The sequence below is a fragment of the Flavobacteriales bacterium genome, from assembly GCA_026129465.1.
In the GTDB taxonomy this organism is placed as follows: domain Bacteria; phylum Bacteroidota; class Bacteroidia; order Flavobacteriales_F; family PHOS-HE28; genus PHOS-HE28.
Map to the genome: position 1 here is coordinate 2,705,276 of JAHCIA010000001.1, position 115,343 is coordinate 2,820,618.

The following is a 115,343-nucleotide window of genomic DNA, read 5'->3' on the forward strand; positions in this document are numbered from 1 at the left end:
GGTGCTGCTGGAACAATGGCGCATGCTCTTCCCCGATCGCCCCGCCATCGGCTTCGGGCAATGGATGCTGGTGGGCGTACCCTTCGCGGTGGTCTTCCTGCTCCTGGGTTGGCTGGTGATCACGCGCTGGGCCTTCGTAGTGGGCACCGAGCCGCTCGGCGATGCCGATACGGTGCGTGAACGTCTCGCCGCGCTGGGCAGGCCCACCAAGGATGAAATGCGTGCTGGCATCGTCTTCGCCACCGTGGCCCTGCTGTGGATGACCGGCGACAAGCTGGCCTTCGGCGAATCCTTCGTGTTTCCCGGCTGGCGCGAATGGACGGGCCTGAGGGCGGTGACGGATGCGGCGATCGCTGTGGCTGGCGCCGTGAGCTTGTTCCTGATCCGTTCCTCCCAACCTTCATCATCCAGCCCTTCATCTTCCCAATCCTTGATGGACTGGTCCTTCGCCGAGCAGCGCGTCCCCTGGGGTATCCTGCTGCTCATCGGTGGCGGATTCGCGCTGGCGGCAGGGGTGGACAAGGCGGGTCTGAGCATCATCATTGGCGAAGGCATGGCCGGCCTGGGCTCGTTGCCCATGGCCGTGCTGATCGGTGCGGTGGTCCTGGTGGTTTGCCTGATGAGCGAGCTGGGCAGCAACACCGCCACGGCCAGCCTGGTGATCCCCATCCTGGCCGCCATGGCCACGCGCTGGGGCATGGACCCCCAGAGCATCCTGTGGCCCGCCACGCTGGGCGCCAGCCTGGGCTTCATGCTGCCGGTGGCCAGCCCCATGCAGACCATCGTCTTCAGCACGGGCCGCGTGCCCATCCGCCAGATGGTGAAGGGCGGCCTCTACATGGACCTGATCGGCGTGGTGCTGTTGATGCTTTTCTTCGGGTGGTGATGCGAACGGCCCTTCTGACAGCGGCCCTCCTGCTTGGTGCTCCGGCGTGGTGCCAGCATCGGTCATCATTGGATTCGCTGGAGGTGCGGGTGCTTACGCTGCTCGGCCCGGCGCCCGATTCCGCTGAAGCGTCCATCGCCACCCTGCACACAGCCGCCATCGCGGCCGCCGACCCGGACAGCGCCGTGCGCGCCGGCTACCTGCGCGCCGCCTTGTTGGAGCGCCGTGGCCGTTTGCCCGAGGCCTGGCGCGCCATCCTCGCTGTGGATGCCCTGCCGGTGAAGAGCGCGGCGGTGCGCGTGCAGGTGAAGAATATGCTGGGCCGCATCGCCTACAGCAACGACGAGTTCGAGACGGCACTGAAGGCCTACCACGATCTGTTGTCGTATCCGATCACGGATTCCACTCGATTGGCCGTCACACTGAACAACCTGGCGCGCGTGCACGAACGGATGAAGGAGCCGGTGAAGGCCGCCGAGGCCTTGGAGCGCAGCGTGCTCATCTACGAGCGCCTCGGCGATCGTTTCAGATTGACCGGTTCCCTCATCAACCTGAGTGTGGCCCAATACGGCATGGAGCGCTACGACGACTGTGAGCGGAACACGCGCCGCAGCCTGGCGCTGGCACAGGAGCTGGGGCTCCAGGACGAAGAGAGCATCGCGTGGGAGAACCTGGGCAACGTGCAACGAGAGACCGGTGATCACATAGCGGCGCTGGATAGTTACCTGCGCGCACTGGACCTGTGCGAACGCACGCGAAGCCTCGAAGGGATCACGAGTGTGCACCGCAACATCGGCGAGCTGCAAGTGGTGGCGGGAGCCCCGGCACGTGCGGTCCCGCACCTGGAGAAGGCCCTGGCGCTGGCCGACAGCATGGGCAGCCGCAACTACGCCATGGATGCGCACCTGCTGCTGTCACGCGCCATGGGAGACCTGTCACGCAACGGTGAGGCACTGCTGCATCTCCAAGCATACAACGCCATCAAGGACAGTGTCTTTTCCGAGGAGAAGCGCAACGCCCTGGCGGGTTGGAACGCACGACTTGGCCTGCTGGAGAAGGAGCGTGTGATCCTGGAACAGCAGGTGAAGGCGGAGCAGGACAGGCTCGCGGTGGAGGAGAGCCGGCGTGTGACACGCTTCGCGGTCATCGGTGCGTTCGCACTGCTCTTGCTCCTGGGTTTGTTGCTACGTGATCGCTTGCGTGCGAGGCGATTGAACGAGGCACGCGTGAAGACCATGGAGCAGGAGCGCACCATCGCGGTGATGGGTGCTGTGATCGAAGGTGAGGAGCGGGAGCGCCAGCGGGTGGCAGCCGAGCTGCACGATGGCATCGGTGTGATGCTGGGGTCCGCGCGACTGCACCTGGACCGCAGCGATGAGGATGCGCGCACAAAGGCCGGCGAACTGATCGCTGACGCGGGCCGTGAAGTGCGTCGCGTGAGCCACGCGCTCATGCCGGGCACGCTGGCGAAGCTGGGGCTGGTGGAGGCGTTGCAGGAACTGGCCGATGGCATCAACGGTGCGGGGCGCATGCGCGTGGAAGTGCATGCGCATGGGTTGAAGGAACGCCTGCCTCAGAACACTGAAGCAGCGCTCTACCGCATCGCGCAGGAGGCGGTGAACAATACCCTGAAGCATGCGAACGCCACACGTTGCACCATCGACCTGAGTATGGAGGACGATGGACAGCGGCTGCAACTCGTTTTGGAGGATGATGGGCATGGCCTCGCGCAAGGGAATGGGACCGCATCAGGCCATGGCCTCCTGAACATCCGGACACGCGCCATGATGCTCGGCGGCAGCAGCGACCTTCGCTCCGCACCGGGCAAGGGTACCTCCTGGACAATCGATATCCCCCTGAGCCCATCCACATGATCCGCCTGCTCATCGCCGACGACCACCAGATGATGCTCGACGGCATCCACGCGCTGCTGGAGCTTGCCGCGGATGTGAAGGTGGTGGCCATGGCCCGCAACGGTGCCGAGGCCCTCCAGGCCGCACGTGAACACACCCCGGATGTCGTGCTGCTCGACATCAACATGCCGGTGATGGACGGACTCGCCGCGTGCGAGGCGATCGTGAAGGAATTCCCGTTGGTGAAGGTGATCGCCATGACCATGCACGGCGAAGGCCGCTTGGTGCAGGCCATGCTGCGCAAAGGCGCGCGGGGTTATCTGCTGAAGAACTGCGGCGGCGAGGAACTGCTGAACGCCATCCGCACGGTGCACCAGGGTGGCACCTGGATCTCCAAGGAGGCATCGGACAAGCTGGTGGAGGACCTGCGCACACCACAGCGGAAGGGCATCACGTTCGTGGAAGAGCTCACTACGCGCGAATTGGATGTGCTGCGGCTCATCGCCACGGAGCGCACCACCGGCGAGATCGGCCGGGAGCTCGGCATCAGTGAGAACACCGTGGAGAGCCACCGGAAGCAACTGCTCCAGAAGCTTGGTGCGCGCAACAGTGCCGGTCTGGTGCGTATCGCCATGGAGCGCGGGTTGCTGTGATCCACGGTTTTCCGGGAGCAGTGGCGGGCCGGACATCCGTGATGCACGACGCAGTGCGCACAAGGACCTTTGTCCGACAAGTCCTTTCGCCATGCGCAGCATCTTCATCCTCGTGCTTCTCGGCGCCTGCACCAGCGCCCACGCCACCATTCACCGGGTGAACAATACCGGCATCGCGGCCGACTTCACCATGTTGCAGGACGCGCATGATGCAGCAGCGGCAGGTGATACGCTGCATCTGGAACCTTCGGGCAGCAGCTACGGCGCGTGCGCCTTCACCAAGCCGTTGGTGGTGATCGGGCCGGGCTACTTCCTCAACCTGAACGCCGGCCTGCAAGCCACCACCAGCAGTGCCATCACCGGAGGACTGGTCTTCGAGGCGGGCAGTGAGGGTGCCGTGGTGAGCGGCCTGGATGTGCAGGGCCCGTCGCAGGTGAAGGCCAGCTTCGTGCGTATCGAGCGGTGCCGCTTCTCCGGCAATGGCATGGATCTGCACATCGTATACAACACGAGCGGGCTCAATATCACCGGTGTGGTGGTGAACGGCTGCCATGTGCTCAACAACCTTATTGTCGGCAGCGTGGGCAGCACCATCAACGATCTTGCCATCAGCAATACCCGTGTGCGCCAGTTCAACTTCAGCACGGGCGGGGCCACCTCCGGCGAGGTGTTGAACTGCGTGGCGATCAGCTTGGGCACCACGGCCGTGTTCGGTGCGCCGGGCATGGTCTTCAGGAACTGCATCCTCGATGGCGCTGTTACACCAGGCGGATCGGCCTATGAATACAACCTCTTCTCCGGCGCAACGGTACCGGCTACCAACAGCAACCAGATCAACGTGAACATGAGCACAGTGTTCGTGGGCGGCACTGGCGATGCACAATACCAACTCGCCCCGGGTTCCCCGGCGATCGGCGCGGGTATGGGCGGTGTGGACTGCGGCATCTTCGACGGTCTGGAGCCCTACAGGTTGAGCGGCATCCCGCCCGTGCCGAGCATCTTCAGCCTCTCGGCGCCCACCAGCACCGACCAGGGCACGCCGCTGCAGGTCACCCTCGGATCACGTTCCAACAACTGATCGTCATGGTACGCGGACCTCTATGCCTGGCCGCCGTAACGATCGCCGCGGCCCTCCCGGCGCAGGACCTGGTGCGCGGGGAGTACTTCATCGATGCGGACCCCGGCTTCGGCAATGGCACCTCCCTCACGTTCACGCCAGCTCCCGAGGTGGCCTTGCAGTTGTCCATCGACATGGTTGGCCTGTCCCCGGGTCCGCACGTGCTCGGTATCCGCATGAAGGACGGGGCGGGCCACTGGGGACTCACCAACCGCAGGTTCTTCATGCTGCGCAGTATGGCCACTGGTGGGGACATTGTGCGTTTCGAGTACTTCCTGGATACCGATCCGGGCTTCGGCAACGGCACCCAGCTTCCTGCCGGACCAGCACCGGAGGTGGTCAATGTGCTGGCGGAGGTGCTCACCGATGGGCTCCCGGCGGGTCCGCACACGCTGTTCGTACGCTCCCTGTCCTCCACCGGCGCGTGGTCCATCACCAATGCCACCATCTTCAATGTGCTCGTCGGCATGGCCGAACTGGAGCACTGGGGGATGACCGCAGGACCAAATCCGATACGTGATGTGCTCGTGTTGCGGCGATCCATCGCCACATCCGTCATCGAACTGGACCTGTTGGATGCACAGGGAAGGCGGTTGCGCAGCCATCAATGGATCGGCGATCGGATCGAGATCGGGACCGAGGACCTCGCCGCGGGCGGTTATTTCCTCCTGCTGTGGGTGGAAGGTGCCGCCCCCGTGGTGGTAAAGCTGTTGAAGCAATAGGGATCCCCGGGGTTCCTTGTGCGGCATGCCGCGATCGCGCGTTGGTCCTGTTGAAGGGCCGATCGTGCCTCCAGCGTTGGGGCCGCGCAGTCCCTCCATCCGGTTGTTCTCTGGCGATCGGTTGCCGATCCGACGGGAATGATCATCTTGTACGACGGATCTCCAGAACCATGCAGCGGTTGGTCGCCGTCCTTGTCACCACCTGGGCCACCTTGGCGGGATCGATCGGCGCCCTGGAAGGGCAGGCACAGGTTCCAAGCATGCTTCATCGACTCGAAGGCTTCCCCTTCGCTGTTCACTACAGCGCAGGCCAGGAAGAACGTGCCCGAGACATGGCACAGCTCTGCCTGCGTACCATCGAGCATATGGATGAGCTGCTCGGCTTCCGCCCCGAGGTGGAGCTGAAGGTGCTGCTGCCTGACGACTGGAGCGCGCATACGGACTTTCCCGTGTATGGCATGCCGCACTACACCAGTGCCAACGTGCTGGTGATGGCCGCGGTGAACAATGCCATGTGGGACAGTTTCATCCCACCCATGGACAAGGTCCCTGCGGAGTCGGCCAGGGAGATACGCCGCGTGTACGGCACGCCCGATGGCGGCATCAGCATGCAGCCCTTCTTCGACCTGCTCGTGCTCCATGAGCTGGGGCATGCCTACCACCTCCAGAAGCCGGCGCCCACCCTGCGCAAGTGGTTGGACGAGCAGTTCTGCAATATCCTGCTGCACACCTTCATCGCGGAGCGCGAACCCGCCCGCCTGGATGCGCTGACGCTGATGCCGCGCATGGTGGTGGACGCCGGGTCCGAGGGTTTCGTCTTCACCACCCTGCGGCAGCTGGAGGAGAACTACGACATCGTCGGTCAGCAGCATCCGCGCAACTATGGCTGGTACCAATGCCGCTGGCACAAGGCCGCCGCGGACATCCACCATGAAGTGGGCGACCTTGCCCTGCGACGTTTGTGGGCCTTCCAGCTCAGCGCCCCGGGTGACCTCAGCGACGCGGAACTCGCACGCCGGTTGGAGCATGACGTGCATCCCGCCATGGCGCGGGTGATGACCGGGTGGTGAAGCGGAGCATATCCTTGCGGTCGCATCATAGGTCCGTACCTCCCGCCAGGACATGAGCGCCCCCACCATCGACCGCGCCCACCTCCTCGACGCCCTCCGCGGCTTCGCCCTCTTCGGCGTGGTGTGGAGCAACTATGCCGGGCTCTCTTACTGGATGTTCATGGCACCCGATGCTCGGGCCGCATTGCAGGGCGCCTTCCTTGATGCTCCGTTGAAAGCCTTCCACGCCATCCTCATCGATGGCAAGTTCTACTCGATCTTCTCGCTGCTCTTCGGGATCGGCTTCGGCTTCTTCCTCGCCAAAGGCAACGATGGCCTGTGGCGCTTCTACCGGCGCATGCTCATCCTGCTCGTCATCGGCTGGCTGCACCTGCGCTACGTGTGGGCGGGCGATATCCTTTTCCTCTACGCGGTGCTCGGGTTGCTGCTGCCGCTCTTCCGGGGGCTGAGCGATCGTGCGTTGCTGACCTGGGCCGCCGCCCTCATCCTGTCCCCGATCGCCATTGATGCGGCGGTCGTGCTCACCAATGCGCGCTTCGACCCCGTGGCGCCGCTGGTCCGCTGGATGGAGGCGAGTGATGCCCGCTTCGGAAACACCACGCTCGATGCCCTCCACGCGTTGCCCGATGGTGGCTGGAAGGAGTTGATGCATGCCAATGAGCGGGGCTGGATCTTCCGCTTCGTCTATTTGGTGGAGAGCGGTCGACCGCCCAAGGTGCTTGGCTTGTTCCTCATTGGCCTGTGGGTAGCTCGGCGGAAGCTCTTCGCGGATGTGGAAGCGCACGCCTCCTTGCTGAAGCGGGTCTGCATCACGGGCTTCGCACTGGGACTTCCTTTCTCCGTGCTGCTGTGGTGGGCCGAGGGCCATGTGGGCTACCCGCCCGAAGCATCATCGCTCGTGTTTACTACGAGCTATGCCCTGAGCGTGGTGCCCTTGGCCATCGCGTTCGCAAGCGGGTTCGCCTTGCTTTGGCGCAACGATCGGTGGAAGGATCGGCTGCTGTTCCTGGCGCCCATGGGCCGCATGGCGCTCACCAATTACCTGATGCAGACGATCATCGCCATCGCGCTCTTCTATGGCGTCGGCATGGGCTTGGGCACACGGGTGAGCGCGGTGGTGTTCGAGGGACTCGCGCTCGCGGTCTTCATCGTGCAAGTGGCATGGAGCCACTGGTGGCTGGCGCGCTTCCAGTACGGTCCATTCGAGTGGGCGTGGCGCTCGCTCACCTACGGGAAGGTGATGGCGATGCGCAAGTGATCACACCGTCGCGATCACCTTCAGCTCAATGGCGATCGGCGTGGGCAGACAGTTGATCTCCAGGGTGGTCCTGCAGGGCGGGTCATTCTCGAAGTACTCTTTCCACAGGCGGTTGTAGGTGGGGAAGTCGTCCTTCATGTTGGTGAGATACACCGTCACATCCACGATCTTCTCCCAGGAGGAGCCGCTGTCCTCCAGGATCCACCGCACGTTCTGGAACACGCTGCGCACCTGCGTCTCGATGTCGTAGCTGACGATGTTGCCTTGTTCATCGAGTTCCACGCCGGGGATCTTCTTCGTGCCCCGTTCACGTGGCCCCACGCCGCTGAGGAACAACAGATCGCCCACACGGCGGGCATGGGGGTAGTGGCCCACGGGTTCGGGGGCCTTGTTGGAGGAGATACCGCTCATGAGGCAAAGGTGGTGAAGGGACCCCCTACACGAAGAAGCCCCGTCCCCGGGGCCTCTTGCTGTTCGTCCGTTCGCTGGAGCGGTCACCAATGGTTCCGCCGGCTTGGCGGAAACGTCGCCCTCCCGGGCCGGCACGCTGAGGTGGCCGCGGATGACCCCTGCTCGGAGCGCATCCCGCTGTCGCTGGCGGACATGGGGTTCGTCATACGCAACGAAATTGGAGATCCGATGTGAAGTGAACATGCCAGCGACATGAACGTTCGTTGTGTGGCACCGCGAAGTATCCACCGGCCATCAACAGCGCTGCCTGCCGATCTTTGTCGCGGTCCGGTATTCCCAGCTTCCAAACGATCAACCTGTCCGCCACAGGCAGGCCTTCAACTTCCAACCATTGAACCCCATGCGTTACCGCCGCCTTGGCACCTCAGGCCTCCAGGTCTCCGAACTCTCCCTGGGCAGCTGGCTCACCTTCGGCAAGCAGATCACGGACGTCACGGCGGAGAAGTTGATGAAGACAGCCTACGACCATGGGGTCAACTTCTTCGACAATGCCGAGATCTACGCGCGGGGCGAGAGCGAGCGGGTGATGGGACGCATATTGAAGAAGACGAAGTGGCCGCGCGACACCTGGATCGTGAGCAGTAAGGCCTACTTCGGCGCAGGCGGCAAGCTGCCCACACAGACCGGTCTGCACCGCAAGCATCTGGTGGAAGCGTGCAATGCCGCCTTGCAGCGCCTTCAGGTGGAATACCTGGACCTCTACTTCTGCCACCGGCCGGACAAGAACACGCCCATCGAGGAGACCGTGTGGACCATGCACCAACTGATCTTGAGCGGCAAGATCCTTTATTGGGGCACCAGCGAGTGGAGTGCGCAGGAGATCATGGAGGCGCACATGGTGGCCAGGCAGCACCACCTGATCGGCCCGGTGATGGAGCAGCCCCAGTACAACATGTTCCACCGCGCCAAGGTGGAGGTGGAATTCGATCAGGTATACAAGACCGTAGGGTTGGGCACCACCATCTGGAGCCCACTGGCCAGCGGCATCCTCACCGGCAAGCACCGGGATATCAAGGCGGCCAAGGGCACACGCCTCACCATGGAAGGGCTGGCTTGGCTGCGCGAGCGGGAGTTGACGCCGGAACGGCTCAAGACCGTGGAGAAGCTGAACAGGATCGCCGATGGACTTGGGGTCACCATGCCGGTGCTGGCCCTGGCCTGGTGCCTGAAGAACCCGCACGTGAGCACGGTGATCCTGGGCGCCAGCAAGGAGGCACAATTGAAGGAGAACCTCAAGGCCAGTGAGGCGCAGGACCTGCTGACACCCGCTGTGATGGAGAAGGTCGAAAAGGTGCTGGGAAACGCGCCGATACGGCCGCAGTGGTAGCAGGCCACCCTTTCGAAGTTGCACTGCGGTACGAGAACCCGCGAGAACTGGAGCGGGCCTTGTCGAGGATGAGTGTGGCCAGGAGTGGCGGGTCCCTGCCAGCCCCCCACCGGCAGGATGGGGTTGACCACTTGCTGGGAGAACAAGCCGTCCACTCACATGTCATTGACACAGGGGCCCCCGGCCGTCTACATTCCCGCCGTTTTCAAAAACAAGTACCTTTTCCCATGGAGATCCGGCGTGTAGCGGAGGGTGAGATCACCCACAAGGAGTTCTACAACGAGTACTGGAAGAAGGGCATTCCGCTCGTTTTCAAGGATGCCAGCCGGAAATGGAAGGCCTACGGCACCTTCACGCCGGAATACTTCCGGAAGAATTTCGGCGACCGGGTGACCGATGTGAATGGCCAGGAGTACACCATGACGGAGATCCTGGACCTGGTGGAGGGCAAGGATACCAGCCGCCCGGTGCCTTATCCCTGCAAATTCCACATTCGCACCGCCCTGCCGGAACTGGCCGGCCACATGGACCCCCTGGACCTGGGCTATGCACGCCCCAACTGGCTGGAGAGCCGCTGGTTCCGCAAAGGCAATTGGGGCAACGCCACCGAACTGTTCATCGGCGGGCCGGGGGGGAAGTTCCCCTACATCCACATCGACTATTACCACCTCAGCGCCTGGATCAACCAATTGTATGGCGAGAAGGAATTCACCGTTTACCCGCGAGAGCAGGCGCACATGATGTACCCGGACCCCAACGACCCTTGGAGGTCGCTGGTGAACGATCCGGACGACCCGGACTACGACCGGTTCCCGCTGTTCAAGAACGTGACACCCTACAAATTCACCATCAAGGCCGGGGAGTCGCTCTATGTGCCCTTCGGACTGTGGCACACCGCTCGTTCGCTCACGGTCTCCATGTCAGTGGCCTACGACCTGCTCAATGCGGAGAACTTCCAGCTTTTCCTGAAGGATGTATGGTGGTTCCGCAGGAACAGGAAGATGAAGGCCGCCGCCGTGACGGGCTATGCCGCACTGGCGGGCACCCTGTGCAAGATGGAGGACCTGGTGGGCGTGCAGCGCAAGAGCGATCGCGCCTGAGGCCACGCTTTGGCCGACGGTCTGGAGGACCGCCAGCGCCGGATCCACATCTCCTGTCGATATTCGGACCATGCGCTGGCCTGCTTCGGTGTTCGTGGTCCTCGTGACGGCCGGGCTTCAGGCCCAGGTGCCCTTGTTCCAGCGCCTCTCCGAGAAGGATGGCCTGGTCTTCAACGAAGTGCACAGCATGGCCTTCGATCGGCGCGGCATGCTCTGGGTAGGAACCGCCATGGGCTTGGCCCGCTACGACGGACGGGAGTTCAAAACCTACACCACCGCCGACGGCTTGCCCGCGCCGCGGGTATATGCCATCAAAGTAGGGCAAGGGGATGTGTTGTGGTTGGGCACGCCGAAGGGCCTTGCACGTCTGGATCCGGCCACCGACGATATCCAGCACTGGCGCATGGACACCACGGACCGGGAATCGCTGCAGCGCAATGGCGTGCGTGGTCTGCAACCACTGGCCAACGGCAAAGTGCTCTGCGCTTCATGGGAAGGAATCTACCTGCTCGATCCCGGCAATGGCGCTTGCCGTGCGCTGCGCGATGAGGATGGTGCACAACTCAAGGTGATCACCCGTCTGTTGCTGCCTGACAGCGCCGGACAAGGCTGTTGGCTCTCCTCCGAAGACCATGGCCTGCTGTTCTTCGATGCGCGCAGCGAAAAGGTGCTGCGCTCCGGTGGAGCCGTGCGCCACCCGCTGCTTGGCATCAAGGCCACCAATATGGTGCGGGACCACGAAGGCCGCATCTGGACCGATGACGCTTCGGACGGTGGCATGAACCTCTACCGCCCGGGCGATGGGCATGTGCTGCACTGGCCCCACGTACCGGGAAGGCCCGGCCTCCGCTATCCTCATGGGGTACTCTCCATGAGCATGGATCCGCAGGGCAGGATCTGGATCGGTGATTGGGAACCCCCGGCCATCATCCTCGACCCGCGCGATCATACCGTGATCACCCTGCCCTTCGACCATGGGGACCCGTTGGCTCTGCCGGACTACTCGGTGTCCGCCTTCGCCGCGAACACACTTGGCCAGATGTGGGTGGGCACCCTCAGCGGCATCGCCGTGCATGACCCCTCCCGCTTCAGCTATCGTACCCTCTTGCACAAGCACATCGTTCCCGCGGGCTCGCGTGCGCCGCGCGGACTTGCCGAGGATGCGGAGGATCGAGTGTGGCTGCTCACGGACCACGATCTGATGCGCCTGAACGATGACGGTGTGGTGGAGCAGCACATCCCGCTGTTCAGCAGCGAAGCCACGGGCCGCGCCCTTTCCATGGTGTTCGTGGCCGGGCACCTGTACCTGTCCACCAACGAGGGCCTGCTGCGCGCCGATCCCGCCACGGGCCATATAGACCGCGTGAAGGAACATATGGAGGAAACGCGAACGCCTCCAAGCTTCGGCCGCTTGGTGGCTGGCCGCAGCGGCTTGGTATGGAGCTTCACCCGACAGGGCGACATTACTCGCTTCGACCCGGCCGACGGCACCTTCCGCCGGTTCGCACCTGGCACCGCCTTGGGCAGTGGTCAGACACAAGGGGTCATTTTGGACCTGATCGAGACCGCCGATGGCACGGTCTGGTTCGGCGGAGAACTTTCCGGCCTGGTGCGTATGGATCCGGGCACCGGGGACTTCGAGACCAACGACAAGGCCATCCGAGCACGGCGCGTTTCGGGTACACGGGTATTGAGCATCGCGGAAGACGCGGCAGGCCATATCTGGTACAGCCCCGATGGTGAAGGACTTGTCCGTTACTCCCCAGCGCAAGGCAGCTACACCACCTATGATGCCCGGCACGGCATGCCGATACCGGCCGCCGGGTGCATCGTGCCCGATGGCCATGGGCACCTGTGGGTGGGGTTGATGAACGGCCTCACCCGCTTCGACATCGCGAGCGAACGCTTCGTATCCATGGATATCGATGGCGGACAACGCTACCTGGGCGCCGGAAGACCATTGTTGATGCGCAGGAGCGGTGAGATCTGGCTGACGGTCCACGACAGGATCATCCGCTTCATGCCGACGGTGAACGACATGCTTCCGCCCCCTCGTCCGCCGGTGATCTTGCAGCTATCCTCGTTCGGCGAATCCGTGACGATACCACCGGACGGGCGTCTGTCGCTGGACCACACCCGGGACCAGTTGCGCATCCGCTTCAACACCTTTGATACCCCGGGCCGCATCGTGCGCTATGCGGTGCGGGAAGGGAAGGATGGTCCGTGGAGCGATCGGGACCGTGGGGACGTGACCCTCGACAACATCCAGGATGGGCCGCATCACTTCCAATTGCGCGTGATGGCCAACGACGGACAATGGAGCGAGCCGCTCGACCTGTACGTGGACCTTGTGCCCCCCTGGTGGCGCACGCTGTGGTTCAGGATCGTCATGGCCAGCATGCTCGCCATCTCCTTCGTTGGGTTTTTCCGGCTTCGCATGGAGAAAGTGAGGCAGGAGGAGAAGCACCGTGGCGAAGTGGCGCGGACCATGGACGAATTGAAGCTGCGGGCACTGCGGGCACAAATGGACCCGCACTTCATCTTCAACTGCCTCAACAGCATCGATGGCTACATCGTGTCCAACGACCCCGCCAAGGCTTCGCATTACCTGGGCCGCTTCGCCAAGCTGATCCGCCTGATCCTGCAATACAGCGACAGCACCACCATTCCCTTGGAGCGCGAAGTGGAGATGCTGAGGTACTACCTCGAGTTGGAGGCCCAGCGCTTCAGAACTCCCTTCCAATTCAGCGTGCGCATGGAGGAGGGGCTGGAGGATGAAGCGATCCACATTCCCACGATGCTGGTGCAGCCCTTCGTGGAGAACGCCATCTGGCACGGCCTGCAACACAAGGAAGGGCAGGGGCACCTGCGGATCATGTTCCGGAACAGGGGTGATGACCTGGTCTGTACCGTGGAGGATGACGGGATCGGACGTGAGGCTTCGCGCAGGATCAACGAAGGGCGGGAGAAGACCCACCGGAGCATGGGCATGCGCGTGAGCAGCGACCGCTTGGAACTGCTGCGCACGCGCGAACGGGGCACGGCGCATGTGGAAGTCTCCGACCTTCGCGACCCCACGGGCACCCTCGTCACCATTCACATCCCACTGCGCAGGGAGGCATTGGACGAACAGGCATGATCAAGGCGCTCATCATAGACGATGAATCGGCGGCGCGCCTGAAGATCGCCAGTCTCATCGCCATGCACTTCAGCGAACGCATTGCCGTGGCAGCCGAATGCGCCGATGGGGAGGAGGCGCTCAAGGCCATCGCGGAGCACAAGCCGGACCTGCTCTTCCTGGATGTGGAGATGCCGCGGCTCAGTGGTTTCGACGTGTTGCGCCAGGCCGGCACGCCTACTTTCGACGTGATCTTCACCACCGCCTACGACCATTACGCCATCAAGGCGATCAAATTCGCCGCCATCGATTACCTGCTCAAACCCATCGACATCGACCAATTGCGCGAGGCCATCGGCCGGGTGGAGCAACGCCGGGGCATGGACGGGCGCGCCGGCCGCGTGGAGCGTTTGGTGGAGGATGTGCGGAACGGGCATGACCCCACGCGACTGAGCATACCCTCCCAGCAGGGCTATGTGATGGTGAAGACCGCGGACATCATCTGGTGCGAGGCGGTGAACTACTACAGCGTGGTGCACCTGGTGGGGGGCGGTCAGGTGGTGAGCACCCGGTCTTTGAAGGAGGTGGAGGACACCCTGGAAGGCGGGTCCTTCCTGCGGATCCACCGCGGCCATGTCATCAACCTGGACCACCTGGAACGGTACATCCGGGGCAGTGGCGGGCAGGTGGTGATGAGCGACGGCAAGCACCTGGACGTGGCCCGCCTGCGCAAGGACGAATTGCTCGCCAGGATCGGCGGGTAGTCCGTTCACCGCCCGGTCCGTTCCTGCCATTCGCAGCCGGGATCGACCATTCACAGCGCAGCGTTTTCCATGGCCTGGCCAGCAGGGGACTTTCGTGCCGTCACCACGACGACAACCCCCGACGACCATGCGCAACGCCATCACCCGCCACTTCAAGCGGAACATCACCGACATCCTCATCTGCGTCACCCTGGCCTGTGTGTTCGTACTGCTCAGCAGCGGCACCGTCTTCGGCCAGGGCAATGTGGGCATCAACAACGCCACGCCGCACGCCAAGTCGCTGCTTGACCTCACCAGCCAGGACAAAGGCCTGCTGGTGCCGCGCATGACCGCCGCCGAGCGCACCGCCATGTTCCCCGTGGCCGATGCCACCGCCAGGGGCATGCTGGTGTACCAGACCGATGGCGCGCAGGGCTTCCACTACTATGATGGGGCCGTGTGGATCCACATGGACCCCACGGCATCAGCCGCCGGCTGGGAACTCGATGGCAACGCGGGCACCGATCCGGTCAATGATTTTATCGGCACCACGGACAGCCGCCCACTGATCTTTCGCACCAACAATGTGGAGCGCCTGAGGATCGGAGCGGCCGGCAACCTCGGCATCGGCATGTCACCGATCTACAACCTCGACATGTTGCAGCCGCAGTCGGTGATCCGCATGAACACCACCACCAACAACGATGGATCGGTGATCGAACTGCGCAACACCACGGCGGGGAACCACATGATCGGGCAGATCAACTTCAACGATGCCGCGAACAGCTACGGCGGCGCCCTCCACTACCATGCCACCAACGGCATGGCCTTCTACAGCGGGAGCCAGAACCGCATGCGGCTCAGCACAGCCGGCAACCTCGGGCTCGGCATGGCTCCGGCATTCACCATCGACATGTTGCAACCACAGTCGGTGATCCGCATGAACACCACCACCAACAACGATGGATCGGTGATCGAGCTGCGCAACACCACGGCGGGCGACCACATCAACGGCATGATCAACTTCAACGACGCCACCAACAGCTATGGGGGCTCTTTGTGGTACCACCAGACCGGGGGCATGATCTTCCGCAGCGGCAGCCAGGAGCGGATGCGCCTGAGCACGGCGGGGAACCTGGGTTTGGGCATGACGCCCGTCTACAATTTGGACATGCATGCGCCGAACCAGGCCGTGGCGCGCCTCAACTCCGGGAATGCCGTTAATGGAACCGTCATCGAGTTGAAGAACTCCACGGCGGGCGACAACAACCTGGGCGCGATCAACTTCAACAACGCCGCCAACAGTTATGCGGGCCAGCTCTCCTACCATACCGTCAACGGCATGACCTTGCGCAGCGGTGGTGCGGAGCGCATGCGCATCGTTCCTGCCGGCAATGTGGGCATCGGCACAACGGTGGTTTCTCCCAACCACCGGCTGAATGTGGAGGGCAACAGCAACTGGCCACCGCTTCATGTACGCACCACCAGCGCCACAGGCTTCTCCGGGGCGCACTTCGCCAACGACCTCAACACGGCGCTTGCGCACATCGGGGTGGGCAACAGTGCCGCCGGGAGCCTGGCCAACCTGGGCTATGCGGGCACGGCCACCAACCACGCCTTCGTACTCACCACCAATGATGTGGAGCGCATGCGCATCGCCGCCAACGGCAACGTGGGCATCGGCATGGCGCCCTTCTACAACCTGGACCTGCACGCGGACAACCAGGCGGTGGCCCGCTTCAACTCCGGGAACGCCGTGAACGGCACCGTCATCGAGTTGAAGAACTCCACGGCGGGCGACAACAACCTGGGCGCGATCAACTTCAACAATGCCGCCAACAACTACGCCGGCCAGCTGGCCTACCATGTCAGCCACGGCATGACCTTCCGAAGTGGTGGTGCGGAGCGCATGCGTATCGCCCCCGGCGGCAATGTGGGCGTCGGGGTCGCCGCACCCCTGGCCAAGTTTCATGTGGAGGGCGCGTATGCCGGATGGGGCGTGGGCCTGGTGCGCAACACGGACCCCGCCGGTTGGAGCGGGATAGAGTTCCGCAACCACCTCAGCGATGCCGCCTCCTTCATCGGATTCAACAATGGCGCAGGCCATGGATACGCCGGCACCCCCAGTGACCATCCCTTCAGGATCTTCACCAATGGATTGTCCCGGCTTACGGTGGCGGCCAATGGGGATGTGGGGATCGGCACCAACACCCCCACCACGAAGCTCGAAGTGAACGGCTTCACCAAATTGGGCAACGATGCGCCGGCCATCAAGGTGAAGAAGCTCACCGGTACCACTGCGGCCACTGAGGGTGGCGTGGTGGACATCGCCCACGGCCTCGCTTCGGCGAAGATCCTGGGCATTCAGGTCCTCGTTCAGACCACGGGTGGCAATTGGCTCGGCGAGGCCTATACGCACGATGCCGAGTACCAGGTGCATGCCTTGGTGATGGCCGCGAACATCCGGATCCTGAACCACGCGACGAACTCGGGCTTCATCCTCAACCGTCCCGTGAAGATCCTGGTCACCTACGAGGAGTGATCATGTGCGCGATCTCCAACACGAAAGCCATGCGTATCTTCAAGCATATCGCCCCCTGGTTGCTGCCGATCTCGTTGCAGGCCCAGTTGTTCACCAACAACGGCGCCACCATCAGCACGGATGCCGGGATCCAGGTCAACGGGAGCGCGCTCAACACCGCGGCGGGCGAGTTCGCCAACAGTGGCATCCTCACCATCACCGGCGATTGGACCAACAACGCTGGGAACAGCGGCTTCGGCGCGGGTCAGGGCGGCGTGGTGCTTGGTGGTGGTGACCAGGCGATCGGCGGCACGAGCATCACCGTGTTCAATGGTCTTGCCCTCGCGGGCACAGGCACCAAGACCTTGCTTCAGCATGCCGAGGTGGGTGGAGCCTATCCCGCACCAAGCGGCGTCCTCGCGCTCAACGACCGCCGGATGGATCTCAATGGATTCGACCTCACGGTGCGGAACGCGGCACCCACGGCCATCACGCGCACCAGCGGTTTCATCATCAGCGAGCGCGACCCCTTGATGGGCTACTCGCGTGTTCGTTGGAACATTGGCGCGAGCGCATCAGGCAGTTTCCATGAGATCCCCTTCGGCGACCCCACCACCGGCGCGTACCTGCCGTTCTCCGCAGGGATCACCACGGCGGGTACAGGGCCAAGTGGATGGATCGCGGTGGCCACCTATCCTACGGACCCGGTCCTGGCGCCCAACAACCGTCCGCTGCCCACAGGGTTGGCCACACTTACGGATATGGGTGGCAATGAGAACGCGCACCGGGTCCTGGACCGCTGGTGGGTGATGGAGAGCGGCGACTATACGACCGCTCCGGTGGCGGAGGTCAAGTTCACCTATCGAGACAGTGAATGGGCCACCGGCACCAACACCATCATGGAAGGGGCACTGCAACTGGAGCGCTACCTGGGCGGCTGGAACATGTTCCCCACCGTGGTGGAAACCGTCGCCAATACGCTCACCACATCGGGTATTCCACTGCTCACCTCCACCTGGACCGCTTCCGAGTTCGGATCGCCGCTGCCCGTGGAGTTGATGGTGTTCGCTGGTGAGCGCATGGACCGGGACCATGTGGACCTGGACTGGGCCACGGCCACCGAGCAGGACAACGCGGGCTTCGAGGTGTGGAGGATGATCGATGGCGAAGCGGAATTCAAGCAGGTGGGCTGGGTGGATGGAGCGGGCTACAGCCAGCAGGTGCGCCATTATGGCTTCACGGATCGCAATCGCACTTCTCGCGTCAGCTATTACAAGCTGCGGCAGGTGGACCACGCGGGCACAGGCAAGTGGAGCCCATTGGCCCCGGTGGCGGGGATGGACGATGGATCGGACATGGTGCTCTACCCGAATCCGACGCGCGACGCCTTCTTTATCAGTGGACTCGCACCCGATGCGCGCGTGTCCTTGATCGATGGCAGTGGGCGCCTGGTGCGCGACATGGGTCCCGGTCCGCGTTTCGATGTACAGGGCCTGCGTGCCGGCATGTACATCGTGCGCATGGAGGCCGAGGGCGTCGTGCGGCAGGAAAGGCTGATCGTCCAGTGAGGCTTTCAGGTGAACCGTTTCAACGCGGCCTCCACCTGCGTCACATAGCCTCCGCCGAAGAGGTTCACGTGCACCATCAGCGGATACAGGTCACACACGGCCACGCGCTCCTCCCATCCGGCCTCCAAGGGCCATTCGGCCTGGTAGGCGTTGTACATCGCTGTGTCGAAGCCACCGAACAGCTGCGTCATGGCCAGGTCCATTTCGCGGTGGCCGTAGTAAACGGCCGGGTCGATCAGGACCGGAAGACCTTTTGCATCGCACAGGAAGTTGCCGCCCCATAGATCGCCATGGAGCAGGGCGGGAGGCTCGGCGGGGAAGAGCTTGTCCAGTTGGTGGAAGAGCCGCTCGAACCGGAAGGCCATGCCGCTCTCCACACGGCGCCTGTCGCGTGCCATTTTCAGCTGCGGTTCCAAGCGTTGGTGGATGAAGAATCCGGGCCAGTCGGGTGCCGGGGTGTTGCGCTGTGGCAGACCGCCGATGTAATTGTCCCGGTCCAGCCCGAAACAGTTCTGCGTGTGCCGGTGGAGTTGTGCGAGTCCCCGTCCGAAGCGCTCCCAGAAACCCGGATCGCGGATACCGCCCTCCACCCAGGTCAGCAACAGAAAGCTGTCGTCGTGGTCCTCGCCGTGGGCGATCACTTCAGGCACCTGCAACGGCCCGGCCTCGCGCAAGCGGCGGAGGCCGTCCGCTTCCGCCTCGAACATGCCCGGGAACCTGTCTGCACTGTTGGTCTTCAGGAAGAAACGGCCGGCGTCGGTCTCCAGCCGCCAGGCATCGTTGATGGAACCACCACCCACGGGGAAGGCTTCCTCGATGTCGATCGGATGGCCCAAGCGGCGGCTGAGGTGCTCGCTGATCTGCTCGGACAAGGAACCCGAAACGGCCATGGATGTAAAGGTGATGCGCGGATCCGGAGAACCGCTAAATTTGCGCTCCCTCGTCGTGAGGGTTGAAGTGATGGGGAATTAGCTCAGCTGGCTAGAGCGCTTGCATGGCATGCAAGAGGTCACCGGTTCGACTCCGGTATTCTCCACGAAAGGCGGTCCAACAGGGCCGCCTTTTTCGTTCCGACCATGCCCTCTGTCGGTGTGGTCGGGATCGGGCCGGAACCCCCTGCTTGCCCGGTCATGCTGGACCATACATCCCATTCGCCGTGTATAAACCTGTTGATAAGCAGGGACATGCAAGCGACAGGAGGCCTTCCCCGCTGTTGATCTTTGTTAAGCCAACAATGCACAGAAAAGGCCCCCGTTAACTTTGTGTTACGAAGGCCGAAGGATGCTGAGGCCGTTGTTCTTGAACATCTTGAAAGGGAGCGGGGGGGCCGGATTTTGGAACGATCAAGACCTGCTTGGGATCTTCGTCTCTGTTAGGTAGGTAGGGCAAGGTCCTCCCCTCTCTTTCACCATCTTGTTGAACGCCGTGGGCATTACGTCCGCGGCGTTCCTGTTTTCCGGCTGTACCCCGGCCTACCGATCAAGGCCTTGTGCCGGAGGAAGGCGTGGGTGGCCTCCTGTGATCGCAATTGCCGTTCGCCGGCGGTCACAGGCACATAGGGGTTGCTTTGGGCCGCATCGATCACCCGCGCCTTCTGGCGATCCTTCCATTGCAGTTCCAGAATGTCCAGGATCTCCCGCTTCAATTCGTCATCCAGCAGGGGGAAGGCCACTTCGATACGGCGGTCCAGGTTCCGGCCCATCAGGTCGGCCGAGGAGAGGTGTACGGTGGGCGCCCCCTGGTTGTGGAACACATACACCCGGCTGTGCTCCAGAAAGCGGTCCACGATGCTGATGGCCTTGATGCGGTCGCCAGTGCCACTGCTGCCCGGCACCAGACAGCATATGCCGCGAATGATCAGCCGCACCTCCACACCAGCGCGCGCCGCATCGTAGAGTTTGGCGATCATGGCGCGGTCCTCCAGGCTGTTGAGTTTGATCAGGATGCCCGATGGCTTGCCGCGCAGGGAGGCTTCAATTTCGCGGTCGACCATGGCCTCCAATCGTCCGCGCAGTCCCACGGGGGCCATCAGCAGATGGCGCAATGCTGGGCGGCGGCGGCGGTCGCGCAGGTGCTCGAAGACCTCGGCCACTTCCCGCGCGATCGCCGGCCGCGCGGTGAGCAATGCGGAATCCGAATAGATGGTGGCCGTGCGCTCGTTGAAATTGCCCGTACCCAGGTAGGCATAGCGGCGTAGGCGGCCCTGCTCCCGGCGCTCCACCAGGCAGAGCTTGCAGTGCACTTTCAAGTGTTCTGAGCCGTACAGCACTTCCGCGCCGGCACGTTCCAGCGTTTCACCCCAGAAGAGATTGGAGCGTTCATCGAAGCGCGCCTTCACCTCCACGAAAACGGTCACTGACTTGCCGTGCTCCAGCGCGTCCATCAGGGCCGCGCAAACCGCCGATCCTTCGGCCACGCGGTACAGTGTGATGGCGATGCGTGTCACCAGCGGGTCCCGTGCCGCCTGTCGCAACCAGTCCGTCAGTCCCCCGAAGTCGTGGTAGGGGAAATGCATCAGCACATCGCCCTTGCCGATCGCCTTGAACGCCCCGCCGCGTGCGGCCATGGCCGGATGGGTGATGGCTCTCAATGGTTTGTCGCGCAGTTCCGCATGCCCGGTGATGGGCAGCTTCATCAGATCGCTGAAGTTGTGGTAGCGGCCACCGCTGACCAGGTCCTCCTTCGCCAAGCCAAGCAGTGCACGCAACTCGCGCAGGGTGCCCTTGGGCATGGCGTGGTCGTGCAGGAAGCGTGAGGGGACCCCGGTGCGCCGCTTGCGCAGGCTCTTGCGCACTTTGTCCTGCACATTGCCCGCGAATTCCTCATCCAGATAGAGTTCCGCGTCGCGCGAGAGTTTGATGGCATGGCAGGCGATCACCTTGTGCCCGCTGAACATGCGGCCCAGGCAGATCCGCATCGCGTCGTCAAGGAAGATCAGATCGTTGGCGCCTTTGGCGGAGGGTAGCCGCAGGAATCTGCCAAGTTCATCAGATGGGATGTTCACCAGGATATGGCGCGGCTTGGTGCGCCCCTTGGGCCGTAGCGTACAGACGAAGTAGAGCTTGCGGTCCTCGATGAAGGGCGCGTTGCCCGGACGCACCGCCGCGGTGTCGATCAGCGGAGCCACCTGCTTGCGGAAGTAGGTGCGGACGAAATGCTTCTGCTCGGTGGAGAGCCGCTCCGGGGCCAGGATGCGGATCCCTTCCTGCTCCAGGGCCGGCAGGAGTGTGCCGCGGTACAAGGCACCGAACTCCTGCTGCTGCTTCAGCGCCTTGCGGTTGAGCCGCGCAATGAGCTTGGCCGTGGGCACCTCCATCGCGGTGCGCTCCGCCTTGGTGAGCCCTGAGAGGCTGCGCAGCGAGGCCACACGCACGCGGTAGAACTCATCGAGGTTGCTGGAATAGATCGCCAGGAATTTTAGGCGCTCCAACAGGGGCACCCGGGGATCCTTCGCTTCCTGCAACACGCGGTCGTTGAAGCTCAGCCAGCTGAGGTCGCGATCGAAGAAGCGGTCGGGCGTGGGAGGGGTCTTGCGTTTCAGGGCGGCATCCTTCGTGGCGCGCAGGGCCGTGAGGTTGATGCCCTTTTGCCGGCCATAGCGTTTGCGCGCATAGGCCGTGTGGAAGCGGTGCGCGCGCAGATAGGCCAGGTTGGTCTCGCGCCAGGTCTTGCGGCTGATGCTGTCCCCGGTGGCATGCTCGATCTCCCGGCGCAGCTTTTCGCTACGGGCGATGAAGTCCGCCTGCCCGGCCTTGGATGAATCCGCATCGCGGATCGCCTCTTGCGCCGGTCCGCGCGGGCGCCGGCCCATGCGGGTGGCCATGATCAACGCGCGCACCCTGGCCCGGTCACGTGCGGAGGCGCCATGCCGTTCAAGAAAGCGCTCGGCGATGTCCGCACTGTGTGCTTCATGGTCCGCACGGCCGCGCGCGTAGCCGGTATCGTGGAAGAGCGCGGCGACCTCCAACAGCGCGAGATCCCGTCCACCGAGCCCCATCGCCTGCCCGATCTGCACCGCGGTGCGTGTCACGCCGAGGGTATGTTCCAGATCGTGGAATTCCAACTCGGGAGGCATGTGCCGCGCGAACCAGCGCCGAACATGCGTGCGGGTCTTCTCCAACAGTAACTCGTCGATCATGGCGGCGGGCGAATTTAGCCGCAGGCCATGGCGATGGGTCATCGCGGCTATCTTTGGTCACGGCCCGCCGGGATGGACCTTCAACTGGTGCACACCCTGTTCGGCGCCCTGGCGGGCGATCGTACCACGATCCTCTACAGTGGGCGCTTTCACGACGATCTGTCCCCGGCACTGATCGCCATGGGGCGCGAGGTGCGGCACCAGGACGATGAACGAGCGATAGGCGGCCGCCTCTCCTTCGTGCTGGTGGAGGCTTTTCAGAACATCATCCGCCATGGTGTCGGATCGGACGCCGGCCGACCCCTCCTCATGTTGCGCTCGCGCGGCGGTGCGCACGAGGTGGTGGCCATGAACACCATGGCCGAAGGTGGCCTGGCCGACCTTGAACAACGGCTGGCACGATTGCGCGGATTGGATCGCGCACAGTTGAAGGATTTGTTCCTGCGCAGCTTGGCGCGCACGGAGCGCACGGAACGGGGCGGGGCGGGGCTGGGCCTGATCGAGATGGCGCGCCGTTCAGGCCACGGATTGCGGCATCGTCTGTCCCCAATGGATGGTGGCCGTGCCCACTTCACCCTGCAAGTGCAGGTGGGGGGGGAGGCCGTGGGCTTCTCCAATGAGGCGCAATTGGACATCCTGTATCGCATCGTCACGGTGGAAGGACTCCTACTGCTGTGCATGGGCAGGATCGCGCCGGGCATGCAGGACGCCATGCGGCCCTTGCTGGGCCTCGACCTCGACCCGGGCCGAAGGGGTGGTGTGGACCTTGGCAGGGCCTTCCTCGCCGGTATGTCTTTCCTGCAAGTGCAGGATGATGCCCGGCCGATGTTCGCCGTCTTCCGTCGACCGGAAGGCATAGGGGTCGTCCTCGCACTCCACCTCGACAATGCCGCGGCCGATGCGCTGCAGGCCTTGGTGCATGAGTTGGAAGGCTTGTCGCCCACCGAGAAACAGCGTCGCTATCGCGACCTCCTGCTGGGCCGGAGTCCGGATGAGCATGGCGGCCTAACCGGCCTGCTGGAATTGGCGCGCTTGGGCCATGTGCCCATATCCATGGAGCGTTCGCACGAGGATGGCCTGGTGGTGTTGCGTGTGATGGTCTGATCGCGCCGCGCATGGATCGCGATGCGCCTTTCCCCGATCCCGGCCGCGATGCGCATACCGATCGGCACAGCCTTGGGGTTATGTCCCCATCATGGGCACCACCATCCATTACATCATCGGCCGCCTGGGACGTTTCGAGTTTTGGTTCAATGCGCGCTTCGGCTGGTTCTTCACCAACGGGATGAAGAACTCCGGCGACCGAGGCGGTCCTTCCGTCAGGGCTTGAAACCGATGTGGTCTGGTGGCGGGGAAGGGACCGGAAGGTGACCCTGGACCGCACCTGGTGCGCATGCCCGGCCTTTCGCCCCGAACCTCTCAGAGAAGGATCTGTTCTTCCCATGCCTTGCGCGGCCGATCGCGGCGGCTACCTTTGCCAAATCACTTTGTTTAGAACGATTCCAAATTGGAAGACATTCCGCCATCATGCTGAAGATCAACGACCTGCATGCCCGGATCGAGGGCAAGGACATCCTCAAGGGCGTGACCCTGGAAGTGAAGCCCGGCGAGGTCCACGCCGTCATGGGTCCCAACGGGAGCGGCAAGAGCACCCTGGCCAATGTGCTGGCCGGCCGCGAGGAATATGAAGTGACAGAAGGCTCCGTGACCTACCTCGGTGAGGACTTGCTGGAATTGGCACTCGAAGAGCGCGCCTGGAAAGGCATCTTCCTCGCTTTCCAATACCCGGTGGAGATCCCTGGCGTGAGCAACATGAACTTCCTGCGCACGGCACTGAACGAATGCCGCAAGGCCAACGGTCTCGCGGAGCTCGGCGGCAAGGATTTCCTGACGCTCGTCCGCGAACGCGCCAAGCTGGTGGAGATGGACGCCGACCTGATGAGCCGCAATTTGAACGTGGGCTTCAGCGGCGGCGAGAAGAAGCGCAACGAGATCTTCCAGATGGCGATGCTCGAACCCAAGCTCGGCATCCTCGACGAGACCGACAGCGGCCTGGACATCGACGCGCTGCGCATCGTGGCCGGCGGCGTGAACAAGCTGCGATCCAAGGACAACGCCTTCATCGTGGTGACGCACTACCAGCGCCTGCTGGACCACATCGTGCCGGACGTGGTGCACGTGATGGCCGACGGCCGCATCATCAAGAGCGGTCCGAAGGAACTGGCACTGGAACTGGAGGCGAAGGGCTACGATTGGGTGAAGGAGCACGCATGATGAGCACGATGACCGCCACCGACCCCAAGGCCACCGTGCTTCCACTGCTAGAGGGTTCCACCTGGCCCGGCAGCGCCGAAGCCCTGGCCCAGGTGCACGCACTTCCCGTTCCCACCACCAAGACCGAAGCGTGGAAGTACACCCGCGTGGGCAAGCTGTTCAACCAGCCGTATGCCGCACCGAAGGGCGATGTGAACGTGGCGCTGCCTGCCCGCCTTCCCTTCGATACCACCCGCGTGGTCTTCGTGAACGGCCATTTCCGCGCGGACCTGAGCGATGATCTCAAGGATCAAAAAGGCATCGTAATCGACAGCCTGAAGCACCACCTCACCCACGGCCCGGTGAAGGAGCATTACGGCACGCTGGCGCCCACCAGCGAGCTCCTTTTCACCGCCATGAACTCCGCCGCTCCCATCGACGGCCTGATCCTGCTGGTGACCAAGGGCGTGAAGGTGGAGCATTCGATCCACGTGTTGCACATCACCACGTCAGCACGCCAGCTGATACAACCGCGTGACCTCTTCATGCTCCACGAAGGCGCCGAGGCCGAAGTGATCATCGAGCACATCGCCCTTGATACGCCCGAGGCTTTCGTCAACAGTGTGCGCGAGTGCTTGGTGGGCGAAGGTGCGCGCCTCACGGTCCACAAGCTGCAGCACGAGGTCAACGGTCCGGCGAACATCAGCTTCGAGGGCGTACGCGTGGCGGCCAAAGGCCACTTCAGCATCAGCACCACGACACTCGATGGCGCACTGATCCGCAATGAGGTGAAGGTGTCACTGGCCGGCGCGGAGGCGCATGCCGAGCTGAACGGCGTGTACCTGCTGAACGGCACCACGCACTGCGACAACCACACCTACATCGGTCACGACGTGCCGGACTGCACCAGCGACGAGCTCTACAAGGGCATCGTGGCGGGCAAGGGCACCAGCGTGTTCAACGGCAAGGTCTACGTGAAGCAGGACGCTCAGCGCACCCGCGCCTACCAGAGCAACGCCAACATCCTGCTGGGCGATGATGCCAAGGTGTACACCAAGCCTGAACTGGAGATCTACGCCGACGACGTGAAGTGCAGCCACGGGTGCACCATCGGCCGGCTGGACGAGAAGGGCCTGTTCTACCTGCGCAGCCGCGGGGTTAGCGAGGCCGAGGCGCGCAAGCTGATGGCCCATGCCTTCATCACCGAGGTGGTGGAGCGCGTACAGAACGAGGAGTGGAAGGCGGTGTTGACAGCGTTGATCGACAACAAACTCGCGCAATTGTGAGCACCAAAGCGGCACCGGTCACCAACGCGTTCGACGTGGAGGAGATCCGCGCGCAGTTCCCCATCCTGAAGGAGCTGGTGCACGGCAAACCGCTCGTGTACTTCGACAACGCCGCGACCAGCCAGAAGCCGCGTCGCGTGATCAAGGCCGAGAGCGCCTACTACGCCACGATCAACGCCAACGTGCACCGCGGCGTGCACACGCTCAGCACGAAGGCCACTGAGGCGCAGGAGGCCGCGCGCGAGACCATCCGCAGGCACATCAACGCCAAGCACGCCCACGAGGTGATCTTCACCAGTGGCACCACGGCGGGCATCAACCTGGCGGCATTCAGCCTGGGACAGTTGCTGCTTAAGAAGGGCGACGAGGTGCTGATCAGCGGCATGGAGCACCACGCGAACATCGTCCCCTGGCAGATGGCCTGCGAGCGGCACGGGGCGAAGCTGAAGGTGATACCGGTGACCGATAGCGGAGAGCTGGAATTGGGATCATCTGATCATCTGATAGGCCAATTCTCTGATCGCACCCGCATTCTTGCGATCTCCCACGTGAGCAATACACTGGGCACGATCAATCCCGTGAAGGACTTGATCGCCGAGGCGAGGAAGCGCGGCATCATCACCGTGGTGGATGGCGCGCAGGCGATCGCGCACTTGTACGTGGATGTGCAGGAACTTGGCTGTGACCTGTACGCCTTCAGCGGGCACAAGGCATACGGTCCTACTGGAATTGGCGTGCTCTACGGCCGCGAGGAGCTGCTGGAGCGCATGCCCCCCTGGCAGGGTGGTGGCGAGATGATCGACACGGTCACCTTCGAAAAGACCACCTATGCCAAGCTGCCCTTCAAGTTCGAGGCGGGCACGCCGAACATCGCGGGCATCATCGGCTTGGGCGAGGCCATCCGCTGGATGGAGGACTACGACAAGGCCGCCATGGCCGCGCACGAGCACACGTTGTTGGAGCATGCCACCAAGGAGCTGCTCACCATCGATGGCCTGCGGATCATAGGTACGGCGCAGAAGAAAGTGGGCGTGATCAGCTTCGTGATCGACGGCGTCCATCACTACGACCTGGGCACACTGCTAGACCAACAGGGCATAGCCGTGCGCACAGGACACCATTGCACGCAGCCATTGATGGACCGCTTCGGCGTGAGCGGTACGACGCGTGCGAGCTTCGCATGTTTCAACACAGTGGAGGAGGTGGAGATGATGGTGGCGGCGACGAGGAAGGCAGTGAAGATGCTGCGATGAGCACCACGATGACATTGGCTCAAGCTCAGCAGGAACTAGTGGACGATTTCGCCATGTTCAGCGGCTGGCAGGACCGCTATGAGCACCTGATCGAGCTGGGCAAGGACCTGCCGCTGATCGCGCCGGAGCACAAGACCGACGACAACCTCGTGCGCGGTTGCCAGAGCCGGGTTTGGCTTCACGCCGCCCCTCAGAACGGCCTCATCCACTTCACTGCCGACAGCGACGCCATGATCACCAAGGGCATCGTGGCCCTGCTGGTGCGCGTGTTCAACCACCGCACGCCGCAGGAGATCATCGGCGCGTCCACGGAGTTCATCGACAAGATCGGGTTGCGCGCGCACTTGAGCCCGAACCGTGCGAACGGCCTGAGCGCGATGATCGATCAGATGAAGCGTTACGCATTGGCGTTTTCCGGTAAAGGACCCGAGGCATGAGAAGCGAGGTCAACTCTTCGATCAATGGTGGATACTGTCTTATGTACGATGTCTTATGCCGGACGGCGTTGCATAAGACATCGTACATAAGACAGTGCTTGCCTCCTGTATACGCGCGCCCTCTCCCATACGCACAATGACCCCGGAAGAAAAGAAACACCTGGAAGAACGTGTCATCGACATGCTCAAGAGCGTGTACGATCCGGAGATCCCCGTGGACATCTACGAGCTGGGCCTGATCTATGAGGTGAGCATCAGCGACGACGCGCATGTGGGCATCAAGATGACCTTGACCAGTCCCGCATGCCCCGTGGCCGAAAGCCTGCCCAATGAGGTGGAGCAGAAGGTGGCCGGTGTGCCCGGCGTGACAAGCGCCAAGGTGGAGATCACCTTCGAGCCACCCTGGGACCGCACGATGATGAGCGAGGCGGCGCAATTGGAACTGGGGTTCATGTGATGAGCGACAACAGCCCCATCATCAACAAGGTCGCTTCGAGCGGGATCATCACCCTCGACTTGGAGGAGCTGTACCCGGCCGGTGAGCGGGTGGTCTTCGACCTGAAGCCGCTGTTGTGGCAGGAGATCGCACTGAAGGAGGATGATCTGCGCACCTTCTGCAAGGAGCATGATTGGTCGCGATACCAAGGCAAGTTCATGTCGGTGAATTGCAGCGCCGATGCCATCGTGCCGACCTGGGCCTATATGCTGGTGGCCACGCACCTGCAGCCGCACGCGGCCTTCGTCACGCAAGGCGATGCGGAACAGCTGGAGCATGCCATCTTCACGCGCTTCGTGCAACAACTGGATGTGGAGCCCTACCGCGATGCCCGTTTAGTGGTGAAGGGCTGCAGCAAGCTGCCCGTGCCGCTGAATGCCTATGTGGAGCTGAGCATGAAGCTGCTGCCGGTGGTGAAGAGCCTGATGTTCGGCGAGCCGTGCAGCACGGTGCCCTTGTACAAACGGCCAAAGGCCTCGCGCGACTCCGGGTCAAGCCCGGAGTGACAGCTACGGCGAGCATTGATGTGCGATGCCGCTGTACAAGCGGCCCAAGGCATAGGCGCTACCTTCGGGCGGATGCGTTCCGCGATCCTGTTCCCCTTGTTGCTGGCCGCATCGGCCCTGTTCGCGCAACCCTACCGGCCCCACCAGGAAAGCCGCCACGGCTGGCACCTATCGCCGCACGGCACCATACGCGTACTGGTGCTCTTCGCCGAGATCGAGTGGGACCTGACGCCGGACAAGGACCCCCAGCCGCAGGCGACCGAACGCTGGCCGAAAGGGGAGTTGCCCACCTGGCGAGACGACCTTTTCGATCCCCATCCGATGCCGGTTCCCCAGGCCATGGTGTCACGCTACTACCATGACATCTCATTGGGCAATTACGTGGTGATGGGCGACTACATGGACCGACTGGTGAAGCTTCGCCAGAGCGAATACCCTGGCATCACCGCGCAGCATGGCATCAACCGGCTGGTGGTGACAGAGGCCAACAAGTTCGGCGAGCTGCGCACACGCCATGGCCTGGGGGTGGACGACTTCGACCTTTGGAAGCGTGGTGGCAGACCGGGCCAGCCCAAGGAACAGGGGCCGGACGACCCGCACAGCTACGACCATGTGATGGTGATCCTGCGCAACAGCCCATTCACGCACGGCCAGGGCAGCGTGGACGCAGGCAGTCCCGGCAAGCTGTTCGGCCACGAGAGCGATTCACAAAGCCGCTTCGGGGGCATGAACGCCCTGCCCTTCGAGATCCTCAAGCACGAGTACAACCATCTGCTGCTCGGCGGTAACAACTTCCACAGCGGTGGCGGCAACGCGGCGGTGTTCCTCAGCTTCTTTCCCTTCCTGCAAGGAGGCTGGAGCATGATGGGCGCGGCCTTCAGCAGTCTGCTCACCTGCAGCGCGTGGGACCGCGACCGGCTCGACTGGAAATCCGAGGGTGCGACCCACCGCATCCGTGCGCGCGATACGCAGGGCCGCGAGGTGGATGGCGACCTCGATCCCCTTGATGGGGACACCGGCGTCTTCGTGCTGCGCGACTTCGTGCCCTCCGGTGACGCGCTCCGCATCCGCATGCCCTTCCTTGCCGACGAACTGCATCAGCAATGGCTGTGGATCGAGAACCACCAGGGCTTCCACCGCAATGGCAGTCCAACCGACCGCTTCCATTGGGAGGACGCCGGACCCTGCATCGACCCCATCGAACCCGGCTTGTTCATGCAGATGCAGGTGGACCGCGAGAAGAGGGAAGGCACCAGCATCTACGATGGCCACGCCGACTATCTGAGGCCTCTGCCCGCCAACGGCAACTTCGACCTGTACCTGCGCGGCGACACCATCCGCGGCACTTGTCCCTTCGGCGGTGAGGCGCGCCCCTATATCCTGGACGATCGCCTGGCCAATCCGCTAACCGGCAACCACGAGCAGGAGATGCCGCTCTACGACCGTGATGGCGATGGTGCGCTGCAACGGGGCCATCATTGGGTGCCGGGTACGCGCATCCACCAAGGGCGCATGCTCGACAAGGCCGTGCTCTTCGGGCGGCCCGAGCACGCCTTCCGCATGAACGGCAAGCGCAAGCTGGGCATGGGCACCAACCCCTCCAGCGCCAATATGCTCACGCTGGTGGGCGCGCATGGCACGGACATGCACCAGGGAGGGCCGCCCAATGTGCGGGTCATCCACCTCAATGGTATTTCCGTGGAGCTGCTGGCGATGGCGGAGAACGGCGACGCCACCGTGCGTGTGCGCAGCGGCGATACGCTGCTGGAGGAGGACGTGCGCTGGTGCGCGGACAGCATCGTGCTGCCGCCGCTGCGCGGATACGATGGCCATGCGCTGGTGCTGGCACCGGGCCGCACCCTGGTGCTGGACCGTTCAGGCACGCCCACCCGCCTGGACAAGCCCGAGAGAGCCGGCGGTCAACTGTGGTACAGCAAGCCCACCCGCTTCACAGTGGCCAGCGGTTCACGCATGTGGCTGAAGCGCGGAAGCACATTGGAGTTGCGCAACGGATCGGAGGTGCACCTGATGCCCGGCAGCCTGTTGAAGCTGGAGGACAAAGCGGCCATCAAGGTGAGGTCCGGACGTGTGGTGCTGAATGGCGATGCGCGCATCGATGCCCCGAGAAAGGTGTTGAAGAGGCTGCGCGTGGTGCGCCTGCCGGGCTGATCGCCGCGGTCAGTAGGCGCGTACGTTGCGCCCCTCCATGTAGTTGATGAAGGCGCGGTTCACCACGCGATTGCCGCCGGGCGTGGGGTAGTCGCCCGTGAAGTACCAGTCGCCCGTATGGCCGGGGCAGGCGGCGTGGAGGCCCTCGATGCTCTGGAACACGAGCTTCACTTCCGCGTTGATGCCCTGGGGCGTGAGCAGCTCGGCCATCTTGTCCGAGACACGCTCCGGTGTGAAGGGCCTGTAGATGTCCTTCACCACGTTCTCCTGTTCGGCCAGCGGACGGCCCACCATGGCCAAGGCGCGGTCATAGACGTCATCGATGATGTTCTCCTGCTTGGTCTCCTTCAGCAAGGCGATGGCCGCCCGGAAGGCCGCGAGGTCGCCCATCTTCGCCATGTCGATGCCGTAGCAATCCGGATAGCGGATCTGCGGCGCGCTGCTCACCACCACGATGCGCTTCGGACCCAGCCGGTCCAGCATCTTCAGGATGCTCTGTTTCAAGGTGGTGCCGCGCACGATGCTGTCGTCGATCACCACCAGGCTGTCCACGCCGGCGCGCACGGTGCCGTAGGTGATGTCGTACACGTGGGCCACCAGGTCGTCGCGGTCGTCATCGGCGGTGATGAAGGTGCGCAACTTGGCGTCCTTGATGGCCACCTTTTCCAGTCGCGGGCGCAACTCCAGGATGGCGCGCAGTTTCGCCGGGTCGGGCGAAGGGCCGAGTTCCAGGATGCGCCGTTCTTTCAGGGCGTTGAGGCGGTCCTCCATTTCCTTCAGCATGCCGTAGCAGGCCACCTCGGCGGTGTTGGGGATGAAGCTGAAGACGGTGTGCTCCAGATCGTGCTCCACCACCTCGAGGATCGCGGGGCACACGCTGCGGCCCAGTGCGATGCGCTCGCGGTACACGTCCTGGTCGCTGCCCCGGCTGAAGTAGATGCGCTCGAAGCTGCACGATCGTTTGGACAGCGGCTCCCTGATCTGTTCCTCCGCGTAGGAGCCGTCCTTGCGGATGATGAGCGCATGGCCCGGCCGCACTTCCTGCACGGCTTCGGTGGGCAGGTTGAAGGCGGTCTGGATGGCGGGGCGCTCGCTGGCCACCACCACCACTTCCTCATCGGCGTACCAGTAGGCCGGGCGTATGCCGGAAGGATCGCGCAGCACGAAGGCGTCGCCATGGCCGATGAGGCCCGCCAGCGCGTAGCCCCCGTCAAAGTCGGCCGCGCTGTTGGTGAGGATGGTGCGCACATCGAGCTTCTCGCTGATCACCTGTGTGATCTGCCGCTCGTTGTAGCCCAGCTGCCGGTGCATCGCGGCGAGGCGGTCGTTCTCCACATCCAGGAAGTGGCCGATCTTTTCCAGCACCGTCATGGTGTCGCTGCGCTCCTTGGGATGCTGGCCGATGGAGACGAGCAGGTCGAAGAGCTCGTCCACGTTGGTCATGTTGAAGTTGCCGGCCACCACCAGGTTGCGCGTCATCCAGTTGTTGAGGCGGCGGCGTGGGTGGCAGTTCTCCAGGCTGTCGCGCCCGAAGGTGGCGTAGCGCAGATGGCCCAGCAGCACCTCGCCCAGGAAGGGCACCCGGTCGCGTAGCCGGGCGAGGTCGGTGGCCATGGCGGGGTCCTCTTTCAGGGCCTCGGCATAGCCGCGATAGACCGTGCCGAAGATCTTCTGGATGGCCTGCTTGTCCGTGCTGCGCTCGCGATCGATGTAGTTGAGGCCCGGTGCGGGATCGATCTTGATGGAGGCGATGCCAGCCCCGTCCTGCCCGCGATTGTGCTGCTTCTCCATCAGGAGATACAGCTTGTTGAGGCCGTAAAGGGCGGTGCCGTGCCGTTGCTGGTAGTGGTCCAACGGCTTGCGCAGGCGGATGAGCGCTATGCCGCATTCATGCTTGATCGCGTCGCTCATGCTCCGGCGCGGAGGACCCTCGGCCCCGCCGCGCGGCAAAGGTAGGCAGTGCCACCTTGGGGCACCGAGCAACCCCGGGCGCCCCGCGTAGGTCATCAAGGCGTATTTTGGTGTCCCTCCACCTCCCTGCCCGGTGCGCATCCCAGCGTTCATCATCCTTTTGGCCACACCCCTGGCGCTGCTGGGTCATGCCCCGGCGGTGACCTTCACGGAGAACCGTGGGCAGTGGCCCGGCCAGGTGCTGTACCGCGCCATGCTGCCTGGTGGCGCCCTCTTCGTGGAGGCCGGCGCGTTCACCTATGTGCAGTACAGCGGGCTGGACCTGCACCGCCATGCCCGGCCCGATGACGGCGGCCCGCAACCCGTGCCGCGTGGGCATGCCTACCGCGTGCATTTCCTGGGTGGACAGGCAAGCGGCCACGAGGGCAAAGCCACCTTGCCGCATTATGAGAACCACTTCATCGGGAACGATCCCGACCATTGGGGTGGTGGTTGTGCGGTACATGGCGAGGTGTGGCTGCGCGAGGTCTGGCCGGGGATCGACATCCGGCTGGATGGCAGGCACGGCTTGAAGTACGATGTGCTGGTGGCCCCCGGTGCCGACCCCGCCTTGGCGCGCTTCCGCTACGAAGGGCACGACGGACTGGCCGTGAAGGACCGCGAGCTGCACATCGCCCTCAGCACAGGCCTGGTGGTGGAAGAGGCGCCGGTGGTCTTCCATGCCGTGGGTGGCGACCGCAACCCCGTGCGCGCCGAGTACGCCTTGCGCGGCGACCTGCTCTCCTTTCGACTGCCCGATGGCCACGATGTGACACTGCCCTTGACCATCGATCCGGTGCTCACCTTCAGCAGCTTCAGTGGCAGCACGGCGGACAACTTCGGATTCACAGCGACTTACGACGATGATGGCCACCTCTATGGCGGGGGCATCGTCTTCGGCGCCGGCTACCCCAGCACGGTGGGGGCCTTCGACCCCACCTTCAACGGCGGGAGCATCGATGTGGGCATCAGCAAGTGGACCCCCACGGGCAATGCGCTGGTATGGAGCACCTACATCGGGGGCAATGGTAACGAGGCGCCCCACAGCCTGGTGGTGAATGAACAGAACGAACTGTATGTGATGGGCAGCACGGGTTCGGCGAACTTCCCCACCACACCGGGCTGCTTCGACAACACCTTCGGCGGCGGCCCCATGCTGCTGATCCCCGGCGGCGGCTACGGCTTCGATTTCCCGCAGGGTTCGGATGTCTTCCTCACCCACCTCAATGCGGCGGGTACGGCCCTGATAGGTTCAACCTACATCGGCGGCAGCGGAAACGACGGGGTGAACACCTCCCCGCTGTACTACAACTACGGCGACCCCTTTCGTGGCGAGGTGGCCTTGGACCCCGACGGCAACCCCTTGGTGGCCACCTGCACGGCCAGCCAGAACATGCCCACCAGCCCCGGAGCACCACAGGATAGTTACGCGGGCGGCCCGCTGGACGCCTACTTCTGCCGCTTCGACCCCACGCTGAGCACGCTGCTCTGGGGCACCTACTACGGTGGTGTGGGTTCTGATGGGGGCTTCGGCATCCAGGTGAACAGCCAGGGCCATGTGTATGTCACCGGCGGCACCAACAGCAACAACCTGCCCATGATGGGCAACCCGCTGCACCCGGCGCAGCTCGGCGGTATCGACGGCTATGTGGCGCGTTTCAGCCCCGCGGGCAACACCTTGTTGGCCTCGACCTATCTGGGCACCGCGGCCTATGACCAGAGCTACTTCGTGCAGTTGGACCCGGCGGACAACGTGTATGTGGTGGGCCAGACGCGTGGCAACTATCCGGTGACACCCGGCAAGTACGCCAATCCGGGCAGCAGCCAGTTCATCCACAAGATCAGCAGCGACCTGGGCACTTCCATCTGGAGCACGCGCATCGGCAATGGCAGCGGGGTGGAAGACATCGCCCCATCGGCATTCCTCGTGGCCAACTGCGGGCAGATCTACTTCAGTGGCTGGGGCGGCCAGACCAACAACATCGGCACGCCCACCAACAGCAACACCAACAACCTGCCCATCACGCCCGGCGCCTACCAGACCACCACCGACGGCAGTGACTTCTACCTGATGGTGCTGGAGCCCGATGCCGAAGGCCTCAACTACGCCACCTATTTCGGTGGGTCCGCCTCGGAGCATGTGGACGGTGGCACCAGCCGATTCGACAAGAACGGCAAGGTGTACCAAGCGGTCTGCGCGGCCTGTGGCGCGGGCAGCTTCCCAACCACCCCGGGCGCCTGGAGCACCAATGCGGGCCACCCCAACTGCAACCTGGGCGTGTTCAAGTTCGATCTCTTCATCCCGCAGGCGGACATTGACATCGCCGGTGACAACCAGATCTGCTTCCCAGCTACGGTCCAGTTCGTGAACAACAGCACCGGCGGCAACACCTACCTGTGGGATTTCGGCGATGGCAACACCAGCACCGAGTTCGCCCCGGCACACACCTATACGCAGGAAGGCGTGTTCATCGTGACGATGACCATGACCGACCAATACGGCTGCTCACAGCCCGCCACCAGCAGCATCGAGATCACCAGCCTGCCACCGCCGGTGGCCGGCATCGAACCGGTGCTCCCCATCTGCCCGGGTGGAAGCCTGCAACTCTTCGGTGTGGACGCCGAGGCCTGGCAGTGGTCTCCGCCGGAGATCTTCGAGAACGCTTTCGTGCAGAACCCCATCGCCACGCTGGATAGCGCCATGACCATCCAGTTGGTGGTGACCGGCGTGTGCGGCACGGACACGGCCTGGGTGGAGGTGGAGTTCATCCCGGCCACCGGATCCTCGCAACCCGATGTGGACATGTGCCTCGGTGCCGGTGTGACCCTGACCACCATGGGCGCAGGCACCTTCGTATGGTCGCCGGTCATAGGGCTCTCCGATCCCTTCTCGCCCGCACCGGTCGCCAATCCGACGGACACCACCACCTACGTGGTCACCATCACCACACCGGAAGGCTGCGTGGTGATCGATTCGGTGACGGTGAACGTGGTGGTGATGGAACCCATGCCCACACTCCAGGACACGGCGATCTGCCTGGGATCTTCGGTGCAACTCTTCGGTCCGGATGGGAACCAATGGCTGTGGCAGCCCGCGCCGGGCATCAGCACACTGGATGTGCAGAACCCCGTGGTAAGCCCCACGGAACCCACCCTGTATGTGGTCACGGCCTACAACATCTGTGGCTTCATGCTGGACAGTGCTTTCGTGGACGTGATCACAGTGAACGCGATGGCCTGGCCGGACACGATCATCTGCCCGGGATCTCCTGTACCGCTCTTCGCCACCGGTGGCGTGTCCTACAATTGGTCGCCGCCGGAAGGGTTGGACAACGCCAGCATCGCGAACCCCGTGGCCACGGTCTTCCAGCAGACGACCTTCACCGTCACCGCCACCGACGCACTGGGCTGTGAAGGCAGCGCCTCGCTCACCATCGGCATGCTGCCCGACCCGCCGGTGTGGGCCACCGGGGATGCGGTGATCGAACTGGGCGACCAGGTGTGGATCGAAGCCTTTGGCGATGGCACTTTCGAATGGACACCACCGATCTGGCTCGATTGCCCCACCTGCCCGGGCACCATCGCCACACCGCAACAGACCACCACCTACACGGTGACGATCACCGCGGGCAACGGCTGCACCAACACCGCCACGATCACCATCATCCTCAACGGCACCCTCTTCGTGCCGAACACCTTCACGCCGAACGGGGATGGAGACAACGACTTCTTCTTCGCCCTGGGCTCGGAGATCAAGACCTTCCGCCTGCTCATCTTCGACCGCTGGGGTATCGAGTTTTTCCGCACTGAGAGCCTCGATGGCCGGTGGGACGGCACCTACCGTGGCCGCGAAGCACCGATCGACACATACGTCTGGCGCATCGATCTGGAGGAGCTCTCCGGCGAGCGCCGCACCGTGTTCGGGCACGTGAACCTGATCCGCTGATCGGTGCTCAATCGGGCAGAAAGGCCCTTGCCTCCAACCCCATCCATCGCATGGCCGCGCCACTCAGGAGCATCTCCTTTCGGGCATCATCCCAAGGCATGCTGCGGATGAGCTGGCCGGGTTCCAGTTCGCCCAGCGGGAAGGGATAGTCGGTGCCGAGCGCCACCCGCTCGGCGCCCAGGAGGTCCACCACATAGCCCAGCATGGTGGGGTCGTGCACCAGCGCATCGATCCAGAAGCGGCCGAGGTACGCGCGCGGGTCCACAGGATTGTCCACGGCGCAGAGATCAGGGCGCACTTGGAAGCCATGGGCGATGCGGCCTACGGTGGCCGGGAAGGAGCCACCGCCATGGGCGAAGGCCACGCGCAACGCGGGCAGCCGCTCCAGCAGCCCGCTGAAGATCATGGAGGTGATGGCCACGGTGGTCTCCACCGGCATGCCCACCAGCCAGGGCATCCAGTATTTGTCCAGCCGATCGGCGCCCATCATGTCCCAGGGATGCACGAACACCGCCATGTCCAGCGCGGCGCAGGCGGCGAAGAAATCGAAGAGTCGCGGCTCGCCCAGGTTGATGCCGTTGATGTGCGTGCCGATCTGCACGCCCACCAGGCCGATGCGCTTGCAGCGCTCCAGCTCCTGGATGGCGAGCGAGACATCCTGCATGGGCACGGTGCCCAGGCCAGTGAACCGTTTCGGCCAGCGTTGCACGATGCCCGCGATGTGGTCGTTGAGGAACATCGACAGGTCCAGCGTGTCGTGCGGCTTGGCCCAGTAGCTGAACATCACCGGCACGGTGCTGAGCACCTGTACATGCACGCCATGCTGGTCGCATTCGGCGATGCGCGTGGCGGGATCCCAGCAGTTGGCCTGTACCTCGCGGAAGAACTTGTCGTCCATCATCATGCGTGCGCAGCCCGGCCGGTGGTGGTCCAGATGGATGAATCCCCGGTAGCCGTACTTGGCGCCGAAATCCGGGATGTTCTCCGGCAGGATGTGCGTGTGGATGTCGACGGTGAGGGGCCCGGTCATGCGCATCTACACGAAGCGGGGGTCGGTCGCCATCACATGGCCGCACTTCTTGCAGGTGCGCAGTTCCTCGTTGCCGTAGAACTCGCGGAAGCGCGGGATGAAGTCCTTCTCGATGTTGTGCAGCACGAAGCGGTATTCGTGCAACAGGTTGTTGCACTTTTCGCAATACCACTGGAGGCCATCCTCCAACTCGCGGTCGTCTCGCTTCACCTCGATCACCAGGCCCACGGTGTTCGCCGGGCGGCGCGGTTGGTGGGGCACACGTGCGGGAAGCAGGAACATCTCGCCTTCCTTGATCGGGATGGTCACCGCCTTGCCATCCTCCTGGATGCCCACTTCGATGTCGCCTTCCAGCTGGTAGAAGAGCTCCTCGGTCTCGTTCCAGTGGTAGTCCTTGCGCGCGTTGGGGCCGCCCACCACCATCACGATGTAGTCGCCTGCCTCGGCATAGAGATTCTTGTTGCCCACGGGGGGTTTCAACAGATCGCGGTTGGTGTTGACCCAGCCGCGGAGGTCGAAGGGTCTGCGGATGCTCATGGCCCGGAGGTTCGTGCCGCTAAAGGTAGCGGTCCGGGCGCGCCTTACTGCCGGGTGCTTCGGCCGGCCATCAACAGCAGGGCGCCGTTGGTGCGCATCATGTCGCGCGTGTACTTCTCGTCCTGGGTGAAGGCCTTCACACGCTTGTCCCAACTGACGATGGCGAAGGGGAAGTCCAGCGCATCGGTGTCGGTACCGTCGTACTTGGAGGAGGCCAGCATGCTCACCTCCATGTCGAGCGGCTCGAAGACCAGCTCGCCTTTGGGCAATTCGGCACGGGTGTCCACCAGGATGCGTTTGGGGACGAAGCCCTCCCGTTGGAATACGATGCCGTAGGTCTCGCCGACGGGCAGCCCCACCTTGAACTTGCCGGTCTTGTCGGTGGTCTGTTCACCCACCAGATCATTCTCCCGGTAGACCGCGATGTGGCAGCCCTCCAATTTCTTGTCGCCATCGGTGATGCGGCCGGTGATGGGCAACACAGGTTCGGCCGTTGCTCCGGCCTTGCTTTTCGCGGCGTTCTCCTGCGCGTAGGCGAGACCTGGCAGGGTGGTCAAAGCGATGATGGCCAGGGATGTACGGATGGCGTGCATGGCTCGTGGATATGGGGGGCTTGTACCTCCCGTCCGCAGCCAAGGTTTCCTTCAGGTACGGCCCTGCTCCCGCCCGATCACCGCGCCACCACCAGTCTCAGGCCCACCGCACTTGCAGTGGTGGTCAAGCGCACGGTGTACAGTCCGGGTACCAGCCCTTGCACGAAGTCCAGGTCTCTTGCCGCCCCGGCTTCCTGCCACCACCGTTCGGTATGGACCAGACGGCCACCCGCATCGAAGACCTCCATCACCACATCACCACCGGCACCGTCGTGCCGCAGCCAGGCTTCTCCCTGCGCCGGGTTGGGGTGGATGGTCCAGTCGGATGCGATCAGTTCTTCCATGCCGGTGCAGATCTCCACGAACACGGTGACGAAGTCGCCGCTGAAGGACAGGCAGGCACCGGTGCTGGAGATGGATGGGAGTGCGTTCCCCGGTACCGCCCCCACAAGTGCCCCATTGTGCGAAATGCCCCACACGCGGTATTCGCCCAGTGGCAGCCCGTTGAAGTCCAGGGAGATCCCGGCGAGTTGGGTGATGATGATATCAAGCGCATTGGTAAGCACATAGGTGTAGCTCTGGGAGGAGATGGAACTGTTCACGAAGGCGATCACGTCCGACTGGCCGTCCTGGCAAACGAACTCCACGGAGGCCTGGTCGCTGGTGGCCACGGTGCCACCGTCGCAGAAAAGGGATGGGACCTGGCCGGTGATGCACACCGTGAATGCGCCGCCCGTGCCGAATTGCAGGTTGCTGAAGATGCGCACCAAGTATTCCTCGCCCTGTGTGACGGGTACCGTGAGCGGCCCGCTGGGCTGCACTTCGCAGGCCACTTCGGCGCCGCCGCATGCGGTCAACACCACGATGCCCCAATCGGTCATGCCGATCGGATCGAGGGTGATCTCCACCTCCGAGTTCAAGCCGGCGTTGAAGGTGTACCACACATCGGTGTAGCCCACGGTGCTGAAGTCACAGGCCGGGTTGCCGGGGCCGGGCACGCTGTAGGTGTTGTCGCCTGCCGTGGGCGCACAATCCAGTTCGATGGTGAGTTCGGTGGCGTTCGCGCAGAGGTCGTTCTCCGGGATGCAATCGAGTACGATGACCGTGGCGCCCGTGACGTCCAGTGCGCCACAAATGCTTCCACCGCCCTGGATCAACAACGCGTTGATGTCGAAGCCCGTGGTCTCACCCAGGATCAACTGTCCGGGATCCACCGTGGCGGGGTCATAGACCAAAGTGTGGATCGTGTATTGTCCCGGTGTCGCGGCGGAGAAGACCGGCCCCCCGGAGAGCGCTACGATCACCAATGCGGGACCCTGCGTCAGTGCATAGGCCACTTCGTAACCGTCAGGAACGTTGGCATCGCCCTGCGGTGTGGCGGCGACGATCGCGTTGCCATTCACCAGGCACACCGGTGTGGCCACGGCCAGGAGCGAGCCAGCATCAGCCTCGCAGGGCGGCAGACAGGTCTGCACATTGAATTGCGCGCCCGCCACATCGAGGCTCGCGCAGATGTCGCCGCCGTTCTCGATCAACAGTGCCGCGATGTCGGATCCCGTGGTCACGCCGATCACCACTTGGCCCAGGTCCAGCGTGGCCGGATCGTACACCAGCGTGTGGATGGTGTAAAGCCCTTCGGCGCCCACCCCGAAGAAGGGATCGCCCTGCGCGTTGATGATGACAAGTTCCTCGCCCTGCGTGAGCACATACAGCAGGCCGTAGCCATCGGGTACCACGGCGTCACCGCCCGGGGTTCCCAGCAGGATCGCTGTACCATCTTCCAGGCAGGGGTTCGCATCGATCGGCGAAAGCGTGCCCGCGAGGGCCTCGCAGAAAGGTGGCTGGCAGTCTTCCACACTGTATTGCGCGCCCACCACGTCGAGCGAAGCGCAGACCTCGCCACCGCCTTGGATAAGCAACGCGTTCACATCGAAGCCCGTGGTGACGCCCAATTCCACGATGGAGAGGTCGAGCGTGGTGGGATCGTACACCAGGGTGTGTATGGTGTGCAAGCCAAGTTCCTCGGCGATGAACTCCGGTTCGGTGTTCACACCGATGATCGTCAGCCCGGCGCCCTGCGTCAATACATAGATCACCTCGTAGCCCTGCGGCACTGACGCATTGCCTTCCGGAATGGCCGTCAGCGGAGAGGTCCCCGCCACCACGCAGGCCACGCCACCGCCGGTGAGGGTGCCAGCATATGCATCACACGGAGGCGCAGAGCAATCCTGCACATTGAATTGAGCGCCCGCCACATCGAGGCTCGCGCAGATGTCGCCGCCGTTCTCGATCAACAGTGCCGCGATGTCGGATCCCGTGGTCACGCCGATCACCACTTGGCCCAGGTCCAGCGTGGCCGGATCGTACACCAGCGTGTGGATGGTGTAAAGCCCTTCGGCGCCCACCCCGAAGAAGGGATCGCCCTGCGCGTTGATGATGACCAGCTCCTCGCCCTGCGTGAGCACATACAGCAGGCCGTAGCCATCGGGTACCACGGCGTCACCGCTCGGGGTGGCCAGCAGGATCGCTGTGCCATCTTCCAGGCAGGGGTTCGCGTCGATCGGGACCAGCGTGCCCGCGAAGGCCTCGCATTCTTCCACCACGCCAGGACCAATGACGCATATCTCGAAAGTGGTGGTGGCGGGCATGCCGCCGTACCAGTCGTTCACGCGCACGAAGTAGATCTCCCCGATGGTGAGTCCGGTGGCTTCGAGCACCTCCACACCGCCGGCCGATGCGGCATCCGCACAGGCGATGCTCACCGAATTGGCGCAACTGCCGGCGCGCAGGTCCACTGTGGCATCGAATGCAGGACTGCCATCCACGATGATGGTGTGCTCAGTGGCGGTGGCGGTGAAACTGTACCAGACATCATCCTGGGCATTGCCCAGGAAACCGGCGCAGAAGACCGCCGGCAGCGAACCGCCACTCACCAGCGCGCCGAAGACATCACCCGTGACCGGCAGGCATGCAGGTGCCGGGACCAGTTCAATGGCCCCATCGCATTCATCATTATCCGGCGGTGTGGCCGTGCAGGGTGTGCCGCTGAAGGTGAGGGTGTAGGGTCCGGTGGCGCCACTGCCGCCCAGCACCGCATAGAAATAGGTGCCCACCGGCACTTGGGGGAAGAAGATGCTGAAGTTGCCATCGCCACATTCGTCCGTGGTCACGGAACCCTGCCCAAGGTTCACCAGGTTGTTGAAGGGGCAGCCCATGAACAGGAGCGTGTAGGCCCCCTCGAACGCGGGGTCGGTGCCGCAGTAGGATACAGTGAGGTCCACGCAGGCGCTCACGGTGAAGGCTTCCCACACTTCGGGCACGCCGAATCCGATCCCATCGGAAGCGCCCGTGTTGTCACCGTTCACCGTCACACTTCCGCCCACAGGCAATTCCACGATCGTGGCGCCCGAGCAGTCGTCATTCGGCGGTGGGCCGCCCATGGGCAGCGCGGGATCCAATGCGGACGGTCCCCAGGTGCCGATGGTGATGGCTTCGGTGGGCCACTTGTCCGCCGGCCATGGTTGCGCGCCCTGGCCGCACAAGACCAGGGAGGTTATCAAGGACAGGAGGGACAGGAGGGAACGGGGAGGTGTTGAGCAGAGTGCGTAGCGTGCCTTCATCGAGCGGGTGTGGGTTGTACCGGAGGGTGCAAAGTTCATGTCAATGGAGGTCCGTTCGACCGAAAAGAAAGAGGCGGGACACGATGGTCCCGCCTCCGCTCCTATCGTTGCCTGGTCAATGCACCACGATTCGCTGCTCGTGGCGGTGGTTGTCCGTGGTGAAGCGCAGCACATAGGTGCCCGGCACGAGTTTGCCGCCCAGCGCCATCCAAACGGCCTCGCCACGCGTCATGTAGCGCGACTCCTGGTGCACGGCACGGCCCGCCACATCGAACACATCCATGGCCACCAGCGCATCGGCACCGCCGTACACCACGGTGAAGTCACCCGTGTTCGGGTTGGGGAACACGTTCCATCCGGCGCCCGCGATATCCTCGGCGATGCCAACACCAGGCTGTACGATCAGCGAATAGTCCTCCACCTCGCCATAGCTGGCCAGTCCGCAGGGCGTGTCGTTGAAGTTGTTGGTGTACTGGCTGCCATCGTGGGTGTCGTGCAGGCGGATGCGCATGCGCGTGGTGCCCAGCGGGGTGCCGGCCGGGATGGTGACGTTGCCCGTATAGATGTCCACCGAACCGATGATGGAGGTGAAGACCAGTTCACCGGCATCGAAGAAGTCCTCGTCCTGGTTCAGGTCGATCCACACCAGCACCTGGTTGGTGCTGTAGGAGGTGTTGGCTCCGTTGCGCGCCACATCGATGGCGATCGGGTAGGTCTGGCCCGGCGAAACGGTGCCTGTCACGTTGGTGAAGTCCGAGTAAGCCGGCGGCGCGGGTGACGCGTTGGGTGAGTTGTTGTTGATGCCGGCGAAGGTGACGTTGATGATGCGTTCCTCCAGACCCAGGCCCGTGCCATCGGCGCCAGCGTCACAGTAACCACCGCACTCTTCCACGGAGAAGGCCGCACCGGCCACATCCAGGCTGGCGCAGATGGTGCCTCCGCCCTGGATCAGCAGCGCATTCACATCGAAGCCCGTGGTGACACCCAATTCCACGATGGAGAGGTCCAGCGTGGTGGGGTCGTACACCAGGGTGTGGATGGTGTAGGTGCCGAGCGCGGAGACCTCGAAGCTCGGCGCAGCAGCGGCATCGATGATCACCAGGCCGGCGCCTTGGGTGAGGGCGTACACCGTCAGGAATCCCGGGGGCACCACGGCATCACCGTTCGGGGTGGCGCTGAGCGTCACGGGGCTGCCCTCGAAGCAGACCACACCGCCACCGTTGAGCGTGCCAGCGTCCGCATCGCAGCAAAGGATCACCGCGAAGGCGGCACCGGCCACATCCAGGCTGGCGCATATGGTGCCTCCGCCCTGGATCAACAGGGCGTTCACATCGAAGCCCGTGGTCACGCCCGGCTCCACGATGGAGAGGTCCAGCGTGTTGGGGTCGTACACCAGGGTGTGGATCGTGTATGTGCCGAGCGCGTCAACCTCGAAGCTGGGCGTGGGTGATGCGTCGATGATCACCAGGCCGGCGCCTTGGGTGAGCACATAGATCGTTTCGAAGCCGGCAGGTACGTCGGCATCACCGTTGGGGGTGGCGGCCAGCGTCACCGGCGCATCCTCGTAGCAGATGGCACCACCGCCACTGAGCGTGCCCGCATCGGCGTCGCAGCAAAGCACCACCTCGAACACGGCGCCCGCCACATCCAGGCTGGCGCAGATGGTGCCACCGCCTTGGATCAGCAAGGCGTTCACGTCGAAGCCGGTGGTGACACCGATCTCCACGATGTCCAGATCGAGCGTGTTGGGGTCGTACACCAGGGTGTGTATGGTGTAGGTGCCGATCGCGCCCACTTCGAAGCTGGGATCCGGGCCGCCATCGATGATCACCAGGCCCGCGCCTTCGGTGAGTACGTAGATCACTTCGAATCCCGGAGGAACTTCCGCGTCGCCATTCGGGGTGGCGTTGAGCTGCACAGGGCCGTCCTCGAAGCAGGTCTCCGCGCCGCCACTGAGGGTGCCGGCATCGGCATCGCACTCCAGCGCACCACTCACCACAATGGTGTAGTCCTCCACCTGGCCGTAGGTGCTGTTGCCGCAGGGCACGGCATTGATCACGTTCGCATACTCCGAACCATCATGGGTGTCGGTGAGACGGACCCGCATGCGGGTCGCACCGTTCGGCGCGGTGATCGGCACCTGGATGCTGCCGGTGAAAGTGGGACCTGCGCTGATGATCGAGGTCCAGGCCAGTTCATTGGCCTCGAACACCTCGTTCTGGTTCCAATCGATCCACACATAGATCTGGTCCTCGGGGAAACCATTGGAAGTGGACACCGAGATCGGGTTGCTGCTGCCCGCCGTCACGTTGCCCTGGATGCTGGTGAAGTCCTCATAGCCGGCGGTGGACGTGGAGTTGTTGTTGAAACCAGCGAAGGTGACGTTGCTGATCTTCTCGAACTGGGTGCTGGTGGCGCCCGCTGCGCAATAGCCCGGTGGCGGAGCTCCGCAGGCCGTGGCCGATACGCTGATCGAGTAGGGCCCATCCGGTGTGGAAGGTGGATCCACCAGCACGGGGATCCAATAGGTGCCTGCGGGCAGTTCGGCGAAGAAGACGTCGCAGGCGGTGAAGGTGCCCGTGAGCACGCCCGCCAGCACGTCGGGGCATTGGTTCACCACGTTGATCAGGAAGTTGGTGAACTCCGATCCCGGCACGCAGTAGTTGATCGTCACGTTGGCGCAGGTGCTCAGCGTGAAGGCCTCCCACACCACCACGAAGTTGGTACCGGCCAGCACATTGGCGCCGGTGTTGTCACCGCTGTAGGTCACCGTGCCGCCGGGTGCCAGGTTCTGCACCACGGCGCCCGTGCACAGGTCGTTGGGCGGCGGGCCGCCACCGCCAGCCTCCTGGATGTTCACCGTGTAGTCCTCCACCTGGCCGTAGGTGCTGGTGCCGCAGGGGGTCGCGTTGGGTCCCAGGGTGGCATCATGCAACCGCACCCGCATGCGGGTGTTGCCCAGCGTCGCGCTCATGGGAATGGTGATCGGACCGGAGTGCGGCCCAACGCCCATGGGCGAGCTGTACATCAATTCATTGGCCTCGAAGATCTGGTTCTGGTTCAGGTCGATCCACACCAGCACCTGGTCCTCGGGGAAGGCGCCCGCGATGGTCACGGTGATGGAGTTGGTGGCGCCCTGCGTCACGTTCGCCGTGATGCTGGTGAAGTCCTCGTAGCCCGCCGTGGAGGTGGAGCTGTTGTTGATGTTGGCGTAAGTGACGTTGCTGATCTTCTCGAACTGCGTGCTGGTGGCGCCCGCTGTGCAATAACCGCCGGCACAGGCCGCCGCGGAAACGTTCAGTGTGTATGCGCCATTGGCCTGCGCGGCATCGTAGAGCACCGGCACGTACCAGGTGCCTGCGGGCAGCGCCTCATAGAGCAAGGTGCCGTTGTTGTCGCCGCACGCCGTGAAATTGTTCGACGTGTTCAGCACATAGCCCGCGCCCGCAGGACAGGTGGGGCTCAGGAAGATCCAGACCAGGCCGAAGGCGGGATTGGTGCCGCAATAGCTGATGGTGACATTGGCGCAGGTGGTGGTGGTGAACGCGTGCCACACGGTGGGGTCCAGTCCGTCCAGAGGAGAGCCCGGCACGAAATCATTGGTATTGGTGGCGCCTGTGGTGGTGCCATTGAAGACCAGCTGCCCACCGACCGCCAATGGCAACGGGGTCACGTTGGAACAGAGGTCGTTGGCCGGGCCACCACCGCCCATTTCGGCCACTTGCACAGGAGCATCCTGCATGGTGGTGAAGCCTTGCAGCTTCAGCTTGGCGGGGTCGGCCTTGAGGGGCTGCGAGCCGGATTGTGCCACCAGCTGGCCAGCGAAGGCCAAGGCACAGAAGAGGGGGAAGAAGGCGTATTGTCGGGTCATGGGATGGGGTTCTGTGAAGGACGAGCGAAGTTGGGGACAAGGATCCGGGCTTTCGATCGTCCTTCGGGGTGGGTCAAGGGACTACTTTTCAACAGATCCCCGTACGCGCTGTTCGGTGCCGGGGATACATCGATCCGACGGAAACCCTTCCGGCACCCACCAGCGCGGCGCTTCTACCTTTGGGATCCTCCATGGAACGCCTGCAGAACCTGATCGATGGCACGCTGCGCCCGGCCGAAAGCGGCGCCTGGTTGGACGTGCATGCGCCCGCCACCGGCGGTGTGCTGGCCCGCTTGCCCGATAGCGATGAACGCGATGTGGAACTGGCCTGGCAGGCCGCCCGCAAGGCTTTCCCCGCCTGGAACGCGCTGGGGCGGGAGGGCCGCAGCAAGGTGTTGTTGAAACTGGCCGACCTGATCGAACGCGACCTGGAGCATTTCGCCAGGGACGAATCGCGCGACAACGGCAAGCCGCTCACCCTGGCGCGCAAGGTGGACATCCCCCGCGCGGTGGCCAACTTCCGCTTCTTCGCCACGGCCATCCTGCACTTCCCCAGCGAGGCGCACCTGATGGACGATGTGGCGGTGAACTGGACGGACCGCCAGCCCATCGGTGTCGTCGGGTGCATCAGTCCGTGGAACCTGCCGCTCTACCTCTTCACCTGGAAGATCGCGCCCGCGCTGGCCACCGGCAATTGCGTGGTGGCCAAACCCAGCGAGGTGACACCGCTCACCGCTTATCGCATGAGCCAGCTGTGCACCGAAGCGGGCATGCCGCCGGGTGTGCTGAACATCGTGCACGGGTCGGGGCCCAAGGTGGGCGCGGCCATCACGGCGCATCCGGGCATCACGGCCATAAGCTTCACCGGCGGCACGCGCACCGGCGCGGAGATCGCACGTGTGGCGGCGCCCATGTTCAAGAAGCTGAGCCTGGAACTCGGCGGCAAGAACCCCGTGCTGGTCTTCGCCGACTGCGACTTCGATGACATGCTGGCCACCACCCTGCGCAGCAGCTTCACCAACCAGGGCCAGATCTGCCTGTGCGGCTCACGCATCCTCATACACCGCAGCATCTACGACCGCTTCAAGGAGGCCTTCGTGGCACGCGTGAAGGCCCTGCGCGTGGGCGATCCCGACGATTCCGCCAGCGACCTGGGTGCGGTGGTCTCCAAGGAGCACATGGAGAAGGTGCTCGCCTACATCGCGCTGGCCAGGGAGGAAGGCGGCAGCGTGCTCTGTGGCGGCGAACGCGTGATGCTCGATGGTCCGCTGCGGGACGGCTGGTACATCGCCCCCACGGTGATCGAGGGCCTCGGCCCTGACTGCCGCACCAACCAGGAGGAGATCTTCGGACCGGTGGTGACGCTGCAAGCCTTCGATGACGAGGAGCAGGCCGTGGCCCTGGCCAACGCCACGCCCTACGGCCTGGCCGCCGTGCTGTGGACGCGCGACCTGAAGCGCAGCCACCGCGTGGCGCGCGCGCTGCAGGCCGGCATCGTGTGGGTGAATTGCTGGATGGTCCGCGACCTGCGCACCCCCTTCGGCGGCGTGAAGCAGAGCGGCGTGGGACGCGAGGGCGGCGTGGACGCGTTGCGCTTCTTCACCGAAGCGAAGAACGTGTGCATCAGGCTTTGACGGCGGAACAGGACCGCGAAGAGACACGGATCCGCGGCAGCATGGCGTAGGAGCGCATGGATATCCTCATGCCTTAGGAAATACTTCGCGGGCTTTGGGCAGGGCCATGCGTCACAGGCTCTCGGCGGGTGTGGTCGAGGTAGGTGTGGGACAGTGAACGCCCGGCCCGATCGTTAACTCTTCTTATTTCCGTTGAGCCCGTTGTCGCTCACCATAACCTTGGTGTGGCCCGCACCATGCGCATCGGCACCTTGTTCGCCCTGGTCGTAACACTCATCTCCTGTGGCCGTGAACAGGACGCCTGGGTGGAAACGGACCCATGGGCCCTTCGACCGCAGGACATTCATGGGCGTGCTACGAAGCTGGACCTGGATGCCATCGTGTTCGATACCGCCCAACGCACTTGCGCGCTCTTCGTAGCCGTCCGGTCAGGGGCACTGGAGGATCCTGCCGTCTTCGGCGGCGAGATCGATGACTCGATGGTCCATTGGAACCTGTGCCCCGGGGGCACCATGGTGGCCTGTGCCCCGGCTTCCGCAGCGGACGGGAATACGATCCCGGTGGGCATTCCCTGGCCGTATTCGGCTCAGGATCTATAGATGGTCCGGCAGTTCACAAGCGCAGGGTCCCTTCGGAGAGCCTGCGGAGGTTTGGAGACTGCGTACACGTATGCGTGTCATGCACAAAATGAACGATCACCTGCGCGCTGTTCAACTGTCATAGGCCCTACTAGAAATACCACTTTCATTATACCATATCTGTGACGATCAGCTCAATGTCCTAGTGCCCGACACCTTTCAGACCGTCCAGGATCATCGGAACTGACGAATGTTATCGTTCATGATCCGCCAAGACCTCATCTTGCCCCTACCAAACCTACCCATCATGGAACGATCATTTTTCATACTCATACTTACAGGAGTCCTCCACGTGCCTGGCTTCGGCCAGGACCAACCGCCGAACCTCATCGCCAACGGCGACTTCCAGCAGATAAGCCGCAAGGTCACCACGTGGGACCAACTGGACCGGGCCGATGGCTGGAGCAATGCCAATGCGGGGTCCGTGGATCTGTTCGGTGCTGGCGCTTGCGCGAACAGCACCGGCTCGCCGAACAACGCACTGGGCTCCAGCGCAGCATTCAGCGGCGACCATTATGCCGGATTCGTGGCGTTCAAGGATGACCAGCGCTGGAACCCCAAACGATCCGTGAATGGTCGTTCCGAAGAGGCCACCCGACCCGCGTGGAACCAATACAGCGAATACTTGCAGACCGCACTCAATGCTCCACTTGCTGCGGGACAGGACTATGAGGTCTCCTTCCGCGTGAAGCTGGCGCAGGAAAGCGATCGGGCCGTGGCTGGCATCGGCGCTCATCTGTCCCCTGCAGCCCTGGCCCAACGCACCAACGCGCACCTCACCATGATGCCTGAAGTGTTCACCCGAACGGTGATCAGCGAGCGTGGCAACTGGACCGAAGTAAAGGGCGTATTCAAGGCGGAAGGGGATGAACGCTTCTTGGTGATCGGTGCCTTTCCGGCAGCAGGCCTCGAGCCTCAAAAGGTGATCGAAGGGGGTGACAGCCAGCGTGCCTATTACTACATCGACGGCATAAGCGTGCGCCTGAAGCCAGAAGATGATCGCGACAAGGATGGCATTCCCGACAAGGATGACCTGTGCCCGGATCAAGCGGGACCGGCTGCCACCCAAGGTTGCCCGGACAGCGATGGTGATGGCGTTGCTGACAAGGACGACAAATGCCCCACTGCGGCCGGTATGGCCAAGTGGGATGGCTGCCCCGATAGCGATGGGGACGGCATACCGGACCATTTGGACAAATGCCCGAACGTGGCTGGCGTAGCGGCCATGAAAGGCTGCCCTGAGGTGAAGGAAGAGACGCGCCGCCTCTTCGAGAAGGCCCTCACCGGTGTGAAGTTCGAGACCGGCAGCGCCAGGATCACCAAGGCCAGCCTGGGCATCCTGGACGATGTTGTGAAGGTGATGGAAGATCACCCCTCCTACAACCTGGACATCCACGGCCACACGGACAACACCGGAAATGCGGACAAGAACCTGCAACTGAGCAAGGACCGCGCTGCATCAGTGAAGGCCTACCTGGTAAGCAAGGGGGTGGAAGCCGCACGCTTGCGCAGTGAAGGCTTCGGGCAGACAAGCCCCATAGGGGACAACGGTACCGCGGAAGGCCGCGCCAGGAACCGCCGCGTCGAATTCAAGGTGACCTTCTTCGACTAAGCCATCCCCAGCGATCCAGCAACGGGTGCATGGTGTTCCAAGAGGGAGCATCATGCACCCGTATCGCGTTATGTGCGGCTGCGCCAATCGAAGCGCGTAGCCGCAGGCTACGCGCAATGCTGGAGGCTCTCGTTAGCATCTGGCCACACACGTTCAGTTGCGTACGGGATAGGTAGCCACCGGCTACCATGCTTCTTTTCTTGTCGAGCGTAGCCGCAAGCTACGCTCAGAGGCACGGCCACGCTTAGCGCATTGGGGCATCAGGACCACGAGTCACAGATTCGCGGCAGCGGGGTCAAACGGATCACATCCAGGCCCCCGCAGGGTCTCCCCTTCGGGACCCTGCGGAGAACTCGACCCTGCAATACAGGTGCGCAGGGTCCCCTTCGTACCTCGGGAGACCCTGCGGAGGCTTTGAAGGCACGACCTAACCGTGGCAGGGGTCGCTCCCAGAGGACCCTGCAATACAGGTGCGCAGGCCCCCCTTCGTACCTCGGGAGACCCTGCGGAGGTATAGTCTCCGCTTCGGGACCCTGCGGGGAACTCGGCAACACGTCTACCAACTACACATTATTGCCTTATTCGGCTCCGGATCTTTAGTTGATCCAGCAGTTCACAAGCGCAGGGTCCCTTCGGAGACCCTACGGAGGTTTGGGACGACACTTCAAGGTGTGGACGCACGACAACACCCCTTGCAACTCCAGTCCTTCACCGTACGGCAGAAGGCGGACTACATCCACGACAACCCGGTGCGTGCCGGTCAGGTGGACCAGCCACGCGACTACCTCTACAGCTCGGCACGCGACTACCAGGACGAGCCCGGCCTGCTGAAGGTGGAGCGGGTGTGGTGAGCTATCCGCGTATGGCTGTGCGCGGCTTTCTGCGCGTAGCCTGCGGCTACGCGCAACACCGTAGGCTCTCCGTAGCCTGTGGCTACGCGCGCTTCGTGTTACGCTGGGTGGGTAGCCACAGGCTACCGTGCTCCGGTGCTTGTCGAGCGTAGCCGCAGGCAACGCTCAGATCCCGGCCACGCTACGCGCAGAGGGGGGGAATCATCAACCCTCAACAATCGTTTGCCCATAAAGCACTTGGCGGCATTGATTGATGAAGACCACCTTTAACACATTGACCTCCTCGGTCACCGGCTTTGTGGCACTGAGAAAGTCATTGCTCATGCTATCGAGCTCATCATAAAGTCTAGAGGCCATCTCAAAAATAGTTGAGGTGTCCTGAGCCATGAACAACGGGCGTTTGACAACCGAAGAAGGGAGGGTCTTGATCCTTTCACCGTGCATGTCCTCTTTCGATGTCCAAAACGATGGACTGCACGGACGCCCAGTGGGAAGCGGTCAAGGACCTGCTCTCACCTATTCAAGAGAGGACCGAGACGCGTGGCAGGAAGCCACTGGATGCTCGGGAGGTGTTCAATGGGGTATTATGGATCTGCCGGACAGGAGCCAGATGGCAGGATCTTCCACCGCGCTACCCTCCTTACCAGTCGTGCCATCGGTACTTCCAGCGCTGGTGTCAGCAGGGCGTATGGGACAAGGTGCTGTGGGCCTTGGCGCAGGACCTCAAACGAAGAGGGAAGATCGACATCACAGAATGCTTCATCGATGGCACCTTCTCCAGTGCCAAAAAAGGGGGCTCCATATCGGCCCGACTAAGCGAGGTAAAGGCACCAAGATCATGGTCGTCACAGACGCTGCTGGTCTTCCTATCGCCGTACGGACCTTCGGAGCCAGCACCCACGAAGTGAAGCTCGTGACCCAAACGCTGGCCGCGCGTTTCATGGAAGAATTGCCCCAAGTGCTCATCGGCGACAAGGCCTACGATAGCGATCAGCTCGATCGCAAGCTCAAGCGCAGGAAGGTCCGCATGATCGCACCGAACCGCGCAGGGCGTTCAAAATCCCAAGATGGAAGGGAGCTTCGCAGATACAAGCGGAGATGGAAGGTGGAGCGATGCTTCGCCTGGCTCAACAACTTCAGGCGTACTGTGGTCCGCTACGAGTATCACAGCATCAACTTCCTGGGCTTCGTCCAGCTCGCTTGTGCCATGATCCTCATGCGCAAACTATTTTGAGATGGCTTCTATTATGTTCTTGCACTTTCTCCTCAGTCAATGGCGCGATGTATTGCTGTGCTATCCGGAGAGCTATCGGCTTCATAGCATAAAGGTGACTATCGCCAAGTCTTTGAAGCTCGATGGTCTTCTTCACCATATCCCATGCTTGACTCACCATCGCGGCATCCACTGAGAAGAAGGTATACATGGCATAGGCTTCATCCATTTCTCGAAATGCGGCCATTCTACGTAGCAAGGACTGTTCGATGGAGTCTAAATCGTCATTTTCACTGCCGCATGTCGGATCCTCACATAAGCTCGACCAGTAGTGATACTTCTTGTAGAACTTTAAGACAGCCTTGCGCTGCTCCTCATCCAATGACAATCTGTTCTGAACTGCCCAACTCAATTGTCCCTTGATGCTTTCCGTGGTGCGGGTGATTTCAGCTATATCCTGTTTTGTAGCAAGGTTCTCTGCTTTCTTGTTCAAGTAGGTCCTGCCGAAAATCAAGACGAGCATAATGCCGCCTGAAATGCCAGCTTGAGCCCACTGAAGCCATTCGGGTATCACTACGTTGTACATCATTTAGTGCTCATAGGCCATTTATACTATGGCGAGTGGGCCATTTAAATGACAGTTTCGACAACTCCATCATAGCCCTCTCGAAGAGCGAGTCTGGTACTTTCGAGTCCCTGATGTATGGATACCTTTTCATATCGCGCTCTGTTGCCTTCCGGTAAGGCTGAATAATTTCAATGAACCGTACAGCGCTAATTGCACTACTCTTCATGTCGAATCCATTTAGAAACAATCGTTGTAATGCACTGCCAAACAAAGGAACATACATTTCCCCTTCACCGTTCTTCTTATATTTCTTTCGTATAAATGAACTTACGTACCTTCCACTACCATAAGAAGCAAACCAGTATTCATCAGTTAATCTCGCCTCATCTCTATTTCTTACAACAATTTTATTCACAACAATGCCCGCATGCTCCCTTAACAAAAAAACGGTGTAACTAACTCCATTCCCCCTGCGGATTTCATATTGGCTCGATTCTTCGATAAAATCTATATCAGACTCGTCGTCAATTGATCTCTCAATACGTACTACCGTTTGAATTTCTTTATTTACATAAAGAAATATATCTCGGCAGTCTATCATTGGCACCAATCCATCCTCCCATTGGACTTCAGCCCAAGTGTATTCCATTCGTTCAATGACACGCCTAAATTTGACGTCTAAAACAAAAATTTGCTTTATCTGACTGCGTGATTCCTGCGCATGTATAATAAGATTATCGGGTGTTACCGCAGTACTTTCCATGGGTATGGTCAATTACTTTTATTGTAAGTGTACCTATGCCCCCCAACCCCCCGCAGGATCTCCGCGCATTTGGCGGGACCCTGCGGTATCTCCCTCCTACCCACTACACATCTCACACCCCTCCGGATCATCCAGCGAGCAGGCGATTTGCGCTTGCGCCTCGGCCTGCTTGCTCAGGGCGTTCATGCGTTCGGCGTTCTGCTTCTCCACGGCGCTCATGGGCAGGTCGTCCGCTTCCTGCTCCGCTGCGCTGGCGGGTTGCGGCGCGCGCGCTTCCGCCGTGGCCATGCGCGCGAGGGTGGGCGCGCTGTGCGCGGTCTCCAGCACCGCGGCGCCGCCTGTGGGCGCACCATTGCCAGCCACCACGGCCTCTCGCACTCTTTCACCCGCCATAGCCTTGGCGGAGGCGGGCTCTTTCACCTTCACCCCGGGCTCCGCCAGCTTCGCTCCCGCTTCACGGGATTTCGCTTCGCTCAATTTGCTCTTATCAACCGTGAACTTGATGGCGTCCGTGGCGGCCTTGGTGCGCAGGTAGTACATGCCGGTCTTCAGGCCCGCCTTCCAGCTGTAGAAGTGCATGCTGGTAAGCTTGCCGAAGTTGGCGTTCTCCATGAAGATGTTCAGGCTCTGGCTTTGGCAGATGTACGCGCCGCGGTCGGCGGCCATGTCGATGATCACCTTCTGGCTGATCTCCCACGCTGTCTTGTACAGCTCCTTCAGGTTCTGCGGGATCTCCGGGATGTGCTGCACGCTGCCGTTGGCGGCGATGATCTTGTTCTTGAGGTCCTCGCCCCAGAGGCCCAGCTTCACCAGGTCGCGCAGCAGGTACTTGTTCACCACCACGAACTCGCCGCTGAGCACGCGCCGCGTGTAGATGTTGCTGGTGTAGGGCTCGAAGCATTCGTTGTTGCCCAGGATCTGGGCGGTGCTGGCCGTGGGCATGGGCGCCAGCAGCAGGCTGTTGCGCACGCCGTGGGTCTTCACCTCCTCGCGCAGCACGTCCCACTCCCAGCGGTCGCTGGGCTTCACGCCCCACATGTCGAACTGGAAGACGCCCTCGCTCACCGGGCTGCCCTTGTAGGTCTCGTAGGGGCCCTCCTCCTTCGCCAGGTCCTTGCTGGCGGTCATGGCGGCGTAGTAGATGGTCTCGAAGATCTCGCGGTTCAGCACCTTGGCCTCCACGCTGTCGAAGGGGTGGCGCATGAGTATGAAGGCGTCCGCCAGGCCCTGCACGCCGATGCCGATGGGGCGGTGGCGCATGTTGCTGCGGCGCGCCTCGGGAATGGGGTAGTAGTTCTGGTCGATGACCCGGTTGAGGTTCTTCGTGAGCTGGTAGGTGATGGCGAAGAGCTTGTCGTGGTCGAACTTGCCCTTGTGGACGAACTTGGGCAGGGCGATGGAGCCCAGGTTGCACACGGCCACCTCGTCGGGGCTGGTGTACTCGATGATCTCCGTGCAGAGGTTGCTGCTCTTGATGGTGCCCAGGTTCTGCTGGTTGCTCTTGCCGTTGGCGGCGTCCTTGAAGAGGATGTAGGGCGTGCCGGTCTCAATCTGGCTCTCCAGGACCTTGAACCAGAGGTCCTGCGCCTTCACGGTGCCGCGGCCCTTGCCCTCCTGCTCGTACCGCTCGTACAGCGCCTCGAACTCCGCGCCCCAGGTGTCGGCCAGGCCGGGGCATTCGTTGGGGCACATCAGGGTCCAGTCGGCGCCCTGCTCCACGCGCTTCATGAAGAGGTCGGGGATCCACAGGGCGAAGAAGAGGTCGCGGGCGCGCATCTCCTCCTTGCCGTGGTTCTTCTTCAGTTCCAAAAAGTCGAACACGTCGGCGTGCCAGGGCTCCAGGTAGATGGCGAAGCTGCCCTTGCGCTTGCCGCCGCCCTGGTCCACGTAGCGGGCCGTGTCGTTGAACACGCGCAGCATGGGCACGATGCCGTTGCTGGTGCCGTTGGTGCCCTTGATGTAGCTGCCCTTCGCGCGCAGGTTGTGTACGCTGAGGCCGATGCCGCCGGCGCTCTGGCTGATCTGGGCGCACTGCTTCAGGGTGTCGTAGATGCCGCTGATGCTGTCGTCCTTCAGTTGCAGCAGGAAGCAGCTGCTCATCTGCGGCTTGGGCGTGCCGGCGTTGAAGAGCGTGGGCGTGGCGTGGGTGTACCAGCCCTCGCTCAACGCGTTGTAGGTCTCGATGGCGCTGTCCAGGTCCGTCTTGTGGATGCCGAGGGCCACGCGCATGAGCATGTGCTGGGGGCGCTCCACCACCTGGCCGTGCAGGCGCAGGAGGTAGCTGCGCTCCAGGGTCTTGAAGCCGAAGTAGTCGTAGTTGAAGTCGCGGTCGTAGATGATGGCGCTGTCCAGCGTGTCGGCGTGCGCGCGGATGATGGCCATCACGTCATCGGCGATCAGGCTGGCCTTCTCGCCGGTCTTCGGGTCGATGTACTCGTGGAGGTCCTTCATCACGTCGCTGAAGGACTTCTTGGTGTTCTTGTGCAGGTTGCTGACGGCGATGCGGCTGGCGAGCTGGGCGTAGTCCGGGTGCTTCACCGTCATGGTGGCGCTCACCTCGGCGGTGAGGTTGTCCAGCTGGGTGGTGGTGACGCCGTCGAAGATGCCGTCGATCACCTTGAGGGTCACCGCGGTGGCGTCCACGGAGGGGTCCAGGCCGTAGCACAGTTTCTTCACCCGGGCGGTGATCTTGTCGAACTTCACCGCCTCCCGGCGGCCGTCGCGCTTGATGACGTACATGCTTCTTGTCTTGTTTTTCAGGGGGCCTTGGCGCCCCCCGGGATGGTTGTTGACCGCTCGGCTCCCGCTCCGCGGTGTGTCGCTTTTCCTGTCAGTGCAGGGCTTACAAGGTGGCTCCTCTTCGGTCCTTTTTCCCGGCGGGCGATCGGTGGATCTTGAACCGGTCGTTGTGAATTGTGGAAGACCGCTGTCCGCCGGTGGCTCTGGCCCTATGCCACCAGAGATCGTGCATGGGGCCTGGAACGACCGTCGGTCGTCAACTAGAAATCAGCGTCCAGGGTGAACTTGGCCTCGTCCTTCCCGCCCTTGTTGAGCACGCCGGCCTTCTGGTACTCGCCCACGCGCTTCTCGAAGAAGTTGGTCTTGCCCTGCAGGGAGATCATCTCCATGAAGTCGAAGGGGTTCATGGCGTTGTAGACCTTCTCGTTGCCCAGTTCCACCAGCAGGCGATCGGCCACGAACTCGATGTATTGCTGCATGAGCTTGGCGTTCATGCCGATCAGGTTCACGGGCAGTGCGTCGGTGACGAACTCCTTCTCGATCTCCACCGCGTCACGGATGATGGTCTCCACGGTCTTCTTGGGGAGCTTGTTCAGCAGGTGCTTGGTGTAGAGCAGGCAGGCGAAGTCGCAATGCAGGCCCTCATCACGGCTGATGAGTTCGTTGCTGAAGGAGAGGCCGGGCATCAGACCGCGCTTCTTCAGCCAGAAGATGGAGCAGAAGCTGCCGCTGAAGAAGATGCCCTCCACGGCGGCGAAGGCGATGAGGCGCTCGGCGAAGCTGCCCTTGCTGATCCAGCGCAGGGCCCATTCGGCCTTGCGGCTCACGCAGGGCACGGTGTCGATGGCGTGCAGCAGGCGGTCCTTCTCGATGGGGTCCTTGATCAGGGTGTCGATCAGCAGGCTGTAGGTCTCGCTGTGGATGTTCTCCATCATGATCTGGAACCCGTAGAAGAAACGTGCCTCGGGGTACTGCACCTCATGGAGGAAGTTCTCGGCGAGGTTCTCGTTGACGATGCCGTCGCTGGCGGCGAAAAAGGCCAGCACGTGTTTGATGAAGAAGCGCTCGTCGTCGTTGAGCTTGTCGTTCCAGTCAACCAGGTCGGCATGCAGGTCGATCTCCTCGGCGGTCCAGAAGGCGGCCTCATGCTTCTTGTAGAACTGCCAGATGTCGTTGTGTTGGATGGGGAAGATGACGAAACGGTCCTTGTTCTCCTTGAGCAGCGGTTCGTTGGCGGCGGCGGGATCGGCGGGGAGGATATCCTCCAGGCTGGTCTGGGTCTCGGGCTTTTGTTGGTTCATGGTCTATGCGCTCTTGGGGACAAAGGATCTCCTACGGGGTTGGCCCCGTGTTTTTCACGATAGGACTTGTTGGGTTCCCGCCGGCGTCGATCCCGGACTTGCCCTGAGCGTGTCGAAGGGTGGTCCGGGAGAGCGTCGTCGTCGGGTTACAAATGTGGAAAGCGATCCATGTGCGGGCAAGCGCTTGCGCCGATCATCTGTCCGGAGTTTTCAACACGGCCCGGTTCGGCGCGATCGGCGCGGGCGGGATCCATGCGTGATCCGTGCAAGTGCTTTCTATTCACGATCGATCAACACTGCGGAAACCGCGCGGCAACAGGGCTTCGGTGCAGGCGGGCAAGATCGGAACGCGCATCGATAGGCGCGTTGTGAAGGAGGTATGCCACGCGGTGCGGACCAGCCGCAGGCTCGAGCGCGATGGTGTGGCGCAGGGGCCCTGTGCATGCGGTCTTGGGTGGATCATCACACGCGGAGGCGCGGAGGACGCGAAGAAGAAGGGAGCCTGGAGTTCGACTCCGCATGCTTCGCGACTCCGCGTGGGTTCCCCTCCGGTCACACCTCACCGCGTGTCTGCTTCCACGCCGCGAACACCTCCTCCAATTCCGCATACCACACCTGCCCGTACTTGCGCACCAGTGCCTCCTTCAAAAAGCGGAACACCGGCACGCCCAGCTTGGCGCCGCACGCGCAGGCCGGCTCGCACAGGTGCCAGCGGTGGTAGTTGAGCCCGTCGTGGAACTTCAGCTTCGCGATGCGGATGGGGTAGAGGTGGCAGCTGATGGGTTTGCGGAAGGGGATGGCGCCGTCCTTCCATGCCTTTTCGATGCCGCACAGCGCGACGCCCTTTTCGAATACGGTGAAGGCGCATTCCTTGTGGCCGTCTACCAGCGGTGTCACGCGGTCGCCATCGCTGTCGATCACGCTGGTGCCGAATTCGGCCACGGCGCGCCGGCCGCTTTCGGGGATGTACGGCTTGATCTTCGGCCAGAGTTCGGCGATCAGCGCGGCCTCCTCCTCCTCCAGCGGTGCGCCGCTCTCGCCCTCCACGCAGCAGGCGCCCTTGCACGCGTTGAGGTCGCACACGAAGCGCTCCTCGAAGAGGTCCTCGCTGATGAGGGTGCCGCGGTGTTCGATCATGGACCGTTCGGCCTACTTGCCACCTTTCAGCACCTTCTTCACGAAACGCCCGGCGCTGTCCAGGGTCTTCACGCCTTCCTCCAGCATGTCGGTCATGGCGGGGTTCAGGTCCTTCTTGTCCAGGTAGTCATCGCCAAGCTGTTCGGGCATGATCACCAGGAAGCCGTTCTCCGTGAAATACCTGCCGAGTTGGCGAGGCAGCTTGTCCATCTTGGGGTCGTAGCTGATCGAGCCTTTCCGGGCGGCCACCACCACCAGCAGGTCGTCGCGGCCCAGACCACGGCCGATGATCAGCAGGTCCTCCCAATCATCGAGCACCTCATACCCGGCCACCAATGGATCGGCACCGCGCTCACAGAGAATGCGCAACCGCTCCAGCGTGGAGGGCGTGCCATGGAAGCGGATGGTGGCGCCCGTTTGCTTCACCAGGGCCTTCACCCGGTCGAACCAGCGCACGAAGCCGGCCTCGAACTCGGCCTTGGGCGGCACGGCCACGATGATGCGCTTGACGGTGCCCAGGGGCTGCAGGGGGCGGTAGATGAAAACGGCCTTCGGCGATCTGGCCAGCACCGCATCAGTGAGCGCGCCGAAGCTCGGGTCGCTGTCGAGACCCTCGCGCGTGAGGCCGAGCACCACATCGGTGGCCTGGTATTCCTTGATGGTGAAGGTGAGTCCGCTGGCCGTGTTGATGTCGTGCCGCACGAGCGCCTCCAGGGTGTTGTCCGTGGCGGCCGCCTGCTTCACGGCCTGCTCCAGCAGCTTTCGGCCGTCGGCGCGCTTGCCGTTGCCATCGCTCTGTTCGTCCACCACGTGCAGGGCATAAAGCCGTTCGCGGGCCTTGGGCTGTTTCATCAGCACGGCCAGTTCCACCAGCGGCTCGGCGGTCTCGATGCCGGCCAGGCTCACCAGGATGCGGCCCGTGGCCTCGTCATCGGGGCCCAGTTGCTCGTCCTCCTCCAGCACCGCCAACCGGCTGGCCGCCCGCGCCACGGTGAAGGAGCTGATGGTGCAGGTGACCAGGATCATCACGATGGTGCCATTGAGGACGGCTTCGCTGAGCAGGCGCACCTCGTTGCCGTTGGCGTCCACCCCCAGGATGATCTTGTAGCCCACGGTCACCGCGGCCAGGGTGGCGGCCGCCTGCGCGTTGCTCAGGCCGAACATCATCATGAACTCGTCCCGGGAGAACCGGAAGCTGAGCTTGGCCAGCCATGCGGCGATGAACTTGCAGGCCGTGGCCACCACGGTCATGGTGGCGGCCACCTTCAGCGTTTCCCAGCCCTTGAAGAAGATGCGATAGTCCACGAGCATGCCTACGCCGATGAGGAAGAAGGGAATGAATAGCGCATTGCCGACGAACTCGATGCGGTTCATCAGCGGCGAGGTGTGCGGTATCAGCCGGTTGAGCGCCAGCCCCGCCGCGAAGGCCCCGATGATGGCCTCCACGCCGGCCAGCTCGGCAAGGAACGCTGCCAGGAACACGGTGGCCAGCACGAAGATGTACTGCGAGATGCTGTCGCCCTCCTTCTTGAAGAACCAGCGGGCCAGCCAGGGGAAGACCCACATGACGATGAAGGTGAAAATGGCAAGTGACACGCCCAAGCGCGTCCAGAAGGCCTGGCCCACATCGCCCTGCACCATGCCCACCACCACGGCCAGCACCAACAGGGCCAGCGTGTCGGTGATGATGGTGCCGCCCACGGTGATGTTCACCGCGCGGTTCTTGATCACCCCGAAACGGCTGGCGATGGGGTAGGCGATCAGCGTATGCGAGGCGAACATGCTGGCCAGCAGGATGGAGGAGTTCATCGGGTAACCAAGGACATAGAAACTTACCGCCGCGCCGATGCCCATGGGAATGAGGAAGGTGAACAGGCCGAAGACGATGCTGCGGTACTTGTTCTTCTTGAACTCCTGCATGTCGATCTCCAGCCCGGCCAGGAACATGATGTAGAGCAGGCCCACCGTGCCGAAGAGCACGATGCTGGCGTCGCGCAGCATGAGGTTGAGGCCGTTGGGCCCGATGACCGCCCCGGCGATGATCAGCCCGATGATCGGCGGGATGCGCAGGCGGTTGAGCACCAGCGGCCCGAAAAGGATGATGAAGAGCACCAGCGAGAAGATCAGCACCGGGTTCTCCAGCGGGAACTTCAACTCGATGGTGGGCAGGGCGAGGAGCATGGGGTGGGTCAAAGGTCGGGCTTGGCGGGGAGAGGCCACGCCATGCCAGTCCTATCGTGTGCGGATAGGCCCATCCGTTCGTTGGGTTCTCCGGGTTGTGCGCCATCCCCGCATCTTTGTGCCCGCGCCTGCCTACCGGCAGGCAGGCCGCCGAAGGTTTCCAGGGCGACCGCGAAATGACACCATGAGCCAACAGGAAGACCGCCTCAAGACCCTCATCGGCCATGCCAAGGAGTATGGCTTCGTGTTCCCCAGCAGCGAGATCTACGATGGCCTCAGTGCCACGTACGACTACGGCCCCTACGGCGCCGAGCTGAAGAACAATATCCGCCGCTACTGGTGGGAGGCCATGGTGAAGCTCAACGAGAACATCGTGGGCATCGACGCGGCCATCTTCATGCACCCCACCGTGTGGAAGGCCAGCGGCCACGTGGACGCCTTCAACGACCCGCTGATCGACAACAAGGACAGCAAGAAGCGCTACCGGGCGGACGTGCTGCTGGAGGAGCACATCGGCAAGTACGAGCAGAAGATCGCCAAGGAGATCGAGAAGGCGGCGAAGAAGTTCGGCGAGGCCTTCGACGAGGTGCAGTTCCGCGCCACCAACCCCAACGTGAAGCGCAGCCAGGAGCGCATCGATGCGGTGGAAGGGCGCATGAAGGAGGCCCTCAACAACAACGACCTGGAGGCCGTGCGCCAGCTGATCATCGAAGAGGAGATCAAATGCCCGGTGAGCGGCACCGCCAACTGGACCGAGGTGCGGCAGTTCAACCTGATGTTCGCCACCGAGCTGGGCAGCGTGAGCGGCGAGAGCAGCACCATCTACCTGCGGCCCGAAACGGCACAGGGCATCTTCGTGAACTTCCTCAATGTGCAGAAGAGCGCGCGGATGAAGATCCCCTTCGGCATAGCGCAGACCGGCAAGGCCTTCCGCAACGAGATCGTGGCGCGGCAGTTCGTGTTCCGCATGCGCGAGTTCGAGCAGATGGAGATGCAGTTCTTCGTGAAGCCCGGCACCGAGATGGAGTGGTACGCCCACTGGAAGGAGTACCGCATGAAGTGGCACCGCGCCCTGGGCCTGCCGGTGGAGAACTACCGGTTCCACGACCACATCAAGCTGGCGCACTACGCCAATGCCGCCTGCGACATCGAGTTCCAATTCCCCATGGGCTTCAAGGAGCTGGAGGGCATCCACAGCCGCACCGACTTCGACCTGGGCAGCCACGAGAAGTTCAGCGGCAAGAAGCTGCAGTACTTCGATCCCGAGGCCAACGAGAGTTACGTGCCCTATGTGGTGGAGACCAGCATCGGCCTCGATCGCATGTTCCTGGCCATCCTGAGCGCGGCCTACGATGTGGAGCAACTACCCACCGGTGAATCGCGCGAAGTGCTGCGCATCCCCGCCGCGCTGGCACCGGTGAAGGTGGCCGTATTGCCGTTGATCAAGAAGGACGGTCTACCAGAGAAGGCCCGCGAGATCATGGACCGCCTGAAGCTGGACCACAACTGCCAATACGACGAGAAGGACAGCATCGGCAAGCGCTACCGCCGCCAGGACGCCATTGGCACGCCGTACTGCATCACGGTGGACCACGAGACCTTGGTGGACAACGCCGTTACCATTCGCGAACGCGACAGCATGCAGCAGGAACGTGTACCCATCAGCGAGGTGGAGCGGATCGTGGGCGAGAAGGTGGATATGAGGGGGTTGTTGAGGATGCTGTGAGAGGGTACGAGGGTGCAAGCCTGCGCGGGTGGCACGTACGCGCACGCTCGCACCCTTCAACCCTTCCGTGCCCGCACCCTGCCCCCTTCGGTACTTTCGCGCTCCATCATGTCGGCACCACACAAGCTGCTCGTCATCCGCTTCTCGTCCATCGGCGACATCGTGCTCACGAGTCCGGTGCTGCGCTGCCTGAAGCAGCAACTCCCCGGGGTGGAGATCCACTTCGCCGTCAAAAGCGCCTTCGCCGATCTGGTGCGCTTCAACCCGCATGTGGATCGCGTGCATGGACTGGACAGCGATCTCGGCGACCTCATCAAGCGGCTCAAGGCCGAGCGCTTCTCGGGCGTGATCGATCTGCACCACAATCTGCGTACGGCCCGGGTGAAGCGCGCGTTGGGCATTCCGGCGCACAGTATCGCCAAGCTGAACATCGAAAAGTGGCTGCTGGTGAACCTGCGCGTTGATCGGTTGCCGCGCATCCACATCGTGGACCGTTACATGAAGACCGTGGAGCACCTGGGGGTGCGCAACGATGGCCGTGGCCTTGAGCTGCACATCCCCGCGGATCGCGCGGCACCGCTGGAAGAACTTCCGGCGACGCATCGCCACGGATACACGGTGCTCGCCATCGGGGCCGCGCATGCCACCAAGCGCCTGCCGCAGCACCGGCTCATCCAACTGGCGCAACAGGTCGAAGGCCCGATCATGCTCGTCGGCGGGAACGAGGACAGATCCGTGGCCCGCGCGATCGCCGATGCCGTGGGCGGACGCGTGTTCGACGCCACGGGCCGCTATGATATCCTGGGCAGTGCCTCGCTCATCCGCGGTGCGCGCGCGGTGATCGCCCACGACAGCGGTGCCATGCACATGGCCTGCGCGTTGGGCCGCCCCGTGGTGGCGGTGTTCGGCAGCACGGTGCCCGCCTTCGGCATGGGGCCCTATCAGCCGCTCCACCCCGAACGAGCGCACAAGTCCGAAGTATCCGGGCTTGGTTGCCGGCCGTGCAGCAAGATCGGTTTCGACCGCTGCCCTCAGGGCCATTTCCGTTGCATGGAAATGCAGGATCTGAGGGCGATCGCCGACAAGGCGCGGCAGCTGGCCGGACCCTGACACCGCTGTTGAGCTTCCTATACTTGTCCACGACACATGGAGATGAAGAAGATCCTGCTCGTGGAGGATGAATCGCACGTGGTGTCCTTCATCCGAAAGGGCCTCGGCGAGGAGGGCTATGAGGTGAGTGTGGCCATGGATGGCGATACCGGGCTGCGCATGGTCCGCAATGGCCGCTTCGACCTGGTGATCCTGGACATCATGCTCCCGGACATGAACGGCCTGGAGGTGTGCAAGCTCATCCGGCAGCACGATGGAGTTACCCCCATACTCTTCCTCACCGCGTTGGGCACCGCCGAGAATGTGGCTGTGGGCCTGGACAGTGGGGCCGATGATTATCTGGTGAAGCCTTTCAAGTTCATTGAGCTGGTGGCACGCATCCGCACGCTGCTGCGTCGCGCGGAACGCTCGGCGGAGCCGGCCGCACAGACGGGGGATCAGCATGTGCTTCGCGCCGGGGACCTGGAACTGGACGACGACGCCAAGATCGTGCGGCGTGGAGGGGACGAGATCTCCCTCACGGCCACCGAGTTCCGCCTGCTGCATTTCCTTTTGCGGAACAAGAACAAGGTGATGTCACGCATGGATATCCTGGAGGACGTCTGGGGCATTGACTTCAACATGGGCACCAACGTCGTGGACGTCTACGTGAACTACCTGCGCAAGAAGATGGACAACGGTCACGGGGAGAAGCTCATCCATACCGTCATCGGCATGGGCTACGCGCTCCGCGATCCGGAACGGACCGTATGAGCCGAATGAACATCCACACCCGCACGCTGCTCATCCTTCTCGGCTCGTTCATGACCGTGATCCTCCTCTTCGCGGGCTTCGTCTATCTCTCGGTGTCCAGCTACACGGACAGGGACTTCGACCGGCTGTTGGAGTTGCGCGTGCGGTCGCTGGTGGTGCATGGCCTGGAGGAACAGGAAGGCGATGCGCCCGGGCCGCTCGTGGGTGAGCTCATCGATCGCTTGTCCGATGAGCAGGACCACATCCTGCCCATGGACATGGAGGGGGGCGCGCGGACGATGGCCGCGACAACAGGCGCCCCGCCGGAGTTCTTCACGCGGCTTATGCGGTACGGCCAGGCCGACCATGTGCAGGGGGGAAGGCATTTCAAAGGTCTGCTGCACAAGGGGCCGAAAGGCGCGCATCTGGTGGTGGCCTCGGCGGAGAACTACTACGAGGAGCACCACGTGCGGCACTTGCGCAAGAATCTGCTGGGCGCCGCCGGGGTCGCATTCGTTTTGGCGCTCCTCCTGGCGTTCCATTTCTCCAGCACCATGTTCAAACCCCTGCATCGCATCGCCGAGCAGGTGCGACAGATCGGTACCGAGAATCTGCATCAACGCATCGGGGAGGAACAGGGAAGCCGTGAATTGCGGGAGCTGGCATCCACCTTCAACTACATGCTCGACCGCATCGAAACGGCCTTCGAGACCCAGAACAACTTCATCAGCAACGCCTCGCATGAACTGCGCACACCGCTTACGGCCATCATCGGCGAGGCCGACGTGGCGCTCTCCAAGCCCCGCAGTGCGGAAGAGTACGTGGAGACCATGCAAGTGATCCTCGAAGAGGCCGGCCACCTGGACAAGAAGACCAAGGCCCTGCTGTTCCTGGCGCAGACGGGCTTCAAGAGCGGACGCTCGCAGTTCGGCAAGGTGCGCATCGACCAATTGCTGTACGATGTGAAGAGCACCGTGGAACGCATGGACCAGCGGCACTTGGTGCATCTGGACATGAGCCTGCTGCCGGAGAATCCCACGCGGCTGAAAGTGCTGGGGAACGAGCAGTTGCTCCACCTGGCCTTCTCCAACGTCATCCTCAATGGATGCAAGTATTCCAACGGGCAGCCGGTGACGGTGTCCCTGGGCACCTCCGATGAGCGTGTCATCGTGGTGGTGCGCGACCGCGGCATCGGCATCGCCGAGAACGACCTGGCCCACATCTACGACCCCTTCTTCCGCGGGGCCAATACCAAGGGATACGAGGGCTATGGCATCGGACTGCCCCTCACACGCAACATCGTACGCATGCATGGCGGGGAGATCATCGTATCATCCAAAGTGAAGGTGGGCACCACGGTGCAGATCACCCTGCCGGTGGGACCCTTCGACCTGGTGGCCGGGCGTGCGGCGCCAAGGCACTCCCCTGTGGAATGACCGCCGGCGGATGACGCCGCATCGCGGATCCTAATCCCGCTCTCATCCACGGGCTTGGATCCTAATTTGGATCCAAGCCAGGTCTTAGCCGATCGCCATTTCGCCGTCCGTGGTTTGCACCGTCGAACCAAAACACGGGACAGGCCATGCACAAGACCATTCTCTTTCCCACCGATTTCACCGTCGGATCGCTCAACATCGTACGCTCGGTGCTCCAGGACATGCGCGGCGAACAGACCTGCCGCATCCTGCTGGTGCACGGGTACCGCCCGGCGGACTCGATCACCGATCTGCTTTTCTCCTCACGCGCCAGCTGGGTACGCGAACTGAGCAACACCGGCTTCGATGACGCGTGCGCCGTGATCCGCAACAAATTCGAATCCCGAATCACGGGCATTCACAAGGATGTCTTCACCGGGTCCACGCAGAGCGCCTTCAACAACTATCTGGAGGGCAACGGTGTGCGCGAGATCCATCTGCCGCAGGACCACGTGCTGTCATTGACCTCAAAGCGCAGTTTCGACCTGGTGCCATTCATTCGCCGCAGCGGCCTGGTGGTGAACGAGGTGAAATGGCAGGAAACGGCCAGGGTGACCGATCGCGGCATGGTGGCCGAGGTCTTCCAGGAGCAGATGGCGCTGCAGTAGGTCGTCCGTCCACCATTGCCATACCATCCTCCCGCATCCATGAAGGATCTGCTCAAATATCTCGGCGTTTTCTGCCTGCTGGTGGCCACTTGTGTGGCGCTCATCGGCGCCACCACGGCTCCGGACCGCACCATTTTAGGCAAATGGGAGCAGATCGAGTGGGCCTATGAGCTGGTGGACCAGCCCCGCGGTGAGGAGCCCGACACCTTCCTGGAAGGCGTGAAACGGGCCGTGGGGCGGCACCTGGTGGTGCACAAGGCGGAGACTTGGGAGTTCCTGCCCGGCCATCGCCTGCGGCTGCGGGTGGGCGACCACGTGGAGGAGGCCCACTGGCGCCTCATGGGCCGCGGCCACCTGTTGCGCATCGTGCATGCCGATGGGTCCCAGGAGCATTATGTGCTGGACCGCCTGGACGGAGAGACCATGCGGCTGCAATTCGAGACCGATATCCAGGCACGCGGCATCGCGAGCCTGGTCTTCAAGCGTTGACCAATACACAACCCGATCGTATGCTCAGGAAGTACGGCAGCAGCAGGACCCTCACGGAGAACATCAGGCTCGGCACCCTCACGGCCTTCGTGGCGGGCATGGTCAATGTGGCGTCCCTGCTCCTCTTCTTCGCTTTCACCTCCAACGTCACCGGACACTACGCCATCATCGCGGCGGAGATGGCCAAGGGCAACTACTACCAGCTGGCCGTGGTCACCGCCTGGATCTTCGCCTTCTTTCTGGGCAGCTTCACCTCCAACGCGTTGGTGATCAACCTCAACCGCTGGAGCCGCTACGTGGCGCACGCCTCCCCGCTGGCCCTGGAGATCCTGTGCCTGATGGCGGTGGGCCTCTACGGCCAGTTCCACTACCGCGAAACGCTCACCGAGACCGAGGTCCTCCTCACCCTCATGCTCTTCGCCATGGGGCTGCAGAATGGTCTTACCGCGAGCATCTCCAATTTCACCGTGAAGACCACCCACCTCACCGGTGCCACCACCGACCTGGGCATCCTGGTGTCCATGATGTTGCGCCGGGAGCACAGGCGCAACAAGGACATGGTGGGCAGGCTGAAGTTGATGGCCTCGATCGCCGGCTCCTACCTGCTGGGCGCGATGGTGGCGGGATTTGCCTGCGTACACATCGGCTTCAAGACCTTCTACGTGGTGAGCGGCATGCTGCTCGTTGTGGTCTGCTACGACCTCTACGAACTAGGCATCAACCGTTTCATCCAGGCGAAGGCCCCCGCGCCATCGCCCAACGGGCGAGCGCTGGACCATCAGCTTCCGGAGATCGGCATGCTTCGCGGTACACGGCAGGAACAGAAAGTGCCTGCAGTATGACCTGCGGCCCGCATCAAGCGACCATCGCTGGCGATCCGAGATAGCGCTGCATGGCCTTCCTTCCCCGGAAGATGTACACCTTCACCTGGTCCATGCTCAAGCCGGTGATCTCCGCGATCTCCTCATAACTGTGGCCCTCCTGGTCACGCAGGACCAGCACGCTGCGTTGGGCCTGGGGCAGGCGTGCCAGGCCACGTTCCAGCAGGGACTTCAGGTCGGGTTCGCCCTGCCGGCAACTGCGCACCTGCTCATGCCAGGGCTCCATGCGCAGCACGCGCCCGGAGCGCCGCGCCTGGCTGACCATCAGGTTGTGCGCCATGGTGAAGAGGTAGCTTCTGCCCTTGCCGCTTTCCACCTTGTCCAGTTTCATCCACAACCGGAGGAAGCATTCCTGCACCACATCATGCGCCTGGTCGCGGCAGCGGGTGTGGCGCAAGGCGTAGCGGAACAGCGCGTCGCTGTGCTCTTCCACGCAGGCGTTGTATTCCGCGGGGGTCATGGGGCGCCGGGTCGATGGTCCTTGTTCCATGGCGGCCGCAAAGGTCCCCGGCGCCACGGGGTGGGCCCCTTGATGCGGATCAAGTTCGATCGTCATGGCGGGAGGTCCTGCTTTCACGATGCAAAACTCACCCGGCCGCAGGGCCCGGTCATTGCGCGAAAGCGACGATCGGCTGACCTATCGCGACAGCCCCCGCAATGGGCCGCTCACTGGAAAAGCGCCCGCAGCTCGGTGGCTTCCTCGGGCTTCATCTTGCCGCTGAGGATCAAACGCAGCTGGCGGCGGCGCAGGGCGCCATCGTAGCGCTTCCGCTCCTCCTCGTTGGTGGGCAGTGCCTGGGGCACCTTCATCGGGCGGCCCGCGTGGTCCACCGCCACGAAGGTGTAGATGGCGCTGTTGCACATGATCTTCTCGCCCGTCACCTGGTCCTCCACGAACACGTCGCTCCACACTTCCATGCTGCTGCCGAAGGCCCGGCTCACGTGGCTGTGGATGGTGACGAAGTCGCCCAGTTTGATCGGCCGGTCGAAGCCCACATGGTTCACCGCCACGGTCACCACTACGCGCTTGCAGTGCCTGTGGGCGCTGATGGCGCAGCTGATGTCCAGCCATTGCAACAGCCGACCCCCGAACAGGTTGCCCAGCGTATTGGTGTCGTTGGGCAGCACCACGTGCGTGGTCTGCGCGTAGCTGTCGCTCACGGGGCGTGTTTCCATGGGTCGCATGATGGATGGCGCGCAAAAGTAGCCGAGTCCGTCGGGTTACATTTGAACGATAGTCGCATGGACACCACCATCGCTCTGCCGCTTTTGAAAGCGCTCCACCTGTTCTTCATGGTGAGCTACTTCGCGGCGCTCTTCCATCTGGTGCGCCTGTACATCGCGCACCGCGAGGCCCTGCGTGCCTGGGAACCCGAACGCACCACGCTCGCCGGTCGCTTCTCGGCGATGGAGCGATACAGCCTGTACTACCTGGCCTGGCCGGCGCTGGTGCTGCTCACGCTCTTCGGGCTGTGGATGCTGTGGGAACGCCCTGCCCTGCTGAAGGAGCCCTTCATGCACACCAAACTCGGCCTGGTGGCCCTGTTGATCGGGTACCACCTGTGGGCGCATCGCCTGCATGGCAGATTGGTGCGCGGCGAGCTGCGTTGGTCGGCGATCCAGCTGCGCATCTGGGCGCAAGGGCCCACGCTCTTTCTTTTCGCACTGCTCATCCTTGTGCTTTTGCGCGATCGGGTGGGTTGGTGGTGGGGCGTACTGGGCCTGATCACCATCGGTGGCGTGATCGCCTTCGCCATCTCTTCGCGCAGCAGGGAGATCGAACCGGACAAGGATGCTGGAGGTCGGGACGCGAGCACCTGATCTGCGCCTGCCCGATCAGCATGGCCGCTTGGTGGACCTCTCCGGTTTCCACGGTGCGAAGAACGTGGTACTGTTCTTCTATCCGATGGCGGATACACGGGTATGCACCCTGGAAGCCTGCGCGTTCAGGGATGCATTGCCCGATCTGGACGCACGTGACTTTGTGGTGGTCGGCATCAGCAGGGATGGGATGGAGGCGCAGCAGGCCTTCGCCGAACGATGGTCACTGCCCTTCAGCCTGCTCAGCGATGCGCATGGTAAGGCACGCAGGGCCTACCGCGTGGACCGCTTCTTCGGTCTGCTGCCCGGCCGTGTCACGTACGTGATCGATCGGGAAGGGATCATCCGCGCGGCCTACCGCAACTTGTTCGAGGCCGAAGGACACGTCAGCCAAGCATTGAAGGCCCTCGGTGATCAAGGCAGCCGGTAGAAGAGCACGCGCCCATCGTCGGTGCCCACCAGCAGGTGGCCGTCCCACGCCAGCAAGGGTGCGCGGTGGTGCTGGTCCTTGTTCTCCGGGTACTCCAACTTCTGCGTCACCCCGCCCTCCGCATCGATGAATTCCACGATGCCATGCTTGCCGGCGCGCGCCACGTGGCCACCGAGGTCCAGTTCCATCTGCTGGTAGAAGCGGTCGAAGGTGGAGTTCTTCATGTCCAGCCCCATGGCCTTCACCGCCCGCGGATCGGGGATCCAGCGGTGCGGGGTGATCACCTTTTCCTGTGCTCCTTTGCCCGCGTCCCACACGGTGCGTTTTCCGCTGTGGCCGATCAGCACCACATACTCACCATTGTCATTGAAGCCCACATGGTAGACCACGGTGCTTCCATCCTCCGAGTAAGGGAAGGCATGCACGCGTTTGCCGCTCTCCAGGTCGTAGAGTTCGGCGCCTTTGTTCAGGCCCACCAGCAGGCGGTCGCCCTTGGGTGATATGGCCAGCGCGGTCACTTCGGCCTTGCTCACCCGCAGGATGCGTGCGGGTGGTGTTTCCACCACTTGGGCGAAGAGTGATGGCGCGGACAGGAGCAGGACCAGAGAGCAGGCCAGGGAGCGGTGTGTCATGGGTGTTCAGGCGGGATCGACAAGGTGGTGCTGGCGGCGCAGCCAATCCAGCGCCGTGGCCTTGTCGGGGAACATCTGTATGGGACGGCCGGGCTTGTGGTGGCGCACGAAGACGTTGGCGGCCAGTTGATGTCCGAAATCGCGTACCACGATGGCGTCGGCGGCGATGTAGCTGTTCGAATCGGGGGCCGAGGCGAAGGCGCGCGCCTCATTGCTCATGGTGGTGCCCTCGGCCACCGTCACCATCAGCAGGGCCTTGCGTCCTTCACGCACCCGGCCGAGGGTCTCGAACATGGCCTGCACATCGGCGGGCTGCACGATGCGCCCCGGCTTGAAGTGGGTGTGTACCACGTCATCCTCCAGAAAGGCTACTGTGCAAGCCTCCAGTTCCACCGTCCTGTTCGCCACCATCAATGCAAGGGGTACGAAGGTAACAAGCGTGCAGGGCGCGTGGTTCCCGCTTCAGCGTACCATGAGCCAGGCGCTGGCCGAAGCTTCTCCCCGGACGCGGGCCAGCAGGTCCAGGGCCTCATCGCGACGCGCGAAACTGCCGTAGGCCACCGGATGCAATTCGCCGGAACGAGTCAGCCGGCGTGCGGGCCAGCCTTGGGCCTGAAGTTCGGCGAGGAAGCGCTCGGCGTTCTCTTCCACGGCGAAACAACCGCCCACCACATGGAAGCGCTCGCGCGCGGCTGGTGTCGCAACGGTGATATTCGGTGTGCGCACGGCCGTACTGTCAGGCTCTAGCACAGGTGCTGCGGGGCGGCCCAGGTCCACGGTCACCATTACACTGTCGTTCACGGTCAGGGGCAGGGTGCGCACCCCCAACGGTCCATCGGGCACCGAGAAGATCCCGGCCGTGACCACGGGCTTGGAATTGGTGGCGGCGGGTGGTTGATACTGCCGCTCGGGTCCGGGGCCGAACAGGTCCAGACCGCTCCATTGCGTGCCTTCCTGCATTTGTGCGCGCCACAGGAAGATGGACGCGGTGCCCAACAACAAGGCCAACCCCGCTGCGGCCAACCATGGCCGCGACCGCGCCTGTACAGGCGTGGTCGCGGTTGCCGGCTCGGTGAGGGTGCGCAGCACGGGCGCAGGGGCCACGCGTTTCACCGGAATGGCCGCCACGGTCCGCAAACCGTAGGCGTCCTTCAAGTGGTTCGCCCGCTTGTCCGGCTCGAATTGCAGGTTGCGTTCGGCATCGTGGTAGAACAGGCCGATGTGTGGCAGTTCCAATCTTCCATCCTGGCCCAGGCGTGATTGCCAATCGCCCACTTCCGTGGCGATGCGGTCCAGTGCGGCATCATGGCCGATCCCTTCGCGCCGTGCCACACGGTCGGCCAGAAGGCCATCATTTCGCGTGAGGTGGCGGTTGAAGCCCAGTTCCTTGCCAGGGGGGTGCACCAGCCGCCGTGTTTCGTCCAGCCTGGCCGGGCGGTAGTGGGTGATGAACCCACCCCAGCGCGGCACGATCACACAGTCGTGGTCGTGCAACAGGTCGTTCAGTTCGCGGACGATGGACATGGTGGAAGGGTGCGGCCAAATTACGATGCGCTGGCCCGCCGCCGTGCCTCCTCCAGGTCGGCGGGCGTGTCCACACAGAAGGAGTCGTGCGTGGTGATGCCCACGCGCACACGAAGCCCGTGCTCCAGCCAGCGCAATTGCTCCAGCCCCTCGGCCAGTTCAAGCGGGGAGGGTGGCAGCGATACGATGCGGCCGAGTGTTTCGGTCCGGAAGGCATAGAGGCCCACATGTTTCAGAAAGCGGAAGCGCGCATGCCGCGGACCAGGCGCCGGATCGCGCAGGAAGGGGATCGCGGCACGGCTGAAGTAGAGCGCATCCATGTCCACATCCGTGGTGATCAGCACTTCGCCGGGGTCGTCCAGGTCGCGGTCGTCGGCCACCACCTGGGCCAGCGTGGCGATGCCGCCCGACGCGTCGCGCAGTGTGGCGCACACCAGGTCGATCTGCCCGGGTGCTATGAAAGGCTCATCACCCTGGATGTTCACCACGGCGTCATAGCGGTCCGTGCCCGCAAGGCGCAGGGCTTCATGGCAGCGGTCGGTGCCACTGGCGTGGTGGGCACCGGTCATCAACGCTTCGCCGCCGAGATCCCGCACATGGTCGGCCACGCGTTCATCATCGGTGGCCACCACCACATGCGCGAGCGATCTTGCCTGGCGCGCCTGCTCCACCACGCGCCAGAGCATGCTTTTGCCACCGATGTCGGCCAATGGCTTTCCCGGCAGCCTGGTGCTGGCCCAGCGTGCGGGGATCACGCCCAGGATACGCTTCGCCGTCATGGGCCGGTGATCATAGGCTCACGGTGAGTTGCACCTGCATGTGCCGCGGTGCTTCGATCGCCAGTGGACGCAGGGAGTACACCTCGTTGGTGAGGTTGTTCACGATCAGCGCCAGCCGGCTATGGTCGGAAAGGGAGATGCCCACGCGCGCGTCCACGATCGTGTCGCCGGTGCGGTGGTCGCGCATCCATTGGCCCACGCCGGTGCGCAGGCTGAAGGCGTCCACGGGGGTCTCGTCCAACTCCACGAAGATCTTGTCGATGTTTCGCACATGGCTGTTGTAACGCACACTCACCCCGGCCATCAGACGCTTGTAGTCGGCCTGCACATCGGCGCGGAACAGGTTCCGCACGCGGAACTTCAGGATGTTGTCGGTGGGGTCGAAGCTGGTGCTGAGGAAGGTGTAGGGGTCTCCACTGAATGCGGGCGACCCATAGACCTGCTCGGGCGTGGTGCTCACTGGCAGGGTCCAGGTGTAGCCCATCAGCGTGGTGATGTCCACCTTGCCCACCTGCCCTTTGCCGGCCATCTCCAGTTCGAAACCGGAAACGCGGGCACCTCCGGTGTTCACGCTCTTGAAACCGAGACCGGGGTCGATCACCAATTGCCCATTGATGATCTGGGCGCTGGGCACCGACCACTGACCGAAGGTGAATTCCACGTAGTCCTGGAACTCCTGCTGGAACACCACGGCGTCCAGGTAGCCCATGAAGCCGCCCAGCTTGAAGCCCTGTTTGATGCCGCCCTCGATGTTCCAGCTCTGTTCGGCGCGCAGGTCGGCATTGGGAAAGATGTTCAATAGGCCCACATTGGTACGGATGAAGCGCTCGCCGATGGTGGGGAAGCGGAATCCCTGGCCGTAGCTGGCGCGCAGGAAGGTGGCCTCCAGCACCTGCCAGGTGGCGCCTGCCCGGAACACCGGCTGGGAAGCTTCGTCGTCGTTCACGCGGAACTGCTCGTAGCGCAGGCCCGCGGACAGGGAGATGCGCTCGATGATCTTCTTGTCAACCTGCAGGTAGGCCGCCACGTTGCTGGAAGTGTTGCGACCCTCGCCGGCCTCGTTGCCGCGGTATAGCTCCGCCGTGGAGAGCGTGCTGCGGCCCATCAGTCCCGCGGTGATCATCGTCTCGCCGAAGAGTTCCATCTTCTGCTGCACCTGGTACTCGCCATGCGTGGTGTTGTTGCTGTTGCTCTGCTCGTTGTCGTTGTCGAAGGTCTGGTGGTGGAAACGGCCGCGCACGCTGTGGCGGGTGCCCGCGGCGGTGTAGTAGTTCACGAAGGGGTCCACGTAGAACTGCGACCCCAGGGTACGGGTGACGGTGCCCGGTTCGGGGCGGAACAGGCCGCGGTCGGTATCGCTCCAGATGAAGATGCTGGTGGAGCGGCTGCGCATGGCGTTGGCGTTGATGCCGTAGTTCAGACCCTGCACACGGCGATTGCGCCAGCGCAGTCCGGTGTTGAACCGCACGCGCTGGTCGTAGCCGCCAGGCCCCAGCCGGTAGGGGTCCGCCGCGAGCGTGTCGGGTACCAGTGGCTCGGGACCGATGTGGCCATTGTCGCCGAACACATTGCCACCGAGCACCAGATCCAACGCACCGAACTGCCGCGAATGGAAGAAGTTGGCGCCGTTCATCATGGGTGCGTTCGCCCCCCACCACTTCGCGGGGGCGTGGCCAGGCGCATCGTACACGCCGGAGAATACCGTGGCGCGTGTGGCGGGCTTGCTGCGCGGATAGGCCGTGCGCACATTGATCACCCCGCTCAGCGCCGCGCTGCCATACAGCACCGATGATGCGCCCTTGATCACCTCCACCTGCTCCAGGTTCTCCAACGGAAGAAAGGTCCAGTTGGGGCGCCCGATGTCGCCGCTCAGGATCGGGATGTCGTCCACCAGCACCTGCACGCGGCTGCCCGCACCATAGCTGAAACCGCTCCCCGCGCGGATCTGTGGATCGTCATCCACGATCACCACGCCGGGCACCTGCTCCAGCGCGTGTTCCAGGCTCACGGCGTTCTTGTTCTGGATCAGTTCGGGCCGCAGCACGCTCAGCGATTGCGTCACCTCGCCCACGCGCTGCTCGAAACGGCCCGCGCTCACCACCACCATGTCCAGTTGCGCGGCGGCCATGGTGAGCCGCACATCCAGTACGCGCGTTTCCCCGGCCGCGAGGGTCACCGTTTCGCGGTATGTGGTGTGGCCCACAGAGCTGAAGGTGAGCTGGTGTTGGCCGGCTGGCAGCATCAGGGTGTAAGATCCGTCCAGGTCGGTGGCCGTGCCCTTACCGGGGGCATACACCACGTTCACCCCGATCAGGGCTTCCTTGGTGGTGGCGTCGGTCACGCGGCCTTTGAGGGTGGCGTCCGGCAGTTGCGCAGCGGATGTGAGCGCTGCGAGGGCGGGGCAGGCGAGGGCGGGAAGCCTCTTCATGCGGCGGTTACATTTGTGGGGAGAGGCCTTGCGTAGGCGCCGTGGCCGTAAGCGATGCGGGTAAATGTAGCGAAAGGGGAACACGCGCTTCACGTGGACGAACAGGCCTGGATACACCGCATCGCACTGGCCATGCTCAAGGGCATCGGGCCGGTGAACGCCCGCAACCTGGTGGCCTATTGCGGAGGTGTGGACGCCATATTCACGGACCGCAGGCTGAAGCGGACCTTGGAGAAAGTGCCGGGCATCGGCCCCAAGCTCATCGCCAGCATCACGGACAAGCATGTTCTGCCAGCAGCGGAAAAGGAACTCGCCTATGTCCGCAAGCACAAGCTGCGCATGCATTTCTACCTCGATGCGGACTTCCCCGCTCGCTTGAAACAGGCCGAGGACGCGCCGGTGCTGCTCTTTGTGAAGGGGAACGCCGATCTGAACGCGCAACGCATGGTGAGCATCGTGGGCACACGCACCCCCACCGAGCAGGGCAGGCGCCTGTGCGTGGAATTGGTGGAGGGCCTGAAGGCGAGTGGCGCCTCCATCGTGAGCGGGCTGGCCTACGGCATCGACATCGCCGCGCATCGTACAGCTGTGCGCGAAGGGCTGCCCACCATCGCCTGTGTGGCGCACGGACTGGACAAATTGTACCCCGGAGAACATGCAGCCACCGCGAAAGAGATGCTGGACCAGGGCGCCTTGGTGAGTGAACTGCCCAGTGGCGGGCCCTTCGCACCGGGCAACTTCCCCGCACGCAACCGCGTGATCGCCGGCCTCAGCGACTGCACCATCGTGGTGGAAAGCGGGCCCAAGGGTGGCAGCCTCATCACGGCCGATATCGCCAACAGCTACGATCGCGAGGTCTTCGCCTTCCCCGGCAGGCCCAACGACGCGCGCAGCGAAGGCTGCAACCGCCTCATCCAGCGCAATCAGGCCATGCTCGTCACAGGTCCGCAGGACGTGTTGCGGCTGATGGAATGGGTGCCGAAGCCAGGGAAAGGGAAGCCCGTTCAAGCCGCGCTCTTCACCGACCTGCTGCCCGAGGAGCAGGCCCTGGTGGACATCATTCGCGCCAAGGGCAAGGTGGACATCGACGAACTCTGCGTGCAGAGCCGTATGCCGCAGGGCAAGGCCGCGGGCATACTGCTCAACCTGGAGTTCAATGGCGTGGTCAGGGCCTTGCCGGGAAAGGTTTACGCCTTGAACTAGGTCGCTCCGGCGCGTCCGGCCCGCGATCGTTGGGGTTGAGGTGGCTGGGTGTTGGTCAGCGCATCATCCTCCCATCTCCCCCGACATGCACCGGGGCCCCCAACCTCCAAGCTCCCCAACTACCTTCGCGCCCACATTTTCAAACCCCCATACATGGCAGCCGCCAAAACAGCCGCGTCGAACGTGCAAAAGCAGGTGGACGCGTTCATGAGTTACGTGAAAGCCCGCAACCCCCACGAGCCGGAATTCCTCCAGGCCGTGCACGAGGTGGCCGAGGCGATCATTCCCTTCATCCAGGAGAACACCAAGTACCAGGGCAAAATGCTGCTGGAGCGCATGGTGGAACCCGAACGGGTGATCCTCTTCCGCGTGCCCTGGGTGGACGACAAGGGCAACATCCAGGTGAACCGCGGCTACCGCGTGCAGTTCAACAGCGCCATCGGCCCCTACAAGGGCGGTTGCCGTTTCCACCCCACGGTGAACCTCAGCGTGCTGAAGTTCCTGGGCTTCGAGCAGACCTTCAAGAACAGCCTCACCACCCTGCCCATGGGCGGCGGCAAGGGCGGCAGCGACTTCGACCCGAAAGGCAAGAGCGACAACGAAGTGATGCGCTTCTGCCAGAGCTTCGCCACCGAACTGCAGCGCCACATCGGCGCCGACACGGACGTGCCCGCCGGTGACATCGGCGTGGGCGCCCGCGAGGTGGGCTACATGTATGGCCAGGACAAGCGCCTGCGCAATGAATTCACCGGCGTGTTCACCGGCAAGGGCCGCAGCTGGGGCGGCTCGCTCATCCGCCCGGAGGCCACCGGCTACGGCTGCGTGTACTTCGCCGAGGAGATGATGAAGCGCAACAAGACCTCCATCAAGGGCAAGGTGGTGGCGGTGAGCGGCAGCGGCAACGTGGCCCAGTACGCCATCCAAAAGGCCACCCAGCTCGGCGCCAAAGTGGTGTCCGCCAGCGACAGCGACGGCGCCATCCACGACCCGGCCGGCATCAATGCGGAGAAGCTCGCCTTCCTCATGGAGTTGAAGAATGTGAAGCGCGGCCGCATCGAGGAGTACGCCAAGAAGTTCAAGGGCGTCACCTACAAGAAGGGCGCGCGCGTGTGGGACGTGGTGGCCAAGTGCGATGTGGCCCTGCCCTGCGCCACGCAGAATGAATTGGATGGCAAGAACGCCAGGGACCTGGTGAAGAAGGGTGTGAAGTACGTGGCCGAGGGCGCCAACATGCCCAGCACCCCCGAGGCGATCGAAGTGTTCCTCAAGGCGGGCATTCCCTTCGCCCCGGGCAAGGCCAGCAATGCCGGTGGCGTGGCCACCAGCGGTCTGGAGATGAGCCAGAACAGCCTGCGCCTGAGCTGGGATCGCGACGAGGTGGACGCCCGCCTGCACACCATCATGAAGAACATCCACGCCGCCTGTGTGAAGTACGGCACGGAGGGCAACAAGGTCAACTACGTGAAGGGCGCCAACATCGCCGGCTTCGTGAAGGTGGCCGATGCCATGCTGGAGCAGGGGGTGGTGTGAGCCGGATGCCTGCGGAATGTGAGAGCCCCCATCGTGTTGCACGGTGGGGGCTTTTGTTCGCCACGCCGATCTTCGCGCCCATGAGATCGGAACCTCTGCTGTTCGTTCTCCTGGCCCCTGCACTCTTGACCTCCTGCGGCGACAGCGGTCCCAGGGATGATGTGGCCGAAGTACGCGCCTCCTACGCGGCATACATCGAGGCCCTTCACAGGCAGGATGGCACCCGGGCGTCGTCGCTGGTGGACAGCCGCACCGTCAGCTACTACGACGGGATGCTCACCTTGGCCCGCGAAGCCGACAGCGCGCAGGTGGCCGGGCTGGACATGATGGACAAGCTCACCGTGCTGGGCATGCGCATGCAGTCCACGCCGGAGCAATTGCGCGACATGGATGGATGGAAGGCCGTGGCGGCAGCCGTGGAAAGTGGCGCCATGGGCGGCGAGGGCCTCGAAGGGCTGGAGCTGGGCAGCGTGACCGTGGAGGGCGAACGTGCGAGAGCGCCTTTGACGATGATGGGTTTTCCCACGCCGGCCGTGTTCCATTTCCAACGGGAAGGAGATGCCTGGCGCATCGACCTCACGTCGCTCTTCCAGCTTTCGCGCGGTTCGTTGGACATGATGGCACGCTCCAGTGGCAAGCCCGTGCATGAGCATGTCCATGAACTGCTGGAGATGACGGCAGGCCGGCCCGTACCCGAGGGCATCTGGCATCCCGTGCGCTGACCAAGGCCCCTGCGGGCCAGCATGGGCGCGGAACCCGCGTGGAAAGGCTTCCTCGGAGGATGCCGAACTTCGCACCCCCGAGACAACTCGCTTGAAGCCCCGATGACCCGAAGACTGATCCCGTTCCTCGCCTGCGCCGCGCCCATTGCGGTGGCCGCCCAGGAGCCCGACAGCACCAAGGCCGATCGCGATCGAAAGCTCGACAGTCTCTACATCGCGGAGGTGGAGGCCGTGCCCGGCGAGCCCTACAAGGTGTTGCACGCGGAACCGCTATACATCGATCTGATCCGCGACCTGGGCGCGCGCAAGGGCGAAAAGGAGTGGAACTTCGGCTTCGGCATCACCGACAATCTGGGCTACGACGTGTACGAGATGCTCGTGGAGTATGAGTGGGCCGTGGCCGATCGTCTGGGGGTGGAGATCGAGACGCCCTTCACTTTCTATGGCGAGCGCCGCAATGGCGCCGAGGTCGTCAAACCCTCCAACAGGATGGAAAGCCTGAAACTGGCCACCCAATGGACCTTCCTGGTGAGCGAGAAGGCGGCCATCTCGCTGGCATTGGGCTACATCCACGAGTTCGAGCTGTCGCCTTTTGACCGCTTCGGCGATCCATTGATCAAAGGCAACCTGTACAACCCCTTCTTCATCGCCGCCAAACGCTGGGGCACCAACTGGCACACCTTGATCTACACCGGCCCCCGCATCGAGCACACCTTCGCCACAGGTGGGACCACGAGCAACTATGAGATCAACAGCAACCTGCACTACATGATCCCCGGCACACGCAACTTCATCGGACTGGAGTTCAACAAGCTGCTGACCGAGGTGGGCCTGGAGGGAACGCTGCGGCCGCAGATGCGTGTGAGCATCGCCGAGAATTTCCTGGTGGGCATCGTCACCGGCATACCAGTGGACCGCAGCAACGAGCGTTTCAGCATGTTCACCCGGCTCATCTGGGAGCCCGGCCACAAGCACTGAGGCGATCCCTCCTCGATCGTTAAGACTTGGTAACGAACCGCTTCCAGGACCTGGCGTTCGAATTGTTATGCGCGCATAACACCGACCTTCGCGGCATGGAACATCCTCAACTGATCGATACGCGGTCGGCCACGGTGGAGCGCGTCTCCGAGCGGCTGATCGAGGTGCGTTTCAAGCCGGATGTGAAGTTGGATGCGGCGGGGATCGGTGAGATGATGCGGGCCAAGCGCGCCTTGACAGGTACCTCAGAAGCCGATGTGCTCACCGTGATGCCCCCCGATCTGGAATTCGAGATCGCCGTGCTGGCCATGGACCACCATGCGGTGAATGGTGGTTGCGGGGGCAGCAGGCGCCTGGCTTTCGTAGCGGGCAGTTCGCTGGATCTGCGATTGGCGGACATCTACTTCCGCTACCACCCGCGTCCGCACGACACGGCCTTGTTCATGGAGGAGGATGAGGCGCGCCGCTGGCTCGATGCGGCGGTGCCAAGCCCATCGCTTTCCTGAACGCCCCGATCTACTCGCCCACCAGTTCGTAGAGTTCGCGCAGGTCGGGCGCGAGGATGATCTCGATCCGGCGGTTCTTCGCCTTGTCCCCGGGGTCCACGGGGATGTACTCCCCGCGCCCCGAAGCCGTGATGCGCACGGGGTCGATCCTGCTGCTTTCTTGCAGGATGCGCACCACGCTGGTGGCCCGCAGCACGCTCAGGTCCCAATTGTCCTTGAAGGCTGCGCCTGCGGTCACACGGTCCGTATCGGTATGGCCTTCCACCATGATGTTGAGGTCCTTTTCATTCTCGATGGCCTTGGCCAGCTTGCCGATGAGTTCGCGGCCTTTGGCGTCCACCGCCGCGCTGCCACTGGGGAAGAGCAGCTTGTTGTCCATGCTCACGTAAATGCGGCCGTTGCGCTGCTCCACGGTGAGGCCGCGCCCCTCGAAGCCGGTGAGCGCCTGGCTCACCCGCTGGCGCAGGTCGCGCATGGCGGCGTCCTTGGCGGCCAGGTCGGCCTGCAATTCGGCCAATTTGGCCTCGCGGTCCTTCAGCAGCGCCTCCTTCTCGCCCATGCGCTTGGCCAAAGCCATCACCGAATCCTCCTTGTTCATCAGGTCCAGGCGAAGCGCCTCCAGATCGGTGAGCAGCTTGCGGTTCTCGCTGCCCTGGCCGGAAAGCAGCTTGTTGTACTTGTCCAGCAGCTCGTTGTTAAGCGTATTGATCTTGTCGTATTGGGTGGTCATCTGCCGCAATGATCCGCCCAGCACCGTGGTGTCCCGTTCCAATTCGCCCACGCGCTTCTTCAGCACATCGTGGCCGGCCTTCAGTTCATCGAAGGCGGCCTGGGCGTCCCGGGCGCGGGCGTTGGCAGCGTCCACTTCGGCCTGCATGGCCTTGTTGCGCGCGTTGGCCTCCTCGTATTTGCGCGCCGGTACGCAGGCGGCGAAAAGGGAAACGGCGATCGAGGCGGCGAGGAGCGTCCGGATAGGCGGCATGGCGTGGATATCTGTGTTCGTATCGCATCAAAGGTGATGCCCCGCGCCCGGAGCTCCCCGCGCAGCGCAACACTATTTTTGAACACTACGTTCAGCTCCCTGGACCATGTCACGAATGGACCTTCCATTGGATTGGGCCTTCCGCCCGGCGCTCGACCTGGAGTTGAAGCGGTATCTCCTGCTCGCCTACCTGCAGAACGTGCAGCGGCGTTTCAAGGAGCACAAGCTCTATCCCCATCTCACGGACCTGCGCGCGCACCTGGAAACGCTCATGGACCTGCGTCGGCGCAAGGAGGAGTTGGCGGAGGGTCTCGCCGGCGATCTGTTGGGCTTCGACCCCCGCACGGGGAACGCGGTCCACGACAGGCCGGTGGACGGCGAACATTTGGCCGTGATCGACGCCGTGATCGACTTCGCCATGCCGGGATTGCGCCGTGCGTTGACGGAGGGCAGCGACCTGCGCCAGGACCTCGCGGGCCGCATTCGGCTGCTGCCCGTGGGTGTGCAGCCGTTGAAGCCGGTGGAGGGATGGCTGTTGCTCCGGCAGGGCCGGGAGGCGCGCGTCTACGCGTACACCATCCCCATCCTGCGCCCGGCACCGGTCACCAGTGCGCACCAGGAGATCACCACGCGCTACATCACCTCCTACACCCTGGGCATCACCTGCACCTACGAGCACATCCGCGGTCAATTGAATGCCTCGGGTGCCGGACCGGCGGTGCCGGCGACCTTCGCGCTGGAGGCCGAAGCCGATCTGCCCCGCATAGAGACCTTCATGCCGCTGGCCAAGGAGTTGCTGCGCCTGCACCTTGTGGCCACCATGCTTCCTTCAGCGCGCTGACCGGGCTGCGGGATCGAACCAGACGCGCGCGAGATCACGGACCTCCATCCCGTTGATGGGCATGTCGCGCACCCAGGGCTGCAACAGCCGCACAGATCGTTCGTGGTAGAGCGGGACCACCACCTGTTCCTCCATCAGCCTGCTTTCCGCGGCGGCCAGCAGGCCCAAGCGCGTAGCACGGTCGGGGGTGTGCAGGGCCTGCCCGAAGAGCGCATCGAAGGCCGCATCGCGGAAGCGTGTGCTGTTCAGGTAGGAGGGTTGGAGGCTGTCCTCCGGCACATTGATGCCATGGAAGAGCGACAGGAAGTTCTCCGGATCGGGGTGGTCGGCGATCCAGCCTTCGCGCCAGAACTGCGCAAGTCCCTGCTCCACGCGTTCAAAGTGCTGGTCGGCCGGGAGCACGGTGCTCACCACGCGGGCGCGCAGGTGTTGTTCCAGCATGGCCTGCACGGCCTCGGCCACGCGCACATAACCGAAACCACTGTGGTTCACCTGGAGGAACACCGTGGGCAGCCCTTGTCCTTGGGGGTAGCCGGCCTCGGCCAACAAGGCACGCGCCCGTTCCGGGTCGAAACTTGCCGGTGGAATGCTGTCGTAGGGGTAGTCCGCGAAGCCGGGGGGTACCACGCCATGCCGCGCCGCCACCGCCAGTCCGTCCAGCACGCTGTCCACCAGCAGGTCGCGGTCGATCGCCATGGCGAAGGCCTGCCGCACACGCACGTCCTGGAAGGGCGCGCGCCGCGTGTTGAAACCGTAGAACTGCACAGTGAGCCCCGGGATGGACTGGACCTGATAGCGCTCGGTCTGTTCCAGCGCATCGGTGCGGTCCACGGGCAGTTCGAAGACCATGCTCAATTTGCCCGCCTCGAAGGCCTCCAGTTCGCGATGCTTGTCCTGCACGAAGGTGTAGCGCACGGCATCCAGGAATGGCAGGGCGTTGCCGTATTCGTCCCGGCCCCAGTAGTGTGGCCAGCGCTCCAGGATCATCGCCTCGCGGCGTGTGAAGTGCTTCAGGCGAAAAGCCCCGGTGCCCACCGGATTCCACAGGGCATCCTTGCCGTGGTGATCGACCAGTTCGCGGGGCCAGATCCAGCAGCCTTGGTGGGCAAGCACTTGCAGGAATCCCGGCCAGGTGCTTTTCAGGGTGATGCGCACGGTGCGCTCGTCCAACGCTTCGATGCCGGCCACATGCGATGGTTTCTCGCCACGTTCGGTCGCGGCGAAATGTTCGTCGGCGCCCAAGACCCGGCCCTGGAAGAGCCAGAACATCTGGTTCATGGCATCCTGGCTGCAGATGGCCGTGAAGCAATGCACCACGTCGCGCGCGGTGAGCGGCCGGCCTTCGCCGCCGGGGAAGCAGGGGTCGTCGTGGAAGCGCACGCCCTCCCGCAATTGGAAGGTGTATACCGTGCCCGTGGGGTCCACGGTCCAGGAGGAGGCCAGGGCGGGCCGGATGGTGAGGTCCGCCGGATCGAGCCGCACCAGCCCCTCGTAGATCTGCGCGGCGATGCGGTGCGAGACGGCCTGCGCCAGGCTCAGCGGGAAAAGCCCCCGGAGTTCCTCGGACTCGTTCACATTGAATACACCACCGTAATAGCGCCCACCCGCGCCCTCCCTTTCCCGCGGCGGATCGGGCGACCGGCAGGTCGCCAACAGGAACGCCATCAGCAGGATGGAGGCAGCAGGCTTGAGAAGCGGTGGATGTGGCCGCATGGAGAGCGTTCAAATGTATCCGGCCGCCCCGGTGATCCAGGACGCGATCCCTGCCCTGCATCAACAACCCCATGGTGAATGGCGGTGGCGCAGCCGCGTCAAGGGATAATTTTCGGCCGCCCCGCCCGTATGTCACATGTGCCTCCCGGCCGCAGGAACGAACCGATCCGCATCCGCGGCACGCGTTGGCGCATGCCATGGTGGCACCTGCCACATGGTGCGCTCGTGATCCTGCTGGCGGGCCAGGTGGCCGCGCAGGACCGCGACAACCTGCGTGTGCGCTGGCTGCCGAACCAGGTGGACACGATCGCGCTGGATACGCTCAGCATCGTGCCCGGCAGCCTGTTCCTCTTCGCCGATGGGCTGCCCGTGGGTGACGCGCGCTTCACGCTGGACCCCTACCGTGCGGTGCTGGTCTGGCACGATCGCCCCGCCACTGATTCCGTTCTGGCGCGCTATCGCGTGCTGCCCTTCGGGCTACTGGCGGTACGCAGCCACAAGGATCCCGAGCGCCTCTATACCGCCAGTGGCGACCGCCCGGACCCGTTCAAGTACACGCCGCCGCGCCAGCAGGGCGACCTCATGGGCATGCAGGGCCTGAACCGCACGGGCAGCATTTCACGCGGCATCCTCTTCGGCAACAACCAGGACCTGGCGGTGAACTCGGCGCTCAACCTGGAGCTCAGCGGCCGCATCACGGACCGCATCGGGGTGCTCGCCTCCATCACGGACAACAACATCCCCATCCAGGCCGGGGGAAACACCTTGGAGCTGCAGGACTTCGACCAGGTGTTCATCAAACTTTACGAGGAGGATGCGCAGCGGCCGGGCAACAAGTGGGAGTTGATCGCGGGCGACTTCGTGCTCGATCGGCCACGCAGCCATTTCCTCACCTACCTGAAGAAGACCAAGGGACTGGGCTACGGCATGCGCTATGGCCAGAAGGAGGGTCCGAAGGGCGAGTTCGGCACCAGCGTGGCCATCAGTAAGGGCAAGTTCGCGCGCAACGTGGTGCAGGGCATCGAGGGCGTGCAGGGGCCCTATCGGTTGCGCGGCAACGACGGGGAACTTTTCATCGTGGTGCTCTCCGGCACGGAGCGCGTCTTCATCGACGGCCAGCAGCTTGTTCGCGGGCAGGACCACGACTATGTGATCGACTACAACACCGCCGAGGTCACCTTCACCGCGCGGCGCATGATCACCAAGGATCGCCGCATCGCTGTGGAATTCCAGTACAGCGACAAGAATTACGCGCGGTCCATGGTGCGCGCGGACAACATCACCGAACTGGGCAACACCACCGTGCGCTTCAGCCTGTTCAGCGAGCAGGACCACCGCAACCAGACGCTGCAACAACAGTTGAGCGACGAGGAACGAGAGGCGTTGCGGCTGGCCGGTGACGATCCGCTGTCCGCGGTGGTGCCCGGTATCGACAGCACCGGCTGGGCCGTGGACCAGGTGCTCTACCGGCGCGTGGATTCGCTGGGCTACAGCCCGGTGTTCGTATACAGCACCGATCCCGAGACCGCCGTTTGGCGTTTGATCTTCACGCAGGTGGGCGCTGGCAACGGCGATTATGTGCAGCAGGAGTTCACGCCGAATGGCCGCGTGTTCCGCTGGGTGGCGCCCGATACGGTGAATGGTGCGGTGGTGCGCCAGGGCGACCATGCCCCCGTACGTGTGCTCATACCACCGCGCAGCCAGCAACTCATCACCCTTGGTGTGGACCAGCGATTCTCGCGGCGCACCCAGGCGGGGGTGGAACTCGCTTTCAGCCACTTGGACCGCAACACCTTCAGCGAGGCCGACAACGCGGACGACCAGGGGCTCGGCGTGCTGTTGAAAGGCGAGCACGCCATACCGATCGCTTCCAAGGACACCACACTGCAGCTGGTCCTGGGCACCGAAGTGGAATCGATCACACGGAACTTCCGATTCGTGGAGCGCTATCGCGCGGTGGAATTCGAGCGCAACTGGAACCTGGTGCCGGGCATCGGCACCACGCAGGATCCCGCGCTCGATGGCGACCAACTGCTGGCGGGCATACGCGCGGGTATCCGCGGCAGGCGCATCGGGCAGTTCCACTATGGCCTCAACACGCTGCAGGTGGGTGGCGCCCGCTATGACGGTTGGAAGCACGATGTGCTGAGCGGCCTGCGCCTGGGCCGCACCGATGTGGACGGCACGGCCGCCTGGCTGCGCACCACCACGCCGCGCAATAGCGATTTCATGCGGCACAAGGCCCAGGTGAGGCACCGCTTCAAGCACATCACCGTTGGCTACCGCGATGAGCACGAGCACAACCGCTTCACCGACGACACCACCGGTCTGCTGTTGGCGCCCAGCTACCGCTTCTACGACTGGGAGGCCTTTGTGCAAAGCCCGGACACCGCCGGGATCAAGTGGCGGCTCTCGGGCGGGCAGCGCCGTGAACAGGCCTTGGCGAACGGGGCCTTGGTGGCGAGTACCCTGGCCGATGCGCTCTCCGCAGGACTGGACCTGGGGCGCGATCCGCGCAACCGCCTCGGCGCCAGCTTCACCTACCGCCGGCTGACGATCATCGACAGCACGGTGACCGCGCAACAGCCTGAGGACACCTGGCTGGCGCGCCTGGACCACAACCTCACCCTTTGGAAAGGCGTGGTGGTGATGGCCACCTTCTACGAGTTCGGATCCGGCCTGGAGCAAAGGCAGGAGTACATCTACATCGAGGTGCCGGCGGGGCAGGGGCTGTACGTGTGGATCGACTACAACGGCGACGGCATCAAGGACCTGAACGAGTTCGAACTGGCCGCCTTCGGATACGAGGCCAACTACCTGCGGGTGTTCGTGCCCAGCAACCAGTATGTGCGTGTCTTCAGCAACCAGTTCAGCGGTTCGCTCGATCTGCGGCCGGGCGTGGCCTGGGCGGAGAAGGAGGGCATTCGCCGTTTCCTGGGCAGGTTCTCCGACATGTCGTCCTTCCGCGTGGATCGCCGGACGCGTGTACAGGACGTGCTCTCGGCTTTGGATCCCTTCGGCGGGGATGTGCTGGACACGAGCATCACCTCCTATCTCGCCTCGGCGCGCAACACGCTGTACTACGACCGCACCAGCCGTGTCTGGAGCATGGACCACACCTGGCAGAACGATCGCAGCCGCACCCTGCTGCTGAATGGCTACGAGTCACGGTCGAGGCGCAACAACACCGTGCGCCTGCGTTTGAACGTGACACGCCGCTGGACCGCCGACGTGGAGAGCGAGAGCGGGCGGTTAGCCAACGGATCGGACCTGCTCGCCGGGCGCACCTATGCCATCGACCAGCGTGCGTTGCGCCCCCGCATCACCTGGCAGCCGAACACCGCGCTGCGCGCCATCGTGTCCTACAAGATCACCGAGAAGAACAATGAGGCCGAATTCGGCGGGGAGCGTGCCACACTGCGCGATCTGGGCGCGGAATTCCGCTACAACACCGCAGGCAAGGGCAGCATCCTGGCCACGGCCAACCTGGTGGACATCACCTACGACGGGGAGGTGAACTCATCGCTGGGCAACGAGATGCTCACCGGCCTGAAGCCCGGCACGAACATCACCTGGAGCGTGACCGTGCAACGCAACCTGAGCAACAACCTGCAGGTGGACCTGACCTACAACGGACGACGTTCGGAAGGGGTGCCCACGATCCATGTGGGCGGGGCGCAGGTGCGCGCCTTCTTCTGATCCTACTTCAGGTTGAAGGGCGCCTTGCTCACCAGCGCGCCCGACTCGTAGATCTCCACCAGGTATTGCCCGGTGCGGATCTGGTCGGACCCCGTCCAGAAGATGCACACGTCCACCGGCGCGTTCTGGTAGTTCACTTCGCGCCGTGCGCTGAATTCCCCCTCGATGCCGTTGTACTTGAAACGGTTGTCACCCTCCGACGCCGCGAGCACCTTGCCATCCGGGCTGATGACGCGCATGTAGAGCATCTTGTCGCCGGCCTTGGTCACCTTGTTCTCGCCCAGCGTGAAGCAGCACTTGACCATCTCGGCCTTGTTGGCGCGATCGGTCTCCACCTGCTTGCCGTTGTTGCGCACGAAGAGCGCCCCGGCGCTGATCGACGTGGTGTGCAACACGCTGCCCTTGGCCAATTGCCCCTCAAGGTCCTGGGCCTTGCTCGTCAGCGCCTCCTTCTGCCCCTTCACCTCGCCGAGTTCCTGCCGGATGTTGATGTTCTCCGCGGTGAGCTGCTGGTTGGCCTGGTTCAGCGAATCGATCGTCACCACGTAGCCTTTCATGATCTTCCGCAACGTCTCCGCTTCCTTCTTCGCCTTGGCCAGGTCGTAGTTGCCACGTTTCACCTGGTCCAGCAACCTTTCGATCTGCTCGCGCTGCGCGGACATCTCCACGGTGATCTGCTCGTTCTCCGTGCGCAGCGTGTCATAGCTGGCCAGCATGTTCTCCAGCAGGAAGGTCACATTGTCCTTTTCACTGCTCACCTGTTCCAGGCGCGCCTCCTTGCTCTCGCCCTCGTTGCGGCTTTGCATGTACAGATACAGCAGGGCCACATTGCTGACGAGCAACAATACCACCAGCAGCAACAGTCCGGTGTTGGTGCGGTTCTTCCGTGGCTCCGGTGAGATCGGGCTGTTGGCCTGGTCCATGTGCGGTGATGAGGGATGCGGGATCGGGGGGCTAAATTACGGTCGCCCCAAGGGGTCCTTTCCCATGAACGGCCCGCTTATCAACAAAGTATTGAACCCGCCCAAGGCCACTTTGCGCCTGTGGCTGGCGGACTTCGCAGCGCTTTTTCTACCCCGGCGCTGCTCGGCTTGCGACACGGGATTGATGCGTTTCGAGCGCAGCATCTGCATAGATTGTCTGGAGGACCTCCCGCGCACTCGGTTCCACGACGATCCGTTCAATCCGGTGGAGCGCCTGTTCCACGGCAAGGTGCTGCTGGGCGCGGCTTCGGCCTTCCTGCACTTCAACCGCTCAGGCAAGGTGCAGCACCTCCTGCACCGGCTGAAGTACGCCAGCGACCGCGAGGCCGGTCTCGTACTGGGCCGGTTGATGGCGGAGGACCTGATGACCAGCGCACGGTTCCGCGATGTGGACACCTTCCTGCCCGTGCCATTGCACCCGCGCAAGGAGCGCATGCGCGGCTACAACCAGAGCCAGGTGCTGGTGGACGGCATGCGCGAGATATGGCCACTGCCCTCGGCCGGCAGGGACCTGCTGCGCGTGGTGCGCACGCCTTCGCAGACGCGGCGCGGCCGCCTGGACCGCTGGCGCAACGTGAAGGAAGCCTTCCAACTGCCCGACCCCGAGGCGTTCCGTGACCGCCATGTGCTGCTGGTGGATGATGTGGTGACCACCGGCGCCACCATCGAGGGTTGTGTGAAGGCCTTGTCCGGCGTGCCCGGCCTGCGCATCAGCCTCTGCACGGTGGCGTGCGCATGACCGGTACCTTTGGCCGCCGCATGCACCAAGCCCGCACACCGCCCGCTGACCTGCCCCGCAGCGCACGCCTCGAGGCGCTGCAAGAGGAGATGCGCGCTTTGATCGGTGGGGAGGACGATGCCATTTCCGCAATGGCCAACGCGGCGGCCTTGTTGCACCAAGCCCTGAGCATGCACTGGACCGGTTTCTATCGCGTGGTGGGCGATGGACTCCTGCTGGGACCGTTCCAGGGTCCGGTGGCCTGTGTACGCATCACGAAGGGCAGAGGCGTTTGCGGCACCGCCTGGGCCGAGGAACGAAGCATCGTGGTGCCCGACGTGGACCTGTTCCCAGGGCATATCGCCTGCAGCCCCTTGTCGCGTTCGGAGATCGTGGTGCCCCTTCGAGGAAAGGATGGTCGCGTGGCCGCCGTGCTCGACATCGACAGCGCCGAGCCGGGCGCCTTCACCGAGGAGGATGCCCGCGCCCTGGAGCGCATGATGCGCCCGCTGGAAGATCTGCTGTGATGCGTTCGGACATCTGGACCCCTCTGCTGGTGGCGGCGCTGGCCGCAGGTTGTGCCCAGGTCGGCGACATCACGGGGGGAGCCAAGGACGAGGAGCCACCCAAGCTGGTGGCCGCCGAGCCGCCCCACTTGAGCACGCGGTTCACCGGCCGCAGGATCGCGTTGCATTTCGATGAACGCATCACCCTGGACCGTGTGCGCGACCGCCTGCTGGTGTCGCCGCCCCTGGATGTCTGGCCCAACGTGCGCGTCTCCGGCCCGCGCTCGGTGACGATCGACCTGAACGCCCCGTTGCGCACCGGCACCACCTACATCTTCGGCATCGGCGAAGCGGTGAAGGACCTGAGCGAAGGAAATGTGGCCGGCGGCCTGGCCTATGTGGTGAGCACGGGCGATGTGGTGGACAGTCTGGTGGTGGCAGGCCGGGTGGTGGACGCCTTCACCGGCGCAGGACGCAAGGAGGTGCTGGTGCTTTTGCATGACGAAGCGGATACCAGCACCGTGCGGACAGCCCGCCCCACCTACGCCACCCGAACCGATGCCGAGGGCCGCTTCCTGTTGCGCCACCTGCGTGCGGGCAGCTACCGTCTGCATGCCTTGCAGGACATGAACGGCAACTACCGCTACGACCTGCCCAATGAGGAGATCGCATTCCTTGGCCCGCCGATCGCCGTGGATCCGCTGGACACGCTCCCGGAATTCCACCTGCTGCGCATGTTCCGCGAAGCTGGTCCGGTGCAGCTGGTACGGGAGAGCAAGGTGTTGGCGGATGGTGCGCTGCGCTTGATCCTGGCACGGCCGGCCGAAGAGTTGCGCGTTCGGGATGTGGCTCGTACCGGCGGACAACTCACCTGGCGGCCCGAATGGAGCAGGGGCCGCGATACGGTGCTGTTGTGGCCTTCGGACACCACCCTGCTGGGCGAGGGGCGGTACGCGGTCAGCATCGATGGGCAGGACTTGGACACGTTGCGCTACCGCCGCGTGGAGAAGATGCCCTTCAACCCGGATCTGCAGGCGATCGTGCGGGAGGATGACGAAGGGGTCCTTGTTCGTCTGCATGCCACACGCCCCATCGCCGCGTTCGACCGGGCGCGCTTTCTGGTGGAACGCGACAGCCTGCCGCTGCCTTTCGACCTTTACCAGGACAGCACCGATGTGCGCACCATGGTGCTGCGGGTGTCCCTGCCGCTTGGCGCTTCCGCCGCACTCACCGTGCTGCCGAAAGGCATACGCGACATCTATGGCGGCCACAACGACACCTTGCGCACCGGGCTCGGCCGGGCCGCCGAGGGCGGCACGGGCAACCTGCGTGTGCGGTTGGATACGCCTGAGGGCGCTGCAGGGCCATTCATGCTTCAATTGCTCGACGCCCAGGGACGCACTGTGCGGGAGCAGCGCATCGCCAGAGGTGGTGGCCCGGTGGGTTGGGAGCGTATTTCGCCCGGCAACCATGGGCTGCGCCTCATCGCGGACGACAATGGCAACGGCCGCTGGGACACCGGTGTGCTGGATGAAGCGATCCAGCCCGAGCGCGTGTGGCAGCATGGCACGGCCATCAACGTGCGCGCCGGCTGGGACCTGACGATCGACTGGAAGCTGGAGTAGCCTGGCAGGAGGTCCGTCGATGTATTTCGGCCCTTGAACCCTGGTCACGGGGTACCCGTAGAACGGCCGCCACCACCCTGCTCTTCGGTGGAGCCGATGTCCCATAGCCCCCTGGTATCCAAGCGTTCCCTGCGCCTGCTGGCCATTGCCACGGTGCTGGCCGCCACCGCCTCCACGGCGCAGGACCCGACCCTGGTCCCCACGCGCGGAAAGCGCTTCTGGACGGGCTACATGCAGAACGGATTCGGTGCGCAAACACTCCAGGTGCACATCATGGGCACCACCGCCACCACGGGTACGGTGAGCATGCCGCATACGGGCTGGAGCACCAACTTCAATGTGCCGCTCAACGGCGTGGCCGTGGTGAACGTGCCCAATGTGGCCGAGCACTTCGGATCGGAGCAGGTGCTGGGCAAAGGCGTGTTGATCCAGGCGCAGGACAGTGTGAACGTGCTGATGACCAGCATGCAGAATTTCACCCGGGACCTGGCGCAAGTGTTGCCGGTCGGATCACTGGGCACGAACTACCGGGTGGACAGCCACCGCGGCCTGCTGGTGGCCAACAATTCCTTCCGCAGCGAACTGCTGATCGTGGCCACCGAGGATGGCACAGAGGTGCGCATCACGCCCACCGTGCCCACCCTGGGCGGCCGCCCGGCGGGTGTGCCCTTCACCGTGGCGTTGAACGCCGGGCAGAGCTACCAGATCCAGGCGCAGAACTCCTCGATGGACCTCACGGGCACCCTGGTCGAGGCCACCGAGGCCAGCGGCCCCTGCAGGCCTTTTGTGGTGCAGGGTGGCGTGATGTGCGCCGAGGTACCGCCGGGTTGTGCGGCCTGCGATGTGATGTTCTCGCAATTGATCCCAAGAGAAGCCTGGGGCACACGCTACCACACGGTGCCGGTGCAGGGCGTGAACATCAAATCGTACCGGGTGCTGGCGGACCAGAACAGCACCAGCGTGTCCATCAACGGCGGCCCACCGATCCTGCTCAACGCGGGGCAGACCCACATGGTCAACGGGGCCACCGCGCCGGTGTGCATCCAGGCGGACAAGCCCGTGAGTGCCGTGCAGTTCCTCGAAGGTCTTGATTGCGCCGGTGCCGGCGACCCCTCCATGGTGCTGCTCTCGCCGGTGGAGCGGATGTCCAAAAGCGCGCTCTACCATGCTGTGTCCTCCTCGCAACTCAACCAGCACTCCATCAGCCTGGTGGTGCCGCCAGCGAGCGTGGGCCAGGTGACCCTCGACGGGATCCCCATCCCAGCGGGGCTCTTTCTGCCCTATTCCGGCTGCGCCGACCGCCTGCACGCGCGCATGCCTGTCGCGCCAGGCACCCATCGCGTAGCCTCGCCGCATGGATTCCAACTCTACGCCTTCGGCCTGGGCTCGGGCGAGAGTTACGCCGCGTCGGTACACGACATCGGTGGGGTGCCGGTGCAACAGGACAGCGTGGTCTGCGGTGGCGGCCCCATCGTGCTGAATGCCCCCGAACCCTTGGCCAACGCGGTATGGACCGCGGCCAGCGACCCCAGCACGGTGATCGGCACCGGCAACAGCCTGGCGATCGACCCGGTGCAGAGTGAGAGCTACACGGTATCAGGTGTCGCGCCCCTCACGGGCTGCCCTTCGAGCTTCACCTTCCATGTGGGCGTTCCGCTCACCATTCCCACCCTGCTCACCGCCAACGACGAAGCCACGATCAACGTGTGCCAGTACCAGCCCGTGCAACTGGCCCTGGTGCCGCCACCGGACCCCGCGTGGTTCGAGGTGCTTTGGTCGCCGGCCGCCATGCTCTCCGACGCCACCATCAGCGATCCCGTGGCCACGCCGCTGGAGGACACCTGGTACACGGTGCAAGTGACGAGTCCTTCGGGTTGCGGCGACATGACCGACAGCCTCTTCGTGGGCGTCACCACCGGCTCGGTGCTGAAGTTGGATGCCACCGCTTCCGACACGGCGATCTGCCTGGGTGAAAGCATCACCTTGAACAGCAGCACCCTGCACGTGATCGCCGAGGACCGCTTCAACCTGCCCGCGCCGGGCCCGATCTGGGCGGCGGTGCAGGGCGGCACGGTGAGCACCGCCTGCGGCAGTGTTAGTGGTGGGGCGCTCTACTTCAACGGCAACGGCCAGCGCTCCGCGCACACCCAGGCGCTCAACACCCTGGGCGGCGGCGAGGTACGTTTCCACCTGAAGATCGCCAACGGCACCGCTCCCTGCCAGGACGCCGACCCCGGTGAGGATGTGGTGCTGGAGTGGAGCACCAACTTCGGCTTCTCCTGGAACCTCCTCGCACTCTACGTGGAGAGCGCCTATCCGGCGTTCGCACCCATCATCGCGCCCATTCCACCACCCGCCCAGAGCGCGAACACCATGTTCCGGCTGCGGCAGGTGAGCAACAGCGGCGCGGGGCAGGACAATTGGGCCTTCGACGAGTTCCGGGTGGCGCGCTACGACAACACCTGGCTCGCGCTCACTTGGAGCGGCGGGCCGGTGGGCAACGCCAATGCGCCGCAGACCAGCGCGCAGCCACAGGCCAGTGGGTGGTACACCCTCTCCGGCATCGACCCCGCTGCCGGATGCGCTTACAGCGATTCGGTGTACATCCACGTGGCGCCGGCCTTCACGCTCCAGGTGACCAACGACACCACCCTTTGCGACATCGCGGGCATCGGGCTGCAGGTGGTGCCCAGCTTCGATTCGCTCACCACCTACGTGTGGACACCGAACAACGGAACGCTCAGCAGCACCACCTCGGCCACGCCCACGGCGACGCCCACCAGCACCACGACCTACCATGTGCAGGCGACCAACGCCTTGGGCTGCATCGCTTCGGAGCAGGTGACGATCACCGTGAACACCTTGCTCGGCCTGACCGTGAGCGCAGACGCGTTGACGCTTTGCCAGGGGCAGAGCACGCCCGTGCAGGCCAATGCCAGTGGGGGAAGCAACTTGTCCTACCAGTGGACCGGTGCGGGATTGAGCAACTATGCGATCGCCGCGCCCGTGGCGACGCCCACGCAGACCACCACCTACACCGTCACCGTCACCGATGGGCCTTCCGGCTGTTCGTTGACGGGTTCGGTCACCGTGACCGTGACGACAGGCTACACGGCGAACGCCGGTCCGGACCTCACGCTGTGCAGTGCCCTGGGCCATCAGCTCAGCGTGCAGCACAACGTGCCTGGCGCCACCTACCAGTGGACACCCGCTGCCAACCTCAACGCGGCGAACATCCAATCGCCCACGATCCTGGCCGATCAGACCGCCACGTACACGGTCACGGTCACCGATGCGAACGGCTGCTCGGTGAGCGATCAGGTGGTGATCACGCGCGCCTTCGAGGGTATGCCCGCACAGAGCGTGGTGGCGAGTTGCGCTGACGCGCCACCCCTGCTTTCGGCCCCACAGCCCGGGGTGTCCTACCAATGGAGCACCGGCCAGCAGACCCCTTCGATCACGCCGAACGCGAGCGGCAACTACACGCTCACCATCACCGATGCGCAAGGCTGCCAGGGCATCACCACCTTCCAGGTGACGCTGCATCCGATGCCGGTGGTCGATCTCGGCACGGACGTGTCGCTCTGCGGAGCCAACAGCCACACGCTCGATGCCGGCAACGCGGGCAACACCATCCTCTGGAGCACCGGTCAGGGCACATCGCAGATCTCCGTCAACACCAGCGGTACCTACAGCGTCACGGTCACCACGCCGCAAGGTTGCAGCGCCAGCGATGCCGTGCAGGTCGCCTTCCACGCATCGCCCGTGAACACCCTGGAGGATGTCACCGCCTGTGAGACCACGCCGCCTGTGCTCAACGCGGGCAACGCCGGTTCCTCCTACCTGTGGAGCAACGGTGCCACCACGCAAACGATCACGCCAGGCGCTTCAGGCGACTACAGCGTGACCATCACCACGCCACAGAACTGCACCGCGACCTACACCGCGCAAGTGACGCTCGCGCCGGCCATCACGGTGGACCTCGGCCCCGATGTGAGCATCTGCCCCGGCCAGACCGAAACGCTTGACGCTGGCAATCCCGGCGCGCAGTTCGTTTGGAGCAATGGCCAGGACACACCCACCATCGAAGTGGGCGCCGGAGGCACCTACAGCGTGACGGTGAGCAACGGCTTCTGTTCCGCCAGTGATGCGGTGCTGGTGACGCTGTTGAGTGGACCGGTGGACAACTTGAGCGATGTGGCCGTGTGCAACGACCAGAGCGTGACCCTCGATGCGGGGAACCCCGGCGCCGACTTCTTTTGGAACACCGGTGCCAGCACCCAGAGCATCGCCGCGCCAACGAGCGGGATGTACAGTGTGGGGATCACCCTGCCGAATGGTTGCACCGGAACCTTCAGTGCACAGGTGGACCTGGTGCCACCGCCGGCCTTGGAACTCGGCGCGGACACCGTGCTGTGCGCTGGGCAGATCCTGCAGTTGAACGCGTTCTCACCAGCTTCCACCTATCTGTGGAGCGATGGCAGCACGGCGCCCTCGCTGGCGGTGACGGCCAACGGCACCTACAGCGTGACGGTGAGCAACGGTTTCTGTACCGTGAGCGATGCCATCACGGCGATCTTCAACCCATCGCCCGTGCGCATGGCCGTGCGACAAGTGTTCACCTGCCTGGATGAGGAGCCCCACCACGCCGCGCTTGATGCCGGCAATCCCGGTTCGCGCTATGTGTGGAGCACGGGCGCCGAGTCGCAGGTGATCCTCGCCGGGGCCTACGGCTGGTACTTCGTGGACATCACCAACGTGTTCGACTGCGCGCTGCGCGACAGTGTGGTGGTGAGTGAGTACTGCCCCTCGGCGATCTATGTGCCCAACACCTTCACGCCGAATGGTGACGGCACCAACGACGTGTTCCTGCCCGTGGGCACCAACATCGCCACCATGGAACTGCTGGTCTTCGATCGGTGGGGCGCGGTGATCTTCGAGAGCAAGGACCCGAACCTCGGCTGGGACGGCACCTACCGCGGACAGGAGGTGAAGAACGACATCTACATGTGGCGCATGCGGTACCGCTTCTACGAGGATGCCAATGGTACGCTGGGCATGGAGCAGCAGCGCATGGGGCATATCCAGGTGTTGCGGTAGTTGTGGACGATCACGCTCTGATGCTGGAGTGGGTCTTCATGATCCAAGTGTGAGGGTGAAAGAGTGCGGGCGTGCAAGGGCCGTCTCTCACACGCTCTCACCCTCAAACCCCATCACCCTTACAACCCTTCTATCGTGGATCTGTCCGCGTCCAGATGCGCGGGGAACTTCGCGCGGAACTCCAGCAGCGATGCGGCGTCCAAGGTCACGGTGAGCAGACCCTCCTTGGAGGGTTCCAAGGTGCCGATCGCTTCGCCGCGCGGGTCCAGCGCCACCGAATCGCCGCTGTAGTGGATGCCCTTGCCGTCCATGCCCACGCGGTTCACGCCTGCCACGTAGGCGAGGTTCTCGATGGCGCGCGCGATCAGCAATTGCGACCAGGGCCTGCGCCGTGCCTCGGGCCAGTTGGCCACGTACAGCGCCAGGTCGTAGTCCTCGCGGTTGCGGCTGAAGACCGGGAAGCGCAGATCGTAGCACACCTGCAGCAGGATGCGCCAGCCGCCGTGCTCCACCACCACGCGTCGGATGCCCGGAGCGAAGTGGGCATGCTCCTCCGCCATGCGGAAGAGGTGCCGCTTGTCGTAATGCGCCACGGAGCCATCGGGCTTCACGAACAGACCACGATTGAAGTACCGGCCCCCGTCCTCCACGATGATGCTGCCGTAGACCGCCGCGCCGAGGGTCTTCGCCTGTTCGCGCAACCACTTGACGGTCGGGCCATCCATGGACTCGGCCAACCCTTCGCTGCGCATGCTGAAACCCGTGGTGAACATTTCCGGCAGCAGAACCAGGTCCGTGGTGTCCGCCAGTGCACGCAGCCGTTCGGCGAACATGCGGCGGTTCGCTTCGGCATCCTCCCAGTGGAGCATGCTCTGCACCAGTGTGACCCTCAGATCTTGCATAGCCTGTCGATGGCGGCATCCAAGGTAGCCTCCTGCTTGGCGAAGCAGAAACGTAACAGCCGTTGGTCCTTGGGCGGGTCGGCGTAGAAGGGCGAGAGCGGGATGGCCGCCACGCCATGTTCCCTGGCCAGCCATTCGCAGAACGCGCGATCGCCGAGCTCGCTGATGGCGCCGTAGTCCGCCACCTGGAAGTAGGAGCCTTCGCAGGGCAGCAACTGGAAGCGTGAGCCGCGCAGCCCTTCGGCGAACCGGTCGCGCTTGGCCTGATAGAAGGCGGGAAGTGAAGTGTATCGCGCCGGATCGGCCAGGTAATTCGTGAGCGCGTGCTGCATGGGGGTGTTCACGCTGAACACATTGAACTGGTGCACCTTGCGGAACAAGGCCATCAGCTCCTTGGGCGCCAGTACATAGCCGGTCTTCCAGCCGGTGGCGTGGAACACCTTGCCGAAGCTGAACACCACGAAGGCCCTTTCGCGCAGCGCCGGGTGGCCGATCACCGAAGCGTGCGGCTCGCCGTCGAAGACCAGATGCTCATACACCTCGTCGCTGATCAGCAGGATGTCCGTGCCGTGGAGCATGGCCGCGATGGCGTCCAGATCGGCGGCCCGCAGGATGGTGCCACCCGGATTGTGTGGCGTGTTGATCATCACCGCGCGGGTGCGTGGGGTGATCGCGGCGCGCAGGGCCCCGGCATCGAAGCGCATCCGGTCATCCAGGCGCACATGCACCGGGCTGCCGCCGAAGAGCCGCACGCTGGGCGCGTAGCAGTCGTAGGCCGGATCGATCACCACCACTTCATCGCCCGGGCGCACCACGGCGCCCAGCGCGGTGAAGAGCGCTTGTGTACCCCCGGCCGTGATGGTGATCTCCGTAGCCGGATCATAGGCATGGCCGTAAAGCGCTTCCACCTTGGCGGCGAGCGCCTCGCGCAGGCCGGGCAACCCGGGCATGGGCGCATACTGGTTGTGGCCCCCGCGCATGGCCTCCTGCACCAGCGACACCAGTTCGGGATCCACGGGAAAATCGGGAAATCCCTGGCTGAGATTGATGGCGCCGGTCTCCTGGGCCAATTGGCTCATCACGGCGAAGATGGTGGTGCCCACGTCGGGCAGTTTGTCGGCGGGCAGGCGCATGCGGCCAAGCTACACATGGGGCATTACGGGGCGTACTGGCACGCGGCTGTTCGGAGCCAACAGAGGAACAGCGATATCGTGTACCATGGGATCACCCCTGAATCGGGCACGCCATGCGCCAGTTCCAAGTGGATCCCAGTGGTTTGTGAGACGCGCAGGAACAGGAAATGAGCTGTGGAATACCACGTGAAGGCAGGCATCTGGTTTGGTCCGCACCTCGTTGTTATCCACCTTCATCTTCCACAATAAATTCAACCGCCATGCGACATACAACATCCAACATCCAACATCCAACCAGATCAGCCCATAGGCTGGCGGCCCTTGCCCTGATGAGCGCCGTGCTGATCACCGCCTGCCGCAAGGAAGCACGCGGCCCCGCCTTACCCGGCAGCACCAGCGAAGCCGCGCAGGTGAACCCCACCCCCCGCATCAAAGCTTTCATTGAACGCGCCCTGGCTTCAGACGCCAAGAGCGGCGGTTTCCTGAGTGTGGACAGCGCCGTGTGGTATGTGGAGGCGGCGCTGAACTACAGCATGACGGGATCGGGCTTGCCCAATGAAGATATCGTGGTGTATCCCTTCGAGGTCCTGGTGGAAACTATCGGTGACCATGTGGATGCACATGCCACGTCACAGGCTTTCCTGTCTTTCGCTACGTCCATGGAGGCGGTCGCCGACGCGGGTCGCCACTGGGTCATTGTGGATATTGTAGCGGAAAGGAGTGGAAGCCGGCTCAAGCTGGATTGCTTCGCGTATAGCGCGACTGGCGGCGCCAAACTGAACACGAATTTCGGCTCCAACGACTATTGGCTCTGGGGAGGAGGCAGCAGCAGTTGCGCCTGTCCCTCACACACGGGGAACAACCCCGGGATCTGTGCTGACAAGCGGATCGAGGCGCGCATCAACGCCGCCATCGGCAGCATAGGGGTGGACTGCTACCACATCAATGTGGAGACGTGGTACATACGGGATAGTCAGAATTTGGGATCGAACCAGTACGGCTATGACGATTTTCTGAACCCGAACGATAGCACGCAGTGGGATTGGTTCTTCGACTATCAGACGTATGCGTGTGTGACGTCCGGTGGCTGTACGTCCTGCCTGGACCCCACGGACCATAGTTTCTACACACAGGGTACATGGGATGTGGCACAGACGATACGGGCGACCCATTGCCCGACCAAGGATCTCGTGGTGGCCGCGGTCAACGGGACCACGCTGACCTGCACAGGTGGCTGTGGGTTCTATCTCCATGTGGCCGACTTCACCTATGGGTTCAAGGTATGTGGCGAGGACTCTTGATCCGAGCGGCGCTTCATTCTTGCGTCTTTTTATGGGAACCCGCGAAGGCGCAGAATGACTGGGTGTATGTGGGTGATCATTTGCCCAGCGAGTGCAATATCACCGATGCTGTGGAACTCTCTACGGGCTTCCTGCTCACGCGCATTGACAAAGGCATTGGAGGTACACAGCCCTTCACATCGTCCGTGATCCACTTGAATGGTAGTGGCAGTGTATCAGAGGTCATCCCATTGGCCGTGGGTTCTGCCTCCGCTGGTGTCGTGTCGATAATGTCAAGCTCGGACAATGACGGACACTATCTCAATGGATTGTGGCGCGGTGCCATGGAGAACGCCACCGGGTTCTATCATGGCAAACTCTCAAGTACGGGTCAGGTCATTTACGAGCAGACCTTCACGTTCCCTGGTCTGATCTCGACGAGTCTCGAGAATGTCCTGGTCACGCAGACAGGAGATCTGGTTCTGCCGGGAACAGGAACGACCGGCCCTTCTCCCATACCCAATGCCCTGGTCTTGCTACGTGTGTCCCCAGAGGGCGATTCGCTACACTCCGCTCAGTATCAGGTATCATCTGGCGTGTCGATCACGCGGCATGCGATCGAGCGTGGGGATGGCATCCTGGTCTCCATGCAAGGCGGCCCTGCATTTGAACTGGGAGGGGGGACCAAGTATGTCCTTCTCGATGATGACTTCAACGCGACAGGCGGGTTCCTCGCGCCAAATGTGGGCGGTCAACCGGAAGACTATCACCCGGACAGTCTTTTCCGCATACCCATGGATATGGTCGCCGTGGGCGGATCGGCCATCATGGTGTCCGGCGAGATAGGCCTCAACAGCCTCGGGAAAAGGGCAGGTGTAATGGTCATTGATGATCAGGGGACACTCCTCAGGCAGTTCCTGCCACAGAGTGCGTACCTGCATGATCACCCTCCGCTGTTATCCGGCTTGGCGCAGAAGGACGATAACGGATACTACTTCGCCATGGTCGAGAATTTTCACGCAGGTATGTTGCCCTACGAACCGATAGAACCCAGCAGAGCGAGGGTCTTTTTGCTCGACAGCCTGCTCCAAGCTCATTGCACGTTCGTTCTGGATGGATCTGAGGACAATGTCTACTATTCCTTGGACCGCATTCGTGCAGCGTCCGATGGCGGGTTCATCCTGATGGGCTCGCGCAAGCTCATCGGTTCGGGCCAGCGCTTTCAGGCCTGGGCCCAGAAGTTCCCGCCCGAAGCCTGCCAGCCTGTGGGCGTGGATGAGCATGCACCACTATCCGCCCACCTCTTCCCCAACCCCGGCACCGAGGGCTTCGCCGCCACGCTGAACGGCCCGGTGGTGCAGGGCGGCACCTTGCGGCTCTTCGAAGCCCAGGGGCGGCTGGTGGGCAGTGTGCCGGTGCAGCAGAGCAGCGCCCGCTTCAATGCGCAGGGCCTGGTGCCGGGCATGTACTTCTACCACATCAGCGATGCGCAAGGCCGGTCGCGTGGGAGTGGGAAGTGGGTGAAGGAGTGAGATGCACCATGGGATCACCCCTGTATCGGGCACGCCATGCGCCCGTTCCAAGTGGATCCCAGTGGTTTGTGTGATACGCTTCAACCGGAATTCCGCAGTGGAACTCCACGTGAACGCAGGCATCTGGTTTGGACCGCCCCTCGTTGTTATCCACCTTCATCTTCCACAACAAATTCAACCGCCATGCGACATCCAACATCCAACATCCAACCAGATCAGCCCATAGGCTGGCGGCCCTTGCCCTGATGAGCGCCGTGTTGATCACCGCCTGCCGCAAAGAAGCACCCGGCCCCGCCCTGCCCGGTGCCACAAGCGAAGCCGCGCAGGTGAACCCCACCCCCCGCGTCAAAGCTTTCATTGAACGCGCCCTGGCCGCTGACGCCAAGAGCGGCGGTTTCCTGAGTGTGGACAGTGCCGTGTGGTATGTGGAGGCGGCGTTGAACTACAGCATGAGGCGAACATGGCTGGATGCGAATGAACTCATCCTGGATTCTATGCAAGTGGTGGTGCCCGTTACAGACCAAAGGATCACGGCTTGGGATGCGGGACAGGCTTTTCTGGCCTTGTCAGAAGCGCTCTCGGCGAATGACCAACCCGGGGTATCACACTTGGTGGTGATCGACGTGTCGCAAGGGTCTGCGGGCGTTGGTTTGACGCTGTGTGCGACCGCCTTGGTGGGTTCCGGGTATGACAAGTCGTTGAATACCAGCTATGGGGCGAATGACTACTTCATGGCCTATGGTGGACTGTCAAGTTGTGGCTGTGGCCCGAACCAAGGAGGGACGGGATTATGTGCCGACAAGCAGATCCAGAACAGGGTCAACTTCGCCTTGGTCCATCCGGTGAACAGCTATTGGACGGATATCGAGAACAAGCAGCTTACTGCCTCCTCGTTGCCGCTTGGGGGGATATGGCAATGTGAAGGAACCGTGTTCGAGCCATGTGATGCATGCTTCACTCCGTCCATGATGGCCCAGTACACACAGGGTACTTGGGATGTGATATGGTTCAATACACCTTCTGGTAAGGAGCCGATCAGGACAACGGTGTTCCCCAACACCTTCACATTGCCCTATCCGGATGACGATATTCACATACAACAGCACGTTGCGGAAGCCAGATATGGGATCAACAATTTGCCGTCAGAGTGATGCGATTGATCTCGGTGACAATTGCCGTATTGGTCGTGCTGTTCATGTATGCCCAGAACTCTTGGACGTTCGAAGGGTCGGGGGAATGGCAGGAAGGGGATGCCATGCTTCTTGACGTCGTGGAGACCGGGAGCGGCTATTTGATCGGAGCCGGAAACCGATCGGGCTCTGGCAGCACTTCCGCTTGGTATGGCCACTTGCTAAAGTTGGATCCGCATGGCGCATTGCTGACCTCGAGGAGGCTCTGGAACCATGATGACATTCACTACTCCATCGTATCGATCCAAGAGGATCTTGCCTCGGGTGATTGGTTGGTCTTCGGCCATATCAGGGATGCGGAAGGCGCACGGGGCATTGCCACTTATAGATGCCATGCGGACCTCACGCCGATCGATTCTTCGTACCATGTTTTTCCGGGGCTTGGACTTGTTTCTTTCGGCAATGTCACCCGTGATACGGATGGTACGTATTTGATCGCGGCCGCAGGAAGGGTCAGTACACCCCTGCCTGACAGGATGATCCTCATGCGATTCGGGGCCGATGGCGATCTGCTCGACGAGCGGACCTTTCTGCTCACGGCTCAACCACCCCCGATAGCGCATCCCTATGTCATTCCAAGACATGTGATCACCATGGACGGTGGTGGATCCTTGGTGGGCTGTGCCGGTGACCTGCAGGATGTGATACCTTCCGAGCGCAGTTCGTTCCACCGGTTCGACCAAGCGTTCACGCTGCAAGGATCATTCTACCCCCCGCATGCCGATGGCAGTGTGGACCCATGGGGCATCGCGGAAGGTTGGAAGACCATAAGCGAACACCATTTCATGCACCGCCAGACCAATGGGGACTTGATCGTCAGTGGCCGCCGGGGTTCATTGAGCCACGGTTATCGTGCCGCGATCAACCGGATAACGGAAGATGGAGGATGGATCTCCGCGTTCCTGCCGGAAAGCAGTTCGTGGTACGACTATCCATTCATGTTGAATTCATCCTGGCAACGGGAAGATGGCAGGGTGCTTTTCGGAATGATCGAAGCATATCACACGCCTGTGGCCGGGTTGCCCTTGGACCCCAACCGGATACATGTGTGGGAGTTGGACACGATGCTGAACCCGCTCTGCAGTGCGCAAGTGGCCCATGGTGATGAGTTGGATCTGTATTACCAGCCGCAACGCATCAAGGCCACATCGGATGGCGGCATCATCGTGATCGGCGGCGTGGCTTCCCTGAGCGACCCCAACCCCATTTTCGACTACTGGGCTGTGAAGCTGGGGCCGGATGATTGCCTGACCATCGGCATGGAGGAGCATGCATCACTTTCCGCCCACCTCTTCCCCAACCCCGGTACCGAGGGCTTCACCGCCACGCTGAACGGCCCGGTGGTGCACGGCGGCACCTTGCGGCTCTTCGATGCCCAGGGGCGTCTGGCGGGCACCACGCCGGTGCAGCAGAGCAGCGCCCGCTTCAATGCGCAGGGCCTGGTGCCGGGCATGTACTTCTACCACATCAGCGATGCGCATGGCCGGCCACGGGGCAGCGGGAAGTGGGTGAAGGAGTGAGCGACGGTCCCCAAAGCCTGCGCGGGGCGCCTGTGAACAGAACACCCCGCGCAGGGTTCGGCGGACGTACCAGAGCGCCGCTATTCCTTGAAGCCGGTGAGGATGGCCACGCAGCCCACGTGCACCATGTCGCTGGAGCCGCGGGTGGGCACCCACACCACCACCCTCATCTGCGTGGTGCTGGCCACTTTGAAGTCGAACGACTTCTTGGGCTCGTCGGCGAGGCTCTCGAAGACGGTCTTGTTGTTGGTGTCCACCAGCTTCCAGTTCACCTCGCCCAGGATGGGGTGTACGCACACCATCACGCGGTATTCCTGGCCGGAGTAGAAGGTGAGGTTCACCTCGGCCTCTTCGCCGGGGGCGAGCTGGGCACCGTTGAAGGACTCATTGAACTTGTAGGGCGCCAGGTCGGGCACGCACTTGTTCTTGGCGAAGCTGCGGCACTGGGCCTGTGCGGCACCGGCCAGCAGCAGCAGCATGGCGGCCAGGGCGGCGATCGCGAGGGGGTTCCGTCGGGTGGTCATGGTGCCGCTCAGTTGATGTAGTTCGTGCGGATGGCCGCGGCCCGGTCGCGGATGGCGGTGAGTTGTTCCTGGGTGAGGCCGGCCGTTGGGGCACCGCCACCGATGACCGTTACACCGTTCTCCTGGGTGACGCTGCTGCCCCCGGCGGGGATCTCCACCGCGGCGAAGAGGTTCTCCAGGGAGCGCATGTCGGCGCGCACACCGTCCAGGGCGGGGTCCTCGCCTTCGTAGCTGTCCAGCAGGCCCAGGAGGTCGCCCAGGCTCAGTTTCTGTTCCGCCACGCGCTGGCGCAGTTCTGCGCTGTTGCTGGTGGCGGCCACCTGGGTGGCGATGTAGAGACCTTCGACCCAGCCGCCCACCACCATCAGCGCGCTGAGGTGCTCGCGGTCGTTCTCCTTCAGGTAGGCGTCCACCTCCCAGTAGGTCTCGCTGATGATGTTGAGCAGGGAGTCGCGGTCCTGCATGTTCTTCTCCATGCGCTCCAGGGTGCCATCGTTGAAGGCGCCGCTCACGCCCAGGCGGTCGGCGAGCTTCTTGGCGCAGGAGGTGTAGAACATGCTCTCCTGGGTCTGGTTGAAGACGCTGGCGTAGCTGAGGTCCGCGCCGTAGACGCCCAGGTTGAGGGCCTGCTTGCTGGCGGCGGTGTAGCGGTCCACGTTCTTCACATCGTTAAGCAGCTTCCCGTTGTAGTCGGCGCCGGCCTTCTTCAGCAGGGCGGCGGTCTCCATGGGGGAGGGGATGTTGTAGAAGATGTTGCGGGTCTTGCGCAGGCGGGTGTCCTGCACGGTGCCTTCCTGCCCCTCATCGGTGCTAAAGGTGTCCTGGGGTGGCGCATCGCCACCGCAGGCGGCCAGCAACAGGGCCGCGGCCATGAGGCATGGCATGTACGATCGTCTCATCGGCTGCATCGGGTCGGGGGGAAAGTGGCTCAAAGATGCCGGTGGCCTCACGCGCGCTCAGTGCGCTTCCAGCCAGTTTTTCCCCATGTTCATGTCAACAACGAGCGGCACTTCCAGCTTCAGGGCACCTTCCATCCGCTCACGAACGAGCGCTTGTACGGCGGGCGCCTCGTCGAGTTGCGTGTCCAGCACCAGTTCATCATGCACCTGGAGCAGCAGCCTGCTCTTCATGCGCTCCTTCCGCAGACCGGCGTGGATGCGCACCATGGCCAGCTTGATGATGTCGGCGGCGGTGCCCTGCATGGGGGCGTTGATGGCGATGCGTTCGGCCTGGGCGCGCACGGTCTGGTTGGCGCTGTTGATGTCCGGCAGGTAGCGGCGGCGGTCCAGCAGGGTCTTCACATAGCCATGCTTGCGGGCGAATTCGATCTGGGTGTCCATGTATTCGCGTACGCCGGGGAATTGCGCGAAGTAGTCGTCGATGATCTGTTTGGCCTCCGCGCGCGGGATGCCCAGGTTCATGCTGAGGCCGAAGGCGCCCTGCCCGTAGGCGATGCCGAAGTTGACGGCCTTGGCGCGGCCGCGCTGCTCGCGCGTCACCTGGGCGAGGTCCACGTTGAAGACCTTGGCGGCCGTGGCGGCGTGGATGTCCAAGCCTTGGCGGAAGGCCTCCTGCAGGTTGTGGTCGCCGCTCATGTGTGCGATCACGCGCAGCTCGATCTGGCTGTAGTCGGCGCTGAGCAGCAGGTGCCGGTTGTCGCGTGGCACGAAGGCCTTGCGGATGGCGCGGCCCTTCTCGGTGCGGATGGGGATGTTCTGCAGGTTGGGGTCCTCGCTGCTGAGGCGGCCCGTGGCGGCCACGGCCTGGCGGTAGTTGGTGTGCACACGCCCGGTGCGCGGATCGACCATGGTGGGCAGGGTGTCCACGTAGGTGCTCTTCAGCTTGCGCAGCATGCGGTATTCCAGGATCAGCGGCACCACGGGGTGCGCGTCCTTCAGCTCGGCGAGCACGTCCTCGCTGGTCTGGTACTGGCCGGTGCGGGTCTTCTTCGGCTTGTCGCCGCCGATCTTCAAGGTCTCGAAGAGCACGTCGCCCAGTTGCTTAGGCGAGTCGATGTTGAATTCGATGTTCCCGCAGGCTTCCTTGATGGCGCCCTGCAGTTTCAGGATGTCCCCGCCCAGTTCGCGGCCGTAGTCCCTCAAAGCCTCCACATCCAGCCGGATGCCCTCCATCTCCATGTCTCCCAGCACGCGCACCAGGGGCATCTCCATGTCGCGGAAGAGCTGCTCCAGGCCGTCCTCCTGCAGGCGCGGCGCGAAGGCCTCGTACAGCCGCCAGGTGATGTCGGCATCCTCGGCGGCGTATTCGGCCACCTGCTCCACCGGCACCTCGCGCATGCTTTTCTGGCCTTTCCCTTTCGGGCCGATCAGCTCGGTGATGCTCACCGGCCGGTAGCCCAGGACGGTCTCGGCCATGTAGTCCATGCCGTGCCGCAGTTCGGGCTGCAGCAGGTAGTGCGCCAGCATGGTGTCGAACATGGGTCCTGCCAGGTGGACGTCGTAGTTCTCCAGCACGATGAGATCGTACTTGATGTTCTGCCCCACCTTTTCGATGCGGGCATCCTCCAGCACGGCTTTGAAGCGCGCCACGATGGTCTTCGCTTCCGCGCGGTCGGCGGGCACGGGCACATACCATCCAGTGTGCGCTTTCCAACTGAAGGAGAGCCCGACCAATTCCGCGTGGCGCTCGTCGATGCTGGTGGTCTCGGTGTCGAAGCAGAAGCGTTCCAGGCCGGCGAGTTCCTTCGCCAACGCGTCCTGTTCCGCGGCCGTGGCGGCGATGCGGTACTCGTGTTCCGTGGTGTGGATGGTGGCCAGCGGGGTGGTGGATGGCAGCGCGTCACCGGCGTCATCCGGATCGCCACCACTGAACATGTCGATCTGGTCCTCGTGGCGTCCCTTGGCCTTTTTCGCCGGGGCCGCGGGCGCCTGCAATTGCGCTTCCTCCCCGAGCACGGTCTTCAGCAGGTTGCGGAATTCCAGCTCGCTGAACACCTCCAGCACCTTGTCCTTGTCGGGCGGATCGAGGGTGAGGGCGGTGTGGTCGATCTCCACCGGCGCATCGGTGATGATGGTGGCGAGCCGCTTGGAGAAGACGCCCTGCTCGGCATGTTCCTTCACCCTTTCGCCCAGCTTGCCTTTGATCTCATCCGCCCGTTCGATCACCGCCTCCAGGCTGCCGAATTCCTGCACCAGTTTCATGGCGGTCTTCTCGCCCACGCCGGGGATGCCCGGTATGTTGTCCACCGCGTCGCCCATGAGGCCGAGGATGTCGCGCACCTGGTCGGTGTTCTCCAGGCCCCAGCGCGCGCAGATCTCCTTGGGACCGAGCACTTCGGGCGGCGCGCCCGCACGGCCGGGCTTGTACATGAGGACCTTGTCGGTGACCAGCTGCCCGAAGTCCTTGTCGGGCGTGACCATGAAGGTGGTGTAGCTGGTGGCCTCGGCCTGTTTGGCCAGGGTGCCGATCACGTCGTCGGCCTCGTAGCCGTCGCTTTCAAGGATGGGGATGTTGAAGGCCTCGATGATGCGGCGGATGTAGGGGATGTTGCTGCGGATGTCATCGGGCATCTCCTGCCGGTTGGCCTTGTACTCGGTGTGTTCGATGTGGCGGTCGGTGGGCGCGGCGGTATCGAAGACCACGGCGATGTGGGTGGGCTTCTCGCGCTTGATCAGATCGAGCAGGGTGAGCGTGAAACCGAAGGCCGCGCTGGTGTTGAGGCGCTGGCTGTTGATGCGCGGCGCCTTGATGAAACTGAAGTAGGCGCGGTAGATCAGCGCGTAGGCGTCGAGGAGGAAGAGGCGTTTGTCCTCGGCGGCGGTGGGAACTTGTTGGGACATGCGGCCGCCAAGTTAGGCGCGGGATGGCGCGGCTTCGCTGGCGCTTTGGTGAGGAGCCGCAGATGTCGCAGATGACGCAGATGATCGCGCCCCAGGAACTGGTCCGGATGGAAGCGATCGTGTACTTCCTGTCGCTATGCCAGTGCGCAGCTGAAGCCAGCCGCTATCTGCGCTATCTGCGACATCTGCGGCTGAATTGATCCGCGGAGTCATCCTCGCCACTCAACGCTCCTGCCACACCACCTCCAGCACGGTATGTCCCACGGCGTTCAGCGTCTCCCGGTCGATGATGTCCATGTTGTCATCGTGCGTATGCCAGTAGGGGCCGAAGGCGCGCGTGTCGGGATCGTACTGGATGATATCGATGCTGGGGATGCGCAGCTGCTTGTTGATGGGCACATGGTCGTCCGTGCCCACGAAGTATTTGGTCTCGTTGATGAAACGGTCGCGGTAGCCGAGCGCGTGCGCGGTCTTCCACACCTTGTGTACGATGGCCGGCGCGTACTGCATGCTCAGCGCTTCGCGGTAGAAGAGCGCGTCGCGGGCGCCCACCATGTCCAGCAGGATGCCGAAGCGCGCGGTGTAGCCCGGCACGTGCGGGTTCTTGGCGAAGTATTGCGCGCCCAGCGCCCAGGTGTCCGCGCTGCCGTTGTCCATGCCCATCGATCCACTGGGCTGGCCGTGGTCCTCCACGTCGGTGAAGAGGATGTCCACGCCGGGGCCGTGCTCCTTGCCGGCCAGGTGGCGCGCGATCTCCAGCAGCACGGCCACGCCGCTGGCGCCGTCGTTGGCCCCGTCGATGGGCTCGTTCTTGCGCTCGGTGTCCTTGTCGGCGAAGGGCCGCGTGTCATAGTGCGCGAAGAGCAGGATGCGGTCCTTGGCTTCGGGGTTGAAACGGCCGATGATGTTGCGCAGGGGCAGCTTCTGGCCGGTGTAGACGGTGACCGAACCGGTCTGCTCGGTCACCTCGGCGCCGTAGCCGCGCAGCTTGGCGATCATCCAATCGCCGCAGGCCCGGTGCGCGGCGGTGCCCGGCACGCGCGGACCGAAGTCCACCTGCTTCCGCACTAAGGCGTAAGCGCTGTCCGCGTTGAAATGCGGTGTGGGCGGCAGGGCGGGCAATGCCGGTTTGGGCGGTGCATCGGGCACTTGCGTATCCGTGCCGCAGGCCGATAGCAGCAGCATGGCGGCGATGCCGGCCCGGGTGGTGCGTATCAGGCGCGTTCCCATGTGGTGCCTTCCTTGGTGTCCACCAGGCGGATGCCCAGTGCGGCGAGCTGGTCGCGAATGCGGTCGCCCGTGGCGAAATCCTTGCGGGCCTTGGCCTCGGCGCGCTGCTGGATGAAGATCCGCACGAGGCCGTCCAGCGCTTGGTCGTCGTCCGCACGTGCTTCTTCGTGCAGCAGGCCCAGCACATCGTGGACCATCGTCTTGAACAAGCTGCGCAACCGTTCGATCGCGGAGGCCGTGAGCGCCATCTTGCCGTCGCGCACCGAGTTGATGATGCGCACGCCCTCGAACAGTTCGGCGATCATCACCGGCGTGTTCAGGTCGTCGTTCATGGCCTGGTGGCAGCGCTGTTCCAGGGCGGCGATGTCGGCCTGGTCGCTGTCACCGGGCTTCAACCTGTGCAGCGCTTCCACCGCGGCCATCAAACGCTCCAGACCTTTCTCCGCGGCCTGCAATGCGGCGTTGCTGAAGTCCAGCGTGCCGGCGTAGTGGCTTTGCAGCATGAAGAAGCGCACCGTCATGGCGCTGTAGCCGCGTTCCAGGAGCTTGTGGTTCCCGGTGATCAACTCTTCGGGCGTGAAGCCGTTGCCCTCGCTCTTGGCCATCTTCCGGCCGTTCACGGTGAGCATGTTGCCGTGCATCCAGTAGCGCACGGGGGCCTGCCCATCGGCGGCCACGCTCTGCGCGATCTCGCATTCGTGGTGCGGGAACTTCAGGTCCATGCCGCCGCCGTGGATGTCGAAGGTGCGGCCCAGGTACTTGGTGCTCATGGCGCTGCACTCCAGGTGCCAGCCGGGGAAGCCCTCGCCCCAGGGGCTGGGCCATTTCATCAGGTGCGCGGGATCGGCCTTCTTCCACAGGGCGAAGTCGAGCGGGCTGCGCTTCTCGTCCATGCCTTCGGTGTCGCGCGTGTTGGCGATCAGCTCGTCGATCCTGCGGCCGCTGAGTTCCCCATAGGGATGCTTCTCGGCGAAGCGCGGCACATCGAAGTACACGCTGCCGTTCACCTCATAGCCGTAGCCGCTGCCGAGGATGCGCTTCACCATCTCGATCTGCTCGATCAAGTGGCCGGTGGCGGTGGGTTCGATGCTGGGCGGCAGGATGTTGAAGAGCCGCATCACATCGTGGAAGCCGTTGGTGTACTTCTGCACGATCTCCATCGGCTCCAGCCTTTCCAGCCGCGCGCGCCTGGCGATCTTGTCCTCCCCGTGGTCCACATCGTCCACCAGATGCCCCACATCGGTGATGTTGCGCACGTAGCGCACCTTGTAGCCGATGTGCGAGAGCCAGCGGTAGAGCACGTCGAAGGTGAGGAAGCTGCGCACATTGCCCAGGTGCACATCGCTGTAAACGGTGGGGCCGCAGACGTAAAGGCCCACATGGGGCGGGTCCAGCGGCTTGAATTCCTCCTTCTTCCGCGTGAGGGTGTTGGTCAGGTGGAAGGGACCTGGGCGGGTGTCGGACATGGTGGTTCGGCGTGCCCGGCAAGGGCAGCGCGAAGGTAGTGGAGGGTTCCGCGTGGGGATCCGGTCATCAAGGCCTGCCCCTGGCCGGGGCATCGGTCCGCCGGCTACTTCATCCGCTTCAGGTAGCGGTAGAGTTCGTTGTCGGTGCTGAGGATCACGTGGCTTTCGCCGTCGAGTGAATTCTCCAACACCTCCAGGCTCTTCAGGAAGGTGTACAGTTCGCGGCTGGCCGGGTTGCGGTCGAAGGCCCTGGCGTAGATGGCCGTGGCGCTGCTGTCCGCCCGGCCCCGGATGCGCTGCGCTTCCATGATGGCCTCGGATTGGATGCGGGCCAGGTCGCGTTCCTTGTCGCCCTCGATCTTGCGCGCCTCGCCCTGCCCTTCGCTGCGGAAGCGGTCGGCGATGCGGTTGCGCTCGCTCACCATGCGTTCGTACACCCGGTCGCGCACTTCGGGGGCGTAGTTCAGGCGTTTGAAGCGGAAATCGAGGATGCGGATGCCCAGGTCGCTCGTGCGCTCGTTGGCCCTGCTCAACACCTGGGCCTCGATCTTGCTGCGTCCGATGCGGATGGGGTTGAGCACTTCGGCCTCCTCCATGTATTCCTCGGTCACTTCGGGTTCGCGGTTGGTGCTGCGCACCACCTCCACCAGGTCGTGCGCGGCCACCGCGTTGCGCACTTCGCCGTCGAGGATGTCGTCCAAACGGCTCTGCCCGCCGCGCTCATCGTTCAGGCGGATGAAGAATTGCAGCGGATCGGTGATCTCCCAGCGCGCGTAGGTGTCCACCAGGATGAAGGTCTTGTCCTTGGTGGGCACCTGGTTCACGTCACCGTCCCACTCGAGGAAACGCTTGTCGAAGAACTGCACCTTCTGGATGAAGGGCACCTTGAAGTTCATGCCCGGCTCGGTGCGGGGCTGTCCCACGGGTTTGCCGAACTGGGTGACGATGGCCTGCTGGGTCTCATCCAGGATGAAGACGCCGCTCCAGGACACGGCCACCACCGCCACGGCCAGCACGATGAGGAGGATGTTGCGCACGCCCATGGTCATTTGCTTTTCTGCAGCCCCTCGATGTTCAGCAGTGGCAGCACGTTGTTGCTCTTCTCGTCCACGATGATCTTGCGCCCCACCTTCGGCAGGATGCGGTCCAGCGTTTCGAGGTAGAGGCGGCGGCGTGTCACGTCGGGCGATTTGACGAACTCGATGTAGACGGCGTTGAAGCGGTCGGCCTCACCGGTGGCATAGTTCACGCGGTTCAGGGCGTAGGCCTCGGCGAGCTGGATGGTCTCGGCGGCCTCGCCGCGCGCGCGGGGGATCACCCGGTTGTACTCGCTCTCGGCCTGGTTGATCAGCGTGCTGCGTTCCTGCTCGGCCTGGTTCACGGCGTTGAAGGAGGGCTTCACCTTGTCGGGCGGATTCACATCCTGGAGCACCACCTGGTCCACGCGGATGCCGTTCTGGTATTCGTCGCACATCTGCTGCAACAGCACCTCCACGCGGCTGGCGGCTTCCTGGCGTCCCACGGTGATCACCTCGTTCACGGTGCGATCACCGACGACCTTGCGCATGCTGGCCTCGCACATGTCGCGGAAGGTCTTCTCCGCGTTGCGCACTTTGAAGAGGTACTGATAGCTGTCCACGATGCGGTACTGCACCACCCACTCCACATCGGCCAGGTTCAGGTCGCCGGTGAGCATGCTGCTCTCGTCGGAGTAGGCTTCCCTGCCGTATTCGGTGCGCACGCCGGCATCGCGGGTCCGGAAACCGAACTCATGTTTCAACTGGCGCTGCACCGGTGTCTTGTAGATGGTCTCCATCCAGAAGGGCAGGATGAAGTTGAGACCGGGCCGCAGGGTGCGATCGTACTTGCCCAGGTAGAGCACCACGCCCTCCTCCTCGGGACCGATGGTCTTGATGGAGGTGAGTGCGGCCAGCACGGCCAGCGCGATGAGCACCGCGCGGCGCAGGTTGCCGGTGATCTTGTCGATCAACAACCGGATGCGTTCCTCGAGTTCTTCCATGGTGCCCTATGATCGCGGCCCGCACGCTTCAAGCCGCGGACCGATGCGTGGTGGAACGATGCGCTGGCGCATGTTCCGTCATCGGGGCCAAGGTAGTGTTTGCTCCACGGAGGCCCCGGATCACTGCCGGTCCTCGGTGGTGATCGGCGCATCGCCCGCATAGCGGCCACCCTTGTACACCTGGATGCGCTGGAGCAGTCCGTCGGTGTCGTAGGTGTAACGCTTGCCGTCCCACAGGCGGCCGTTCTTGAACTCGCCCTGCTGGGAGATCCGCAGCTGCCTGTCGTAGAGCGTGTTCCAGCCGTTCTCGCGGAAGGGCACCGCATTGGGCTTCTCTTCCCTGGTCACCGCCGGCGCGGAGGGTGCCGATGCGTCGGGCTTCACGTCCTCGGCTTTCGGCACGCTGCGGATGTACCGGCTGTTCGCCTCGTTGATCACGCCGCCGTTGAACTCGGCCACCTGCAGCAGCTGGCCGTCGGGGGTGTAGCGCTTCAGGGTGCCTTCCTCGCGCCCTTCCTTGATGTTCACCGTCACGGCCAGTTGGCCGTTCTCATGGTAGTACTTCTGCTCTCCGTCCCGCTGGCCATGATCGTTGAAGACGAAGTCCTGCGCCAGCTTGCCGTTGGGATGCCAGCGCTGGAAACGGCCGGTGTTGCGGTCCAGGTCCCAACGGCCGCTTTCCTCCACCTTGCCATTGGGGTAGTACACGGCGTACGCGCCGCGCGGGCGTCCCAGGTGGTATTCGATCTCGCTCATCGGATTGCCGTTGGGCCAGAAGCGACGCCAGGTGCCCGTGCGTTTGCCGTTGTTGTATCGGCCTTCCTCCACCAGGGCGCCATCGGGGTAGCCGGTCTTGTCGGTCTCTGGCGCCACCACGCGCCACCAGCCTTGTTTGCGGCCCAGCTCGTCCACCCGGTTCAGGGTGTCGGTCGGGGCGATGGCCTGGGCGTAAGAGGCGGCGATTGTCAGCAGCAACAGGCAGGTCAGGGTCCAGCGGCTTGTCATCGGTCAGGGTTCGCGTCACGCGAAACGGTCCCGCAGGGTTTAAGGTTGCATGTTGCGGGATTGGAAATCGGCCAGCACGCCTCCAACATTCGACCTCCAACTTTTCAACTGCCCAGGTCCCGCTTCAGATTCACGACCATGTCATTCACCATGTCGGCCAGTCCGTAAGCCGGTTTCCAGCCCCAATCGGCATGGGCGGCACTGTCGTCGATGCTGCGCGGCCAGCTGTCGGCGATGGCCTGGCGGTGGTCGGGGGCGAAGTCGATGACGAAGCCGGGGATGTGACGGCGCACCTCGGAGGCGATCTCTTCCGGGTTGAAGCTGAAGCCGGCCAGGTTGTAGCTGGTGCGTTCCTTGATCCGATCGGCAGGGGCTTCCATGATTTCGATGGTGGCCCGGATGGCATCGGGCATGTACATCATGGGCAGGGTGCTCTTCGGCCCCAGGAAGCTCGTGTACCGGCCGTGCTTGATCGCCTCGTGGAAGATGTGCACGGCGTAGTCGGTGGTGCCTCCGCCGGGCGCGCTTTTCCAACCGATCAAGCCCGGGTAGCGGATGCTGCGCACATCCACGCCATAGCGTTTGTGGTAGTACTGGCACCAGCCTTCGCCCGCCAGTTTGCTGATGCCATAGACCGTGGTCGGCTCCGCGATGGTGTGTTGCGGCGTGCCGTCCTTGGGCGTGGTGGGGCCGAAGACCGCGATGCTGCTGGGCCAGTAGACCTTGTTCAGCCTGCCTTCGCGCGCCAGCTCCAGCACGATGAAGAGGCTCTCCATGTTCAATTTCCACGCGAAGGCGGGATCCTTCTCGGCCGTGGCGCTCAGCAAGGCGGCCAGCAGGTACACCTCGGTGATGCCATGTTTCTCGATGA

The 115,343-nt window shown here is 63.4% G+C and carries 90 protein-coding genes and 1 tRNA gene (2 of these 91 running past the window's edge); 54 read left to right on the plus strand and 37 right to left on the minus strand.

All coding sequences use genetic code 11. The features are described 5' to 3' along the window. The 7 genes from KIT10_11520 to KIT10_11550 form a co-directional block, all read left to right on the plus strand. Positions 1-886, plus strand: partial view of an SLC13/DASS family transporter gene (locus KIT10_11520; GenBank protein ID MCW5899886.1) — the 3' portion only. Its footprint begins 566 nt before the window's first position; the window shows 886 of its 1,452 coding nt (coding positions 567-1,452); the start codon falls outside the window, past its left edge; its stop codon occupies positions 884-886. Further along, positions 886-2,760: a tetratricopeptide repeat protein gene (locus KIT10_11525; GenBank protein ID MCW5899887.1), complete on the plus strand. Its 1,875-nt coding sequence runs from the start codon at positions 886-888 to the stop codon at positions 2,758-2,760. Before KIT10_11520 ends, KIT10_11525 begins: the two co-directional genes overlap by 1 nt. Then, on the plus strand, positions 2,757-3,392 hold the full coding sequence (locus tag KIT10_11530; GenBank protein ID MCW5899888.1) for a response regulator transcription factor: 636 nt from the start codon (positions 2,757-2,759) through the stop codon (positions 3,390-3,392). Before KIT10_11525 ends, KIT10_11530 begins: the two co-directional genes overlap by 4 nt. 91 nt (positions 3,393-3,483) lie before the next feature. Next, the gene (locus KIT10_11535) at positions 3,484-4,470 is read left to right on the plus strand and encodes a hypothetical protein (GenBank protein MCW5899889.1); all 987 of its coding nucleotides are present in this window, start codon (positions 3,484-3,486) and stop codon (positions 4,468-4,470) included. Between the two features lie 5 nt (positions 4,471-4,475). After that, positions 4,476-5,231, plus strand: a complete 756-nt coding sequence (locus tag KIT10_11540; GenBank protein MCW5899890.1) for a T9SS type A sorting domain-containing protein — start codon at positions 4,476-4,478, stop codon at positions 5,229-5,231. 332 nt (positions 5,232-5,563) lie between these two features. Then, complete coding sequence (locus KIT10_11545) at positions 5,564-6,301, plus strand: hypothetical protein (GenBank protein ID MCW5899891.1); 738 nt, start codon at positions 5,564-5,566, stop codon at positions 6,299-6,301. A gap of 52 nt (positions 6,302-6,353) precedes the next feature. Further along, entirely contained in the window at positions 6,354-7,559 is a 1,206-nt protein-coding gene (locus tag KIT10_11550) for a DUF418 domain-containing protein (GenBank protein MCW5899892.1), read from the plus strand. Here KIT10_11550 and KIT10_11555 read toward each other — a convergent pair whose 3' ends face one another. Then, entirely contained in the window at positions 7,560-7,970 is a 411-nt protein-coding gene (locus KIT10_11555; GenBank protein ID MCW5899893.1) for a RidA family protein, read from the minus strand. It abuts the gene before it with no gap. A gap of 400 nt (positions 7,971-8,370) precedes the next feature. Here KIT10_11555 and KIT10_11560 point away from each other — a divergent pair, with 400 nt between their 5' ends. From KIT10_11560 to KIT10_11585, 6 genes are all read left to right on the plus strand, one after another. Then, positions 8,371-9,357: an aldo/keto reductase gene (locus KIT10_11560; protein MCW5899894.1), complete on the plus strand. Its 987-nt coding sequence runs from the start codon at positions 8,371-8,373 to the stop codon at positions 9,355-9,357. 227 nt (positions 9,358-9,584) lie between these two features. Continuing rightward, positions 9,585-10,457, plus strand: a complete 873-nt coding sequence (locus tag KIT10_11565) for a cupin-like domain-containing protein (GenBank protein MCW5899895.1) — start codon at positions 9,585-9,587, stop codon at positions 10,455-10,457. A 70-nt stretch (positions 10,458-10,527) separates the two neighbouring features. After that, positions 10,528-13,596 carry a histidine kinase gene (locus KIT10_11570; protein MCW5899896.1) on the plus strand — a complete coding sequence of 1,023 codons (3,069 nt, stop codon included), beginning with the start codon at positions 10,528-10,530 and terminating at the stop codon, positions 13,594-13,596. Next, positions 13,593-14,339 carry a response regulator transcription factor gene (locus KIT10_11575; protein ID MCW5899897.1) on the plus strand — a complete coding sequence of 249 codons (747 nt, stop codon included), beginning with the start codon at positions 13,593-13,595 and terminating at the stop codon, positions 14,337-14,339. The genes KIT10_11570 and KIT10_11575 overlap by 4 nt, the downstream gene beginning before the upstream one ends. A gap of 127 nt (positions 14,340-14,466) precedes the next feature. Next, a complete protein-coding gene (locus KIT10_11580; GenBank protein MCW5899898.1) occupies positions 14,467-16,860 on the plus strand; it encodes a hypothetical protein in 2,394 nt (797 codons plus the stop codon). A 29-nt stretch (positions 16,861-16,889) separates the two neighbouring features. Continuing rightward, positions 16,890-18,407, plus strand: a complete 1,518-nt coding sequence (locus tag KIT10_11585; protein MCW5899899.1) for a T9SS type A sorting domain-containing protein — start codon at positions 16,890-16,892, stop codon at positions 18,405-18,407. Between the two features lie 5 nt (positions 18,408-18,412). Here the strand turns inward: KIT10_11585 and KIT10_11590 are convergent, their stop codons facing one another. Continuing rightward, positions 18,413-19,297, minus strand: a complete 885-nt coding sequence (locus KIT10_11590) for a fructosamine kinase family protein (GenBank protein ID MCW5899900.1) — start codon at positions 19,295-19,297, stop codon at positions 18,413-18,415. 72 nt (positions 19,298-19,369) lie between these two features. Here KIT10_11590 and KIT10_11595 point away from each other — a divergent pair. Beyond that, positions 19,370-19,443, plus strand: a tRNA-Ala gene (locus KIT10_11595). Positions 19,444-19,839: 396 nt separating this feature from the next. Here the strand turns inward: KIT10_11595 and ppk1 are convergent. After that, positions 19,840-22,545, minus strand: a complete 2,706-nt coding sequence (ppk1, locus tag KIT10_11600; protein ID MCW5899901.1) for a polyphosphate kinase 1 — start codon at positions 22,543-22,545, stop codon at positions 19,840-19,842. Between the two features lie 87 nt (positions 22,546-22,632). On the opposite strand from ppk1, the gene KIT10_11605 reads away from it, so the two are divergent. From KIT10_11605 to KIT10_11640, 8 genes are all read left to right on the plus strand, one after another. Further along, positions 22,633-23,649, plus strand: coding sequence for a hypothetical protein (locus tag KIT10_11605; protein MCW5899902.1), 1,017 nt, complete (start codon positions 22,633-22,635; stop codon positions 23,647-23,649). Positions 23,650-24,072: 423 nt separating this feature from the next. Continuing rightward, the gene (sufC, locus tag KIT10_11610; protein ID MCW5899903.1) at positions 24,073-24,819 is read left to right on the plus strand and encodes a Fe-S cluster assembly ATPase SufC; all 747 of its coding nucleotides are present in this window, start codon (positions 24,073-24,075) and stop codon (positions 24,817-24,819) included. A gap of 8 nt (positions 24,820-24,827) precedes the next feature. Then, positions 24,828-26,084 carry a Fe-S cluster assembly protein SufD gene (gene sufD, locus KIT10_11615; protein MCW5899904.1) on the plus strand — a complete coding sequence of 419 codons (1,257 nt, stop codon included), beginning with the start codon at positions 24,828-24,830 and terminating at the stop codon, positions 26,082-26,084. Beyond that, complete coding sequence (locus KIT10_11620) at positions 26,081-27,337, plus strand: cysteine desulfurase (GenBank protein ID MCW5899905.1); 1,257 nt, start codon at positions 26,081-26,083, stop codon at positions 27,335-27,337. Before sufD ends, KIT10_11620 begins: the two co-directional genes overlap by 4 nt. Positions 27,338-27,345: 8 nt before the next feature. Beyond that, on the plus strand, positions 27,346-27,774 hold the full coding sequence (locus KIT10_11625) for a SufE family protein (GenBank protein ID MCW5899906.1): 429 nt from the start codon (positions 27,346-27,348) through the stop codon (positions 27,772-27,774). Between the two features lie 136 nt (positions 27,775-27,910). Next, on the plus strand, positions 27,911-28,231 hold the full coding sequence (locus KIT10_11630; GenBank protein MCW5899907.1) for an SUF system Fe-S cluster assembly protein: 321 nt from the start codon (positions 27,911-27,913) through the stop codon (positions 28,229-28,231). Next, a complete protein-coding gene (locus KIT10_11635; protein ID MCW5899908.1) occupies positions 28,231-28,776 on the plus strand; it encodes a DUF2480 family protein in 546 nt (181 codons plus the stop codon). Before KIT10_11630 ends, KIT10_11635 begins: the two co-directional genes overlap by 1 nt. Positions 28,777-28,848: 72 nt before the next feature. Continuing rightward, positions 28,849-30,945: a hypothetical protein gene (locus KIT10_11640; protein ID MCW5899909.1), complete on the plus strand. Its 2,097-nt coding sequence runs from the start codon at positions 28,849-28,851 to the stop codon at positions 30,943-30,945. A gap of 9 nt (positions 30,946-30,954) precedes the next feature. Here the strand turns inward: KIT10_11640 and KIT10_11645 are convergent, their stop codons facing one another. Further along, complete coding sequence (locus tag KIT10_11645) at positions 30,955-32,856, minus strand: class II glutamine amidotransferase (GenBank protein MCW5899910.1); 1,902 nt, start codon at positions 32,854-32,856, stop codon at positions 30,955-30,957. Between the two features lie 133 nt (positions 32,857-32,989). Here KIT10_11645 and KIT10_11650 point away from each other — a divergent pair, with 133 nt between their 5' ends. Continuing rightward, positions 32,990-36,841, plus strand: coding sequence for a gliding motility-associated C-terminal domain-containing protein (locus tag KIT10_11650; protein MCW5899911.1), 3,852 nt, complete (start codon positions 32,990-32,992; stop codon positions 36,839-36,841). A 7-nt stretch (positions 36,842-36,848) separates the two neighbouring features. Here KIT10_11650 and KIT10_11655 read toward each other — a convergent pair whose 3' ends face one another. From KIT10_11655 to KIT10_11675, 5 genes are all read right to left on the minus strand, one after another. After that, entirely contained in the window at positions 36,849-37,871 is a 1,023-nt protein-coding gene (locus KIT10_11655; GenBank protein ID MCW5899912.1) for an amidohydrolase, read from the minus strand. A 6-nt stretch (positions 37,872-37,877) separates the two neighbouring features. After that, the gene (locus tag KIT10_11660) at positions 37,878-38,408 is read right to left on the minus strand and encodes a 3-hydroxyanthranilate 3,4-dioxygenase (GenBank protein MCW5899913.1); all 531 of its coding nucleotides are present in this window, start codon (positions 38,406-38,408) and stop codon (positions 37,878-37,880) included. A gap of 44 nt (positions 38,409-38,452) precedes the next feature. Next, complete coding sequence (locus tag KIT10_11665) at positions 38,453-39,001, minus strand: carboxypeptidase regulatory-like domain-containing protein (protein MCW5899914.1); 549 nt, start codon at positions 38,999-39,001, stop codon at positions 38,453-38,455. A 77-nt stretch (positions 39,002-39,078) separates the two neighbouring features. Then, positions 39,079-42,561: a T9SS type A sorting domain-containing protein gene (locus tag KIT10_11670; protein ID MCW5899915.1), complete on the minus strand. Its 3,483-nt coding sequence runs from the start codon at positions 42,559-42,561 to the stop codon at positions 39,079-39,081. A gap of 175 nt (positions 42,562-42,736) precedes the next feature. Further along, positions 42,737-46,492, minus strand: a complete 3,756-nt coding sequence (locus KIT10_11675) for a T9SS type A sorting domain-containing protein (GenBank protein ID MCW5899916.1) — start codon at positions 46,490-46,492, stop codon at positions 42,737-42,739. 191 nt (positions 46,493-46,683) lie between these two features. On the opposite strand from KIT10_11675, the gene KIT10_11680 reads away from it, so the two are divergent. The 4 genes from KIT10_11680 to KIT10_11695 all read left to right on the plus strand — a co-directional run bounded on the left by KIT10_11680 (position 46,684) and on the right by KIT10_11695 (position 51,227). Continuing rightward, entirely contained in the window at positions 46,684-48,126 is a 1,443-nt protein-coding gene (locus tag KIT10_11680; GenBank protein ID MCW5899917.1) for an aldehyde dehydrogenase, read from the plus strand. Between the two features lie 224 nt (positions 48,127-48,350). Next, positions 48,351-48,725 (plus strand): hypothetical protein, encoded by a 375-nt coding sequence (locus KIT10_11685; GenBank protein ID MCW5899918.1) that lies wholly within the window; start codon positions 48,351-48,353, stop codon positions 48,723-48,725. Positions 48,726-49,011: 286 nt separating this feature from the next. Further along, on the plus strand, positions 49,012-50,376 hold the full coding sequence (locus KIT10_11690; protein MCW5899919.1) for an OmpA family protein: 1,365 nt from the start codon (positions 49,012-49,014) through the stop codon (positions 50,374-50,376). Between the two features lie 671 nt (positions 50,377-51,047). Beyond that, entirely contained in the window at positions 51,048-51,227 is a 180-nt protein-coding gene (locus tag KIT10_11695) for a hypothetical protein (protein ID MCW5899920.1), read from the plus strand. 204 nt (positions 51,228-51,431) lie between these two features. Here KIT10_11695 and KIT10_11700 read toward each other — a convergent pair whose 3' ends face one another. Beyond that, the gene (locus tag KIT10_11700) at positions 51,432-51,671 is read right to left on the minus strand and encodes a hypothetical protein (protein MCW5899921.1); all 240 of its coding nucleotides are present in this window, start codon (positions 51,669-51,671) and stop codon (positions 51,432-51,434) included. Positions 51,672-51,694: 23 nt separating this feature from the next. On the opposite strand from KIT10_11700, the gene KIT10_11705 reads away from it, so the two are divergent. Together KIT10_11705 and KIT10_11710 are read left to right on the plus strand one after the other, a co-directional pair. Then, entirely contained in the window at positions 51,695-52,135 is a 441-nt protein-coding gene (locus KIT10_11705) for a transposase (GenBank protein ID MCW5899922.1), read from the plus strand. Next, positions 52,066-52,461 (plus strand): IS5 family transposase, encoded by a 396-nt coding sequence (locus KIT10_11710; GenBank protein ID MCW5899923.1) that lies wholly within the window; start codon positions 52,066-52,068, stop codon positions 52,459-52,461. Before KIT10_11705 ends, KIT10_11710 begins: the two co-directional genes overlap by 70 nt. Here KIT10_11710 and KIT10_11715 read toward each other — a convergent pair. From KIT10_11715 to KIT10_11740, 6 genes are all read right to left on the minus strand, one after another. Further along, positions 52,442-53,029: a hypothetical protein gene (locus KIT10_11715; GenBank protein ID MCW5899924.1), complete on the minus strand. Its 588-nt coding sequence runs from the start codon at positions 53,027-53,029 to the stop codon at positions 52,442-52,444. The genes KIT10_11710 and KIT10_11715 overlap by 20 nt on opposite strands. A 7-nt stretch (positions 53,030-53,036) precedes the next feature. Further along, a complete protein-coding gene (locus KIT10_11720) occupies positions 53,037-53,771 on the minus strand; it encodes a hypothetical protein (protein MCW5899925.1) in 735 nt (244 codons plus the stop codon). A 96-nt stretch (positions 53,772-53,867) separates the two neighbouring features. Next, complete coding sequence (locus tag KIT10_11725) at positions 53,868-56,510, minus strand: ribonucleoside-diphosphate reductase subunit alpha (protein ID MCW5899926.1); 2,643 nt, start codon at positions 56,508-56,510, stop codon at positions 53,868-53,870. Between the two features lie 260 nt (positions 56,511-56,770). Beyond that, the gene (locus KIT10_11730) at positions 56,771-57,811 is read right to left on the minus strand and encodes a ribonucleotide-diphosphate reductase subunit beta (GenBank protein ID MCW5899927.1); all 1,041 of its coding nucleotides are present in this window, start codon (positions 57,809-57,811) and stop codon (positions 56,771-56,773) included. Positions 57,812-58,363: 552 nt separating this feature from the next. Continuing rightward, positions 58,364-58,948 (minus strand): DUF3109 family protein, encoded by a 585-nt coding sequence (locus KIT10_11735; protein MCW5899928.1) that lies wholly within the window; start codon positions 58,946-58,948, stop codon positions 58,364-58,366. Between the two features lie 12 nt (positions 58,949-58,960). Next, positions 58,961-61,129 (minus strand): cation:proton antiporter, encoded by a 2,169-nt coding sequence (locus KIT10_11740; protein ID MCW5899929.1) that lies wholly within the window; start codon positions 61,127-61,129, stop codon positions 58,961-58,963. A gap of 184 nt (positions 61,130-61,313) precedes the next feature. Between KIT10_11740 and KIT10_11745 the strand changes: the two genes are divergently transcribed. The 7 genes from KIT10_11745 to KIT10_11775 all read left to right on the plus strand — a co-directional run bounded on the left by KIT10_11745 (position 61,314) and on the right by KIT10_11775 (position 68,111). Further along, a complete protein-coding gene (locus KIT10_11745; GenBank protein ID MCW5899930.1) occupies positions 61,314-62,855 on the plus strand; it encodes a glycine--tRNA ligase in 1,542 nt (513 codons plus the stop codon). A 108-nt stretch (positions 62,856-62,963) separates the two neighbouring features. Further along, on the plus strand, positions 62,964-63,965 hold the full coding sequence (locus KIT10_11750; protein ID MCW5899931.1) for a glycosyltransferase family 9 protein: 1,002 nt from the start codon (positions 62,964-62,966) through the stop codon (positions 63,963-63,965). 42 nt (positions 63,966-64,007) lie between these two features. Further along, positions 64,008-64,718 (plus strand): response regulator transcription factor, encoded by a 711-nt coding sequence (locus KIT10_11755; GenBank protein MCW5899932.1) that lies wholly within the window; start codon positions 64,008-64,010, stop codon positions 64,716-64,718. A gap of 5 nt (positions 64,719-64,723) precedes the next feature. Beyond that, the gene (locus KIT10_11760; protein ID MCW5899933.1) at positions 64,724-66,133 is read left to right on the plus strand and encodes a HAMP domain-containing protein; all 1,410 of its coding nucleotides are present in this window, start codon (positions 64,724-64,726) and stop codon (positions 66,131-66,133) included. A gap of 146 nt (positions 66,134-66,279) precedes the next feature. After that, entirely contained in the window at positions 66,280-66,780 is a 501-nt protein-coding gene (locus tag KIT10_11765) for a hypothetical protein (protein ID MCW5899934.1), read from the plus strand. Between the two features lie 39 nt (positions 66,781-66,819). Continuing rightward, positions 66,820-67,269: a hypothetical protein gene (locus tag KIT10_11770; protein MCW5899935.1), complete on the plus strand. Its 450-nt coding sequence runs from the start codon at positions 66,820-66,822 to the stop codon at positions 67,267-67,269. Between the two features lie 20 nt (positions 67,270-67,289). After that, positions 67,290-68,111, plus strand: a complete 822-nt coding sequence (locus KIT10_11775) for a DUF1275 domain-containing protein (protein ID MCW5899936.1) — start codon at positions 67,290-67,292, stop codon at positions 68,109-68,111. Positions 68,112-68,124: 13 nt separating this feature from the next. Here KIT10_11775 and KIT10_11780 read toward each other — a convergent pair whose 3' ends face one another. Next, positions 68,125-68,610 (minus strand): RNA polymerase sigma factor, encoded by a 486-nt coding sequence (locus tag KIT10_11780; protein MCW5899937.1) that lies wholly within the window; start codon positions 68,608-68,610, stop codon positions 68,125-68,127. A gap of 206 nt (positions 68,611-68,816) precedes the next feature. After that, positions 68,817-69,326 (minus strand): acyl-CoA thioesterase, encoded by a 510-nt coding sequence (locus KIT10_11785; GenBank protein MCW5899938.1) that lies wholly within the window; start codon positions 69,324-69,326, stop codon positions 68,817-68,819. Between the two features lie 66 nt (positions 69,327-69,392). Here KIT10_11785 and KIT10_11790 point away from each other — a divergent pair, with 66 nt between their 5' ends. Together KIT10_11790 and KIT10_11795 are read left to right on the plus strand one after the other, a co-directional pair. Further along, positions 69,393-69,971, plus strand: coding sequence for a CopD family protein (locus KIT10_11790; GenBank protein ID MCW5899939.1), 579 nt, complete (start codon positions 69,393-69,395; stop codon positions 69,969-69,971). Then, entirely contained in the window at positions 69,943-70,401 is a 459-nt protein-coding gene (locus tag KIT10_11795; protein MCW5899940.1) for a peroxiredoxin, read from the plus strand. The genes KIT10_11790 and KIT10_11795 overlap by 29 nt, the downstream gene beginning before the upstream one ends. Here the strand turns inward: KIT10_11795 and KIT10_11800 are convergent. From KIT10_11800 to KIT10_11820, 5 genes are read right to left on the minus strand one after another with little or no spacing between them, the layout of a single operon-like run. Beyond that, complete coding sequence (locus KIT10_11800) at positions 70,386-71,033, minus strand: hypothetical protein (protein ID MCW5899941.1); 648 nt, start codon at positions 71,031-71,033, stop codon at positions 70,386-70,388. The genes KIT10_11795 and KIT10_11800 overlap by 16 nt on opposite strands. Before the next feature lie 6 nt (positions 71,034-71,039). Next, entirely contained in the window at positions 71,040-71,444 is a 405-nt protein-coding gene (locus tag KIT10_11805) for a hypothetical protein (GenBank protein ID MCW5899942.1), read from the minus strand. A gap of 51 nt (positions 71,445-71,495) precedes the next feature. Further along, the gene (locus tag KIT10_11810; GenBank protein ID MCW5899943.1) at positions 71,496-72,557 is read right to left on the minus strand and encodes an SPOR domain-containing protein; all 1,062 of its coding nucleotides are present in this window, start codon (positions 72,555-72,557) and stop codon (positions 71,496-71,498) included. Positions 72,558-72,577: 20 nt separating this feature from the next. Further along, on the minus strand, positions 72,578-73,336 hold the full coding sequence (kdsB, locus tag KIT10_11815) for a 3-deoxy-manno-octulosonate cytidylyltransferase (protein ID MCW5899944.1): 759 nt from the start codon (positions 73,334-73,336) through the stop codon (positions 72,578-72,580). Positions 73,337-73,346: 10 nt separating this feature from the next. Beyond that, the gene (locus tag KIT10_11820) at positions 73,347-75,764 is read right to left on the minus strand and encodes a TonB-dependent receptor (protein ID MCW5899945.1); all 2,418 of its coding nucleotides are present in this window, start codon (positions 75,762-75,764) and stop codon (positions 73,347-73,349) included. Positions 75,765-75,857: 93 nt separating this feature from the next. On the opposite strand from KIT10_11820, the gene dprA reads away from it, so the two are divergent. The 5 genes from dprA to KIT10_11845 all read left to right on the plus strand — a co-directional run bounded on the left by dprA (position 75,858) and on the right by KIT10_11845 (position 80,703). Next, a complete protein-coding gene (gene dprA, locus KIT10_11825; protein ID MCW5899946.1) occupies positions 75,858-76,967 on the plus strand; it encodes a DNA-processing protein DprA in 1,110 nt (369 codons plus the stop codon). A 183-nt stretch (positions 76,968-77,150) separates the two neighbouring features. Continuing rightward, positions 77,151-78,497, plus strand: a complete 1,347-nt coding sequence (gdhA, locus tag KIT10_11830; protein ID MCW5899947.1) for an NADP-specific glutamate dehydrogenase — start codon at positions 77,151-77,153, stop codon at positions 78,495-78,497. An 80-nt stretch (positions 78,498-78,577) separates the two neighbouring features. Further along, positions 78,578-79,219 (plus strand): hypothetical protein, encoded by a 642-nt coding sequence (locus tag KIT10_11835; protein ID MCW5899948.1) that lies wholly within the window; start codon positions 78,578-78,580, stop codon positions 79,217-79,219. A 150-nt stretch (positions 79,220-79,369) separates the two neighbouring features. Next, positions 79,370-80,197 (plus strand): phosphoribosylformylglycinamidine synthase, encoded by an 828-nt coding sequence (locus tag KIT10_11840; protein MCW5899949.1) that lies wholly within the window; start codon positions 79,370-79,372, stop codon positions 80,195-80,197. A 95-nt stretch (positions 80,198-80,292) separates the two neighbouring features. Continuing rightward, positions 80,293-80,703, plus strand: coding sequence for a hypothetical protein (locus KIT10_11845; protein MCW5899950.1), 411 nt, complete (start codon positions 80,293-80,295; stop codon positions 80,701-80,703). A gap of 10 nt (positions 80,704-80,713) precedes the next feature. On the opposite strand, the gene KIT10_11850 is transcribed toward KIT10_11845, so the two are convergent. Beyond that, complete coding sequence (locus KIT10_11850) at positions 80,714-81,685, minus strand: OmpA family protein (protein MCW5899951.1); 972 nt, start codon at positions 81,683-81,685, stop codon at positions 80,714-80,716. Between the two features lie 115 nt (positions 81,686-81,800). Between KIT10_11850 and KIT10_11855 the strand changes: the two genes are divergently transcribed. Further along, on the plus strand, positions 81,801-82,526 hold the full coding sequence (locus tag KIT10_11855; protein ID MCW5899952.1) for a hypothetical protein: 726 nt from the start codon (positions 81,801-81,803) through the stop codon (positions 82,524-82,526). On the opposite strand, the gene KIT10_11860 is transcribed toward KIT10_11855, so the two are convergent. Then, positions 82,515-84,191, minus strand: a complete 1,677-nt coding sequence (locus KIT10_11860) for an ABC transporter substrate-binding protein (protein ID MCW5899953.1) — start codon at positions 84,189-84,191, stop codon at positions 82,515-82,517. The genes KIT10_11855 and KIT10_11860 overlap by 12 nt on opposite strands. A 240-nt stretch (positions 84,192-84,431) precedes the next feature. Here KIT10_11860 and KIT10_11865 point away from each other — a divergent pair, with 240 nt between their 5' ends. Continuing rightward, complete coding sequence (locus KIT10_11865; GenBank protein ID MCW5899954.1) at positions 84,432-87,938, plus strand: hypothetical protein; 3,507 nt, start codon at positions 84,432-84,434, stop codon at positions 87,936-87,938. A 2-nt stretch (positions 87,939-87,940) separates the two neighbouring features. On the opposite strand, the gene KIT10_11870 is transcribed toward KIT10_11865, so the two are convergent. Continuing rightward, positions 87,941-88,861 (minus strand): hypothetical protein, encoded by a 921-nt coding sequence (locus KIT10_11870; GenBank protein MCW5899955.1) that lies wholly within the window; start codon positions 88,859-88,861, stop codon positions 87,941-87,943. A gap of 64 nt (positions 88,862-88,925) precedes the next feature. Between KIT10_11870 and KIT10_11875 the strand changes: the two genes are divergently transcribed. The 4 genes from KIT10_11875 (at position 88,926) to KIT10_11890 (ending at position 96,870) form a co-directional block, all read left to right on the plus strand. After that, positions 88,926-89,660 (plus strand): ComF family protein, encoded by a 735-nt coding sequence (locus tag KIT10_11875; protein ID MCW5899956.1) that lies wholly within the window; start codon positions 88,926-88,928, stop codon positions 89,658-89,660. Positions 89,661-89,680: 20 nt separating this feature from the next. After that, positions 89,681-90,166 (plus strand): GAF domain-containing protein, encoded by a 486-nt coding sequence (locus KIT10_11880; GenBank protein MCW5899957.1) that lies wholly within the window; start codon positions 89,681-89,683, stop codon positions 90,164-90,166. Next, positions 90,166-91,770, plus strand: a complete 1,605-nt coding sequence (locus tag KIT10_11885; GenBank protein MCW5899958.1) for an Ig-like domain-containing protein — start codon at positions 90,166-90,168, stop codon at positions 91,768-91,770. Before KIT10_11880 ends, KIT10_11885 begins: the two co-directional genes overlap by 1 nt. A 96-nt stretch (positions 91,771-91,866) precedes the next feature. Then, a complete protein-coding gene (locus KIT10_11890) occupies positions 91,867-96,870 on the plus strand; it encodes a gliding motility-associated C-terminal domain-containing protein (GenBank protein ID MCW5899959.1) in 5,004 nt (1,667 codons plus the stop codon). Between the two features lie 119 nt (positions 96,871-96,989). Here KIT10_11890 and KIT10_11895 read toward each other — a convergent pair whose 3' ends face one another. Both KIT10_11895 and KIT10_11900 read right to left on the minus strand, forming a co-directional pair. Then, complete coding sequence (locus KIT10_11895; protein MCW5899960.1) at positions 96,990-97,772, minus strand: amidohydrolase; 783 nt, start codon at positions 97,770-97,772, stop codon at positions 96,990-96,992. Further along, positions 97,760-98,905 carry a pyridoxal phosphate-dependent aminotransferase gene (locus KIT10_11900; protein MCW5899961.1) on the minus strand — a complete coding sequence of 382 codons (1,146 nt, stop codon included), beginning with the start codon at positions 98,903-98,905 and terminating at the stop codon, positions 97,760-97,762. The genes KIT10_11895 and KIT10_11900 overlap by 13 nt, the downstream gene beginning before the upstream one ends. A gap of 329 nt (positions 98,906-99,234) precedes the next feature. Between KIT10_11900 and KIT10_11905 the strand changes: the two genes are divergently transcribed. The 4 genes from KIT10_11905 to KIT10_11920 all read left to right on the plus strand — a co-directional run bounded on the left by KIT10_11905 (position 99,235) and on the right by KIT10_11920 (position 104,427). Beyond that, on the plus strand, positions 99,235-100,206 hold the full coding sequence (locus KIT10_11905; GenBank protein ID MCW5899962.1) for a hypothetical protein: 972 nt from the start codon (positions 99,235-99,237) through the stop codon (positions 100,204-100,206). A gap of 323 nt (positions 100,207-100,529) precedes the next feature. Beyond that, complete coding sequence (locus KIT10_11910) at positions 100,530-101,717, plus strand: T9SS type A sorting domain-containing protein (GenBank protein ID MCW5899963.1); 1,188 nt, start codon at positions 100,530-100,532, stop codon at positions 101,715-101,717. A gap of 245 nt (positions 101,718-101,962) precedes the next feature. After that, complete coding sequence (locus tag KIT10_11915; protein ID MCW5899964.1) at positions 101,963-102,868, plus strand: hypothetical protein; 906 nt, start codon at positions 101,963-101,965, stop codon at positions 102,866-102,868. Positions 102,869-103,392: 524 nt separating this feature from the next. Further along, positions 103,393-104,427, plus strand: coding sequence for a T9SS type A sorting domain-containing protein (locus KIT10_11920; GenBank protein MCW5899965.1), 1,035 nt, complete (start codon positions 103,393-103,395; stop codon positions 104,425-104,427). An 80-nt stretch (positions 104,428-104,507) separates the two neighbouring features. Here the strand turns inward: KIT10_11920 and KIT10_11925 are convergent, their stop codons facing one another. The 3 genes from KIT10_11925 to polA all read right to left on the minus strand — a co-directional run bounded on the left by KIT10_11925 (position 104,508) and on the right by polA (position 108,751). Next, complete coding sequence (locus tag KIT10_11925) at positions 104,508-104,951, minus strand: hypothetical protein (GenBank protein MCW5899966.1); 444 nt, start codon at positions 104,949-104,951, stop codon at positions 104,508-104,510. Positions 104,952-104,959: 8 nt separating this feature from the next. Further along, complete coding sequence (locus tag KIT10_11930) at positions 104,960-105,823, minus strand: hypothetical protein (GenBank protein ID MCW5899967.1); 864 nt, start codon at positions 105,821-105,823, stop codon at positions 104,960-104,962. A gap of 84 nt (positions 105,824-105,907) precedes the next feature. Next, positions 105,908-108,751 (minus strand): DNA polymerase I, encoded by a 2,844-nt coding sequence (polA, locus tag KIT10_11935; protein MCW5899968.1) that lies wholly within the window; start codon positions 108,749-108,751, stop codon positions 105,908-105,910. A 23-nt stretch (positions 108,752-108,774) separates the two neighbouring features. On the opposite strand from polA, the gene KIT10_11940 reads away from it, so the two are divergent. Beyond that, positions 108,775-108,951 (plus strand): hypothetical protein, encoded by a 177-nt coding sequence (locus KIT10_11940; protein ID MCW5899969.1) that lies wholly within the window; start codon positions 108,775-108,777, stop codon positions 108,949-108,951. Positions 108,952-108,973: 22 nt separating this feature from the next. On the opposite strand, the gene KIT10_11945 is transcribed toward KIT10_11940, so the two are convergent. The 6 genes from KIT10_11945 to KIT10_11970 form a co-directional block, all read right to left on the minus strand. Beyond that, the gene (locus tag KIT10_11945; GenBank protein MCW5899970.1) at positions 108,974-109,981 is read right to left on the minus strand and encodes a M28 family peptidase; all 1,008 of its coding nucleotides are present in this window, start codon (positions 109,979-109,981) and stop codon (positions 108,974-108,976) included. Further along, entirely contained in the window at positions 109,966-111,447 is a 1,482-nt protein-coding gene (gene cysS / locus KIT10_11950; GenBank protein MCW5899971.1) for a cysteine--tRNA ligase, read from the minus strand. Before cysS ends, KIT10_11945 begins: the two co-directional genes overlap by 16 nt. A 104-nt stretch (positions 111,448-111,551) precedes the next feature. Further along, positions 111,552-112,490: a protease modulator HflC gene (hflC, locus tag KIT10_11955; GenBank protein MCW5899972.1), complete on the minus strand. Its 939-nt coding sequence runs from the start codon at positions 112,488-112,490 to the stop codon at positions 111,552-111,554. A gap of 2 nt (positions 112,491-112,492) precedes the next feature. After that, the gene (gene hflK / locus KIT10_11960; GenBank protein ID MCW5899973.1) at positions 112,493-113,467 is read right to left on the minus strand and encodes an FtsH protease activity modulator HflK; all 975 of its coding nucleotides are present in this window, start codon (positions 113,465-113,467) and stop codon (positions 112,493-112,495) included. 120 nt (positions 113,468-113,587) lie between these two features. Continuing rightward, the gene (locus KIT10_11965) at positions 113,588-114,472 is read right to left on the minus strand and encodes a toxin-antitoxin system YwqK family antitoxin (GenBank protein ID MCW5899974.1); all 885 of its coding nucleotides are present in this window, start codon (positions 114,470-114,472) and stop codon (positions 113,588-113,590) included. 104 nt (positions 114,473-114,576) lie between these two features. Next, positions 114,577-115,343, minus strand: partial view of an NAD-dependent epimerase/dehydratase family protein gene (locus KIT10_11970; protein MCW5899975.1) — the 3' portion only. It continues 184 nt past the right edge of the window; 767 of the gene's 951 nt are visible here — the last part of the coding sequence; its start codon lies beyond the right edge, outside the window — the gene reads right to left on this strand; its stop codon occupies positions 114,577-114,579.

What these genes read in the sequence shown, in the direction of transcription:
- KIT10_11525 (MCW5899887.1), top strand. Translation starts at nt 886, where the DNA reads ATGCGAACGGCCCTTCTGACAGCGGCCCTCCTGCTTGGTGCTCCGGCG.
- KIT10_11530 (MCW5899888.1), top strand. Translation starts at nt 2,757, where the DNA reads ATGATCCGCCTGCTCATCGCCGACGACCACCAGATGATGCTCGACGGC.
- KIT10_11535 (MCW5899889.1), top strand. Translation starts at nt 3,484, where the DNA reads ATGCGCAGCATCTTCATCCTCGTGCTTCTCGGCGCCTGCACCAGCGCC.
- KIT10_11540 (MCW5899890.1), top strand. Translation starts at nt 4,476, where the DNA reads ATGGTACGCGGACCTCTATGCCTGGCCGCCGTAACGATCGCCGCGGCC.
- KIT10_11545 (MCW5899891.1), top strand. Translation starts at nt 5,564, where the DNA reads ATGGCACAGCTCTGCCTGCGTACCATCGAGCATATGGATGAGCTGCTC.
- KIT10_11550 (MCW5899892.1), top strand. Translation starts at nt 6,354, where the DNA reads ATGAGCGCCCCCACCATCGACCGCGCCCACCTCCTCGACGCCCTCCGC.
- KIT10_11555 (MCW5899893.1), bottom strand. Translation starts at nt 7,970, where the DNA reads ATGAGCGGTATCTCCTCCAACAAGGCCCCCGAACCCGTGGGCCACTAC.
- KIT10_11560 (MCW5899894.1), top strand. Translation starts at nt 8,371, where the DNA reads ATGCGTTACCGCCGCCTTGGCACCTCAGGCCTCCAGGTCTCCGAACTC.
- KIT10_11565 (MCW5899895.1), top strand. Translation starts at nt 9,585, where the DNA reads ATGGAGATCCGGCGTGTAGCGGAGGGTGAGATCACCCACAAGGAGTTC.
- KIT10_11570 (MCW5899896.1), top strand. Translation starts at nt 10,528, where the DNA reads ATGCGCTGGCCTGCTTCGGTGTTCGTGGTCCTCGTGACGGCCGGGCTT.
- KIT10_11575 (MCW5899897.1), top strand. Translation starts at nt 13,593, where the DNA reads ATGATCAAGGCGCTCATCATAGACGATGAATCGGCGGCGCGCCTGAAG.
- KIT10_11580 (MCW5899898.1), top strand. Translation starts at nt 14,467, where the DNA reads ATGCGCAACGCCATCACCCGCCACTTCAAGCGGAACATCACCGACATC.
- KIT10_11585 (MCW5899899.1), top strand. Translation starts at nt 16,890, where the DNA reads ATGCGTATCTTCAAGCATATCGCCCCCTGGTTGCTGCCGATCTCGTTG.
- KIT10_11590 (MCW5899900.1), bottom strand. Translation starts at nt 19,297, where the DNA reads ATGGCCGTTTCGGGTTCCTTGTCCGAGCAGATCAGCGAGCACCTCAGC.
- ppk1 (MCW5899901.1), bottom strand. Translation starts at nt 22,545, where the DNA reads ATGATCGACGAGTTACTGTTGGAGAAGACCCGCACGCATGTTCGGCGC.
- sufC (MCW5899903.1), top strand. Translation starts at nt 24,073, where the DNA reads ATGCTGAAGATCAACGACCTGCATGCCCGGATCGAGGGCAAGGACATC.
- sufD (MCW5899904.1), top strand. Translation starts at nt 24,828, where the DNA reads ATGACCGCCACCGACCCCAAGGCCACCGTGCTTCCACTGCTAGAGGGT.
- KIT10_11625 (MCW5899906.1), top strand. Translation starts at nt 27,346, where the DNA reads ATGACATTGGCTCAAGCTCAGCAGGAACTAGTGGACGATTTCGCCATG.
- KIT10_11630 (MCW5899907.1), top strand. Translation starts at nt 27,911, where the DNA reads ATGACCCCGGAAGAAAAGAAACACCTGGAAGAACGTGTCATCGACATG.
- KIT10_11635 (MCW5899908.1), top strand. Translation starts at nt 28,231, where the DNA reads ATGAGCGACAACAGCCCCATCATCAACAAGGTCGCTTCGAGCGGGATC.
- KIT10_11640 (MCW5899909.1), top strand. Translation starts at nt 28,849, where the DNA reads ATGCGTTCCGCGATCCTGTTCCCCTTGTTGCTGGCCGCATCGGCCCTG.
- KIT10_11645 (MCW5899910.1), bottom strand. Translation starts at nt 32,856, where the DNA reads ATGAGCGACGCGATCAAGCATGAATGCGGCATAGCGCTCATCCGCCTG.
- KIT10_11655 (MCW5899912.1), bottom strand. Translation starts at nt 37,871, where the DNA reads ATGACCGGGCCCCTCACCGTCGACATCCACACGCACATCCTGCCGGAG.
- KIT10_11660 (MCW5899913.1), bottom strand. Translation starts at nt 38,408, where the DNA reads ATGAGCATCCGCAGACCCTTCGACCTCCGCGGCTGGGTCAACACCAAC.
- KIT10_11665 (MCW5899914.1), bottom strand. Translation starts at nt 39,001, where the DNA reads ATGCACGCCATCCGTACATCCCTGGCCATCATCGCTTTGACCACCCTG.
- KIT10_11675 (MCW5899916.1), bottom strand. Translation starts at nt 46,492, where the DNA reads ATGACCCGACAATACGCCTTCTTCCCCCTCTTCTGTGCCTTGGCCTTC.
- KIT10_11680 (MCW5899917.1), top strand. Translation starts at nt 46,684, where the DNA reads ATGGAACGCCTGCAGAACCTGATCGATGGCACGCTGCGCCCGGCCGAA.
- KIT10_11690 (MCW5899919.1), top strand. Translation starts at nt 49,012, where the DNA reads ATGGAACGATCATTTTTCATACTCATACTTACAGGAGTCCTCCACGTG.
- KIT10_11700 (MCW5899921.1), bottom strand. Translation starts at nt 51,671, where the DNA reads ATGCACGGTGAAAGGATCAAGACCCTCCCTTCTTCGGTTGTCAAACGC.
- KIT10_11705 (MCW5899922.1), top strand. Translation starts at nt 51,695, where the DNA reads ATGGACTGCACGGACGCCCAGTGGGAAGCGGTCAAGGACCTGCTCTCA.
- KIT10_11710 (MCW5899923.1), top strand. Translation starts at nt 52,066, where the DNA reads ATGGTCGTCACAGACGCTGCTGGTCTTCCTATCGCCGTACGGACCTTC.
- KIT10_11715 (MCW5899924.1), bottom strand. Translation starts at nt 53,029, where the DNA reads ATGATGTACAACGTAGTGATACCCGAATGGCTTCAGTGGGCTCAAGCT.
- KIT10_11720 (MCW5899925.1), bottom strand. Translation starts at nt 53,771, where the DNA reads ATGGAAAGTACTGCGGTAACACCCGATAATCTTATTATACATGCGCAG.
- KIT10_11725 (MCW5899926.1), bottom strand. Translation starts at nt 56,510, where the DNA reads ATGTACGTCATCAAGCGCGACGGCCGCCGGGAGGCGGTGAAGTTCGAC.
- KIT10_11730 (MCW5899927.1), bottom strand. Translation starts at nt 57,811, where the DNA reads ATGAACCAACAAAAGCCCGAGACCCAGACCAGCCTGGAGGATATCCTC.
- KIT10_11735 (MCW5899928.1), bottom strand. Translation starts at nt 58,948, where the DNA reads ATGATCGAACACCGCGGCACCCTCATCAGCGAGGACCTCTTCGAGGAG.
- KIT10_11740 (MCW5899929.1), bottom strand. Translation starts at nt 61,129, where the DNA reads ATGCTCCTCGCCCTGCCCACCATCGAGTTGAAGTTCCCGCTGGAGAAC.
- KIT10_11745 (MCW5899930.1), top strand. Translation starts at nt 61,314, where the DNA reads ATGAGCCAACAGGAAGACCGCCTCAAGACCCTCATCGGCCATGCCAAG.
- KIT10_11750 (MCW5899931.1), top strand. Translation starts at nt 62,964, where the DNA reads ATGTCGGCACCACACAAGCTGCTCGTCATCCGCTTCTCGTCCATCGGC.
- KIT10_11755 (MCW5899932.1), top strand. Translation starts at nt 64,008, where the DNA reads ATGAAGAAGATCCTGCTCGTGGAGGATGAATCGCACGTGGTGTCCTTC.
- KIT10_11760 (MCW5899933.1), top strand. Translation starts at nt 64,724, where the DNA reads ATGAACATCCACACCCGCACGCTGCTCATCCTTCTCGGCTCGTTCATG.
- KIT10_11765 (MCW5899934.1), top strand. Translation starts at nt 66,280, where the DNA reads ATGCACAAGACCATTCTCTTTCCCACCGATTTCACCGTCGGATCGCTC.
- KIT10_11770 (MCW5899935.1), top strand. Translation starts at nt 66,820, where the DNA reads ATGAAGGATCTGCTCAAATATCTCGGCGTTTTCTGCCTGCTGGTGGCC.
- KIT10_11775 (MCW5899936.1), top strand. Translation starts at nt 67,290, where the DNA reads ATGCTCAGGAAGTACGGCAGCAGCAGGACCCTCACGGAGAACATCAGG.
- KIT10_11780 (MCW5899937.1), bottom strand. Translation starts at nt 68,610, where the DNA reads ATGACCCCCGCGGAATACAACGCCTGCGTGGAAGAGCACAGCGACGCG.
- KIT10_11785 (MCW5899938.1), bottom strand. Translation starts at nt 69,326, where the DNA reads ATGGAAACACGCCCCGTGAGCGACAGCTACGCGCAGACCACGCACGTG.
- KIT10_11790 (MCW5899939.1), top strand. Translation starts at nt 69,393, where the DNA reads ATGGACACCACCATCGCTCTGCCGCTTTTGAAAGCGCTCCACCTGTTC.
- KIT10_11795 (MCW5899940.1), top strand. Translation starts at nt 69,943, where the DNA reads ATGCTGGAGGTCGGGACGCGAGCACCTGATCTGCGCCTGCCCGATCAG.
- KIT10_11800 (MCW5899941.1), bottom strand. Translation starts at nt 71,033, where the DNA reads ATGACACACCGCTCCCTGGCCTGCTCTCTGGTCCTGCTCCTGTCCGCG.
- KIT10_11805 (MCW5899942.1), bottom strand. Translation starts at nt 71,444, where the DNA reads ATGGTGGCGAACAGGACGGTGGAACTGGAGGCTTGCACAGTAGCCTTT.
- KIT10_11810 (MCW5899943.1), bottom strand. Translation starts at nt 72,557, where the DNA reads ATGTCCATCGTCCGCGAACTGAACGACCTGTTGCACGACCACGACTGT.
- kdsB (MCW5899944.1), bottom strand. Translation starts at nt 73,336, where the DNA reads ATGACGGCGAAGCGTATCCTGGGCGTGATCCCCGCACGCTGGGCCAGC.
- KIT10_11820 (MCW5899945.1), bottom strand. Translation starts at nt 75,764, where the DNA reads ATGAAGAGGCTTCCCGCCCTCGCCTGCCCCGCCCTCGCAGCGCTCACA.
- KIT10_11835 (MCW5899948.1), top strand. Translation starts at nt 78,578, where the DNA reads ATGAGATCGGAACCTCTGCTGTTCGTTCTCCTGGCCCCTGCACTCTTG.
- KIT10_11845 (MCW5899950.1), top strand. Translation starts at nt 80,293, where the DNA reads ATGGAACATCCTCAACTGATCGATACGCGGTCGGCCACGGTGGAGCGC.
- KIT10_11850 (MCW5899951.1), bottom strand. Translation starts at nt 81,685, where the DNA reads ATGCCGCCTATCCGGACGCTCCTCGCCGCCTCGATCGCCGTTTCCCTT.
- KIT10_11855 (MCW5899952.1), top strand. Translation starts at nt 81,801, where the DNA reads ATGGACCTTCCATTGGATTGGGCCTTCCGCCCGGCGCTCGACCTGGAG.
- KIT10_11860 (MCW5899953.1), bottom strand. Translation starts at nt 84,191, where the DNA reads ATGGCGTTCCTGTTGGCGACCTGCCGGTCGCCCGATCCGCCGCGGGAA.
- KIT10_11865 (MCW5899954.1), top strand. Translation starts at nt 84,432, where the DNA reads ATGCCATGGTGGCACCTGCCACATGGTGCGCTCGTGATCCTGCTGGCG.
- KIT10_11870 (MCW5899955.1), bottom strand. Translation starts at nt 88,861, where the DNA reads ATGGACCAGGCCAACAGCCCGATCTCACCGGAGCCACGGAAGAACCGC.
- KIT10_11875 (MCW5899956.1), top strand. Translation starts at nt 88,926, where the DNA reads ATGAACGGCCCGCTTATCAACAAAGTATTGAACCCGCCCAAGGCCACT.
- KIT10_11880 (MCW5899957.1), top strand. Translation starts at nt 89,681, where the DNA reads ATGCACCAAGCCCGCACACCGCCCGCTGACCTGCCCCGCAGCGCACGC.
- KIT10_11885 (MCW5899958.1), top strand. Translation starts at nt 90,166, where the DNA reads ATGCGTTCGGACATCTGGACCCCTCTGCTGGTGGCGGCGCTGGCCGCA.
- KIT10_11890 (MCW5899959.1), top strand. Translation starts at nt 91,867, where the DNA reads ATGTCCCATAGCCCCCTGGTATCCAAGCGTTCCCTGCGCCTGCTGGCC.
- KIT10_11895 (MCW5899960.1), bottom strand. Translation starts at nt 97,772, where the DNA reads ATGCAAGATCTGAGGGTCACACTGGTGCAGAGCATGCTCCACTGGGAG.
- KIT10_11900 (MCW5899961.1), bottom strand. Translation starts at nt 98,905, where the DNA reads ATGCGCCTGCCCGCCGACAAACTGCCCGACGTGGGCACCACCATCTTC.
- KIT10_11905 (MCW5899962.1), top strand. Translation starts at nt 99,235, where the DNA reads ATGAGCGCCGTGCTGATCACCGCCTGCCGCAAGGAAGCACGCGGCCCC.
- KIT10_11910 (MCW5899963.1), top strand. Translation starts at nt 100,530, where the DNA reads ATGGAGAACGCCACCGGGTTCTATCATGGCAAACTCTCAAGTACGGGT.
- KIT10_11915 (MCW5899964.1), top strand. Translation starts at nt 101,963, where the DNA reads ATGAGCGCCGTGTTGATCACCGCCTGCCGCAAAGAAGCACCCGGCCCC.
- KIT10_11920 (MCW5899965.1), top strand. Translation starts at nt 103,393, where the DNA reads ATGCGATTCGGGGCCGATGGCGATCTGCTCGACGAGCGGACCTTTCTG.
- KIT10_11925 (MCW5899966.1), bottom strand. Translation starts at nt 104,951, where the DNA reads ATGACCACCCGACGGAACCCCCTCGCGATCGCCGCCCTGGCCGCCATG.
- KIT10_11930 (MCW5899967.1), bottom strand. Translation starts at nt 105,823, where the DNA reads ATGGCCGCGGCCCTGTTGCTGGCCGCCTGCGGTGGCGATGCGCCACCC.
- polA (MCW5899968.1), bottom strand. Translation starts at nt 108,751, where the DNA reads ATGTCCCAACAAGTTCCCACCGCCGCCGAGGACAAACGCCTCTTCCTC.
- KIT10_11940 (MCW5899969.1), top strand. Translation starts at nt 108,775, where the DNA reads ATGGCGCGGCTTCGCTGGCGCTTTGGTGAGGAGCCGCAGATGTCGCAG.
- KIT10_11945 (MCW5899970.1), bottom strand. Translation starts at nt 109,981, where the DNA reads ATGGGAACGCGCCTGATACGCACCACCCGGGCCGGCATCGCCGCCATG.
- cysS (MCW5899971.1), bottom strand. Translation starts at nt 111,447, where the DNA reads ATGTCCGACACCCGCCCAGGTCCCTTCCACCTGACCAACACCCTCACG.
- hflC (MCW5899972.1), bottom strand. Translation starts at nt 112,490, where the DNA reads ATGGGCGTGCGCAACATCCTCCTCATCGTGCTGGCCGTGGCGGTGGTG.
- hflK (MCW5899973.1), bottom strand. Translation starts at nt 113,467, where the DNA reads ATGGAAGAACTCGAGGAACGCATCCGGTTGTTGATCGACAAGATCACC.
- KIT10_11965 (MCW5899974.1), bottom strand. Translation starts at nt 114,472, where the DNA reads ATGACAAGCCGCTGGACCCTGACCTGCCTGTTGCTGCTGACAATCGCC.